Source organism: Mycobacterium sp. 94-17, from assembly GCF_035617725.1.
Lineage (GTDB): Bacteria > Actinomycetota > Actinomycetes > Mycobacteriales > Mycobacteriaceae > Mycobacterium.
In genome coordinates this window covers 1-115,343 of the sequence record NZ_JAPIYN010000007.1, presented here as the reverse complement: position 1 = coordinate 115,343, position 115,343 = coordinate 1, and the positions used below count along the sequence as shown (strand labels likewise).

Here is a 115,343-nt window from a genome sequence, read left to right as displayed (position 1 = left end):
CGGCAAGGCATCTTGAGGACGTTAACCCTGGCTGGATTGTGCTTTTTCGGCGCTGCGAGGGTGCTTGGCCTGCCACCTCACCCAAGTCAATCCGGCTGTGGTGGATAGTAATGCGACGGCCCGTGCGCCGATTTCAGCATCGCCATGCCGCGAAGCGATGCTGACCAGACAAACTCCGAATGTCACCACCCCGATCGCGACGAGAAGCACCCTTAGAGCATTGAGTTTTCCTCTGCTGTCAGGTGCTGTGGCGCCCGCGTCGTCAGTAGCGAGCAATGATCAGAACCTGTGGATGACCCTCGGTGAGGGGGCGTGAAAGTGGGCGCACCTTCCCGGGGATGATCTGAATATCCGAAGGTCCGATCATGAGCCGGCGTTGGCGCGCTGGTTTGGGAAGGTACGCCCGTGCTCACGGTAGTTCACGATGCCACCGAGGCTAACGAAAGCGGCGGCGGTGCTGGCCGGTCGCTGCTTGACGAGATCGTCCGCGACGGCGCCCAGCAGATGTTGGCCGCCGCGCTGCAAGCCGAAGTCGCCACCTACGTGGCCCAGTTGGCCGACCAGCTCGACGAGGACGGCCGCCGGCTGGTGGTGCGCAACGGCTACCACCAGCCCCGCGAGGTCCTGACCGCCGCCGGTGCGGTGGAGGTCACCGCGCCGCGGGTCAACGACCGTCGCGTGGACCCGGATACTGGTGTCCGGCAGCGGTTTCCCTCGGCGATCCTGCCGGCCTAGGCGCGCAAGTCTCCGCAGATGAGCGAGGTGTTGCCGCTGTTGTACCTCCATGGGTTGTCCAGCGGCGATTTCGGGCCGGCGCTGGAGCAGTTCCTGGGTTCCGGGGCAGGGTTGTCGGCTTCGACGATCACCCGGTTGACTGCGCAGTGGCAAGACGAGGCGGCGGCGTTCGGGCGCCGGGATCTGTCTGGCACCGACTACGTGTACCTGTGGGTCGACGGCATTCACCTCAAGGTTCGGCTGGAGCAGACCAAGCTGTGCCTGCTGGTGATGATCGGCGTGCGTGCCGATGGCCGCAAGGAGCTCTTCGCCTTGACTGACGGGTATCGGGAGTCAACCGAGTCGTGGGCCGATCTGCTGCGTGACTGCAAACGCCGCGGGATGGCTGCCCCGGTGCTGGCCGTGGGCGATGGCGCCCTGGGATTCTGGAAGGCGGTCCGGGAGGTGTTCCCGGCGACGCGTGAGCAACGCTGCTGGTTTCACAAGCAGGCCAATGTCCTTGGTGCGCTGCCGAAGTCGGCGCATCCGTCGGCGTTGGCGGCGATCAAGGACATCTACAACGCCGAGGATATCGATAAGGCCCAGGTCGCGGTCAAGGCGTTCGAGGTCGACTTCGGGGCCAAGTACCCTAAAGCGGTCGCCAAGATCGTCGATGACCTCGACACCCTGCTGGAGTTCTACAAGTACCCGGCCGAACACTGGATCCACCTGCGCACGACAAATCCGATCGAAAGCACCTTCGCCACCGTGCGACTTCGGACTAAGGTCACCAAAGGTCCGGGATCACGCGCGGCGGGAATTGCCATGGCCTACAAGCTGATCGACGCCGCACAGGACCGCTGGCGGGCCGTCAACGCCCCACACCTTGTGGCCCTGGTCCGCGCCGGCGCGGTCTTCCACAAAGGCAAGCTCCTCGAACGCCCCATCGACATCACACCTGCACTTCCTCCGGAATCCGAGAGCCCAGCTACGGGCACGGATGTTGCGTGATATTTCGGTGGGCGCTCAGGGTGTGGGCCAGCCGAGCGCATTGAACACGGCGACGGGGTTGAGATAATCACGCCAGTGCACGATTTTGCGGTCACGAAGGGTGATGACGGAGATGAACCGGTTGGCGTAGGGGCGGTTTCCGTCGACGGTGTGGCCCTCGGAGGCGTACTCAAGGATGGCGACGTTTCTAGCAGGGTCGTGGTAGACAGCCAGATCGAAGCAGCGCTCCAGTTGCATTGCGGCGCCGTAGGGACGGTAAAGCTCGGCGAGGGCGTGGCGGCCCGCGACGCGAGGCGGGTATCCGGGCACGGTGATCACGTACTCGGTCACCACATCCTCGGCCATCAAGTCGAAGAAATGCCCGGGATCGACTAGTCCCTGCAGGCCTTCCTCGATAATCCTGAAGAACGGGTCGAGGGCAGCGAAATCTTCCAGATTCGCGATCGGGCGCATAGTGAGTGCCTTTCTTGTTTTGGTTGTGGTGAGGCTATTTCCACGTATCCGCGGTGTGGGTGGCGAACTCCTCGAAGCTGATCGGGGCCCGTCCGGTGACAGCGCGGACATCCTCGTTGGGCCTTGACCCGTTGCCGCCCGCAACCGTGGAGGTCAGCAAACGCAGGATCACGGTGTAGTCGTGCGGCACACCGGCGGCGCTCATCGCCTCGATCCACGCATCCTGATCGATAGCGCAGTAGGTGATCGGGCGGCCGGTGGCCTCAGAGATGATCTCGGCGGCCTGCGTCACGTTCAGCGCCTCAGGTCCGGTCGGAGCGTACGCCGCCCCAGCGTGCGCCACGGGGTCGGCCAGCGTGGCCGCAGCCACGTTGGCGATGTCCTCGACGGCGACGTAGGCTTCGGCCCCATCGGCGTTGGGTACGACGATCGTATCGTCGACCGGTGCCAGGAAGCTCTCGCTGAAGTTCTGCATGAACCAGGCAGGCCGGATGAACGAATGGGTCAACGCCGACCGGTCCAGAAGGTCGAGTTCCACTGCACGCAGCCCGAGTTCGGCCGAGGCATGTTGCATACCGTAGGCGCTGAGGAAGGTGACATGCCCGACTCCGGCGCGCTCGGCCTGGTCGAGGAAATCTGAAACGATTCCCGCGAAGTCCATACGCATCACGGGCGGGATCAGGTAGACGGCCCTGGTGCCGGCGAGCGCGCGAGCATAGGTTGTGTGGTCATCCCAGTCGAACCGGACCTGGCTGCCGTGCCGCGACGCGGTTCGCACCGCCACCCCTTGGTCTGCCAGCCCCGTGGCCACCCGTGATCCGGTCTTGCCGGTAGCGCCGAGGACCAGCACCGGCTTCTCGATGTTGTTCATGAGCCAATCATCACGGCACTCGATGAGCGCTTCAATGATCTTGACGCTCATTGAGTTGTGCAGGACGCTCAAAAGGTGGATCTTCTTCAAGAGCATCTGGTGCGTGCCCGTGCCTCCGGTGGTGTCTTCGCGCGCTCCGCTGCGCGGCCCCCATGGGGACTGCGACTACCAGGTGCAATCCAATTGGCCGTCCACACGGTGGTTCAAGGCAACGCGTGGCTGTGGACCGACGACATTGGCAGCACGGTCGAACTACGTCCCGGCGATCTCGCGCTGGTGCGCGGCGGCCCGGATCACTACATCGCCCACCAGCCAGGGGCGCCGTGCGTCACACACGAAGAGTTCCAATCGCTGCCCGAAACCGACGAAACCGTCTCACCCGACAACGTCTCGGTGTTCTTGTGCGGCGCTTACCGGTTCGCCGGCGACATCGGGCAAGGATTAGTCGACGCGCTTCCGCCGGTACTCTGGCTGCCCTCGGTCATCGACGATCCGATCCACGCCGTCGTCTCGTTGCTGTCACGAGAGATGATGCACCAGCAGCCCGGACGGCAGACGATCCTCGACAGGCTGCTCGACGTGCTCATCGTGTTCGGCCTTCGCTCCGGACTCGGACGCAGCCCCAGTCCACCGGCATGGTTCCGCGCGGCAGCGGATCCCCGCCTGGCGCCCGCCTTGCAGGCTATCCACGGCGAACCCGAAAAACCCTGGACTGTAGACGAACTCGCCAGAACCTCACACATGTCCCGAGCCAACTTCGCCCGCGCATTCCAGCAGAAACTCGGACAGACGCCCATGCGCTACCTCACCGACTGGCGCATGACCCTGGCCCGCGATCTGCTGCTCACCTCCGACAACACGCCCGAACAAATCGCCGACCATATCGGCTACCGCTCGGTCTACGCATTCACCACCGCATTCCATCGCCACCACGGCCAACCACCCCGACGCTGGCAACTCACCGCAACCAGCCAGCACTGACCCGTTCCGAAAGCCGATCGCGACCCCCATCAAGAGGGCCCACACCAACATCAATCCACAACTATTGACAATTGCTCGTCAGTAGCCTTGTCCCGATATAGCGGCGGGTAATACGCTCCGTCGTCTGCGTTGGCGTGAAAGTCCCCACGAAGGGAGGTTGACGATGCCTGATGAGCTCAGCGGACCGGCCAGACTGTTCGATGCGTTGACCACCAAGGGCACCGCCTTCACCCAAGCCGAGCGCCGGCGGCTGGGTCTCTTGGGTCTGCTGCCCACGACAGTAAAGACGCTGGAGCAGCAAGCCGCGCACTGCTGGCATGAATTCTGTACTCGGCGCGACGATCTCGACAAACACATCTATCTACGGGCATTGCAGGACCGCAACGAAACCTTGTTCTATCGGGTACTGCACGACCACATCCCCGAGGCACTGCCCATCGTCTACACACCCACCGTGGGGGAGGCCTGCCAGCGTTTCAGCGAGATCTACCGGCGTCCACGTGGTTTGTTCGTCTGTTACGCCGAGCGCGACTGTCTGGACGAGGTGCTCGACAACCGACCGCAGCGCGAGGTCGATGTGATCGTGGTGACCGACGGGCAGCGCATTCTCGGCCTGGGCGATCAGGGCATCGGCGGCATGGGAATTCCGATCGGAAAGCTGTCGCTCTACACCCTCATCGGGGGCATCGACCCCGCGCGCACCCTTGCGATCGTGCTTGACGTGGGTACCGACAACATCGAACTCCTCGACGATCCCCAATACCTGGGCTGGCGGCACCGGCGTGTCGACGACGACGAGTACTACGCATTCATCGACAAGTTCGTCGCCGCTGTTCGCAAGCAACTGCCCAATGTGCTGCTGCAGTGGGAGGACTTCGCCACGGCGCATGCCCTGCCGATCCTGGCCCGCTACCGAGACAAGCTGCTCACCTTCAACGACGACATCCAGGGGACCGCCGCCGTCACCCTCGGAGCGCTACATGGCGCCGCCAAAGTCGCCGGTCGCCCGCTGTCGCAGCAACAGGTCGTCATGCTTGGCGCGGGCTCGGCCGGTATCGGAGTGCTCGACATGATCCGGCGGCAAATGGTGTCGGAGGGGCTGTCCGAACAGGCTGCCTCGCAGCGCATCTGGGTCGTCGACGTGGTGGGCCTACTCACCGACGACCGCGCCGACCTGTCGGCTGCGCAGCGCGAATTCGCCCAGCCGGCCGGCCGCGTCAGCCGATGGGGTCTGACGGGCCCCGCCCAGCTCTCCGACGTGGTTCACCACGTCGACGCGGGCGTGCTGCTCGGTCTGTCGACCGCGGCGGGCGCCTTTACCGAGAGCATCGTGCGCGAACTCGCCGGCAAGGCCGAGCGGCCGATCATCTTCCCGCTTTCCAACCCGACGAGCCGCGCCGAGGCGCACCCGGCGGAATTGGATCGGTGGACCGACGGGCGCGCCTTGATCGCCACCGGCTCACCGTTCGCGCCGCTACGCAGAAACGGAGTGGAACGCGCTGTAGCCCAATGCAATAACGTCTACATCTTTCCCGCGATGGGGCTCGCCGTGACCGCGGCCCGGGCGACCCGAGTCACCGACGAGATGATGCGGGCCGCCGCGGAAACGTTGGGCGAGGCGTCGCCTGCGCTTGCCGGCCCGGACCGGCCGCTGCTGCCCGCGTGGTCGGACGTGCCCGACGTCGCCGTCCGCATCGCGCACGCGGTGGCCGTGCAGGCCGTCGCCGACGGCGTCGCCCCGGCGCGTAGCGACGCCGAACTCCGCGAACGCATCGCTCAGGTGCGTTGGCTACCCCAATATCCCGCCTCGGCGGGTGCGTGACGGCGCTTTCCCGCGACCGCATCGGGTGGATTGACTTCATACATACAGTGTGTATGTTAATACATACAGTATGTATCTGAAAGGTGAACTCATGAGCGCCACGCTGGACGCCCTCGCGGAGGAACGCAGAATCGTGTTGGACCTTTGCTCGCAGATGCCGGATTGGGTGTGGGCGGAGGACAGTGGTTGCCCGGGCTGGTCGGTGCAGGACCTCGTGTCGCACATGGCGTGCAGCTTCTGGCTGGCTGTCGATCCGTCGACGCTGCCCAGCCCGGGGGAGAAGCTCGCCGAACGCGCCGCGGACCTCTACGTCGACTCGCGACGCTCGATGAGTCCCGAAGAGGTTGTGGCGGACTATGAATCGGTCAGCGCGCGAGGCATGGAGGTGCTCGCCGCGATTGAGGGTCAGGACGTCGACATACCCATCGGCGACGTCGGTACCTACCCCGCCTCGGTGGTGCCGACGACCTTCGTGTTCGAGGCCGTCGTGCACACCCGGTATGACCTGTTCGCCCCGGCAGGCCCGTTAGAGAACGAACCGCCGCCCGTCGACGAGCTGAGCCTTGCCCCCACACTGGATTGGATCGAGGCGGCCCTGCCACAGCAGAATATGCTCCCGCTCAACGACTTACCCGCGGGCGTGGAGATCTGCCTGGACGGCCTGTGCGCCAGGACCCTGCGGCTCGGAGGCCATTCCGAAGGCCATTCCGACGTCGCGGCCCGCGTCACATCCGATTCCCAGGCGTTCGTGCGGTGGATCACGCAGCGCGGTACGTGGGACGCCCTGGGCGCGGCCGCCGAGGGTGACCCGTCGTCGTTGGACGTCGTTCGCCGGCTCAGGGTCTTTTGAACCGCGGCGGAATCCCGAACCTTCATACGGTATGTATGTATGAATGCACTCAGGTGTGAAAGGTGAGGGGCGATGGCGAAGGATGGCCGCCGCACGCAGGCCGAACGTGCGGCCGAGACGCGCGATGCATTAATCGCCGCAGCCCGGCCGCTGTTTGCGTCCGTGGGATTCGCCGACGCGTCGCTGGAAACGATCGTCCGCGACGCGGGGGTAACCCGCGGAGCCCTGTACCACCATTTCGCCGACAAGACCGAGTTGTTCGCGGCGGTGTTCGAGCGGGTGGAAGGCGAGATGGCCGCCCGCATGGGCGAGGCCGTGGCGGCCGCGGGCCACACCGATCCGGTCGAGATCATGCGGCTGTGCGCGGGCCTTTGGCTGGATGCCTGCGCCGAACCCGAGATCCAGCGCATCGTCTTACTCGAGGCGCTGGCGGTGCTGGGATGGGAACGCTGGAGCGACATCGGACACCGCTACAACATCGGATTCGTGACCGGATTGCTCACCGGCGCCATCGAGTCCGGCGGCATTCCCGGTCAGCCCGTCGAGGCGACCGCCCTTTCGATCATGGGAGCGCTGCGCGAGGCGACGCTCTTCATCGCCCGCGCCGACGATCATCGGCGGGCCCGCGCCGAAGCCGGTGCGGTGATGGACAGGCTGCTCGATTCACTGCGTTTTCAGCGTCCCGGACCCGACGTGGTATCTTCGCCGTCGTGAATATCGGCGTGCGCGCGTATTGGCGCTTTATCGTGGCTCCGGGCGGAGCCGGCGATGTGGCGTCTGGTTGACGCAACCGCACGACTGATACCCGGAGCCCGGCAGTGACCACAAGGTCGCTGCTTTTCGTTTTTCAGGGCATCGGAACCAGCGGGCGTGCCCTGGGAGCCGGCAGAGAAAGGCACACACCCTCCATGTCCATCATCAATTGCGAGACGGCGACCATCGATACGTCCGATCACCGAATCGTGTCGTTCCGCGAACTCTCGGCGCCCGCGCTGATCCGCACCGAGCTGCCGTTGACGGTTCGGCGTGCCCAGGCCGTCCAGCGCGATCGCGACGAGATCTCGGCGATCTTGTCCGGAGCTGACGACCGCCTGCTGCTGGTGGTCGGCCCCTGCTCGGTGCACGATCCCGTCGCCGCACTCGACTACGCCCGCCGGCTCGCGCCGGTCGCCGCCGAGTACGCGGACCGGCTGAAGATCGTCATGCGGGTCTACTTCGAAAAGCCGCGCACCACCGTCGGCTGGAAGGGACTCATCAACGACCCCAACATGGATGGCAGCTTCGACGTCGAACGCGGCATCCGCATCGCGCGCGGGTTGTTGCTTGACGTCATCGACGTAGGCCTGCCGGTGGGTTGCGAATTCTTGGAGCCCACCAGTCCGCAATACATCGCCGACGCCGTCGCCTGGGGCGCGATCGGCGCGCGTACCACCGAGTCGCAGGTGCACCGCCAGTTGGCATCCGGGCTGTCGATGCCGGTCGGATTCAAAAACGGCACCGACGGCAACGTCCAGGTTGCCATCGACGGTGTCAAAGCCGCCGCGGCGCCGCACCATTTCTTCGGCACCGACAACGTCGGTCGTGCGGCCGTCGTCGAGACCATGGGCAATGCCGACTGTCACGTGATCCTTCGAGGCGGCACCTCTGGGCCCAATTACGACACCGCCTCGGTGGCCAAAGCGCTCGAAAAGCTAGGCAAAGCAGGGCTTTCCGAGCGGGTGATGATCGACTGCTCCCACGCCAACTCCGCCAAGGACCATGTGCGGCAGGCCGAGGTCACCGCCGAGCTGACCGCGCGCATCGCGGCCGGCGAGCGCGGCATCGCCGGCCTGATGCTGGAGAGCTTCCTGGTGGCCGGCGCCCAATCGCTGGGCGGCGAGTTGACCTATGGCCAATCCGTGACCGATCAGTGCATGGACTTCTCGACGACGGCGGGCTTGGTCGCCGAACTCTACGCCGCGGTGCGCTGATCCCGCGTCGTGACCGGACGGTCAGGGGGAGCGCGCAGCCCTAATCTCGCGCGGGTGCCTGCTGCGCCGAAATCTGGCTCGCGATGGCTTTTTTGTCGATCTTGCCGATCGGCGTGGTCGGCAGGGAGGCCATCGCGACGAGGACGTCGGGGCGGGCGTGCGCGGCCACGCCCCGCTCGTTTAGATAGCCGTTCAATTCCGCGAGCGACAGCTGCGGGCCGTTGAAAACCACAGCCGCACAGATCTTCTCGCCCAGGTAGGGATCGGGCAGTGCGACCGCGGCGGCCGAGTAGATCGACGGATTGGTGTGCATCTGCTCCTCGAGGTCGGCCGCGGAAATCGTCTCTCCGCCACGGCAAATCACGTCTTTGATCCTGCCGGTCACCACCAGATAGCCGTCGTCGCGCAGCAGCACCATGTCACCGCTGCGGAAGAACCCGTCGGGGTCGAAGCAGCGTTCGTTATCGCGCTCGGCGCGGAAGTAGCCGTTGAACGTGTATGGCCCCCGGACCAGCAACTCGCCTTCGGCGCCCGGGGCCACCGGCTCGCCCGCCGCATCGACCACGCGCAGTTCATCGGCGGGACACAACGGCCGCCCCTGGGTGTGTTCGATGAGTTCCGCGGTATCGTCGGGCCGGGTGTAGTTCAGCAGCCCCTCGGCCATCCCGAACACCTGTTGCAGGCCCGGGGTCAGGGCGCTGCGCACCGAGCGGGCATCTTCGGGTTCCAACTTGGCGCCACCAACCTGCAAGAGCCGCAACGTTTTCGGTGTCACCGGTTCCCAGTCGCAGGCTTGCGCCCACAGCTTGGCCAATGCGGGCACCAGCGCGGTGACCGTGACGCGGTGGCGTGCGATGGCGGCAAACGCCGCTTCGGGGCTGGGGTCGGTGCCGAAAACGGTGGCGGCGCCGACGGTCATCGCGCCGAGGAGCCCCGGACACGCGAGCGGGAAATTGTGGCCGGCCGGCAGTACCGCCAGATAGACGTCGTCCGCGGTGAGCCCGCAGAGCCCGGCGCTGGCGCGCGCGTTGAACACATAGTCGTCGTGGGTGCGGGGGATCAGCTTGGGTGTGCCGGTGGTGCCGCCGGAAACCAATAGCAGCGCAGGCGATCCCGGGTCGGGCGGCGGCGGTGGTGAGGCGGCGGGCGCCTGATCGCGTAGCTGCGTCCATGACGTGAAGGGTCCCGGGTCGCCGTCGACGATCACGTGTCGCAGCGCGGCGTGCCGCTCGACCAACCCCTGCGCCATCGTCCGGTAGTCGAATCCGGCCCTGGTGTCGGTGATCAACAGCCCGGTCGCCCCGCTGACAGCGGCGAAATGCCCCAGTTCGGCGGCCCGGTGGCCGGGCAGGCACATCACCGGGATCGCCCCCGCCCGCAGCAGCCCGAACAGCGCGATCGCGAACTCGCAGCCGTTCGGCAATTGCAGCAGTACGCGGTCGCCGGGAGCGATACCCGCGCCCTGCAGTCCCCTGGCCGCGCGGTCGGCCAGGCCGTCGAGGTCCGCATACGCGATGCCGCTGTCGCCCGTGGCGTCCACCACGGCCGGCCGGTCGGGCCAGTGCCGGGCCGCGTCGGTCAGGATGGTGTCCAGCGGCCGTCCCGCCCAGTAGCCGGCCGCCCGATAGGCGGCGGCCCGGTCAGCGGGGAAGGGCACGAATCCGTCGCGGGCTCCGGCCGGCTGGGGTGTGTTCGCCAATCACGACTCCTTGGGCGGTGGCTTCGAACGGGGCTAGTGGCGGGGATGCCGGGAGTAAGGATAGGGTAACCAAAAAATTAGGGCAGCCTTTGCTAATGCAGGGAGGGATCAGTGGTGCACGCCTCGGCACGCTCGGAGGACATCCGGGCAGAGGTGGCAGAACTGCTCGGCGTGGGCGTCGATGCAGTTCAGCCGGGTAGCAACCTGATCGCCCAGGGCCTGGACTCCATCCGGATCATGACCCTGGCCGGCCGCTGGCGCCGCCAGGGGATCGACATCGACTTCGCGACCCTGACCGAAACCCCGACGATCGAAGCCTGGGCCGGTCTGGTCTCCGCCACCGGGCCGGGCACCCACCGGCAGGCCCCGCCCGCCGAGGCGCCCGACCCGGCCGTGGCAGCGGAGCCGTTCCCGCTGGCCCCGATGCAGCACGCGATGTGGGTCGGTCGCCAAGACAACCAGCAACTGGGCGGGGTCGCCGGGCACCTCTACGTGGAGTTCGACGGCGGCCCGCTCGATTCGGACCGCCTGCGCGCGGCGGCCAACGCGCTGGCGCGTCGCCATCCGATGCTGCGGGTGCAATTCCTGCCCGATGGCACCCAGCGCATCCCTCCGGCCGACGAGAGCGGCGACTTCCCGGTCGTCGTCGAGGACCTGCGCTCACTGAGCACCGGTGAGGCCGAGCGGCGCCTCGCCGCGATCCGCGACACCAAGTCACACCAGCAGCTGGACGGCGCGGTGTTCGAACTGGCGGTGACGCTGCTGCCCGGCGAGCGGTCGCGGCTGCACGTCGACCTGGACATGCAGGCCGCCGACGCGATGAGCTATCGCACCCTGATGAGCGATCTGGCCGCCGTCTACAGCGGCCGCGACCTTCCCGAGCTGAGCTACACCTACCGGCAGTACCGCCACGCCATCGAGGCCGCCGACGCGCAGCCGCAGCCGGCCCGCGAGGCCGACCGGGCGTGGTGGGCGCAGCGCCTGCCGGACCTGCCGGACCCGCCCGCACTGCCGTCGATCGGCGGCCGCGGCTCGAACCAGAGCACCCGGCGCTGGCACTGGCTGGACCCGCACACCCGCGACGCGATGTTTTCCCGCGCCCAAGCGCGCGGCATCACCCCGGCGATGGCGCTGGCCGCGGGATTCGCCAACACCCTGGCCCGCTGGTCGACCACCTCGCGCTTTCTGCTGAACGTACCGCTATTCGGCCGCCAGCCTCTGCACCCGGACGTCGATGGGCTGGTCGGCGACTTCACCTCCTCGTTGCTGCTCGACATCGACCTCGCCGGCGCACGCACCGCGACGACGCGCGCGCAGGTGGTGCAGGACGCGATGCGCACGGCGGCGGCCCACTCCGCCTATCCCGGGTTGTCGGTGCTGCGCGACCTCAGCCGTCATCGCGGCACCCAGGTGCTCGCGCCCGTGGTTTTCACCAGCGCGCTGGGCCTCGGCGAACTGTTCAACCGTGAGGTGACAGGCCAATTCGGCACGCCGGGCTGGATCATCTCCCAGGGCCCGCAGGTGTCGCTCGACGCGCAGGTCACCGAGTTCGACGGCGGGGTGCTGGTGAATTGGGATGTGCGCGAAGCCATGTTCCCGCCGGGCGTCGCCGACGCCATGTTCGCCTACCACATCGACGAGCTGCTCCGGCTGGCCTCCACCGACGACGCGTGGGACGCGCCGGGCCCCTCGGCGCTGCCCGACGCGCAGCGCGCGGTACGCGCGGCGGCGAACGCCCGCACCGCCGAACCCAGCGGAGAAGCGTTGCACGACGGGTTCTTTCGGCAGGCCGAGCGGCAGCCCGACGCGCCGGCGGTGCTGGCCGGCACCGGTGACCTCAGCTACGCGCAACTGCGCGACCAGGCGCGGGCGGTGGCCGCCGCGTTGCGCTCCGCCGGTGTTGCCGCCGGTGACACCGTCGCGGTGATGGGCCCGAAAACCGCCGAGCAGATTCCGGCGGTGCTGGGCATCCTGTCCCTCGGCGCCGCGTACCTGCCGATCGGCGTCGACCAGCCGCGAGACCGCGGCGAGCGCATGCTGGAAACCGGCGGGGTGACCCTGGCCCTGGTGTGCGGCGGCCGGCGGCTGTCCCTGCCGGTGCCCGAACTGGTGCTCGGCGAGGTGCTTCGCGAAACTCCCGTCGACGCTGAGATCGACCTGCCGGCAATCGATCCCGCCGAGCTTGCCTACGTGTTGTTCACCTCGGGATCCACCGGCGAACCCAAGGGCGTCGAGGTCACCCACGACGCGGCGATGAACACGGTGGAATTCATCGGCCGCCATTTCGAGATCGGCGGGCGCGATAGATGCCTGGCGCTGTCGACCCTGGAAGGCGACATCTCGGTGATGGACCTGTTCGTCACCTTGCGTACCGGCGGGGCGATCGTGGTGGTCGACGAGGAGCAGCGGCGCGATCCCGACGCGTGGGCCCGGCTCATCGACACCCACCGAGTCACGGTGCTGCACTTCATGCCCGGCTGGCTGGAGATGCTGATCGAGGTCGGCCGGGGGCGGCTGTCCTCGGTGCGGGTGGTCCCCACCGGAGGCGACTGGGTGCGACCGGCTGTCGTACGCCGGCTGCGGGCCGAGGCGCCCAACCTTCGTTTCGCCGGCCTCGGCGGTGCAACCGAAACCCCGGTGCACAACACCGTTTTCGAGGTGACCGAGCCGATACCGGAAGACTGGACGGCCCTGCCCTTCGGCGTCCCGCTGCCCAACAACGCCTGCCGCGTCGTCGACGACACCGGCGCCGACTGCCCCGACTGGGTCCCCGGAGAACTCTGGGTGTCCGGCCGCGGCATCGCGCGCGGCTACCGCGGGCGTCCCGACCTCACCGCGGAACGCTTCGTCGAGCACGACGGCCGAATCTGGTACCGCACCGGCGATTTGGTCCGCTACCGGCCGGACGGCACCATCGAGTTCGGCGGCCGCGCCGACCACCGCGTGAAGATCAGCGGGTACCGCGTCGAGCTGGGCGAGGTCGAGACCGCTTTGCGGCGCGTGCCCGGGGTGCGCACGGCGGTGGCCGCCCTGATCGCCGTGTCCGGGGAGTCCGACGTGCTCGCCGCGCAGGTGTGCACCGACGACACCTCCGTGACCGCCGAGCGGATCCGGCAGCATCTCGGGACTCTGGTCCCCGCACACATGGTCCCTCGCCACATCGTGATGGTCGGACGGATCGGTTTCACCGACGCCGGAAAGCTGGACCGCCGCGCCGTCGTGTGCGAACTGGAAATCGTTGTCTCCCAAACGCAGCGGCCCGGACAACGGTCACCGTCGACACCCTTGGAATCGGCACTGGCGACGATCGTCGGTGACCTGCTCGGCCGGGACAACGTCGGAGTCGACGACGACTTCTTCGCGCTCGGCGGCGATTCGGTGCTCGCCACGCAGGCGGTGGCGAGGATCCGGGCGTGGCTGGACGCACCCGACATCATGGTCGCCGACATCTTCGCCAACCGGACTGTGGCGGCGCTGGCCGCGGTGCTGCGTGACGGCGAGGAGGGCCCCGGCCGGCTCGACCAGGTCGCCGAGCTGTACCTGGAAGTGGTCGGCATGGACGCCGAATCGGTTCTGGCGGCCGCTCGACAAACCGCGAAGTCATAGATAGCACAATGGCATTGAATGATCTGATCACCGTGTCCGCCACGTTCCCCTCCTGGATCAAGCTGATCCCGGGACGCCGCCACCGACCACCCGCAGGTGCCACCGTGCTATTCCCGCACGCCGGCGCGGCCGCGGCGAGTTACCGGGTGCTGGCGGCGGCGCTGGCCGCCGGCGATGACACCTACATCGTGCAGTACCCGCAGCGGGCCGACCGACTCAGCGAGCCCGGCCACCACAGCGTGCACGACCTGGCCGCCAGCCTGTTCGCGGCCGCTCCATGGGGCGACGTCGCGCCGCTGACGTTGTTCGGGCACAGCATGGGTGCGGTGGTCGCCTTCGAGTTCGCCCGCGTGGCCGAGACGCATGGGGCCGCCGTGCATAAACTCTGGGTCTCGGCCGGGCCGCCGCCCTGCGTCGTCGCCGGTATGCCCGAACTGCCGACCAGCGACGACGAATTACTGGCCGATATCGCCGATCTGGGTGGTACCGACCCCGAACTGCTTGCCGACGAGGAGTTCTTCGAACTGTTGACCACCGCGGTGCGCGCCGACTACCAGGCCTTCAACGGCTACGACCCCAGCCCCGACGTCCGCATCGGCGCCGACATCCACGTGCTGGGTGGCCATGACGACCACCGCGTCGCCACCGGCGTGCTGCGGCAGTGGGAAAGGCACACCTCCGGGGCCTTCGCGCTCTCGCTGTATGACGGCGGGCACTTTTACTTCTATGACCATGTCGACGCGATCGCCGCGCAGGTGAACGCCGGGTGATGCCGATGTCTGACAGTGGTTTTAGCGCGCGCCCGGACGCCGGCGGCGCCGATCCCGTGGTGATCGTGGGAATGGGTGTGGAAGCACCCGGCGGCATCGAAACCGCCGAGGCGTACTGGGATCTGTTGGCACACGGCCGCGAGGCGTTGGGCCCGTTCCCCACCGACCGCGGGTGGGCGGTGCGTGAACTGCTGGCCAACTCTCGCCGCAGCGGCTTCAAAGAGATTCATGACCGCGGCGGCTTCCTCACCGGCGCAACCACATTCGATCCGGAGTTCTTCGGAATCTCACCCCGCGAGGCCGTCGTGATGGATCCGCAGCAGCGGGTGGCGCTTCGGGTGGCCTGGCGTGCGTGCGAAAACAGCGGCATCAATCCCGACGACCTGGCCGGGCACGAAGTGGGCTGCTTCGTCGGCGCCTCGGCCACCGGCTACGGGCCGGAGATGGCCAAGTTCTCCGAACACAGCGGTCACCTGTTGGCCGGCACCGCGCTCAGCGTGATCTCAGGCCGCATCGCCTACACGCTGGGATTGGCCGGGCCGGCACTCACGCTGGATTCCTCGTGCGCGTCGGCGCTGGTGGCCTTCCATGTCGCGGTGCGCTCCCTGCAGAACGACGACTGCGACCTGGCCATCGCGGGTGGGGTCAACGTGCTGGGCTCGCCGGGCTTCTTCGTCGAGTTCTCCAAACAGCATGCGCTCTCCGACGATGGGTATTGCCGGCCCTACAGCGCGCAGGCGAGCGGCACCGTGTGGGCCGAGGGCGCGGCGATGTTTGTGCTGCAACGTAAGTCGGCCGCGTTGCGCGCCGGCCGGCACATCCTCGCCGAGGTGCTGTCTACCGCCATGAATCAGGACGGGCGCAGCGCCGGCCTGAGCGCGCCCAGCGGTGACGCCCAGGTGCGGCTGTTCCAGCGCGCGATCAGCCAGGCCGCGATCAAACCCGCCGAGGTGGGGATGATCGAGGGACACGGTACCGGCACCCGACTTGGCGATCGAACCGAGTTGCGCTCGCTGGCGCAGACTTACGGCGACACCGAACCGGGCGCAGGGGCCTGGCTGGGCTCGGTGAAGTCCAACCTGGGGCACTCGCTGGCCGCGGCCGGCGCGCTGGGGCTGGCGAAGGTGCTGGTATCCGCCGAGCACGGCGCCGTGCCACCGACCCTGCATGCCGGCGAAGCGAGCCCCGAAATCGAATGGGAGAAACAAGGTTTACGGTTGGCGCAGACCCTGACACCGTGGGCCGCCGTTGACGGACAACGTATCGCGGCGGTATCGGCGTTCGGGATCGCGGGCACCAACGCGCATCTGATCGTCTCCCTGCCCGAGGACGCATGATGCTCACCCATCGACTACCGGACGGGCGCATCCCGGTGGTGCTCAGCGCCCACGACCCGGAGCTGGTCCGCCGGGAAGCATCGGCGGTCGCGGACTACCTGGGTCGCGTCGGGAACTCGGCGGACCTGACCGCCGCGGTCGCGTCCACCCTGCTGCACCTGCGCAAGGTGCGACGTCACCGTGCGGTGGTGCGGGCGGCGGACAGTACCGAGCTGCTCGCGGGACTGGCCGCGATCGCGGGCGGCGAGGACCACGAACTGGTGTCGCACTCCGCGCGGACGACGCCGCCGCGCCTCGCGTTCGTGTTCCCCGGCCAGGGCAATCAGTGGCAGGCGATGGGGGCCGACGCCTACCGGCGGCTACCCGCCTACCGCGAGGCCGCCGACCGGTGCGCGCATGCGTTCACAACGGCCGAATTCCCCTCTCCGCTGCCGTATCTGGTGAGCGACGACGCACGCGACTGGTCGCGCCCGGAAATCCAGGGCGCGCAGTTCACCCACGCGGTGAGTCTGGCCGAAGCGTGGCGGTCCTGCGGGGTGCTGCCCGACGTCACCATCGGTCACAGCCTCGGCGAGTTGGCGGCGGCCTATGTGGCGGAAACGATTTCGCTGCCCGACGCGGTCAAGCTGGTGATCGCGCGCGCCACAGTCATCGACCGGCTGACCGGAAGCTACGCCATGGCGGTGCTCGGCACCGGCCTGGACACCGCGGAGTCGCTGCTGACCGAGGCGCCGGGCTGGCTGGAAGTCTCGGCGGTCAACGGGCCGTCGTCGACGGTGGTCGCCGGCGACCACCCGGCGGTGACCGCCGTGGTGCGGCTCGCCCAGCAGCGCGGCATCTTCGGCCAGCAACTGTCCGTCGACTATCCGGGCCACACCAGTGCGCTGCGGCCGCTGCGGGAGCGGCTGGCCGAACTGACTCCTCGCTCGATGTTCCGGGACGGCCCGGTGCGGTTCATCGGCTCCACGCTGGGCGCCGAGCCGGGTGCCACCACCGACTTCTCCGAGTACTGGTATGAAAACCTCTGCGGCACAGTCCGATTCGATCGCGCCGTGCAGTCCGCCCGGGCGTGCGGGGCCGACGCGTTCGTAGAGCTCTCGGCGCACCCGTCGTTGCTGTACCCGCTCGGCGACGTCGTCGAGGACGACTCGACCGTCATCGTGGGCTCGGGGCATCGCGACCGAACCATCACCGAATCGCTCTCGGCCGGCCTCGCCGCCGTCGCGATCGCCGACCCCGGCTGCAGGTGGACCGACGCGGTCCCGCGGGCCGACCGGCCCGCGCTGCGGGGCTTCCCGAACGCCCCGATGCGGGCGGTGTACCTGTGGGCGGCGCCGGAACGGTTGACCGAGGTGGCGCCGGAGCCGGCACTCACCGTGGGCGTCGAGGGCTGGCGGCCGACGACGGCACCGCTCACCCAGAATTCGGCCGCCACCGACATCGGCTTCGCCGGGACGGGCCCGCTGACCCGACGGCTCGCCGAAGCCGTTGCGGCACACGGCAGCTGCCGGGAGGTGCCGTCGCATGACGCGGAAGTCGTCGTGGTGGCCGCGGCCGAGCTCGACCAACTCGACGCCACCGCCGCGATCGAGGAGATCGCCGCCCGGTCCGACGCCGGCCTACCCGATTACCCCGCGCTGATCGGCCCCCGGTGCCGCGCCGTCTGGCTGCTCACCGCGGGCGCCGAACAGATCACGGACGATGACGCCAACGTCTCGCCGGCGCAGGCGGCGCTGGCGGGCATGCATCGCAGCGTCGGCTTCGAATTCCCCGACCAGGCATTCGGGCATCTCGACCTCGAGCACCGCGATGTCGATCCCGCCACGGCACGCGCCGCCGTCGAGGTGCTGCTCGGTGAGGCGGCCGAAATCGCCTTGCGGGGCCCCGAAACGCCCCGCCGCCTCGTCCGGACGTTCCGTACGTCGTGCGAATCGGCGCCGCGCCTCGATGCCGCCGCGCTGGACGACGTGGTGATCACCGGCGGCAGCGGAGCCATCGGGCTGCAGTACGCGCGGTATTGCCTGAAACGCGGCGCCAGAACCGTCACCCTGTTGAGCCGCAACGGCGTTGATCCGGCCGTACTCAGTGAGCTCGCCGACGGATATGACGCCGAAGTCCGCGCCCCACGCTGCGATATCACCGATCACGACGCGGTGGCGGCGGTCGCCGCGAACTCTGCGGGGCCGGGTGCGTCGTTGCTGATCCACGCCGCGGGCATCGCGCGGGCCCTCTCGCGGTCGGATCTCACCGGCGCGGACGTGGCGGCGGTCTGCGCGGCGAAGGTGCGTGGATTGGCGGTGCTGGCCGACATGTGGCCGCTGCGGCCGGACTGCCGGATCCTGGCCTGCTCCTCGGTATTCGGGGTGTGGGGCGGCTACATGCACGCGGCGTACGCGGCGTCCAACCGGATGCTCGACGTGCTGGCCGCGCAGTTGCGCGCCACGGGCCGCGACTGCACGGCGATCCGGTGGGGCCTGTGGCAGGGCGCCGGGGTGGTGGGGGGCGACGAGATCACGCGCACCGAGCGCTCCGGTCTGGTGGCGATGGAGCCGGAGCGGGCGATCGAGGCCAGCCTGCGCCGCCAGGACGGCGACCCGCTGATTTTCGACGCGGACTTCGATCGGCTCCGGGTGTTCTTCGAAAGTCAGTCCATGCCAATGCCGTTCACCACGGCACGCGCCGCCGAGGACGAGGACCGCGAAGGCCCGGTCGAGCGGCCCCTCGCCGAGATAGTGCGGGCCGAACTCGCCGCGACGTTGCACGTGGGTGATTCGCTGTCGATCGATTTGGGCGCGTCGCTGATCGATCTGGGTGTGGACTCGCTACTCGCGCTCGACCTGCGCAAGCGGCTGCGCCGCACTGTCGGCAATTCGGTTCCGGTGTCGCGCATGCTCGGCGGCATCACCGTGACCGAACTGATCGACACGTTGCGTGCCGACTCTGCCGGCGGGCCCGCGGCGCCATTGGGGCGCGCCGCCGCCACCAGCGGTGCGCACCACCCAACGCTCGCGATGCTAGAAAGGTTGGACTCCTAGCGTGACAGACCCCACCGGCGTCAGCACCCATCTCGACGACGAGCGGCTGGAATTACTGCGCCGCAAGCTCGCCGAACGTGGCCTGTCCAGGGCGACGTCCGCGGCGCCCGCGGCGCCCGACAACCGGCCACGCATGTCGGTCGGGCAACACCGGATGTGGTTCGTGCAGTCCGTCGATCCCGACGGCGCGCTGCTCAACATCTGCGTCTCCTACCGCCTGTCCGGGCCGGTCGACACCGCCCGGTTGCACCGCGCGGTTGACGCCGTCGCCGCGCGGCACCCGGTGCTGCACACGACGTACGCCACCGATAGTGAGGGCAACCCGCACCCGGTGCTCAGCGACGACCTGCGTCCCGAATGGAACGAGCACGACCTGGCCGGGCTGACCGATCAGGCGCGCCGGCTGAGGCTGGATGTGTTGGCGCAGCGCGACTTTCGCCGGCCCTTCGACCTGAGCAAGGACTCACCGCTGCGGGTCACGGTGGCGCGCCTGGCCGGCGACGAACTGATGCTGCTGATCACCGCGCATCACATCGCCTGGGACGACGGCTCGTGGGCGCCGTTCTTCGCCGACCTGACCCGCGCATACACCGACCCGCAGGCCTTCGCGGATGGCCAAGTGCTGAGCGATCTTTCGGCGGAATCGACCGCCATTCCCCCGGCGGACCTGGACTATTGGCGGCCGCGGATGGCCGGCCTGCCGGAGCCCCTCGAGCTGCCCGGGGCCAACGGTTCGGTGGTGCCCACGACCTGGCGTGCGCAGCGCGCGTTCGCTCAGCTGTCGGCGGACACCGTCGACCGGGCGGCCGCGCTGGCCCGCGAGACGGGCGCGACGCCCTACATGGTGCTGATGGCCGCGTTCGCCGCGCTCGTGCACCGCTACACGCAGTCGACCGACTTCCTGGTCGCCGCCCCGGTGCTCAACCGCGGCGTGGGCGCTGAGGATGTCATCGGGTATTACGGCAACACCGTGGTGATCCGGTTGCGTCCGCAGCCGCACCAGACGTTCCGCGAGTTGCTGGCCCATACCCGCGATGACGCGGTGGGCGCCTTCGCGCATTCGCGCGCCGACCTGGATTGGCTGGTGCGCGAGTCGAATCCCGATCGCCGGCATGGCGCCGACCGGATGACCCGGGTGAGCTTCGGACAACGCGAGCCCGACGGCCCCGGCTTCTGCCCGCCCGGCGTGCGCTGCGAACGCGGCGAATTGCGGGGCCACTTCAACCAATTGCCGCTGAGCCTGATGGTCGAGCTGAACCGGGCCCCCGACGGCTCCGCCGGTGCCACGGTGGAGGCCGAATACCTGGTGGAGGTGATGGATCAGCAGCTGGTCGAGCAGATGCTGCGCCACTACGCGGCCCTGCTGGACAGCCTGCTCGTCGAGCCCGACGCGCGACTGTCGACATGCGCGTTGATGAGCGCCGAGGACGCCGAGTGGCTGCGCGCGGTGTCGACCGGTGAGCAATTCGTCACCCCGGCCGGCACGCTGCCCGAGCTGGTCGGCCGCAGGGCGAGGCTGACGCCCGACGCCGTCGCGGTCGTGTACGAGGGTCGTGCGTATGCGTACCGGGAAATCGACGAGGAGTCGAATCGGTTGGCGCACTGGCTCGTCGAGCAGGGGATCGGCACCGAGGATCGCGTCGCGGTGCTGCTGGACAAGTCCCCCGAATTGGTCATCACGGCGCTCGGGGTGCTCAAAGCGGGCGGCGTCTACCTGCCGGTCGATCCCACCTACCCGCAGGACCGGCTCACCTTCATCCTCGAGGACGCCGACGCCAAACTGGTGCTGCGCGAACCGGTTACCGACGCGGCGCGCTACCCCGCCACCGCGCCAGAACTGATCCGCCCGCTGAGCCCGCAGAACACCGCCTACCTGATCTACACCTCGGGTTCCACCGGGCTACCCAAGGGTGTCCCGGTGCCGCACGCACCCATCGCCGAGTACTTCGTCTGGTTCGGCGACGAATACCGGGTCGACGACACCGATCGTCTGCTGCAGGTCGCCTCGCCCAGCTTCGACGTGTCGATGGGCGAGATCTTCGGCACGCTGATCATGGGCGCCCGCTTGGTGATTCCGCGTCCCGACGGGCTGCGCGACATCGGCTACCTGACGGCTCTGCTCGCCCGCGAGGGCATCACGTCGATGCACTTTGTGCCGTCGCTGTTGGGGCTGTTCCTCTCGCTGCCCGGCGTCGGACAGTGGCGGACGCTGCGACGGGTGCCCATCGGCGGGGAGCCGCTCCCCGGCGAGATCGCCGACAAGTTCCACGCCACATTCGACGCGTCCCTGCACAACTTCTATGGGCCGACCGAGACGGTGGTGAACTGCACGAGCTACCCGGTGGAGGGCGCGCAGGGCACCAGGGTGGTGCCGATCGGCAAGCCCAAGATCAACACGCAGGTGTACCTGCTCGACAATGCGCTGCAACCGGTTCCGGTCGGTGTGATCGGTGAAATCTATATCGCCGGAACGCATGTCGCGCATGGATATCACCGCAGGCCGCAGTTGACGGCCGAGCGATTCGTCGCCGACCCGTTCACCCCCGGCGGGCGGATGTACCGCTCCGGTGACCTCGCCCGCCGCAATGCCGACGGCGACATCGAATTCGTCGGCCGGGCCGACGAGCAGGTGAAGATCCGCGGTTTCCGGATCGAGTTGGGTGAGGTCGCGGCCGCGATCTCAGTTGACCCAAGCGTCGGGCAGGCGGTCGTGCTGGCCATGGACCTGCCCCAGTTGGGCAAGAGCCTGGTGGGCTACGTGACGCCGGCCCAGGGCGCGGGCACGGAAACGGTTGACGTCGAGCGCATTCGGGCCCGGGTGGCCGCCGCGCTGCCGGACTATATGACCCCGGCCGCCTATGTGGTGCTCGACGAGATCCCGATCACCGCGCACCAGAAGATCGACCGAGACGCGCTGCCGCAACCACAGATCGCGGCGGCCACCGCGTACCGTGACCCCACGACCCCCACCGAACAGCGCATCGCGCAACTGTTTTCGGGGCTGCTCGGCCACGAACGGGTGGGCGTCGACGATTCGTTCTTCGACTTGGGCGGCCACTCACTGGTCGCGACCAAACTGGTCAGCGCGATCCGCGCGGAATGCGGCGTGGAGATCGGCATCCGCGACGTGTTCGAACTCGCGACGGTCGGGGCGCTGGCCGAGCGCATCGACCAGTTGGCTTCGGGTGAACTGACACAGTCGCGGCCCAGGCTGATCGCCACCGCGCACGACGAGCCCATGCCGCTCTCGGCCTCGCAGCTGCGCAGCTGGTTCGCCTACCGGGTGGACGGGCCCAGCCGGGTCAACAACATCCCGTTCGCGGCGAAACTGACCGGGCCGTGGGACATCGACGCGCTGATCGCCGCCGTCGGCGACGTGGTCGCCCGGCAGGAAATTTTGCGCACCAGCTACGTCGAGCTGGACGGCGTTCCGTATCAGGTCGTCGGCCCGGCCGACGCCCAGGTTCCGGTGCGTCGCGAGGAGGGACCCGACGACGCCTGGCTGCGCCGGCAGCTCGACGTCGAGCGGTGTCACTGCTTCGAGCTGGACGCCGAACTGCCCCTCCGGGTCGCGGTGCTGCGCACGCGGAACACCGACGAGCACGTGCTGTCGCTGGTCGTGCATCACATCGCCTCAGACCACTGGTCGGCGGGTGTGCTGTTCTCCGACGTGATGACCGCCTACCGGGCCCGCCGCGGCGGGGAGGCGCCGTCCTGGGCCCCGCTTCGCGTGCAGTATGCGGACTACGCGGCCTGGCAGCGCGCCTTCCTGGGCGACGCCGGCGGCCAGGAATCCGCGGTGGCCGCCGACCAGCGGGAGTACTGGACCCGGCGGTTGGCCGGGTTGCCGGAGGACACTGGGCTGCGCCCGGACTTCCCGCGCCAGCCGGTGCCCAGCGGGGAAGGGGAGTCCGTCGAGTTCCACATCGGCTCGGCCACCCGCGCCAGGCTCGGCGAGTTGTGTCGCGAGCTGGGCATCACCGAATTCATGCTGCTGCAAACGGTGGTCGCCGTCGTCTTACACAAAGCCGGTGGCGGAAGCGACATTCCGCTGGGCACCCCGGTCGCCGGCCGCACCGAAGCCGAGTTGGACCAGCTGATCGGGTTTTTCGTCAACATCCTGGTGCTGCGCAACGACCTGGATGGCAACCCGACGCTGCGGGAACTGCTCAAGCGGGCCAGGGAGACCGCGCTGTCCGCCTACGCCCACCAGGACCTGCCGTTCGACCGCGTGGTCGACAGCGTCAGCCCGGTGCGCTCGCTGTCCCGCAACCCGCTGTTCCAGGTCGTGGTGCACGTCCGGGATCACCTCTCCGCCACGCGGGTCATCGAGACCGCCCCCACGGGCAACGGCGGGCAGGACACCGTCTGCACCTCGCTGGACCCCGTCTTCGACATGGCGCACGCCGATCTGAGCGTCAACTTCTTCGGCACCGACGGCTCCGGCGACATCGGCTACCACTGCAACGTCATCTACCGCACCGAGCTCTACGCGCGGGCCACCATCGAGCGGTTGGCGCAGTGGCTCGCCCGGGCGCTCACCGCGTTTGCTGACGACCTCGATCAGACTTTGCGAGAGGTCCAGCTCATCGACGCCGCCGAGCAGCGCCGCGTGCTGGCGGACTGGAGCCGCGGTGCGCGGCCGCCCCAGGACCGGCCGCGGACCATCCCGGAATTGCTGGAGCCCAGCCGGACCTGGGACACGGGTCGCGTCGCGGTGCGATGTGGCGAGCACAGCATCGATTACCCTGCGCTGCACAGGTATTCGGATAACCTGGCCGCGCTGCTGGTCGAGAAGGGCGTGGGCCCCGGGACGCTGGTCGGGCTGTCGACCCGACGCAGCATCGAGCTGGTTTTGGCGCTGGTGGCCATCATGAAGGCCGGCGCCGGCTACTTCCCGATCGATCCCGGTTATCCACAGGCGCGCAAGCAGTTCATGCTCGACGACGTGCGGCCGCCGGTCGTGGTGGCGACGGTCGACGCGGTGCACACCATGCCGGCGGTGCCCGGGACCGAGCTGATCTCCCTGGACGACCCCCAGGTTCGGGCCCTGGTGGAGCGCGACGACATCGATCCGCGGGAGACGGATTTGCGGCTGCCGAATCCCGATGACCCGATGTACCTGGTGTTCACGTCCGGTTCCACCGGCAAGCCGAAAGGCGCGGTGGGGACGCATCGTTCGATGGCCGCCCGCCTCGACTGGCAGCTGCGGCACTACCCGCCGCGCACCGATGACGTTCGGCTGGCGCAGGCCTCGATCACCTTCCTCGAGGGCGGCATGGAGATGTTGGCCGGCCTGGCGGCCGGCGCGACCATGATCCTGGCCGACGACGACGAGCAACGCGACCCCGAGGCGTTGGGGGAGCTGATGAATCGGCATTCGGTGGCGCAGGTCACCGCCGTGCCCAGCCTGGTCTCGGCGCTGGTGGACAGCCGGCCCGACGCCGTGCGGTCGCTGTCCCGGCTGGTGTGCGGTGGCGAACCGGTGAGCGCGGCGCTGCTGCAGCGTCTGGTGTCGGTGTGTGCCGACGAAAACGGCGCCGGCACCGAGCTGCTGAACAACATCGGTTCCACCGAGACCTCCGGCGCGGTGTCCCGCGGGCGGTTGGGCCTGCCGAATCCGCTTGTCGGAAGGCCGGTCCCGGGCGCGGCGGCCTACCTGCTCGACGACGGGTTGCGTCCCGTGCCGGCCGGTGTGGTCGGCGAGCTGTACTACGCCGGCGACCAGCTGGCCCGGGGGTACTGGAAACGCCCGGCCCTGACCGCGACGCGGTTCGTCGCGAATCTTTATGGCGCCGAGCCGGGTTCGCGCTTGTATCGCAGCGGTGACCTGGCCCGGTGGACCGAGGACGGTCAACTGGAGTTCGTGGGGCGTTCCGATCATCAGGTGCAGGTGCGCGGCTTCCGCGTCGAGTTGGCCGAAGTCGAGGCCGCCCTGGCGGCCGCCGGCGGCGTCGCCGCCGCCGCCGCGCGGACGTGGGAGGTGCACGGCGGCACGTCGCTGGCCGGATATGTGGTGCCGCAACGGCAGATCAGCGACGACGCCGAGAAGGCCACGTTCGCGGGGGAGGTGCGTGCCGCGATCGTCGCGACCCTGCCGGCCTACATGCTGCCGTCGTCGCTGACCGTGCTCGACGTCCTGCCGAAAACCGAGTCGGGCAAGCTGAACCGGCCCGGGCTGCCGCGGCCGGAGGTCAGCACCGGCGCCCGGACGGAACCGGCGCGCACGGACACCGAACGCGCGCTGGCCAAGGTGTTCGCCGAATTGCTGTCGACCCCCGAAATCGGGCGCCTCGACGACTTCTTCGCCCTCGGCGGCGACAGCATCCTGTCCGTGCAACTCGCCTCTCGGGCGCGCGCGGCCGGCCTGGCCGTGAGCCCGCGGATGATCTTCGAGAACCCGACGGTCCACCAGTTGGCCGCCGCGCTGGATGCCGTGGCCGACGGGGACGGCGCCGGGCAGGGTGACCAGGCCGGCGATACCCGCTTCGAGCCGATGAGCACCTCCGGACTCTCGCCGTCGGATCTGGCCGCCGTGACTCAACTCTTCTCGTCGTCTCGCGAAGGCACGACATGACGGCCGCCAAAACCGCTGTCGCGCCTGATATCGACGACGTCATGGCGCTGAGCCCACTGCAGGAGGGCTTGTATTCGCTGACCACGCTCGCCGAGTTCGCCGACGGCGAAGCGGCCGACGACCCGTACGTCATCGGCATGGCGGCAGACATCGCCGGCGAGCTCGATGTCGACCTGCTACGTCGGTGCGCGGAGCAGATGCTGGTGCGCCACCCGAACCTGCGGGCCAGCTTTTTCAGCCGGGGCATCCCGCGGCCGGTGCAGATCGTGCCGTCCCACGTCGAGTTGCCCTGGCGCCGGGTCGCCGCCACGCGCGGGGACGTGGCGGCGCTGGAGACCGCCGAACGCCGACGACCGTTCGACCTGGAACGCGGGCCGGCCATCCGCTTCCTGCTGATCGAATTACCCTGCGCGCAATGGCGTTTGGTGCTCACCGCACACCACATCGTGATCGATGGATGGTCGCTGCCGGTGTTCGTCAACGAGATGATGATCCTTTATCAGGCCGGCGGGGATCTGGCGGCGCTGCCGGTTGCGCCGCGGCCGTACCGCGATTACATCGGCTGGCTGGCGAGCCGCGACCCGGAAGCCGGCCACCGGGTCTGGCGCGAACACCTGGCGGGCATGGCGGGCCCCACCCTGTTGGCCGCGTCGCCGGGCTCGATCGAGGCGACCGAGGGCCGGCGGCCGGCGCTGCCGCGAACCACCGAACTGCGGCTGCCCTCCGGCGCCACCGCGCGGCTGGTCGACGACAGCCGGTCCCGCGGCGTCACCGTCAACACCGTGCTGCAAATGGCGTGGGCGCTGGTGCTCTCGCGGCTGACCGACTCGCACGACGTGGTGTTCGGGGTCACGGTGTCCGGCCGGCCACCCGAACTCACCGGCGTCGAGACCATGGTCGGCCTGTTCGTCAACACCGTGCCGCTGCGCGTGCGGCTCGACCCGGGCGCGACGGCCGGCGAGCAATGTCGCGCCGTGCAGCGCAACGCCGCGCTGCTGCGTGAGCACAGCTATCTCGGGCACGCCCAGCTGCGAGCCCTCGGCGGGGTCGGGGAAATGTTCGACACCCTGCTGGTCTACGAGAACTTCCCGACCGACGGGATGGCCGCGGGCGGCGAATTGACCGCCGGCGGTGTGACATTCCGCCCGTCCGCCCTGCAGACCCTGTCGCACTTCCCCGTCGCCGTCGCCGCCCACATGCAGGGCGACGAGCTGGTGGTGCTGATCGAGGCGATCGACGGAGCGCTGGGCGCCGTTCCCGCGGTCACAGTCGGCCAGCGGATACTCGCCACCGCCGAGAGGCTGCTGCGGGGCTGGGAGGGTCCGCTGCGCGCCATCAGTGTCCTGCTGGGCGACGAGGCGGACCCTCTGACCGGCGACGGAACACCAACTCCGCTGTCGCCGTTGAGCATTCACGCCCGGTTCGCCGATGTGGTGGCCCGCGCGCCGGACGACCCGGCAATCGGGGGAGCGGGCGGTACGCTGACCTATCGCGAGCTGGATCTGCAGTCCACCCGCCTGGCGGCGCGACTCGCCGGACGGGGGGTCAAGCCCGAAACACCGGTGGGCATCCGGCTTGGCCGGGGCCCGCAGTACGTCATCGCGATCCTCGCCGTGCTCAAAGCCGGCGGGATGTGCGTGCCGATGGTGCCCGGGATGCCCCCCGAACGGGTGGACTCGATCCTGCGCCAGTCGGGCGCGCTGGTCGTGTTGGACGAGGAGCTGACCGGGGACCTGTTGGGCGCCACCGAACCGCATGACGACCACTTCACCCCCGTGGACGTCTCACCCGACCAGGCCGCCTACGTCGTGTTCACCTCGGGAACGACGGGAGAACCCAAGGGCGTCGTTGGAACTCACGGCGCGGTGGGCGCGTATGCCGACGATCATCTGGACCGCGTGCTGCGGCCCGCGGCGGACAGGCTGGGCCGGCCGCTGCGCATCGCCCACGCGTGGTCGTTAGCGTTCGACGCCGCTTGGCAACCGCTGGTCGGCTTGCTCGACGGACACGGCGTGCATGTCGTCGACGAGCAGACCCAGACCGATGCCGAGGCGCTCGTCGCGCTGATCGCCGCGCACGGCATCGACATGATCGACACCACCCCGTCGATGTTTGCCCAGCTGCAGGCCGTCGGTTTGCTCAGCGAGACGCCGCTGAGTGTGCTCGCGCTGGGGGGCGAGGCGGTCGGCAGTGTGGCCTGGGCCCAGATCCGCGACGCGTGCGGCGCCGCGTCGATGACGGCGTACAACTGCTACGGGCCCACCGAGACCACGGTCGAGGCGGTGGTCGCCGCCATCGCCGGGCACGACGAGCCGGCCATCGGGCTCCCGACACGGCACACCCGCGGCTACGTGCTGGATTCCGCGCTGCGTCCGATGCCGTGCGGGGCGACGGGCGAACTGTATCTGGGCGGCGCTCAGCTCGCCCGTGGCTACCTGGGCCGCGGCCCGGAGACCGCGTCGCGCTTTGTCGCCGATCCGTTTGCGGGAGCCGAACGGATGTATCGCACCGGCGACCTGGTGCGCCGATTGCCCAGCGGCTCAATGCAATACGTGGGGCGCGCCGACGCCCAGGTGAAGATCCGCGGCCACCGCGTGGAACCCGGCGAAATCGCCGCCGCCCTCGAATCGCACCCCGGCGTGCGGCACGCCGGGGTGCTGGTCGCGCAGCGCCGCGGCGTGGCACGGCTCACCGCGTACGTGGCCACCGATTCGGCCGCCGACCGGCCCACGACGCCCGAACTGCGCAGCATGCTGAGCGCCCGGTTGCCGCGCTACATGGTTCCGCAGCGCATCGTCGTGGTCGACGAGATCCCGTTGACCGCCAACGGAAAGCTGGACGAAACCGCGTTGGCCGATCTCGACCCCGCCGAGTCCGAGGCCGGGGCGGCGACGCCCGAGACCGCGACGGAATCTGCGCTGGCCGAACTGCTCGCGGAGCTGCTCGGGCAGCCGCGCGTCGACGTCACCGCCGACTTCGTGCAGCTGGGCATGGACAGCATCGTCGCGCTGTCAGTGGTCCAATCGGCCCGCACACGCGGAATTCCGTTGCGCGCCAGGATCATTCTCGAGTGCGGCAACGTTCGTGAACTGGCCGAGGCGATCGACTGCGAAACCGCGGCCGCCACCCGGCAGGAAGACACGGGCACCGGGCCGATGCCGCTACTGCCCAACGGCCGGTGGCTCTACGAATTCGGCGACCCGCGCAGGCTCGCCCAGACCGAAGCCATCCGACTGCCCGAGACGCTGCGCCGCGAGCAGCTGGATGAGGCCTTGGCCGGCATCATCGCGGGCCACGAGGTGCTGCGTACCCGGGTGGACCGGGCCGCCATGACCCTGGTGCCGGTGCCTGCCCCCGGCGTCGCCGACGTCGTCGAAGAGGTTGAGGTCGTTGGCGATCTGAGCGCGGTGGTACCCGCCCATGTCGCCCGGGCCGTCGACCGCCTGGACCCCGAACGCGGAACGCTGCTGTCCGCGGTCTGGTTGCGGCCCCCGGCGGGGGAGAGCGTTCTGCTGCTCGCCGCGCACGTCGTCGCGCTGGACCCGGCGTCGTGGCGCGTCGTGCTCGGCGAACTGGCCGCCGCTCTGGCGGCCCTTGCCACCGGCCACGCACCGGCGCCCATTCGCGAACACACCAGCTATCGCCGCTGGGCGGACGCGCTCACGGCGCGGGCGCATCGGCTGGACACGGCGCAGTTCTGGGCGGCCCAACTCGAAGGTGACGACCCTGACCTCGGCGCCCGGCGGCTCGATCCGGTCCGCGACCGGGCCCGCGATCTGATCGTGCGTAACGCCGTCACCGATGCCGATGTCACCCGCCGGCTGCTGGAGTCGGGCCTGCCGCTGCCCACGCTGCTTATCGCCGCCACCGCCGCGGCGGTGACGCGCTGGCGCGAGCTGCGCGGTCAGCCCGCCGCGCCCCCGCTGCTCGCGCTCGAAACGCACGGGCGCGCAGACGGTTTGGTCGACCAGTCGGGTGCACGGACGATCGACACCGGCGACACGGTCGGGTTGCTCAGCTCCATCTACCCCGTACGGCTGGACTCGGCCGATCCGCACCGCGTGGGGGAGAAGCTGGCGGCCATCCCCGGCGATGGACTCGACTTCGGGCTGCTGCGTTACCTGCGGGACGACACCGCTCAGCGGCTCGCCGGCTTCGCGCCGCCGCAGCTGCTGCTGAACTATCTCGGCGCCGCGCACGCCGGCGGGGGCACGGGGTTGCGGCTCGAGCGCGAGTTACTCGCCGGGGTGTCGCCGGTGCCGGAGCCGGATCTGGCGGTGCGCCACGAGCTCACCATCGCGGCGATGGTGCTGGTCTACGACGGGGAGCGGGTGCTGGCCGCGCAGTGGCGCGCCCTGCCAGACATCCTCGATCGCACCGATATTGCTGCACTACAAGAACTTTGGATTGATTCGCTGCGGGAGGTCGTGAAATGAGCACACTTGCGATCGTGGGTGCCGGCGCCAAGGCGGTGGCCGTGGCGGCCAAGGCGTTCGCGCTGCGACAGATGAGCGTCGAGGTGCCCGACGTCGTCGCCGTGGAGCGGATCGGCGTCGCGGCGAACTGGCAGGCAAGCGGCGGCTGGACCGATGGTGCGCACCGGCTGGGCACCAGCCCGGAAAAAGACGTCGGGTTTCCCTACCGCTCTGCGCTGGTGCCGCGCCGCAACGCGGAACTCGACGAGCGGATGACCCGCTATAGCTGGCAGTCATATCTGATCGCCACGGCGTCGTTCGCCGAGTGGATCGATCGCGGCAGGCCGGCCCCCACGCATCGCCGGTGGAGTCAGTACCTGGGCTGGGTCGCCGACCACGTGGGCATGAACGTGGTGCACGGTGACGTTGAGCGATTGGCGATCAGCGGGGACCGTTGGGCGCTGCACACGCACGAGACCACCGTGCACGCCGACGCATTGATGATCACCGGTCCCGGCCAGGCCGAAAGGTCCTTGCTGCCCGGCAACCCGCGGATGCTCTCGATTGCCCAGTTCTGGGACCGCGCCGCCAATCACGACCGAATCAAGGCGGAGCGGGTCGCGGTGGTCGGGGGTGGCGAGACGGCCGCGGCGATGCTCTACGAGCTGTTCCGGCACCGCGTTTCGAGCATCACCGTGATTTCTCCGCAGGCCACGCTGTTCACCCGCGGCGAGGGGTTCTTCGAGAACTCGCTGTTCTCCGATCCCACCAACTGGCCGGCGCTCACCCTTGCCGAACGTCGCGATGCGTTGGCGCGCACCGACCGTGGGGTGTTCTCGTCCAACGTGCAGGAAGCGCTGCTGGCCGACGATCGGATCCATCACCTGCGTGGCCGCGTCGCCCACGCGGTGGGCAAGGAGGGGCAGATCCGGTTGACGCTGTCCACCAACCGCGGCAGCGAGAACCTCGAGACGGTACACGGGTTCGATCTGGTGATCGACGGTTCGGGCGCCGACTCGCTGTGGTTCGCATCGCTATTCAGCCAGGACGCGCTCGATCTGCTCGAGCTCGGTTTGGGCGGGCCCCTGACCTCAGAGCGGCTGCAGGAGGGGATCGGCTATGACCTATCCGTCACGGATGTGACGCCGAAGTTGTTCCTGCCGAACTTGTCCGGACTCACCCAGGGGCCCGGTTTTCCCAACCTGAGCTGCCTTGGGCTGCTGTCCGACCGGGTGTTGGGGGCCACCGTCAGCCCGTCCAAATATTCGGTGAGCAGCAGACGCGATGAGCGCCAACCCCTTTGACGACGGCGTGGGGTGTGCAGCGACGAAATGTGTTCTGCCGCGTGCCGTCGGCGCCCGACATTCGGCACGTTTTCCCACGACGCGACCGTAGCGTCGTCGTACCGTGACCGACCCGAGACACAAATTCCGGAGTCGCGGTGCACACTTACACCATCTTCATCAACTGGAGACGTGCGAACGCGTGCGGCCATCCGCCACGGTCCATGTCCATCGAAGGGGGACCTGTGAAAACAGCGAAATCCATTGCCACGGGCGTGGCGGCCTTGACCGCCATCGGCGGCGCCGCCGCAGGTGTGGCTTCCATCGCGGCACCGATCGGCCTCGGTCAGGTGCAACTGGCCGCGGTCGGTGCGCCACTGCCGCAGGACCCGCCGCCGCCTCCTCCGCCCCCGCCGCCGGGAGCGCCGGGGCAATTGCCGACGGCGGAGCAGTTGGCCACCCTCTGCACCCAAGTAACCGACCCCGGCGTCAACTACAGGGACAAGGCCAACCTGATTGAAAACGGCGTCAGTCAAAACGAGGGCATGGTGGCCGACCACGACCTGCGGAAGGCCTACCGGAACGGGAACTTCCCCGAGCAGTTCAACGTGACGAACATCGCGCCCGCGGGCCCGAACTTGGCCCAGGCCGACGTGGGCATCACGGGGCCGAAGTTCGCCGGGCCGGTCAACAAGCACCTGGTGTTCGTCAACCAGGGCGGAAACTGGGTCCTGCAACACGACGCGGCGCTCGCCCTGGTGCAGGCGTCGACGGCGATGAACTGACAACCGACTGACCGGTGATTCGGCGGCAACGCCGACGTCGCACGCGAAACCCCATGCGCCAACGCAAGGCGGCGTATGGGGTTTCGCGTTTGATTCCCCCGTTCTGGCACAGCCGGCGCACAGTGCGCTCAGGGTTTCCCCACATCCGGTCGCCGTAACGTAACGCTGCCGGGACACGAAATACCCGACGCCAAGGGCACGCTGGCACCGCCGAGGACGCGTCGAGGTCCGTGCCCACCGAAGGGGGAACCATGAAAACCGTCAAGACGATTGCCACCGCGGTGGCAGCGCTGGGCATCGTCGGGGGCGCCGCCGCCGGGGTGGCCTCGGTGGCGACGCCGAGTGCGCCGGCCACCGCGGTGCGGCTGGCCACGGCCGGTGCGCCGCTTCCGCAGGATCAGCCGCCGGCGGCGCCGGTCGCGGGCGCCAACGTGCCCACGTCGGACCAGCTGACCGGCGTGCTCACCAGCCTTGCCGACCCCAGCGTCTCCTTCGCCGGCAAGAGCAACCTGGTGCAGGGTGGCATCAGCGGGCTCGAAGCGCACGTCGCCGACAAGAAGCTGCAGAAGGCGGCCAAGAACGGCGACCTGCCGCTGTCGTTCGACGTCACGAACATTCAGCCCGCCGCGCCAGGTTCGGCGACCGCCGACGTTGCGGTGTCCGGCCCCAGGCTGACGTCGCCGGTGACGCAGAACGTCACGTTCGTCAACCAGGGCGGCTGGGTGCTGTCGCGGGCGTCGGCGATGCAGTTGCTGCAGGCCGCCGGTCAGTGATCGCCGCGCACCGCGCGAAGGTCTAGGGTTGCGATGCGCGCCGGATCCGCGAGCACGTCGATCGCGCGGATCCGGCCGTCGCGCACCACGAAACCCATGACGGATGCCGCGCGGCCGGCGACGAAAATCACCGCGCCGGCCGCGCCGTTCACGGTCGCGGCACGCACCTCGCGTTCCGGCCCGGCGTAGCCGCGGGCCAGCTCGGCCACCGAGGCCGCGCCCCGGGCGCGGAAGACGGCCGCGTCGGCGCCGAAGTCGCCGCGCAGCACCACGTCGGGATGGAGCACCGACACCAGCCGGTCGAAGTCGCCGCCGCGGACCGCCGCGAAGAAGGCGTCGACCACCTCCCGTTGCGCGGCCACGGTGCCGTCGGGAGCCGGATCGGCCCGCTCGAGCCGTCGCCGGGCCCGGCTGGCGAGTTTGCGGGCCGACTCCGGCGTCCGGTCCACGACGGCCGCGATCTGATCGAACGGCACGGCAAAGACGTCGTGCAGCACGAACGCCAGCCGCTCGTCCGGCGACAGCGAGTCGAGCACCACGAACAGCGCCAGGCCCACCGCGTCGGCCAGCATCGCGCGGTGTTCGGGGTCGAACTCCCCGTCCGCCTCCACGATCGGATCCGGCAGGTGCGCGGCAGGCTCGGCGCCGCCGCGAAACCGGCGGTCGCGCAACATGTTCAGGCAGATGCGGGCCACCACGGTGGTCAGCCAGGCGTCCAGATTCGCTATGGCGTCCCCGGCGTCCGGTCCCGCGCTGCGGCTCAGCCGCAGCCACGCCTCCTGCACCGCATCCTGAGCGTCGTCGATCGAGCCCAGCATGCGGTAAGCGATGGCGCCCAGCCGGGGGCGGGCCGCCTCGAAGCGCGCCGCCAGCGATGCGTCCGCCGTCACGGGCGATCGGTCTCGGGAACGGCGCACACCCGGTCGCCCGAAAACCCCGCGGCCCCAATACCGAGCGCGATGTTGAAACGCGCACGCAGGTTGCCCAGGGTGATCACATGGGTCAGGGCGACCAGTTGGGCGGCATCGAAGTGCGCGCGCAGGCCCTCGAACAGTTCGTCGGTCACCTCAACCGGGGTGCGGCTGAGCGCGGTGGCGTACCGCAGGATCAACTTGTCGGTGTCGGAAAAGCACGGCGCGTCCTCGAAATCGGCCAGGGCCAGCAACTCTTCGTCGGTGATGCCCCAGCGGCGGGCGATCTGCGAGCCGAGGTCTATGCAGTATGTGCAGCGCACCGTCGTCGCCGACTTCAGGTCGGCCAGCGCCCGCCGGCGGGGACTCAAGACGTCCAGCTTCGACTCGGCCTGCTCCAACTTGCCGTAGGCGCTGAGCAGTCGCGGGATGTGCGCATACATCCGCAGCGGTTCAAGCATCCGCGCGGTTTCCAGCCCGGTCATGTGCGCGAGCTTGCGCCTGGTGAAAAAGAAGGCGATCTTGGCGCCGAGGCCTGCGTCGCGGTCGGAAACTCCTTGAAGCCGTGGCATGGCGATCCTCCTGGCAAGTTGTGGTGCTGACCAACGCCCCTACTACGTCGACACGCGGCGAGGCCAGAACGTGACACTTACCCGGGCGGGCCCGGCGCCATATCCATGTCGTACACCCGCGCGTGCAGCACGGTGCGGTTCCGCAGCGCGGCGCGCACCGCGCGATGCAGGCCGTCCTCGAGGTAGGTGATGCCCTTCCACTTCACCGCGTGCGGGAAAAGATCACCGTAGAAGGTGGAGTCCTCGGAGAGCAGGCGGTCGAGTGCGAGCACCGTTGTGGTGGTGACCAATTCGTCGAGCCGGATCTGCTGCGGCGGTATCTGCGACCAATCCTTATAGGACAGATTGTGCTCGGGATACGGCTTGCCGTCGCGCACGCCCTTGAAGATCATCGGCCGACCCTTTCCGACTCATTGCCGTCGCCCAACCGGGTCATTCTCAGAAAGGCTAACGGGTATCGCACAGCGGGCCTTCGCGTAGTGGGCCCTTTCGGGACCGCCGCTGATCACGGTCGGCGCTGCGCGAGCCCGTAAAATGAATCCGGTCAACGCGGTATCGAGGGAGGTGGCGGCAGGTGGGAAGTGCCGATGACCGTCGGTTCGAGGTGCTGCGTGCCATCGTCGCCGACTTCGTCGCGACCAAAGAGCCGATCGGATCCAAGGCGTTGGTGGACCGTCACAACCTCGGCGTCTCGTCGGCCACGATCCGCAACGACATGGCGGTACTGGAGGCCGAGGGTTACATCACCCAGCCGCACACCAGTTCCGGACGCGTGCCCACCGAGAAGGGCTATCGCGAATTCGTCGACCGGCTCGACGACGTCAAGCCGCTCTCCTCGGCCGAACGGCGCGCGATTCAAACCTTCCTCGAGTCCGGGGTCGATCTCGACGACGTGCTGCGCCGGGCGGTCCGGCTGCTGTCGCAGCTGACCCGGCAGGTCGCCGTGGTGCAGTACCCCACCCTGTCGTCGTCCACCGTGCGGCACCTCGAAGTGATCGCCCTGACCCCGGCACGGCTGCTGATGGTCGTGATCACGGATTCCGGCCGTGTCGACCAGCGGGTGGTCGAGCTCGGTGACGTCATCGACGACCACCGGCTCTCTCAGCTGCGGGATGTGCTCGGCCAGGCGCTGGTGGGCAAGAAGCTCTCGGCCGCCTCGGTCGCGGTGGCCGACCTCGCCGCGCAGTTGAGCAGCCCGGACGGCCTGGGTGACGCCGTCGGCCGGTCGGCGACGGTGTTGCTGGAGTCGCTTGTCGAACACACCGAAGAGCGGTTGCTGCTGGGCGGTACCGCCAACCTGACACGTAACGCGGCTGATTTCGGTAACTCGTTGCGCTCGATCCTGGAGGCGCTGGAAGAGCAGGTGGTGGTGCTGCGGTTGCTGGCTGCCCAGCAGGAAGCCGGTAAGGTGACGGTGCGCATCGGCCACGAGACGGCCGCCGAGCAGATACTGGGCACCTCCGTGGTGACCACCGCCTACGGCACCTCTGACACCGTTTACGGGGGAATGGGGGTGTTGGGGCCCACCCGGATGGACTATCCGGGAACTATCGCCAGCGTTGCTGCGGTTGCCCTTTATATCGGCGACGTCCTGGGTGCTCGATGAACGCGCACCCGCACGGTGGGTAGGCGCGGGAAAGACCAGGTATAGGAGAGTCAAGGGTGGCACGCGATTACTACGGGCTGCTCGGCGTGAGCAGAAACGCCAGCGATTCGGAGATCAAGCGCGCGTACCGCAAGTTGGCACGCGAACTGCATCCCGACGTCAATCCCGACGAGGCCGCGCAGGCCAGGTTCAAGGAGATCAGCGCCGCCTACGAGGTGCTCAGCGATCCGGAGAAGCGCCGGATCGTCGACCTGGGCGGGGATCCGCTGGAGAACGCGGCCGCGGGCGGCGGCGGATTCGGCGGATTCGGTGGCCTCGGCGACGTCTTCGAGGCGTTCTTCGGTGGCGGGTTCAGTGGCGGCGCGACGTCGCGCGGCCCCATCGGGCGGGTGCGGCCGGGCTCGGACTCGCTGCTGCGGATGAGGCTCGACCTCGAAGAGTGCGCCACCGGCGTGACGAAACAGGTCACCGTCGACACGGCGGTGCTCTGTGACCGATGCCAGGGCAAGGGCACCAACGGCGATTCGGCGCCGGTGCCCTGCGACACCTGCGGTGGTCGCGGTGAGGTCCAGACGGTGCAGCGCTCGCTGCTGGGCCAGGTGATGACGTCGCGGCCGTGTCCGACGTGCCGTGGCGTCGGTGTCGTCATCCCCGATCCCTGCCACCAGTGCATGGGCGACGGACGGGTGCGGGCCCGTCGCGAGATCAGCGTCAAGATCCCCGCCGGCGTCGGCGAGGGCATGCGCGTGCGGCTCGCCGCGCAGGGCGAGGTCGGCCCGGGGGGCGGCCCGGCCGGTGACTTGTATGTCGAGGTGCATGAACAGGCCCACGACGTCTTCGTCCGTGAAGGCGACGACCTGCACTGCACGATTTCGGTGCCGATGGTCGACGCGGCGCTGGGCGCCACCGTCACCGTCGACGCCATCCTGGACGGGGTCAGCGAGATCACCATCCCGCCCGGCACCCAGCCGGCATCGGTGATCACGCTGCGTGGCCACGGCATGCCGCACCTGCGGTCCGGCACCCGGGGCGATCTGCATGTCCATGTCGAGGTGGTGGTGCCCACCCGGCTGGACCACCGCGACACCGAGTTGCTGCGCGACTTCAAGGCCCACCGCAACCGTGACGTGCCCGAAGTCCGTTCCACCCACGCCGGCGGAGGCCTGTTCAGCCGGCTGCGCGAGACCTTCACCGGGCGCTAGCCGGTAGCCCGCGAAGCCGCGCACATGGTCGCGACCCTGTTCTACCTCGACGATCTGCCCGAGCCCGGCTCGCTCGCCGTGCTGGGCGGTGACGAGGGTTTTCACGCCGCCACGGTGCGGCGAATCCGTCCCGGCGAGCGACTGGTGCTCGGCGATGGGGCCGGAGCCCTGGCCCACTGCGAGGTGGAGCAGGCCGGGCGCGACGGCCTGCGCGCCCGGGTGCTCGAGCGCTGGAGCGTGGCGCCCGGCTCACCGCCGGTGACGGTCGTGCAGGCGCTGCCGAAGTCGGAGCGTTCCGAGCTCGCCGTCGAGCTGGCCACCGAAGCCGGCGCCGACGCGTTCGTGGCGTGGCAGGCCGCGCGCTGCGTGGCCCACTGGCCGGGCAACCGCGCCGACAAGGGGTTGCGCCGTTGGCGTGCCGCCGCGCGGTCGGCGGCCCGGCAATCCCGTCGGGCGCACATCCCGACGGTCGACGGCGTGCTGTCCACCGCCGAACTGGCGCGTCGGATTCGCGACGAGGTGGCCGCCGGTGCGACGGCCCTGGCGCTGCATGAGTCGGCAACCGATGGACTGGCGGATATCCAACTGGCACAAGCAAACTCGGTGTTGCTGGTGGTCGGTCCGGAGGGCGGGATCGCGGATGACGAGATGGCGGCGTTGGCCGACGCGGGCGCGGCGGCGGTGCGGCTCGGTCCCCAGGTGCTGCGGACGTCGACGGCAGCGGCGGTGGCCCTGGGCGCCCTCGGTGTGCTGACCCCGCGCTGGGACCGGCGCGCCGACGTCTCGGCAAACGACCTCACGCTGCAGGTTCGCGACACCGGCCCGTCGTCGAGTACGTTGCACAACGCTGAACAACCCAGGCCCTCGGCGTAGACTGAGACGGCCCAGCAACCCACCGACGAACCGAGAAGGCAGGCATCGAGAGCCACGTGACGCCCCGCGAGACCAGCGCTGCTGACGCAGCCGGAGCCGTCCCCGCCTCTGCTCAGGTTCGCAGCAGCATCGACGTTCCGCCCGATGTCGTGATGGGCTTGTTGGGCTCGGCGGACCAGAACCTGCGGGCCCTCGAGCGCAGTCTGAACGCCGATTTGCACGTGCGTGGCAACGCGGTCACCGTCGCGGGTGAGCCCGCCGACGTCGCGCTCGCCGAGCGGGCGATCTCCGAGCTGGTCGCCATCGTTGCCGGCGGCCAGCCGTTGACCCCGGAAGTGGTGCGGCACAGCGTCGCCATGCTGGCCGGCACCGACAACGAGTCACCGGCCGAAGTGCTGACGCTGGACATCTTGTCGCGGCGCGGCAAGACGATCCGGCCCAAGACGCTCAACCAGAAGCGCTACGTCGACGCCATCGACGCCAACACCATCGTCTTCGGTGTGGGTCCGGCCGGCACCGGCAAGACGTATCTGGCAATGGCCAAGGCGGTCAACGCCCTGCAGACCAAACAGGTCAGCCGCATCATCCTGACCCGCCCGGCCGTGGAAGCCGGTGAGCGCCTTGGCTTTTTGCCCGGCACGCTCAGCGAGAAGATCGACCCGTATCTGCGGCCGTTGTATGACGCGCTCTACGACATGATGGATCCCGAGCTGATCCCCAAGCTGATGACCGCCGGGGTCATCGAGGTGGCGCCGCTGGCATACATGCGGGGAAGAACCCTCAACTCCGCGTTCATCGTTCTCGACGAGGCGCAGAACACCACCGCCGAGCAGATGAAGATGTTCCTCACCCGGCTCGGCTTCGGATCGAAAATCGTTGTCACCGGCGACATCACGCAGGTCGACCTGCCGGGCGGCGCCAGGTCCGGCCTGCGTTCGGCCATGGAGATCCTGGACAGCGTGGACGACATCCACGTCGCGGAGCTGACCAGTGTGGACGTGGTGCGCCACCGCCTGGTCTCGGAGATCGTCGACGCCTATGCGAAGTTTGACGAGCCCGGTCTGACGGTGAACCGGGCGGCGCGGCGGGCGGCGGGCTCGCGCGGTCGTCGATGATGGTGCGGTGAGCGGACGCTATGAGCATTGAGGTATCCAACGAGTCGGGCGTCGACGTCTCCGAAACCGAACTGATCAGCGTCGCGCGCTTTGTCATCGCCAAGATGGACGTCAACCCGGCCGCCGAGCTGTCGATGGTGCTGCTGGATACCGCCGCGATGGCCGACCTGCACATGCGCTGGATGGACCTGCCCGGCCCGACCGACGTGATGAGCTTTCCGATGGACGAGCTGGAGCCGGGCGGGCGCCCGGACGCGCCCGATCCGGGCCCTTCGATGCTGGGCGACATCGTGCTGTGCCCGGAATTCGCGGCCGGCCAGGCCACCGCGGCGGGCCACAGTCTCGGCCACGAGCTGGCGCTGCTGACCATTCACGGCGTGCTGCACCTGATCGGCTACGACCACGGCGAGCCGGAGGAGGAGAGGGAGATGTTCGCCCTGCAGGACCGGCTTCTCGAGGAGTGGGTCGCCGAACAGGTCGAGGCCTACCATCAGGACCGTCAGCTCGAGCGCGACCGCCGATTGCTGGACAAGTCAAGGTATTTCGACAATTGAGGTCACTCAAGATTCTGGCGGCAGCCGCCATCGCGTTCGCACCGCTGCCGGTGTTGGTCAGCACCGGCAACGAGGCGCAGGCCGCCCCGTGTTCGGGCGCGGGATCGAGTCCCGCCGCCTGCGAGCACTGCATGTTCTACGTGAACGCCTATCACACCGCGAACGTGTGCAATGAGGACACCCGCGGGGTCCAGGGACCCCCGAGCAACGCGCCCAGACCGATCCCGCAAATTCCCGTTCCGGTGTATGAGCCGCCCCCGATCCCGTCGCCGGTGCAAGGCCCGCTGATCCTCCCGCCGCCCAACTCGGGTCAGAACGCCGTGCCGGTGGAGATCGGTCCCCCCGGGCCCGATATGCCGCGAAACGCCCCACTGGTGGCGCCGCCGCGCGGGCTGGAAGCGCCGGCCGTGGCGATCGCGGCGGCCAAGGCCGCGCCGTTGACGCGCGTCGACCCCGCCAACCCGCCCAAGCCGCCCACCCAGGTCGACTTCGACCAGCAGGTGCAAAACGTCGTGAGTTCCCACCGGGACAACGTCGACATCCTCAAGGTCGACGACCAGAAGTTCGTACGGCCGCGCCACTGGGACTACATCGACTACGACGACGCCTATCGGCGCCCGACCATCTACAACCCGCTCAACCAGCCGGTCACGTTCCGCTACTTCTACAACGGCGCCTACCAGCAGGCCCACCTGGCACGCGGGGCCCGGATGGTGCTCGACGCCGCCACCGTGGGCGTCGTCCCGTTCACCGCGGTCAGCGACAGCTATGTCGCGGCCGGCAGCTTCTACGGCGGGGGTTCGGTACCGCCGAACGACCACAACGGCGCCCCGCCACCGGACTACAAGCCGCCGGCACCCCCGAAGCTCTACGACCACGTCATTGTGTCCGTCCCCGCCAAGACGGAGACCGTCGAAGTGGGCCACGTGGCGGTGGTGGGTCACGACTCCGGCCAGCCCGCGGGCAGCCAGGACACCTTCCTGCTCGACGACTCCACCCTGGCCTGGGGGCTGATCGACAACTCCACCAGCGCGCCCGCCCAGATCAGGGTGATCAAGACCCAGCCGACACCGGGCGTCGGGCCGACCGACGACGGCAGCTTCCTGGTGCTGCTGGCCGTCCACCACCAGGAGCCCGGCCAACCCCACCAATCCGGATGGACACTGCCGCTGCGCTTCGGCGGGTTCGCGGTGGTGGTGGGCCTGATCGCCTGGCTGCTCAACCGCCGCAACCGCAACGAGGAGCAGGACGCTGAGGCTGACGCTGACGCCTAGTGCCAAGGCTTGGCAGGTCGAGAATTGACCGGCTGGTCTGAGCTGCTCGGTGCAGTCGCGCTGATCGCGCTGGGCGGATTGTTCGCGGCGATCGATGCGGCCATCAGCACGGTGTCGCTGGCCCGGGTTCAGGAGTTGGTGCGCGACGAGCGGCCCGGCGCGGTGGCATTGTCCAAGGTGATGTCGGAGCGGCCGCGCTACATCAACCTGGTGGTGCTGCTGCGGATCGCCTGCGAGACCACGGCGACCGTGCTGCTGGTGGTGTTCCTCTACGACAACTTCGGGCTGCGGTGGGGATTGTTCGGCGCCGCGACCATCATGGTGGTGACCAGCTTCGTCGTCATGGGGGTGGGGCCGCGCACGCTCGGCCGCCAGAACGCCTACTCCATTGCGTTGACGACAGTGCTTCCGCTGCAAGCGATCTCGTGGCTGTTGATGCCGATCAGCCGATTGCTGGTGGTGCTGGGTAATGCGGTGACTCCCGGCCGCGGCCTGCGCAACGGGCCGTTCGCCTCCGAGATCGAGTTGCGCGAAGTCGTCGATCTGGCCCAGCAGCGCGGTGTGGTGGCCGCCGAGGAACGCCGGATGATCCAGTCGGTCTTCGAACTCGGTGACACCCCCGCCCGCGAGGTGATGGTCCCGCGGACCGAGATGATCTGGATCGAAAGCGACAAGTTCGCCAGCCAGGCCATCAACCTGGCGGTGCGCAGCGGGCACTCCCGCATCCCGGTGATCGGCGAGAACGTCGACGACATCGTCGGCGTGGTGTATTTGAAAGACCTTGTCCAGCAGACGGTTTTGTCCGGCGACGGTGGCCGGACCCCTCCGGTGTCGAAGGTGATGCGCCCGGCGGTCTTCGTGCCGGACTCCAAGCCGTTGGACTCGCTGCTGCGGGAAATGCAGCGCGACCGCAACCACATGGCCCTTCTCGTCGACGAGTACGGCGCGATCGCCGGCCTGGTCACCATCGAGGACGTGCTGGAAGAGATCGTCGGCGAGATCGCCGACGAGTACGACCAGGCGGAGACGGCGCCGGTCGAAGACCTGGGCGACAAGCACTTCCGGGTGTCCGCCCGGCTGCCGATCGAAGACCTGGGCGAGCTGTACGGCGTGGAATTCGACGACGATCTCGACATCGACACGGTGGGCGGGCTGCTCGCCCTGGAATTGGGCCGGGTTCCGCTGCCGGGCGCCGAGGTGGTCTCGCACGGCCTGCGGCTGCAGGCCGAGGGCGGCACCGATCACCGGGGCCGGGTACGCATCAACACCGTCCTGCTCAGCCCGGTCGAATCCCGCGATCCATCCGAGGGCGAGGAACCCGTGTCTCATGACTGAATTCCGTTCCGGCTTCGTGTGTCTGGTCGGTCGTCCCAACACCGGGAAATCGACGCTGACCAACGCACTCGTCGGGAGCAAGGTGGCGATCACCTCGATGCGACCACAGACCACCCGGCACACCATCCGCGGCATCGTGCACCGAGCGGACTTTCAGATGATCCTGGTCGACACGCCGGGCCTGCACCGGCCGCGCACCCTGCTGGGCAAGCGCCTGAACGACTTGGTGCGCGATACCTATTCCGAGGTCGACGTGATCGGGCTGTGCATCCCGGCCGACGAAGCGATCGGTCCGGGCGACCGCTGGATCGTCGAACAGATCCGTTCGACCGCGCCGAAGACGACCCTGGTCGCGATCGTCACCAAGATCGACAAGACGCCGAAAGATCGGGTGGCCGCGCAGTTGGTGGCGGTCAGCGAGTTGGTCGGCGACTCGGCCGAGATCGTGCCGGTGTCGGCGCTGACCGGGGCGCAGGTCGACATCTTGATCGACGTGCTGGCCGCCGCGCTGCCGCCCGGGCCGGCGTACTACCCGGACGGGGAGCTGACCGACGAACCCGAAGAGGTTCTGATGGCCGAGCTCATCCGGGAGGCCGCCCTCGAGGGCGTTCGTGACGAGTTGCCGCATTCGTTGGCGGTGGTCATCGACGAAGTGAACCCGCGCCAGGATCGCGACGACCTGATCGACGTGCACGCGCTGCTTTACGTCGAGCGCGACAGCCAGAAGGGGATCGTCATCGGCAAGGGCGGCGCCCGGCTGCGGGAGGTGGGTACCGCCGCACGCGCCCAGATCGAAAAGTTGTTGGGCACCAAGGTTTATCTCGACCTGCGCGTCAAGGTCGCCAAGAATTGGCAGAGCGATCCCAAACAGCTTGGCCGGCTTGGCTTTTAGCGGTTGCTTGCGCGCGTCCGCTGTGGCCGACCGGGGCCCGCTGCGGCTAACCGGCGCGCGCCCGCCGCGGCCGACCAATAGGCAAGTTTCATGCGTGCTAGCGCCGGTAGTAGCGCACTTGGAAAGGACCATATGCCAGGCAGAGGCTACGCATGTGGCCCATGTGATTATTGATGCGCAGAGTCGCCCCGGCCGGCCAGCACCCGGATGGTCTGCAACGACGGATCCGCCGCGTCGGGAAGATTCATGCCGGCGTTGACGCCCGAGCAAAGATAGTCCAGCACAGCATCATTGAGGCGCTCCCCGGGGACGACGGCCGGAATGCCCGGAGGATAGGGCGTGATCTGTTCGGCCGCGATCCGGCCACTGGCACGCCGGGCAGGCACCGCCTCGACTTGCCCGAAGAACGCGTCGCGCGGCAACTCGACGGTGTCCAGTTGCAGGTCCGCAGGCGAGGGCAGCACGATACGCGGCGGCGGCTCGAACCTGTCGGCCGCGGTTCGCCATGCCCGCAGGGCATCGGTGAGACGTGCCACGGTTTCCTTATCGTCGGCGAAGGACAAGGTGGCCAGAATCCGGCGGTGATCGCTCATGCCGGTGTCAATGTGCGCGTGCGCGCGCAGCCAGTCGGCGGCCTGGTAACCCGATGTGCCGGTGCCCGATACGTCGATCAGCACCTGCATCCGGTCCAGGTCGTGGGAGGCCTGCACGCCCAGCAGTTCGTCGTCGAGCACCTCCACGTCGGGGATGAGTTCGATCTCGGCACGGACCTGCCGCGCCAAATCGAGTGCGGAACCCAGCATTTCGTGACCACGCTGCACCATTTGCCTGCGCCATCCGTCCATGGCCGCATACACCAAGACGTTGGGGCTGGTGGTCATCAGCAGGTCGGCGCAGCCGGACAGGCGGTCCCGATCGATCAGGTCGCCTTGCACGTGGAACACCGACCCCTGCTCGAAACCCGCGCCCATCTTGTGCACGCTGACCACGCAGACGTCGGCGCCCGCGTCCATTGCCCAGGTGGGCAGATCCTCATGGAACGGCAGGTGCGCCCCCCAGGCCTCGTCGATGATCAACGGCTTGCCGCGCGCATGGCACACCTCGGCGATGCCGGCGATGTCGGCGCAGGTGCCATACGGGCTGGGGCTCACGATCAGGGCTCCCGCCGCGTCGGTGTGCTTCGCCCACGCCTCTTCGACCTGCTGCGGGGAGGGCGGATGGGAGAAGTGATGCTCGGCGTCCCAGCGAGGCGTGATCCACCGCGGCTGCACACCGGAGAAGATCAAACCCGCGACGATCGATTTGTGGCTGTCCCGGCCCACCAGCAGGCTGCCGTCGCCGCCGGCGACGGCCATCATCGCCGCCTTCACCGATAGCGAACTGCCGCACGTCGAGAACCACGCGATGTCGGCACCTACGGCATCGGCCATGAGGTCCTCTGACCGTTTCAGATATTTGTTGCTGGTTCTACGGTCATCCAGGCCGCCGCTGGCCAGTACGTCATCCAGAAACGGTTCGTGGCCCAGCACGCCCAGGACCCGCTCATCGGCGCCGCGACCCTGCCGGTGGCCCGGCGGCGTGAATCCGTAGCGGTTCTGCTTGTGGTAGTCGGCCAGCGCGTCGAGCAAAGGAGCGGCCGATTGGTCCATGACGCGTGGGTACCCGCTTGTCAGGGGCTGATTCGCGGCGAAGAGGCGCGATATGCGCGCCGAGACGTCACCCGTTGGTCCCGGAGGCGTCGGTGGTCTGGTCCCACCACGCCAAGGGTTGTTTGCTCGCCCATCCGCAGACGGCTTCCAGCTCAGCGGCCAGCGAAACGAGCATGCCCTCGCTGTTCTCCGGACCCATGAGCTGCACACCGATCGGCAAGCCGTCGGAGGTGAAGCCGGCCGGCACGTTGATCGACGGCCAGCCCAGGACGTTCCACGGGAAGGTCAACGGGCACGCGGCGATCATGGCGCGGTCGGTACCGAAGCTCCCGAGCCGGTCGAAGGCGCGCGCCAGTGGCGGCGGCTGGGCGGTGGTCGGCGCCAGCACGACGTCGACGATGTCGAAGATCGAGCCCACGCGGCGTTGGTCCGCCTCTTCGTGGCGCCGGGCGGCACGCAAAATCGCTTGCCCCAGCACGGCGCCCACCCGCAGGTTGGACAGGGTCCGGGGGTCCAGCGCCACGCCGTCGCCCAGCCGCTCCTCCCACTCACGCAGGCCCGAGGTGGACCGGGCGAGGAAGTCCCAGGACAGCCGGATGCCGTAGTCCGGGTTGCCGCGCACCACGGTGTGGCCGAGCAGTTCGAGTTGCTTGCCGACGGCGCGCGTTGCGGCCAGGATCTCCGGGTGCAGCTTCGGCCGGAAACCGGTGAACGGGAAGCGGGTGGACAAAGCGATGTTCAGCGGGCCGGGCGCCTTGCCCACGTAGTCCGACGCGGTGACCGCGGGAGGCCGGTGCCGGTCGCCCTCGACGTTGCCGGCTGCGGCGTCGAGCACCAACGCCGCGTCGGCCACGGTGCGGGCCAGCACGCCGTTGACCGTGATGCCGTTGAACGCCTCCGGCAGCGGCCAGGTCGAGATGCGTCCACGCTGCGGCTTGATGCCCACCAGGTGCGTCCACGCCGCCGGGATGCGGATGCTGCCCGCGCCGTCGGAGCCGATAGCTGCGCTGACCAGGCCGGCCGCCACCGCCGCGGCGCTGCCGCCCGACGAACCGCCAGGGGTGTGCCTGCGCGACCAGGGGTTGCGGGTATGCCCGAAACCCGGCCCGCTGGTGAACGGCCATTGGCCGAGCTCGCAGCTGTTCGTCTTGCCGACGATCACCGCGCCCGCCGCCTTGAGGCGGCGCACCACCTCGGCGTCGTGCGTCGCGGGTGCGACCGACCCGTCGGTCCCGAAGGCGGTGGGCACCCCGGCGACGTCGACGTCGTCCTTCACGGCAATCGGGATGCCCAGCAGAGGGGCGGTGTCGCCGGCCGCGCGCCGCCGGTCGGCCTCCGCCGCGTCGGCCAGCGCCGATTCGGTGAGCACCACCCGGAAGGCGTTGAGCGTGGGCTGGCTGGCGTGGATGGCGTGCAGGGATCGACCCACCAATGTGGTGGACGTCACGGACCGGCTGGCCAGCTGATACAGCAGGTCAGTGAGTGTGGGCAGCAGCCGGTTACCGGATCCGGAAAGGGACCCTGGACCCGATGCAGAAGCGCCGATCACGGGGTACGAGACTAACGGCGCGGATACCCGGAATGTCGCGGCGGGGTGCAAAACTATTGTGATGCGGCTATACCGAGACCGAGCTGTTGTGTTGCGCCAGCACAAGCTCGGCGAAGCCGACCGGATCGTCACCCTGCTGACTCGGGATCACGGGCTGGTCCGCGCGGTGGCCAAGGGCGTGCGCCGGACCCGCAGCAAATTCGGTGCGCGGCTGGAGCCGTTCGCGTACATCGACGCCCAGCTGCACCCCGGCCGCAACCTCGACATCGTCACCCAGGTCGTCGCCATCGACGCGTTCGCCACCGACATCGTCAACGACTACGGCCGGTACACCTGTGGCTGCGCCATGCTGGAAACCGCCGAACGCCTCGCCGGCGAGGAGCGGGCGCCCGCCCCGGCCCTGCACAGGCTCACGGTGAGCGCGTTGCGGGCGGTGGCCGACGGTCGCCGGTCCCGCGACCTGCTGCTGGACGCCTACCTGCTGCGCGCGATGGGCATCGCCGGATGGGCGCCGGCGATCGGCGAGTGCGCCCGTTGCGCCACGCCCGGTCCGCATCGGGCGTTCCACGTCGGAGCCGGCGGCAGCGTCTGTCCCCACTGCCGCCCGGCCGGTTCGACGACGCCGCCGCCGGGGGTGCTGGATCTGATGGCCGCGCTGCACGACGGCGATTGGGACTTCGCCGAAAAGACGCCGCAATCACACCGCAACCACGTCAGCGGCCTGGTGGCCGCGCACCTGCAATGGCATCTGGAGCGGCAGCTCAAGACGTTGCCGCTGGTGGAACGGACATATCACGTCGACCGCACCATCGCCGAACGGCGCGCAGCGCTGATCGGGCAGGATATGCACTGTGGCTAAGCTCTGGACCGGCGGGCCCGGTCGACAGGCCGAACGCGCCACGGCCTCAACCGAATTCCCGCAGCTGCCCCCCGCGCCCGACGACTATCCGGTGTTCCCCGACACGTCGGCCTGGCCGGTCGCCTTTCCGGAGCTGCCGCCGTCCGCCGACGGCGGCCCGTGCCGGCCGCCGCAGCACACCTCCAAGGCCGCCCCGCCCAGGATCGAGGCCGACCGGCTGCCCAATCATGTGGCCATCGTGATGGACGGCAACGGACGATGGGCCACCCAGCGGGGGCTGACCCGCACCGACGGCCACAAGGCGGGCGAGGCTGTGGTCATCGACATCGTTTGCGGTGCAATTGAACTCGGTATCAAATGGCTCAGCCTGTATGCCTTCTCCACGGAGAACTGGAAGCGTTCTCCCGAGGAGGTCCGTTTCCTGATGGGGTTCAACCGCGACGTGGTGCGCATGCGCCGGGTAAACCTGAAGGCGATCGGGGTCAAGATCCGCTGGGTGGGTTCGCGGCCCCGGTTGTGGCGCAGCGTGATCAAGGAACTGGCGATCGCCGAGGACATGACCAAAGACAATGACGTCATCACCGTGAACTACTGCGTCAACTATGGCGGCCGTGCCGAAATAGCCCAGGCCACAAAGGAAATCGCGCGCCTGGCGGCCGCAGGCCGGCTGGACCCGGAGCGCATCACCGAGTCCACAGTGTCGCATCATCTGCAGCGGCCCGACATCCCCGACGTGGACTTGTTCCTGCGCACCTCGGGGGAGCACCGGTCCAGCAATTTCATGTTGTGGCAGGCGGCGTACGCCGAATACGTCTTTCAGGACAAGCTGTGGCCCGACTACGACCGTCGCGATTTATGGGCGGCGTGTGAGGAATACGCCTCCCGCAACCGCAGATTCGGGAGCGCATAGTGCCGTCGCTGCAGGATCGGCTGGCGTCGATACTCGGCGACGTCCTCGCGCTCGACAAGGAGGCCGACGGCGCGGTCACGGTGCGTCACGACGGCACCATCGCCTCGTTGCGGGTGGTGAACATCGCCGAGGGCCTCGATTTGGTGTCGCTCACGCAGGTCTTGGCGTGGGACCTGCCGTTGACCAAGAAGGTCGCCGAGCAGGTCGTCAAGCAGGCCCGCGACAACAACTTCGGCAGCGTGAGCCTGATCGAGAAGATCAACGACAAAGCCGTGCAACGCAATTCGGGCAGGGGTGCGTCGAAGACCGCCGACGTGATGCTGCGCTACAACTTTCCCGGCGGCGGCCTGACCGACGACGCGTTGCGCACGCTGATCCTGCTGGTGCTGGATACCGGTGCCGGGATACGCCGGACGCTGACGGCGTAACCCGCTATCGGCCTTTACAGTCCGAACAAGTGCCGAAGATTTCGATGGTGTGGCTGACGTCGGAGAAACCGTGCTTGGCGGCCACCTGGGTCGCCCACTCCTCGACCTCGTGATCGCCCACCTCGATGGTGGCGCCGCAGCTGCGGCAGACCAGGTGGTGGTGATGGTGCTCGGAACACCTCCGGTAGACCGACTCGCCCGTGTCGGTGCGCAGCGTGTCGATCATCCCCGCCGCGGCCATCGACTGCAGCGTGCGGTAGACGGTCGTCAGGCCGATGTTCTCGCCGCGGCGGCGCAGCTCGTCGTGCAGCTCCTGGGCCGACCGGAACTCATCGAGCGTCTCCAGCAACGTGGAGATCGCCGCACGCTGCCGGGTGGAGCGCACGCTGGTTCCTGTCATTGCCTCGGCTCCTCACTGGCGTGCGCGACGGCGTCCACCACGATGTGCGCGAGGTGATGATCGGCGAGCCGGTAGAGCACTTCGCGGCCGGATCGCTCCCCGGTGACCACCCCGGCCGCTTTGAGAATCTTCAGATGCTGGCTGACCAGTGGCTGGGGCACGCCGAGCGCATCCACCAGCTCGTGCACGCAGTGCTGGGACTCGCGCAGCTGCAGCACGATGGCGATGCGCACGGGCGCGGCCAGCGCGCGCAACAGTTCGCCGGCGGCATCGAGGATGTCCCGCGGCGGCGGGACGGGGTAGGTGGCTCCCGAGTGCCCGCCCGTGCCGTGGGTGTCGTGGTCGTGGGCCACCACGGCGGGGTCCGGTTCGCCGTCGTCGGCGGCCGGCATCGAGGCAGAGGCTGACGGGGACGTCATCATGGGAGCGGCATCACCTCGGGGAGTACCAGGTTGAGCGGAAACCATCCGCAACTGAATATCGTTATCGGCTGCCGTCCACTGTCACATGCGTGATGACGCATGTCAAAGGCGTCGGTGTCGATCGCTACCATGACTGATGCTCTGCGCACCGCGGTTGACCGCCGCGGGTGCCCGCCGAACCCGGAAAGGGAGTGCACCACCCCGTGGCGTCCGTCATCGACACCGTAGTGAACCTGGCCAAACGGCGCGGCTTCGTCTTTCCCTCGGGGGAGATCTACGGCGGCACCCGATCGGCGTGGGATTACGGCCCGCTGGGAGTGGAGTTCAAGGAAAACATCAAGCGGCAGTGGTGGCGCTCGGTGGTCAGCGGTCGCGACGACGTCGTGGGCCTGGACTCGTCGATCATCCTGCCGCGGCAGGTGTGGGTCGCCTCCGGCCACGTCGAGGTCTTCCACGACCCGCTGGTGGAGTCGTTGATCACCCACAAGCGCTATCGCGCCGACCATCTCATCGAGGCCTACGAAGCCAAACACGGCCACCCACCACCCAATGGCCTGGCCGACATCCGCGACCCGGAGACCGGCGAGCCGGGCCAGTGGACCGAGCCGCGCGAGTTCAACATGATGCTCAAGACCTACCTGGGTCCGATCGAGACCGAGGAGGGCCTGCACTATCTGCGCCCCGAGACCGCCCAGGGCATCTTCGTCAACTTTGCCAACGTGGTGACGACCGCCCGCAAAAAGCCGCCATTCGGTATCGGCCAGATCGGCAAGAGTTTCCGCAACGAGATCACGCCGGGCAATTTCATTTTCCGGACCCGCGAGTTCGAACAAATGGAAATGGAGTTCTTCGTCGAACCGTCGACGGCGAAAAAATGGCATCAGTATTGGATCGACACCCGCCTGCAGTGGTATGTCGACCTGGGTATCGACTCCGAGAACCTGCGGTTGTTCGAGCATCCGGCCGACAAGCTGTCGCACTACTCCGACCGCACCGTCGATATCGAGTACAAATTCGGTTTCGCCGGTAACCCGTGGGGCGAGTTGGAAGGTGTCGCCAACCGTACCGATTTCGACTTGTCCACGCACGCAAAGCATTCCGGCGTCGACCTGTCGTTCTACGACCAGGCCGCCGACACCCGGTACACGCCGTATGTCATCGAACCGGCCGCCGGCCTGACGCGGTCGTTCATGGCGTTTTTGATCGACGCCTACACCGAGGACGAAGCCCCGAACGCCAAAGGCAAGATGGAAAGACGCACGGTGTTGCGCCTGGACCCGCGCCTGTCTCCGGTCAAGTGCGCGGTGCTGCCGTTGTCCCGCCACGCCGACCTGAGCCCGAAGGCGCGGGACCTGGCCGCCGAATTGCGCAAATTCTGGAATATCGATTTCGACGACGCCGGTGCCATTGGGCGGCGTTATCGGCGCCAGGACGAAGTCGGCACACCGTTTTGTGTGACGGTGGATTTCGATTCGCTCGAGGACAACGCCGTGACGGTGCGCCGGCGCGACGACATGTCCCAGGAGCGGGTCGCGATGGATGCCGTCTCGGAGTATCTGGCGGTGCGCCTCAAGGGTTGTTGATCGTCCGCGCGCGGCCCGTCCCCTGACAGGGCCGATGCGCCGTCGCCGCCGCCGGATTCCGCCGAAACGGGGTTTGCTAAAACTGGGCCTTTCGGGGGAGGGTGCCTTAAGATCCCACTGGGGCACGACAAGTTCGCTAAAGGCCGCGCGAAACGGTGTGGCCGTTCGGGTCAGGAGCCGTTGGTTCGGCCGGTTGAGGTTGCATTTGATTCCCGCGTTTGTGTTCTTCCCTCCCGAGATCAACTCGGCCCTGATATCCGGCGGGCCGGGGCCCGGACCGCTGTTCGCGGCCGCCTCGGCGTGGGATGGCCTGGCGGTTGAGCTGTCGTCCTCGGCGTCGTCGTTTCACACGGTGGTCTCGGATCTGGCCGGTGGCCCCTGGATGGGGCCGGCGTCGACGTCGATGACCGTGGCCGCGGTGCCCTACGTGGAATGGCTGACCGTCGCCGCGGCGCAGGCGGAGGTGGCCGGTCTGCAGGCCCGCATGGCGGCGCTGGCCTACGAAGGCGCCTTGGTGGCGACGGTGCCGCTGCCGGAGGTGCTGGCGAATCGGGCGCGGTTGCTGGTCTTGATCGCGACGAATTTTCTGGGTGTGAACACCGCGGCGATCGCACAGACCGAGCTCGAGTACGTCGAGATGTGGGCGCGCGATGTGGCCGCGATGTTGGGCTATCACGCCGGGGCCCAATCGATGGCGCAGGCATTGCCGCAATTCAGTGTGCCGCCCGCGGCCCTGGGGGATAGCGCGTCGTCGGCGAGTGCTGCGGACGTGGCCGGATCGGCGACCGCACCCAGCGCCGGCGTTGCGTCGGGATTCTTCCAAAGTGTGTCCACGCTGGCGACAGCGTTCGCCTCCCAGCTGCAGTCGGTGTCGTCGGCGCTTTCGCCGGCGGGTTCGTCGGTGACGTCGTTGTTGTCGTCGGCGCCGGTGGCCACCGCCTCGTCGGTGGCGCAGGCCGGAAGCTATCCGGCCACCGCATTGATGACGCCCATGGCGACGCTGGCCCAGAGCGCGGGCCCGGCAGCGCCCGCGTCGGCGCCGTCACTGGCACCGGCGTTGGCCGGTGCGACCGGCGCGCCAATGGCTGCGCCACACAGCGCGGGCGGCACGCTGTCAGACCTGCAGCCGTTGGCCGGTGGGGGGTTGGGCGCCTTGGGCGTTGCCACAGCGGGCCTGGGCAGCGCGCGGTTCGTCGGGGCGATGTCGGTGCCCGCCGCGTGGCAGGGGGCGGTGCCCGGCTACCTCTCCGCTCCGGCGCTGGCGGGCGTGGGCTCTACGGCGCCGGCCGTGGCGGCCGCCGCCTCGACGGGTAGTGGCGTGCCGATGGCGGCGATGCCGGTGGACGAGAAGAACCCCAAGGGCGAAGACCGGGCGACGAAGGCGCAGGTGGTGAGGTCTCGTCCCAAGGTGGTTCCGCGCAACCGGCGGGGATAGCGCACGGCGCTACCGGTACAGACGTGCACATTGTGCAAATGCGCCGGAATCCAAAACTTGTGCTTGGTGGAAAGTGTTGTCGCGCGATGCGGAATTCATGCTAATGCATCTTGTAAAAATCAGTCAGCGTCTGCCCGCTCACCTCGCGATGCAGGGCGCACAAGGACACCCGCAATTCCCGTAGGTTTTACGTAAATATCGTTCGGATTGTCTTACGATCTGAGTCATTGACTGTGAATAATTCGCCACAGCGCCCGCATGCTCTGACGGCTGTGGAAGGGGGCACCGGTGCTTTTGCCTTTGGGTCCGCCGCTGCCGGCTGACACGGTGTCGGCGGTTCGCGGCGACTCCGGCGTACTCGGTGGCCTGTCGGTTCCACTCAGGTGGGGCGTGGTCGTGCCGCCCGACGACTACGACCATTGGGCGCCGAAGCCGGACGTCAGCGGCGAAGCTCCCGAGGCGGGCTCCGGCCCGACGCCGGCCGGAGACGGCGAGCGGAGCGGGCCGACCGGCAACACCGCGCCACGGGCCCCGGGCGTCATACCGCATTCCCCCGCAGCCGGTTGAGACCGGAGAAGAATCCCGTCGCGCCGTCGTCGCGTCAGGCGCTGCTCAGAATCGGCCGCCGCCACCCATGAAACCGCCGCCGGACGAACCGGCGCTGCCGCCGAACGAGGTTGGGCTCCAGCCGCCGAATCCACCGCCCATGCCCGAACCGAGGACGTTGCCGATGATGATCCCGCCGAGCATCGCACCCATGTCACTGTCGCCGCGCCCGCGGTAGGTCCGCTGCGCCAGTTGCACGTCATCGTTGGCCAGGGACTGCGCCGTGGCCGCCAGCGTGGACGCCGCGTTGGCGTGGGCGATCGCCTCGGTCGGCAGCGTCGCGCGCTTGTCCTGCGCGGCCTGCAGGTGCCGTCTGGCTTCGGCCAGCCGGGTGCGCGCCTCGGGGCCGACGCTGCCCCGGCGCGTGTCGATGTAGTCCGACACCGCACGCACCCGCGACTGCGCGGTGAACACCGCCTGCTCCAATGAGCGGTTCAGCTGTTCGGCGGCGGCCTGTTCCTGTTCCAGCGTGGCCAATAGCCCGTTGAGCCGGGCGTCGGCCTTGGTCAGCTTTCCGAACTCGCCCAGCGGGTCGTCGGAGGCACCGGCCCGTGCGCTGTCGACGGCGCTGATGGCCGCGTCGCGCACCGCCCCCAGATCGGCGGTGTGCGCGCTTTTGACTTTCGGTGCCTTCTGCAGCAGTTCGTCTGCGCGCGCGATGTCGTTCTGGATGTCGGACATCGCCGACGGCAGCTGGTCGATGGCGTGCCGAATGTCCCCGGCCGCGTTGTCCACCGCGTCGAGCAACGCGCGCGCCTGGCCCAGCGCGGACTCGGCGGTCCGCACGGCGTCCACGAGACGGGACTGCTGCCCGCTGACGGGGCGGGCGGCGAGGTCGCGGGCGCTGCCGATGTTGCGGTCGGCGAACGCGAGCCGCTCCTTGGCCGTCGTGACATTGCCCGACACCGACGTCAGGGCGGCAGCGCTGAAGTCCTGGTGCAGTTCGGCAAGTCGCTGTTCGGCAGGCTCGATGCGGGCGGTGAGCTCCACGTACTGCTGGGTCAGCGAGTCCAGGCGGGTGGGGGCGTTGAGCACCAGATCGCGCAACTGCTCGAATGCCTGCTTCTGTGACTCCAATTCGCGGTCGGCGTCCGCGGCCGAGACGATCACCCGGGTGAGCAGCTCGCGGCGCTGCGCGGGCGTCTCGGGTATCGCGTCGTCGAGTTGTTGCCGGATCGTGAATGCCTGGGACAGTGTCGCTTTGGCGTTGGCGACGGCCTGGATGAAGGGCTGGGTGCGGTCTTCGCCGAATTCGGCGATCGCGAGGTCCAGTTCGTTGGCGCTGGTGCGTATCGCGTTGTCGACGTCCACCACCAGTTCGCGGGACAGGTCGTCGAGCGTCTGGGGCGCCAACGCCGCCAGCGCGCCGGCGTCGGTGGGGTCGACGCCGCGTGCGGCGGCCAGCGCCGCGGCGCGGCGGCGCCTGCGCCGATGACGCATGACCAGCAACAGGATCGCGAGTGCGGCGAGAATGCCCGCCAGCACGGCCAACAGTGCCACCCGGCCCGACGAGCCCGGTGAGGTGTCCAGGCCGTTGGCCGCAGCCACCGCGGCTCCGGTCCAATCGCCGTTGTGCAGTGCGGGCTCGATCTTGTTGCGCCGCAACGTGTCGACCTGACTTGCGTTGACGCCCCTGATCGTGGACGGCACCAGGAAGGCGTACTCGCGGCTCGCCGTGCCGACGGCCAGCAGCGCGTCGTAGGCGCCCAGGTTGCTGGCGCTCAGGGTACTTTGCGCCCATCCGGTCGCGGTCTGCCCGGAGAAGTCGTCGACGTAGACCACCCACAGCCGGACATGGCGGTCGCTGTACAGCTTGTTGATTGCGGAGTCGACCGCGGCGCGCCCGGAACCCGAGAGCGCTCCCGCGTCGTCGGTGATGTAGTCGGCCAAACGCAACGGTGGTTGCGCGCCGGCCCGCGGCGCCAGCAGCAACCCACTGCCCAGGCCGACCGTGAGGATCGTCGCGATGACGGAGATCAGGCGGGCGGTGCGCATATGGTCAATGTAACCTCGCCGCGGCACATGTCAGTAGGCCTGAGTCGAGCCGAACTTCGGCGGGCGTTCCCTGGCAGACTGTGCGTCGGTGACCAGCAATCAGCGCGACCCATACGACGACTTCGACCGTGAGCGACGGGTGGCCGAAGCGCCGAAGACTGCGGGTTTGCCGGGTAGCGGGGGTCAGCACCGCAGCGACTTCGCCCGCGATCGCGCGCGGGTTCTGCACAGCGCCGCGCTGCGCCGGCTGGCCGACAAGACCCAGGTGGTCGGGCCACGCGAAGGTGACACGCCGCGGACCCGGCTGACGCACTCGCTCGAGGTCGCCCAGATCGGGCGGGGGATGGCGATCGGGTTGGGCTGCGATCTCGACCTGGTCGAGCTGGCGGGGCTGGCCCACGACATCGGGCACCCGCCCTACGGCCACAACGGCGAACACGCGCTCGATGAGGTGGCGAAGGAGTACGGCGGCTTCGAGGGCAATGCCCAGAACTTTCGAATCCTCACCAGCCTCGAGCCCAAAGTCCTTGACGCACAAGGAAATAGCGCGGGTCTGAACCTGACCCGCGCATCGCTGGACGCGGTCACCAAGTATCCGTGGCCGCGCGGCGAAGGGCTGAGAAAGTTCGGGTTTTACGACGAAGACCGCGAGCCGGCGGCCTGGGTTCGGGCGGGTGCACCCGAGGGCCGGATGTGCCTGGAAGCCCAAGTCATGGACTGGGCCGACGATGTGGCGTATTCGGTGCACGACGTCGAGGACGGTGTGGTGTCCCAGCGCATCGACCTGCGGGTGCTCGCCGACGATGACGAGGCCGCCGCGCTGGCCAAGCTGGGCGAGACCGAGTTTTCCCGGGTGCGCGCCGACGACTTCATGGCCGCCGCGCGACGGCTGTGCGCGCTGCCGGTGGTCGCCGCCGTCGGCAAGTACGACGCCACGCTCGCGGCCTCGGTGGCGCTGAAGCGGCTGACCAGTGAGTTGGTCGGCAGGTTCGCCTCGGCCGCCATCGCCACCACGCTCGCGGCGGCCGGTCCCGGACCGCTGGTGCGCCACCGGGCCGATCTGGCGGTTCCCGACCTGGTGCGTGCCGAGGTCGCCCTGCTGAAAATCCTGGCGCTGCAATTCATCATGTCCGATCCGCGGCATCAGGAAACCCAGGCCGGACAGCGGGAACGCATCCACCGGGTGGCGCACTGGCTGTACGCCGGGGCGCCCCGAACGCTCGATCCGGTCTTCGCCGCGGCCTTCAACGCCGCGGCAGACGACGGGAGGCGGTGGCGGGTCATCGTCGATCAGATCGCGTCGTACACCGAGGGCCGGCTCGAACGGGTCGACCTCCGCTCGGCCGGGCCGTAGCCGCCGACGGTCGGCAAGTCGTCCGGTCCGGGAATCGGCGGGGCCGCCGCGGGCTAGGCTCCCGATCATGAAAAAATTCAGCGGCTCGCCGTTTGTGGCCTCCTTGTTGATGGGACTTCCTGTCGTCGCCATGACCGCCTGCAGTTCGCCGCAGCATGCGAGCACCCAGCCGGGCACCACCCCTCCGGTGAAGAGTGCCGCCCCGTCGTCGTCCGGTGAGACGACGGCCCCGGCGCCCGCCGCCGGCGCGCTCACCGCGGAACTGAAGACGCCCGACGGTCGCTCGGCGGCCACCGCGACGTTCGACTTCACCGGCGGCTATGTGACCGTCACCGTGAAGACGGCCGCCCCGGGCATCGTGGCGCCCGGCATCCACGGCCTGCACGTGCACGAGATCGGCAAGTGCGAGCCGAACTCGGTGGCGCCCACCGGCGGTGCGCCCGGCAACTTCTTGTCCGCCGGCGGTCACTACCAGGCCCCGGGCCACACCGGCAAGCCGGAAAGCGGCGACCTGACGTCGCTCGAGGTCCGCCAGGACGGGTCGGCCTACCTGGTCACCACCACCGATTCGTTCACCCGGGACGACCTGCTGGCGGGCAACAAGACAGCGCTGATGCTGCACGGCGCCCAGGACACGCCGAACGCGATGGATCGGATCGCCTGCGGTGTCATCGGTACCGGCTAGCTCCGGCCGTCGCGCCTTAGACTGAGCCGATGTCAAGCCCGGCAGGTTCACGCGCGGAGGGCGATGGCCGTGCCCGGGGTCGCGGCCGGATTCCCGACCGCGACATCGCGGCCATTCGCGAACGGGTGCGCATCGACGAAGTCATCGGCGATTACGTCCAATTGCGCCGTGCGGGCGCGGATTCGCTCAAGGGCCTGTGTCCGTTTCACGACGAGAAGTCGCCGTCGTTTCACGTCCGCCCCAACCACGGTCACTTTCACTGCTTCGGCTGCGGTGAGGGTGGCGACGTGTACGCGTTCATCCAGAAGATCGAACACGTCAGCTTCGTCGAGGCCGTCGAACTGCTGGCCGACCGGATCGGCCACACCATCACCTACTCCGGGTCGGCCACCAGCGTGCAGCGCGACCGCGGTAGTCGCAGCCGGCTCGTCGCGGCCAACGCGGCCGCGGCGGAGTTCTATGCGGCGGCGCTGGAATCCGCCGAGGCGGCGCCGGCCCGCCAGTACCTGTCCGAGCGGAACTTCGACGCCGAGGCGGCCCGGCGCTTCGGTTGCGGCTTCGCGCCGTCGGGCTGGGATTCGTTGACGAAACACTTGGTGCGCAAGGGTTTTGAGTTCAAAGAACTGGAAGCGGCCGGCCTGTCCAGGCAGGGGCGGCGCGGTCCGATGGACCGCTTCCACCGCCGCCTGCTGTGGCCCATCCGGAGCTCGGCCGGCGAGGTGATCGGTTTCGGCGCCCGGCGGCTGTTCGACGACGACCCGATGGAAGCCAAGTACATCAATACGCCCGAGACGCTGCTGTACAAGAAGTCGAACGTGATGTTCGGCATCGACTTGGCCAAACGCGACATCGCCAAGGGACACCAGGCGGTCGTCGTCGAGGGCTACACCGACGTGATGGCGATGCATCTGAGCGGGGTCACCACCGCGGTCGCCTCGTGCGGCACCGCTTTCGGCGACGAGCATCTGTCGATGCTGCGCCGACTGATGATGGACGACAGTTTCTTTCGCGGCGAACTGATCTATGTTTTCGACGGCGACGCGGCCGGGCGGGCCGCGGCGCTCAAGGCATTCGGCGGCGAGCAGAACCTGGCGGGGCAGTCCTTTGTGGCCGTCGCGCCCGACGGCATGGATCCCTGCGATCTGCGACTGAAATCCGGCGACGGCGCGCTGCGCGATCTGGTGGCACGGCGAACGCCGTTGTTCGAGTTCGCTATACGCTCGGCGCTCGCCGAGATGGATCTGGACAGCGCCGAGGGGCGCGTCGCCGCGCTGCGCCGCTGCGTGCCGATGGTCAGCCAGATCAAGGACCCCACGCTGCGCGACGAGTATGCCCGTCAGCTCGCCGGGTGGGTCGGCTGGGATGACGTCGCGCAGGTCATCGGCCGGGTGCGCGGCCAGGCCAAGAAGCCCAACGCCGCGGTCAGCGCTTCCGGCAACCCGCGGGGGGAGCGGCAGGCGTCGGCCGAGGCCGTCGCCCGTCCGGACCCACGCGACCCCACCTTGTGGCCACAACGGGAGGCGCTCAAGGCGGCCCTGCAGTACCCGGCGTTCGCGGGCCCGGTGTTCGACACGCTGACCGTCGAAAGCTTCACCCATCCCGGCTACGCGGCCGTCCGGGCGGCCATCGAGACCGCCGGCGGGACGTCGAGCGGGGTCACCGGGGCGCAGTGGATCGAGGCGGTGCGCGACCGAGCCTCCTCGCCCCTGACCGCCGGCCTGGCCAGCGAGCTGGGTGTGGAGTCCATCCAGGTCGACGAGGAGAAACTGCCGCGCTACATCGGCGGTGTGCTGGCCCGGCTGCAAGAGGTATGGATGGGGCGGCAGATCGCGGAGGTGAAGTCGAAGCTGCAACGCATGTCACCGATCGACCAGGGCGACGAGTATCACGCCCTCTTCGGCGACCTGGTGGCGATGGAGTCCTACCGGCGCAGCCTGCTCGAGCAGGCTAGCGGCGGCGAGTAGACCGCGCGAGCGCGTCGTCCGCCGAACCCTCGGCGTCGCGTTCCATGACGGCCGTCTGGTCGTCGATCTCCGCCAGCGTGACGAAACCGGCGTCGGGTGAGATCCGATTGGCGACCTTACGGCGTCCACCCTCGATCATCGACTTGGCCACCGGACTGCCAGTCAGCGCGCGATACGTGCCGACGAGCTGCTCGTAGCGGCGACGCCCGGCCTTCGAGCCCAGCACGTAACCCAGTCCAAGCACCACGACATACCGGATCAAAACGTTCCTCCCGACTATCGATGGCTCCATCCTGCCTCACCGGGCGGGGGTGCGTGCGGCGGGAGCGGCGGTGGTCCGCGCCAGTTGGGTGCGGTCGTGCCAGTACGCTAGAGTCGTCCCGCGAATCGGGTTAGTCCCCTGTAGCTCAATTGGCAGAGCATTCGGCTGTTAACCGAAGGGTTGGTGGTTCGAGTCCACCCGGGGGAGCAGCGGTGCGCTCACTCCCGTGCGGCGCGGTTGGCGTTGATCTCCTCGTGGTGCGCCATGGCCCACTGCGCCAGCGAGATCACCAGCGGCAGCAACGTCCGTCCCAGCTTGGTCAATTCGTATTCGACCCGCGGTGGCACCTCGGCGTAGGCCGTGCGGTGCACCAGGCCGTCCTCGACCAGGCGCTTCAGCGTCAGGGTGAGCATCCGCTGCGAGATGCCTTCCACCGCCGCCACCAGACTGCCGAACCGCATCGGCCCGTCGCGCAGGGTGCCGATCACCAGCAGGCTCCATTTATCGCCGATGCGGTCGAGGACCTCGCGCACCGCACCGCCCTCGGGTATCCGCGGCACCTTGCGTGTGATCTCCGTCATATCAACGCCTCTTTGCTGGATGCATACATCGATGTGCCTTTTGTCGCCGCCCCAGCGCTGACGCACGATGTGGCTACGCACAAATAGTAACGATTGGGGATTGCCGTGAACATCGCACTCTGGGCCGGGCAGGGCCTGCTGGCCTTCGTCTATCTCGCCGCGGGCGGGCTCAAGGTCGTTCGGCCGCGCGAACGGCTCGTGGCATCGGGCCGGCTCGACTGGATGAAGGACCACTCGGATGCGGAGGTCAAGGCCGTCGGCGCCGTGGAGATCCTCGGCGCGCTCGGCGTGATCCTGCCGCAGGCAACCGGCATCGCCCGCGTCCTGACCCCGATCGCCGCGGTCGGCCTGGTCATCGTGCAGATGGGCGCGCTGCGTGTGCATCTGACCCGCAACGAGCGACAACCGTTGCCGGTCAACGTGATTCTGCTGCTGCTGGCGGCCTTCGTCGCGCTCGGTCGATTCGTGCGCTGAGCCCTCTCGACCAGGGTCATCCGCCGATCGCGACACCCGGCGGACTGCCCGCCCAACCCGGCGCCGGTAACAGGCCCAGATGCTCACGGAGCGTCGTGCCGCGGTATTCGGTGCGGAAGCTGCCGCGCTCCTGCAGCAGGGGCACTACCTTGTCGACGAATTCGTCGAGCCCATGCGGCGTCAGGTGCGGCACCAGGATGAAACCGTCGGAGGCATCCGACTGCACGTAGCGATCGATCTCCTCGGCCACCTGCCCCGGGGTCCCGACGAACTGCTGGCGGCTGGTCACCTCGATGATCAGCTCGCGGATCGACAGGTTTTCGGCCGCGGCCCGGGCCCGCCAGGTTGCGGCGACGGTCTTGGGGTCGCCGTGCCGCACCCGTCCCCGGGTGATGCTCGGGTTCTCGACGGGCTCGACGTCGGGCAGGGGCCCGTCGGGGTCGTAGGCGGAAAGGTCGGTGCCCCACACCTGTTCGAGGAACGCGATCGCGGTCGGGCCGCTGACCTGCTGCTCGCGGATGCGGCGGGCGTTGTCCTGGGCCTCGGCGGGAGTGTCACCGAGTGCGAACGTCGCGCCGGGCAGCACCTTGAGCTGATTCGGATCCCGCCCGTAGGCCGCGGCGCGGCCCTTCACGTCGGCGTAGTAGCGCCGGCCCGCCTCGAGCGAGCCGTGCAGCGTGAACAGCGCATCGGCGTGCTTGGCGCCGAAGTCGCGTCCGTCGTCGGAGTCACCGGCCTGCAGCAGCACCGGGTGGCCCTGCGGCCCGGCGGGCAGCGAGGCCACGCCGCGGACGTCGAAGTGCGGGCCGTCGTGTTCGACGTGGGCGATGCGGGCCGGATCGACGTAGACCCCGGCGTCGACGTCGGCGACGACGGCCCCCGGCGCCCAGCTGTCCCAGAATCGCCGCGCGACGGTGATGAATTCCTCGGCCCTGCGGTAGCGGTCGGCGTGGGCGAGGAATCCGCCGCGGCGAAAGTTCGCCCCGGTGAACGCGTCGGAGGAGGTGACCATGTTCCAGGCCGAACGGCCGTCGGACAGGTGGTCCAGCGAGGCGAATTGCCTTGCCACCTCGTAGGGTTCGTTGAACGTGGTGTTGATGGTGCCGGCGAGGCCGAGGCGGTCGGTGACCGCGGCGAGCGCGGCCAGCACCGTGAAGGTGTCGGGCCTGCCGACGACGTCGAGGTCGTGAATCTTGCCGCGATGCTCACGCAGCCGCAGGCCTTCGGCCAGGAAGAAGAAGTCGAACAATCCCCGTTCGGCCGACTTGGCAAGGTGCACAAACGATTCGAATGCGATCTGGCTGCCCGCGCCCGGATCCGACCACACCGTGGTGTTGTTCACGCCGGGGAAGTGCGCCCCCAGATGGATCTGCTTTCGGAATGCTTGTCGAGCGTTCATCCGGTCAATCCCCATCGCTTGGCGATCAGTTCGTGCGAGCGCAGCCGGTCGGCCTGCCGATGCGTCACCGAGGTGATCACCAGCTCGTCCGCGTCGGTGACCCGGCGCAGCAGTTCGAGCCGGTCGGCGACCTCGTCGGGGTTGCCGACGAATTGTGTTGCGGTGCGGTCGGCCACTAGCGCCTGCTGTTCCTCGGTCAGGGGCGGGCAGAGGTCGGGATCCGGGTAGGGGATGGCGCCGTGGCCGCTGCGGATGGAATGCACCCAGCGACCGTAACCGGAGGCGAGGTGGCGTGCGGTCGCGCTGTCTTCGGCGACCACAACGTCGGCCGACACCACCACATACGGCTCGGACAGCCGCTCCGACGGGCGAAATGCATTGCGGTATGCGGTGATCGCGTCGATCGCGGTGCCGGGGGTGATGTGGTAGCTCGCGACGAACGGGAGCCCGCGCGCGCCGGCGACCTCGGCGCTTTGGCCCTTGGTGCTGCCGAAGATCCACGGCGTCAACTGGGTGTGCTCGCCCGGAACGGCGTGCAGTCGGTGGCCGTCGACGGTGTAGGTGCCGTCCAGCAACGCTTCGATGTCGGCCAGCTGTTCGGCGAAGTCCGCGGGCTGCGCGCACGGTGGGGCGAGCACCGACGCCTGGGCCCGGAACCGGTCGCTTGCCATCAGCGGCGTCTGGTCGAAGGGCGTGGGGATGACGACGCCGGCCACCTCCCGCCACGGTGCCGGCGCGCGGTGGGACGGCTGCGGAGGCGACGCGGCGGCCTCGTGGCGCCGCTGCCCGGATCGGCCCAGCCCCATGTCGATGCGGCCGGGATAGAGCGCGTCGAGAATGCCGAAATTTTCCACCACGGCGATCGGCGTCGTGTGGCCGACCTGCACCGCGGCCGACCCGACGTGGATTCGCGTTGTGGCCGCCGCAATTTGGCCAATCAGCGTCACCGGTGACGAGCTGGCCACCGCGACGAAGTGGTGCTCGGCGAGCCAGTACCGCCGGTAGCCCCAGCGTTCCGCGTGCCGGGCCAGGTCGATGGTGTTGCGCAGCGCCGTCGCGGCGTCGCTGCCGGCGCTGATGGGGGCGAGGTCGAGGATCGACAGGGGAGTGACGGTCATGACGGCACCGTCGCGTAGCGGTTCCGCGCGGCTGCCAGGCCCAGGCGTTCGCGCAGCGTTTCGCCGTCGCGGTAGCCGGCGCGGAATCGGCCGGCGCGCTGCAGTCGCGGCACCAGGTCGTCGACGATGGCGGGCAGGTCGATGGCGTTGACCGCGGGCCGCAGCCGCACCCCGTCGACCCCGGCATCCTGCCAAGCCAATAGGAGCTCCACCAGATCGCTTGAGCGGCCGACGAATACGTGCGCATCGGAGGACAAGTCGGCCGGGGGCGCCAACGGGTCCTCGGCCAGCGACACCACCAGGTCCGCGTAGACCGAGATCTGGCGGCCCGCGGCGCGGCGCGCCCGGCCGACCTGAGCCAGGATCGCACGCAGCGATCCCTCGTCGTGCGGGGTGACGAAGGCCAGGTCGGCGCTGGCGGCGGCGAATTCGACGACCGCCGGGGTGTGTGCCAGCGCCGCCACCACCGGCTGGCCCTGCGGCGGTCGCGGGGTGATCGAGGGCCCCTTGACGGAGAAGAACTTTCCGGCGAAGTCGATGTAATGCAGCTTGTCGCGGTCGATGTAGCGGCCGGTCGCGACATCGCGGATGACGGCGGTGTCCTCCCAGCTGTCCCAGAGGCGGCGCACCACCTCGACGGCGTCGGCCGCTTCGTCGAACAGTTCCACACCGGCGGGGGCCGACCGCCGGCCGAACAGCGCTGCTTCGTGTGCCGTCGGGCTCACTCGTACCTGCCAGCCCGCCCGGCCGTGCGAGATATAGTCAAGCGTCGCAATTGCTTTCGACACGTGGAACGGCTCGGTGTGCGTGACCGTGGCAACGGGGATCAGGCCGATGTGCCGGGTGACCGGCGCGATGCGGGCGGCCACCAGGGTGGCATCGGCGCGTCCCGCCAGGCGCTGCGGCGATATCGCAGCCCGGCGCCCGGGCTGCGCGGCCAGGCTGTCGTCGATCGTCAGAAAATCCAGTAGCCCACGCTCGGCGGTGGCCGCGAGCGCGGCCCAATACCGACCGCTGAGCTGGCCGCCGCCGGTCGCATTGTGCGCGACCGCGTACCGCCACGCCTGGGGGTGCCACCCGTAGCCATCCAGGCCCACCGCCAGATGCAGTTCGGTCATGGGCTGCCCCCGGGGGTGTCGCCGTCGCGCGTGGAGGTCATAACCCACTGTGCAACGCTGCGCGCGACAATGCATTCCGTAGTTGGGTTAAGTTCAGTGTGAGTAATACTTCGTCAAGCTCACGCCCGCGGCAGGCGGCGATCAGGGGTTTGGTGCAGCGTGGCGAATTCCGGCGATCGACGCGTGTTCAGCTGCGCTCCACGGTCTTTCGCCCGGTGCGCTCAGATCGAGAAATCCTCACCGTGCCAGACGCCGGCTTCGGGCGGCCTGATGACGTGATTGGTCTGGGCGCCGTCCGCCTGGGCCTCGAGTCTGGTTACCCGGGTCAGCAGCGACTGCAGGCTGACGCCGACGAGGTCGGGCATCATCGAGTCGTCGGGGCTGCCGGGACGGCTGCGGCTGATGACCTGTCCGGGCACTCCGATGACCACCGAGCTCGACGGAACCTCTTTGACCACAACGGCGTTGGCGCCGATGCGGCTGTCGTCACCGATTTTGATCGCGCCCAGGATCTTCGCTCCGGCGCCGATGGTCACCCGATCACCGATGGTCGGATGGCGTTTCCCGGTGTCCCTGCCGCTGCCCCCGAGGGTGACGCCGTGGTAGAGGGTCACGTCCTCGCCGACCTCCGCGGTCTCCCCGATCACCACACCGGTGGCGTGGTCGATGAACAGGCCGGGACCCAGGGCGGCACCGGGGTGGATCTCGACGCCGGTCAGGATCCGGGTGATCTCGGCGGTGATCCGCGCGGCCAGCTTGGCGCCGCGCCGCCACAGCCAGTGGTTGATGCGGTGGCCCCAGATGGCGTGCACGCCCGGGTAGGCGAAGATCACCTGCAACGTGCTCGGAGCGGCCGGATCGCGCTCCCGGGCCGCCCGTATGTCACGACGTATGGCTTCGAGCATGGGTTAATCTGCCAGGTCGGCGAACAACGGCGTGCTGAGGTAGCGCTCGCCGAAGTCGGGCAGCACCACGACGACGAGCTTTCCGGCGTTCTCGGGACGGTGGGCCACCTGCAGGGCCGCGACCACCGCCGCGCCCGAGGAGATGCCGACCAGCAGTCCCTCTTCCGCGGCCAGTCGCCGGGCCAGGGTCATGGACTCCTCGTTGCCGACGGTGATCACCTCGTCGACCAGATCCGTCGCGAGCACGGGCGGGACGAACCCGGCGCCGAGGCCCTGGATGGGGTGCGGCCCTTTCTGGCCGCCGGACAGCACCGGCGACGCCGCCGGCTCCACGGCGATGAATTGCGCTGAGGGCTTGCGCTCCTTGATCACCTGTGCCACCCCGGTGATGGTGCCGCCGGTGCCCACGCCGGAGACGAAGATGTCGACTTTGCCGTCGGTGTCGCGCCACACTTCCTCCGCGGTGGTGGCGCGGTGGATCGCGGGGTTGGCCTTGTTCTCGAATTGCTGTGGCACGAAATACCGTTGGTCGCTCTTCGCCAACTCCTCGGCCTTGGCGATGGCGCCCGGCATGCCCTCGGAACCCGGGGTCAAGATGATCTCGGCACCCAAGGCGCGCAACAACATTCGTCGCTCGACGCTCATCGTCTCCGGCATGGTCAGCACGCAGTGGTAGCCGCGGGCGGCGGCCACCAGCGCCAGGGCGATGCCGGTGTTGCCGCTCGTCGGTTCGAGAATGATCGTGTCCGGTTTGATCAGGCCCGCTTGCTCAGCCGCGTCGATCATCGCGACCCCGATGCGGTCCTTGACACTGTTGCCCGGGTTGAAGAATTCCAGCTTGGCGACGACGTCGGCGACCGCACCTTCGGTGACCCGGTTCAGCCGGACCAGCGGGGTGTTACCGATCAATTGGGTGACGTTCTCCGCGATGCTCATCTACCTATTGTCTCCGACGACGTAGGACCAGGCCTCGGCCTGCCAGCTGATATCGAACTCTATGTTCATCTCGGTGGGGATGGCTAGCGCTACCGGGGTGAAGCGTTGCGACGCTTCATCGAGCGCCACTCCGGTGAGTACCCGTCCATGCGGATCGCCAACGGTTTGCGCGGTAAGCGTTATTCCCGACATGCCGGGCGCCCGGCGTACGTAGAAGTCCGTTCCGGGTGCCAGCACGCCGCCGACGGCGAAGCCGTCCGCGTCCACCAGCCGGTGACCGTCGCGGGCGCTGAGCAGCAGCGGGATTCGTACCTGAAACGGTCCTACGATCCCCGAATCCGCGGTGGCGTGGTGATCGACCAGCAGGGCTTCCTCCGTGTGGTGTGCGGCGTTTCGCGCGTGTGCGAGCAGGTAGTTGTACAGATGCACGACCTTGTCGGAGTTGCGGTAGTGGCGCGTCCCGGTGAGCCGGAAGCTGACATGCTCGATGCTGAGCGTGCCCGCCTCGGAATGCGCGACCAACCGGTAGTACCGGTACCCGCGCCCACCGCGGCCGTGGCTCGCCGACGACAGTGTGCTGCCTTCGCCCAACGTGCGTCGATGGCGGCCCTGCCCCGGGCCCACGTCGATACGTGATCCCGAAATATCTTGCCAGTCAACGCGATTGGCTGATTTCTGCAGCCGAACCGTGGTGTCCGAGGATGCGGCGATCCAGAACGAGTAGCCGCCGAGCTGCGGTGCGCCGTCGAACTCGAACGTGAGGACGTCTCCGCCGGTGCGGTCGACCGCGACGGGCACGTTGAGCGGCCGCGTGTCCAGGGCCAGGCCATTGGTGAGAAACCAGATCGCGGCCTGCGTCGCCGCGATCGCCTCGTGCTCGTTGATGTTGGCCGCGCCCAGCGGAAAACCGGCCCCGCGCACGTGCCGGCTCAGTTCGGTGGTGGTACGCATCGGAAACGAGTGCCGCAGGATCCAGTCGACCTCGGCTTCGTGGCCAGACGCGCGCAGATGCGGCAGGGCGGACCAGGTGTCGACGCGGTAGCGCGACGGGTGCTGCGGCGCGATGCCGGCGAAATCCAGCGAGTAGGCGTGCACGTTCGGGTTGAGCCTGATCAGGTCGGTGCGCGCCCAACTCTCGTCGGTGAACACGACCCGGTCGACGGTGTGGGAATAGGTGCCGCCCCGGTATCGAGTCATGCGGTGCAGCGCGGTGGTGGGCCGGACCACGGAACGCCGGCGGGTCGCTACCGGGGCCAGGGCACGGTTGGGCTCGGACAACATGGTCATGCGTCGTTGATCTTCCTGAAGGGCTTGCCATGGGCCCGCGTCTGCACACCACCGGGCGATGACCCGGCTGTACCGCCCGAAAAATGGGCTGCGCGGGGATTTCTACAGCGTCAGAAGGCTCGCGGAAATCAACAACAGCAACAACAGCAACAACAGCAACAACAGTCCACGGCGACGCAGCGCGACGGGACAAAGCACAGCTGTGCGGGGTGTTGCATGTCCCTCACTATAGGGCATCAGCCCGTGTCGACTCGTTTCGCTCATCGCGGCCCTAAACCTTCTCGGCAGGGCATAACGTTGCCTAGGCTCGGCGCGCGGATCAGCGTCTGGTGGGGGACGATGGATCCGCCCGAACCGGCCGCACAATTCGACCAAGTACGAAAGGGCCACGATGACGTCCGCTCAAAACGAGTCTCAGACACTTGGCGATCTCGCTGCCAGGCAACTTGCCAACGCGACCAAGACAGTCCCCCAGCTCTCGACGATCACGCCGCGCTGGCTGCTGCACCTGCTCGGCTGGGTCCCGGTGGAGGCCGGGATCTACCGGGTGAACCGGGTGGTCAACCCCGAACAGGTCGCCGTGACGGCGCAAGAGGGCGCCGCCCTTGACACCCCGCTCTCGGAGACCTTCGTCGACTACGAGACCAGCCCGCGCGAGTACACGCTGCGTAACATCTCCACGCTGCTCGATATCAGCACCCGGGTTTCGGATCTCTACTCCAGCCCGCATGACCAGGTCACCCAGCAGCTACGGCTGACCATTGAGACGATCAAAGAGCGCCAGGAATTCGAACTGATCAACAGCCCGGAATATGGGCTGCTGTCGCAGGTGACCCCGGAGCAGACGATTCAGACACTCGGTGGTGCGCCGACACCGGACGACCTGGACGCGCTCATCACGCGGGTGTGGAAGACGCCGAGCTTTTTCCTGACCCACCCGCAAGGCATCGCCGCATTCGGCCGCGAGGCCACCTACCGAGGCGTGCCGCCGGTGGTGGTGAGCCTGTTCGGGGCGCAGTTCATCACCTGGCGTGGCATCCCGCTAATCCCGTCGGACAAGGTGCCGGTCGAGGACGGCAAGACCAAGTTCATCCTGGTGCGCACCGGTGAGGAGCGCCAGGGCGTGGTCGGCCTCTTCCAGCCGGGCCTGGTAGGGGAGCAGGCGCCGGGCCTGTCGGTGCGGTTCACCGGCATCAACCAGCAGGCGATCGCGCGCTACCTGGTGACGCTGTACACGTCCTTGGCTGTCCTCACCGACGACGCGCTCGCCGTGCTCGAAGACGTCGCTGTGGACCAGTTCCATGAGTACAAGTGAGTACCGAGCGGTAGACGCCGAAAGCGACCTGCCCCTGGGCGCGGCGGAACTCGCGGCGCTGGCCAGCCAGCTGTACGCGGCGAGCATCCGGCCGGGTCCGGACAGCCCGCCGCAGTCGGCGCCGGTCGCCCCGCGCGGCAGTGCGCCGGACGCGACGGCGGCCACCTCGGCCGGGCAGACCGCGGCGGGCAGCACCGATCTGTATTCGGCGCCGCTTCCGCTCATTGGTGTCAAGGACATCTACGTCCCCGCTCCGACGTCTCCCGAGCCCGAACCGCCACCGCAGGCGGTACCGGTTGCCCCGCGCGGCAACCTGCCGGATACGACGGCAGCGCCGTCGGGTGCGCAGGCGGTCGGTAGCATCGCCGACCCGTACCTGCCGCCCGGCATCGGCGATCTGACCGCGTTCGAGGTCCCTACTACCGGCATCGTTCCGACGGTGCCCGGTGTGCTGGCCGGAGCACCGCCGAGCGCACCGGTCGCACCACGGGGTTCGGCGCCGTATTCGGGGATCGGTTGGCATCCCGATGCACCGTCGGTTGGTGACCTGGGCTGGTCCGGTGCGGTTCCCGCCGCGCCGGAAGCGCTCGACGCGCCGTCCGATAGCGAGTACACCTATCACTTCCTCACCGCGGCCGGCCCGGTGCCTCGACTGCCGGACGAGCACGAGATTTTCGATGTCAACGCTATCCGGGCCGACTTTCCGATCCTCAAGGAGACGGTCAACGGCAAACCGCTGATCTGGTTCGACAACGCGGCGACCACTCAGAAGCCACAGGTTGTGATCGACCGGCTGGTGCGGTTCTACACCCACGAGAACTCCAACATCCACCGCGCCGCGCACGAATTGGCGGCCCGGGCGACGGATGCCTACGAGGAGGCACGGGACACAGTAGCCGATTTCATCGGCGCGCCATCGCCGGAGAACATCGTGTTCGTGCGCGGCACTACCGAAGCGATCAACCTGGTGGCTCATGCCTGGGGCGGCAAGCATCTGCAGCCCGGTGACGAGATCGTCATCACGCACCTCGAGCACCACGCCAATATCGTTCCCTGGCAACTGATCTCGCAGAAAACGGGTGCGATTCTCAAGGTCGCCCCGATCGACGATGCGGGCAACCTCCTGCTCGGCGAGTTCGAGCAACTGCTGGGGCCGAGAACGAAGCTGGTCTCGGCCAGCCAGGTGTCCAACGCATTGGGCACGGTGGTGCCGGTGGACAAGATTGTCGAGCTGGGCCACCGCTACGGCGCCAAGGTGCTGATTGACGGTGCCCAGTCGATTCAGCACATTCCTCTCGACGTCGCCGAACTCGGTGCCGACTTCTTCGTGTTCTCCGGACACAAGATCTACGGTCCCACAGGGATCGGTGCGCTCTACGGCACTGAGGAAGCGCTGACCGAGACGCCGCCGTGGCAGGGTGGCGGCCACATGATCGCCGACGTCACGATCGAACGCTCGCTGTATCAGGGGCCGCCGACCAAGTTCGAGGCCGGCACCGGGAACATCGCCGACGCCGTCGGGCTCACCGAGGCGCTGCGGTATGTGCAGCGGCTGGGTGTAGAGCGCGTCGCCGCCTACGAGCATGCGCTGCTGGAGTATGCGACGCCGCGCCTTGCCGATATCCCCGGAGTTCGCCTGGTGGGTACCGCGGAAGAGAAGGCCAGCGTGCTGTCGTTCGTGCTCGAGGGACATGAGCCGCTTGAAGTCGGCAAGGCACTCAACGCGGAAGGCATCGCGGTTCGGGCCGGTCACCACTGCGCGCAACCTGCCCTACGGCGTCTCGGACTGGAGGCTACGGTTCGTCCCTCATTCGCGTTCTACAACACGTTCGAGGAGATCGACGTCTTCCTGCGGGCGGTGCGCCGGATCGCCGAGGGCGGCGCCAACGTCGGCTGAATGGTCGCTCGACGAGTGTGGCCCGGTTCTAGCGCCCGGGCCACACTCGTGTTTCTAAGTTCCTGTACCCCAACCGAATACGCGTGACGTCAGCAGCACGATGCCCAGGGAGACCGTCGCGACGACGGTGAGCCCGATGACCGCGACCACCAGCGGACGCCACCCGGTGCGCGCGATCTGACGGATATCGGTGTTGAGCCCCACACCGGCGAAGGTCAGCAGGAACGCCCATTTCGAGACGTTGGCGAGGTTGGCGGTTTGGCCCTTGGTCAGCCAGCCCGCGGTGGCGATCGCCGAGACCACCAGGAAGCCGAGGACGAATTTCGGGAACTTGCTCCAGATGAACGCGGCCTTGGCCCCGGCGCCCCGCGCGATCTCGTCGGCCTGCCCCCGACCCGCCCAGAACAGCGCGAAGCCCAGCACGACGAACCCGATCAGCGCGTTGCGGGTCGACTTCACCAGCACCGCGATCTTGCCGGCATGGTCGGAGTACAGGTATCCGGTGGCGGTGGTTTCGGCGGTGTTGTCCACGGAAAGCCCTGCCCACAAACCGAATTCGTGATCACTGAGGCCGATCGCATGCCCCAGCGGCGGCAACACGAACAGGGACACCGCGCCCAGCGCCAGGATCGCCGCGATCGCGTAGCTGACATCGGAATTACGGGCCCGGATCGCGCCCTTGGCCGCCACGATGGCGGACACCCCGCAGATGGACGTGCCGATCGCCAGCAGCGAGCCGAGCTTGCCCGATAACCCGAAGACGCGGGCCACCACGATGATGATCGTTCCGGCAATGGCCATGTCCACCAGGATCTACACCAGGCTGATCCCGCCGAGCTTGGCGATGTCGCCCAGCACGAATCGCGAACCGAGCGCCACGATGCCGACCTTGAGCCAGAATTCGTAGGTCAGCACGCCGGGCCGAAAGATCGGGTGCAGGCCGACGGTGTTGGTGATGAGCAACCCGATCACGATGGCCCACAACACGTATTCGATGTCGGGCACGGTCCAGTGCTGGTGCTTGGCCAGTGCGTTCCACCAGATCTGGGCGTACTTGCCCAAGACCCCGACGCCGATCAGCAGCAGGATGCCCGGCACATAGTCGAGCGGACGGGTGCTGGAGAAGGTGGATTCGGCCGAGGTTTCGTCAGGCTGGGCCTGGACTGTGCTCACGCCGATCACCAGGGGATCTTCGGGAGCACGTTGGCCACGGCCAACGCGACGAGCACGCCCGCCACCGCGGTCGCCCACCAGTCCACCGACACCGAACCGAGCCGGGCCGCCCACTCCGCCCCCTGCGAAGCGTCGGGATCCTCCCCGTCAATTGGCACGCCTTCACCCACGATGACCGCTCCTCAAGCGCTGATGGCGGCGTCTGTGCGCCGCACCCGTTGACTCCGAATGGTGGCGTCCGTGCGCTCCGCAGCCAAGTGATTGGCTCGGGCTGAATCTAGCTCTGCCGGTCGATCAGGTTGGTAGACCGTGCTTTTCGGCGTCGACGCGGTAGCGGTCCACCCACTCATCGGAGCGCTGGTCGGCCTGGCGCTCCAGCACCGGCTCGGGCGCCAGCTGCGGGTCCAGGCCCAGTGCCTCGAGGATGGATCCGACCACCTGAGTCAGGTTGCGCCACAACACCGGATACGAAATGTCCATGGGCTCGATGCCTTCTTCGGCGAACCAGTTTCGCCAGCCCTCTTCCTGCGCGCGCAGCATGCTCACCACGTGGGCGATCGCTCCGGCGTGATAGGTGGCGCGCGCGTCCCGAACCGGGTCGGGCCTGCCTCGCCACACCCGCGTCTGCACCGCCCGCCAAAACGACACCGCCTGCGAAATCACGTCGGGCCGGTAGACGTGAATCAGCAGCGGCCGCTCGCCGACCACATCGGTGATCGCGGCCAGGAGGCTGTCGCCACTGCGATCCGGCAGGTTCTTGGCACGGTCCAGCAGCAGCGGCGTCTGGTTCCACATCAGCTTGCCGCCCCACACGCCGTTCGGGGTCCGTCCGACGGTACGGATGTAGGCCCGCCAGATCTCGGGCGGCGCCAGGTCCGGCGTCCCGACGTCCAGCGGATCGAGCAGGCTGAGAATCGACTCGTCCTCGACGCCGGCGAACCACTCCCGCGGCTGGGGAGACTGGCTGGTGGACGGAAGGTATTGGAAGAACTCCTGCGGTTCGCCGGCCACGCCGGTGGCGCGCAACGACTCGACCAGCAGCGTGCTGCCGCTGCGCTGCGACGCCAACACGAGATATGACGACGGGGTACCTGTCACCGGCAGAGTCTATCCACATTGCCGAGGTCTTATCCGGGCAGCGCGATTGTGGTCAGGCTGAAGGAAACCCTTGCGGCGAAGCAAAGTTGCCCGGACCGTGGCGTTCGGCGACGACAGCCGAACGGGACGGTGGCCGTGGGTGCTCATCTGGTTTCGGTGCGGGCGGACAGCCGCGCAAGCGGCGAAATCCGTGCTGCATGGGGAAGCGCTGCGTCACATATCGTTTTGCGTGGGTACCCCGCCTCACCCGGGGGTCTGCCGCGCCGCCTGCGTGCCCCACCGGTCGGGCGTCGGTCCGTCTCTGGCGCCCGCCGCTGTACGACTGCCGCGCCAGGCCGGTACCAACACTTTTGCAGGCCAACGGCCTGCCGATCTCCTCGATAGGGCTATCGGCTCAGGCGTAGCGGGCCCTACCCACATTTTTTCTTGTTGATTGCAAACCTAACGCCGGGCATCGTCTTGCCCGTAGGTTCCCTGCATCTAGTGCGCTCAAGCAGACAGGTGCGCAAAAGCTGTGCTGCTTGCCCTAGGGCCAGCGATTGTGAACGCGTAGATGTTGTTACGAACATGGGGGTCGGGTTTGAGTCAGGGACCGCCATCGGGATGGGCAAACAGCGTAAGGGCGGCGACCCTCGCGAGGCCCATGAACGCGCTGGGCCAATTCTTTTTGCTCAGCGCCGAGGCGTTGGTGGCAGCGGTGCGCGGACCCTGGGCCTGGCGTGAAGTTCTCGAGCAGATTTGGTTCGTCGCCCGAGTTTCTATTTTTCCGACCATCATGTTGTCGATCCCGTACACGGTGCTCATCGTGTTCGTGCTCAATATCTTGCTTGTGGAGATCGGTGCGGGTGATCTCTCGGGCGCCGGTGCGGGCCTGGCCTCGGTAACCCAGGTCGGGCCGGTCGTCACTGCGATGGTCGTCTCGGGCGCCGGGTCGACCGCCATGTGCGCAGACCTGGGCGCACGGACCATCCGCGAGGAAATCGACGCGATGAAGGTGATCGGCGTGAATCCGGTTCAGGCGCTGGTGGTCCCGCGCATCATCGCCGCCACTTTCGTCGCGGTTCTGCTGTACTCCGTGGTCGCGGTGACCGGGTTGGTCGGCAGCTACATCTTTGTCGTCTACGTTCAGCACGTCACGCCCGGCGCCTTTGTTGCTGGGATGACACTGGTCACCGGGTTGCCGCAGGTGGTGATCTCGCTGATCAAGGCAACCCTGTTCGGATTGTCCGCGGGCCTGATCGCCTGCTACAAGGGCTTGTCGGTGGGCGGTGGCCCGACCGGCGTCGGTAACGCGGTTAACGAGACCGTGGTCTTCTCGTTCATGGCCTTGTTCTTCATCAACATTCTCACCACCGCGCTCGGTGTGAAGGTGACGGCCAAATGACCGATGCCGCGCGCGAGCCGTCCTGGTTCGTCACCCTCGGTCCCCGGCTCACGGATTCCACTCGCAAGCTGGGTGAGCAGACCGCCTTCTACGGGCAGTCCTTAGCAGCCATCGTTGATGCGGTACGGCGTTACCCGGGAGAACTGCTGCGCCTGATAGCCGAGATGGGCATGGGCACTGGCGCTTTGGCCGTCATCGGCGGCACGGTGGGCATCATCGGCTTCTTGACTTTGACCACCGGTGCCTTGGTCGCGGTGCAGGGCTACGACACGCTGTCCAACGTCGGCGTCGAGGCACTCACCGGCTTTCTGTCGGCGTTCTTGAACGTCCGGATGATCGCGCCCTGCACGGCCGGCTTGGCGCTGGCGGCCACGATCGGTGCGGGTGCGACGGCGCAACTGGGTGCGATGCGCATCAATGAGGAGATCGACGCGTTGGAGGTCATGGGGATCCGCGCGGTCACCTACCTGGCGTCGACCCGGATCATTGCCGGCATCCTGGTCGTCATCCCGCTCTATGCCGTCGCAGTCCTGGCGTCGTTCATCGCGGCGAAAATGCTCACGATCTATGTCTACGGCCAGTCACGAGGCGTCTACGAGCACTACTTCTCCACGTTCCTGCATCCCAACGATTTGTTGTGGTCGTTTTTGTCAGCGCTGACCATGGCAGCGGGCGTGATGGTCGTGCATACCTACTACGGTTTCACCGCGACGGGTGGTCCAGCCGGCGTGGGCGAGGCGGTCGGGCGCTCGGTACGGTCATCGATGATCGTCACGGCATTTGTGTGCCTGATGATTTCGCTGTCCGTCTACGGCCAATCCGGCAACTTCAACCTGTCGGGATAACCATATGAGTAATCACCGGGACGGCGGGCCATCGCAGCGAAACCGAGCCCGCCATAGCAAGATCGATCCAATCTGGTGGGCGCCAACGCTGTTCATCCTGGTTGGCGGCCTGATCGCGATGACGGCGGGGGCGTTTTCCGGCGAATTCCAGACCTTCGTTCCGCTCACACTGGTGTCGGACCGGGCAGGCCTGGTGATGGAAGATGGGGCCAAGGTCAAACTGCGCGGCGTCCAGGTCGGCCAGGTCGCGTTGATCGGCACCGATGTGAAGACCGCTCGGCTGCAACTGAAGATACAACCGGACGCCTTCAAGTATCTGCCGAGCAACCTCGAAGCCGAGATCAAGTCGACCACCGCATTCGGATCCAAATATGTCGATCTGATCGTTCCCGACCATGCCAGCACCACATCCCTGAAGCCCGGCGCGACACTGCATTCCCGCAACGTCACCGTGGAGGTCAACACGGTTTTCCAGAATCTGCAGTCGGTAGTCCAGGCACTAGACCCGGCAAAGCTGAACGCCATCTTGTCGGCATTTGCGCAATCGGTGCGTGGTAAGGGCGATCGGATCGGGCAAGCAATCACCGATGCCAATAACGTGCTTCTTACCGTCAATCCTCGGATGGATACGATCGATAAAGACTGGCGGCTGTTCGGCAAGACCACCGCCATCTATTCGGATGCGGCACAGAACATTCTGTCGATCCTGGATTCGGCGACGACGACCAGCGCGACCATCACGGACGACCAGCGTTCGCTGGACTCGCTCTTGCTGTCGGCGATCGGCTTCAGCCAGACCGGCATCAACGTGATCGGCCGCAACGAATCGAATATCGTGCGGTCCATGAACCTGCTCGACCCGACCATGGCGCTGTTACAGAAGTACTCACCGACCTACACGTGCCTTTTCCAGGGTGCCCAGTGGTATGTTGACCACGGTGGCCGAGATGCCTTGGGCGGCAACGGATATTCGGTAATCCTGGACGCTGCGCTGCTTTTCGGTGACGACCCTTACCGGTTCCCGAAACACCTGCCCAAGGTCAACGCCACCGGCGGCCCTGGCGGCAGACCGAGCTGCGGTTCGCTGCCCGATCCCAGTGCGAACTTCCCAGTGCGTGCGCTGGTGACCGATACCGGATGGGGGGCGGCCCCCAACGAGATCCGCACCAATGTGGCCGCGGGTAATCCGTGGTGGGCCAACTGGTTCCCGACCACCAAGAACCCTCCGGAAGCGCCACGCTACTTCTGGCGTGGGGGGCAGCCGCCGCCATGAGAAAGAAGCTATCCAGCATCATCTTGCGGGTCGCGATCTTCACCGCGGTCTGCCTGCTGTTCACCTTTGCGCTCGTCGCAGTCTTCGGGCAGTTGCGCTTCGAGGACCGCACCGGCTATCGCGCGATCTTCACCAACATCTCTGGTTTGAAGTCCGGCAACTTCGTGCGCATCGCCGGGGTGGAAGTCGGCAAGGTCGGCGACCTGAGCCTGCACCATGACGGCACGGTCACCGTCGGATTCGAAGTGGACAAGGGCGTGCGCCTCAGTGAGGGCACCAGGGCGGTCGTGCGCTACGAAAACTTGATCGGTGACCGCTATCTCGCGCTCGAAGAGGGTCCCGGGACGCCGCGGCGGTTGCCCCAGGGCGCGACCATTCCGCTGGCACGTACGTCGCCCGCACTCGACCTCGACGCACTGATCGGGGGCTTTCGCCCCTTGTTCCGCGCATTGGATCCCGATCAGGTCAACGCCCTGTCCGGTCAACTGTTGCGGATATTCCAGGGGCAGGGCGGGACGCTTTCGTCGGTGTTGTCGCAAACCTCGATACTGACCTCGACCTTGGCCGGGCGCAGCGAGCTGATCGGCCAACTGATCACCAACCTGAACACCGTGCTGCACACCTTCGCCACACGCGACCGTGAGTTCTCCGAAGCTGTGGACAAGTTGGCCCAGTTGGTGGACGGGCTGGCGCAGCGCAGGAACGACATCTCCACCGGCCTCGCCTACATCAATGCGGCCGCCGGCTCGATCACCGACCTGCTCGCCCAGTCCCGCCAGCCGATCAAAGATGTTGTGCACGAGACGGATCGCGTGTCCGGGCAAGTGCTCTCCGACAGAGAATACGTCGACAAACTTCTCACCGACCTCCCGGACATCTATCAGGTGCTCGCTCGGCAGGGCCTCAACGGCGATTACTTCGGCTTCTATTTCTGCGAGGTATTGCTCAAGCTGAACGGTAAAGGGGGCAACCCGATCTTCGTCAAACTGTTGGGCCAGCCCAGTGGGCGGTGCACACCGAAATGAGGTTGAAACTACCCAAGGTCAAATCGGCCGACCGGCGAAGCCCGTTCATGTTGGGCGTGATGGGAACCGTCATCCTGGCCTGCGTGACCGTCGTCGCCTTTCAGTACAACAAACTGCCGTTCATCAAGAACACCGACGACTACGCGGCCTACTTCGCCGAGGCCGGCGGCATCAAACCGGGTAATACCGTCCGGGTTTCGGGCATGGGCGTGGGGCGGGTCTCCGACCTTCGCCTGGAGGGAACCAAGGTTCGCGTGGGCTTCACCGTGCGCAAGGGCGTCGAGCTGGGCGACCGCACGGAGGCGGCGATCAAGACCGAGACGATTCTGGGCGCCAAGATGCTCGAGCTGACTCCGCGCGGCAACGGGCAACTTTCGGGCACCATTCCACTGGAACGCACCACCTCGCCCTATGAGCTGCCCGACGCTCTGGGTGATTTGACGACCACCATCAGCGGCCTGGATACCGCCCAATTGTCGACGGCTCTCACGACATTGGCGAACACCCTCAAAGCGACACCTACCGATGTGAGGCCCGCGCTGGAGGGGGTCGCACGGTTCTCCGACACCCTGAACGGTCGTGACGCGCAGTTACGCAACCTGCTGGGCAATGCCAACAAGGTGTCGACGGTGCTGGGTAAGCGCAGCCAGCAGATCGCCGGACTGGTGGCGAACTCCAATGCACTGCTGGCCGCGCTGCTCGATGAGCGGGATTCGCTGGATGCGCTGATGAACAACCTGACCGCGGTGTCGCATCAGATCTCCGGTCTGGTCAACGACAACAGGACCCAGCTCAAGCCCGCCCTCGACAAGCTCAACGGGGTGCTGGAGATTCTGGACAACCGCAAGGAAGACATTCAGAAAACCCTGCCCAAGTTCAAGCGGTACGCGATGTCCTTCGGCGAATGCCTGGGCTCTGGGCCATTTTTCAAGGCCTACGTCGCCAACCTGGTTCCCGGTCAAATCGGTGGCCCGGTGCTCGACGCCGACATGTATGACCGGTTCTTGGACCCCAACCAGAAGCTGCCGTCCGAGGCAGTGGACCCGCCCACCGGCACCCCGCCCGTGCCGCCGGAGAACGCGCCGGTGCCGTTGTGGTCTCAGCCGCCGTCGCCGCCACCGTCGACGCCACCCATTCGGACCATCCCTCCGCCCTCGCCGCACGATTTCGATTCGCCATGAAAGTGAGTCGAGGCACCCTGCGCAAAGCGACCGCCGCCAGCCTGATCCTGACACTGGCCGTGGCGTCGTTCCTGGTCGGCAACAAACTGTGGAAGGACGTCGAAAAGAACACCTACTCGGCGTATTTCACCGAGGCCAATGGCCTGTTCGTCGGTGACGAGATCCGGATCCTCGGCGTCGCCGTCGGCGTTGTCGACAAGATCGAGCCCCAGCCCGCCAGCTCAAAGGTGACTTTCTCGGTCGACAAGCAGTATTCGATCCCGGCCGACGCCCGTGCCGCGATCCTGTCGCCGTCGTTGGTGACCTCGCGGGCAATCCAACTCGTTCCGGCGTATTCGGGCGGCCCCAAGTTGAGCGCGGGCGCGTCGATTCCACTGAGCCGCACCGCGGTTCCGGTCGAATGGGACGACTTCCGTAAGCAGCTGGAGAAGCTGACCGATGCTCTGCAGCCGACCAGCCCCGGCGGCGTCAACTCCGTCGGCGAGTTCATCGACTCGGCGGCGGACAATGTGCGCGGCCAGGGAGACACCGCCCACGACACCGTGATCAAGCTTTCCGAAGCGATTTCAGCGCTCGGCGATCACGCCGACGACATCTTCAGCACGGTGCGTAATCTGCAGCTGCTGGTGTCCGCGCTGTATTCCAGCAGCGATCTGCTGGCGTCGTTCAACCGGAATCTGGCCGGCGTGACGACGCTGCTGTCGAACACTCCCAACGAAGTCGGCAATGCGCTGAAGTCCCTGGATGGGGCTCTCACGGATGTGCGTGATTTCCTCGCCGAGAACCGCGAGGCCGCGGGTGTCACGTTCGACCGATTGGGTTCCATCACGACGGCGCTCAACGACAGCCGCGGTGATATCAAGCAGATCCTGCACATCGCCCCTACGGTGTTCCAGAACTTTCTGAACATCTACCAGCCGGCGCAGAGCGCGATGACGGGCATCCTGGCACTGAACAACTTCGCCGACATTCCGCAGTTCATCTGCAGCTCGATCGAGGCGGCGTCGCGGGCGCGCCTGGCCCGGGTGTCGAAGCTGTGCTTGCAGTACCTCAACCCGATCATCAAAAGCCGTATCTACAACTACATTCCGGCGGGAATCAACCCGTTTGTCGGGACGCAGGCGAGGCCCAGCGAGATCACCTATAGCGAAGACTGGTTGCGGCCGGGGTACACGCCGCCACCGCCGCCAGAAGCGCCTCCGCCGCCGGACGGTCTCCCGCCGACGCCTGCCGAGCCGCCAGCGCCTGCGGTGCAGCCGGCGCCTGCCGACCAGCCGCAACCCGCCGAGGCGCCGCCTGCGCCGACCGCGACGACCAACTCGATTCAGGTGCTGCAGGATCTGATGCTTCCGACAGGACCGTCATGAGACGCGCGGTGGCGGCAATTCTCGGATTGGTGTGCATCGCTACCGTTTCGGCGTGTGACTGGCGCGGCCTGAATTCGTTCCGCCTGCCCGGCACCGCGGGTGGCGGGCCGGGTTCCTACACGATTCAGGCGCAGATGCCCGATGTCGTCACCATCCAGGAGAACACGAGAGTTCGGGTTGACGACGTCAACGTCGGCAACGTCACCAAGATCGAACTGCAAGATTGGCATGCGCTCGTCACCATGCGAATCGACGGCGATGTCCACCTGCCCGCCAATTCGACCGCCAAGCTCGGGCAAACGAGCCTGCTCGGTTCGATGCACATCGAACTTGCGCCACCCAAAGATGAGCCGCCGGTCGGCCGACTCAAAGCGGGCTCGGTCATCCCGTTGTCGCGCGCGAGCCTGTATCCCACCACCGAGCAGACCCTGGCCTCGGTGTCGATCTTGCTCAACGGCGGGGGAATCGGTCAGCTGCAGGAGATCACCCAGGCGGTCGCCAAAGCATTCGCCGGCCGAGAGAACGACATGCGCAGCCTGCTGACCCAGATCGACGAGTTCATCGCCCGCACCAACGATCAGACCGACGACATCATCGCCGCCGCTGAAAATCTCAACGCCCTGGCGGGCCAGGTCGCCGCCGGCGATACGGTCGTCGACAAAGCGCTGACGTCGGTGCCCAAAGCCCTGGACGTCTTGGCCAAAGAGCGCACCAAGATCGCCGACACGATCGATCAGGTCGGCAAATTCAGCGCGATCGCCGCCGACACGATCCACCAGAGTAGGGAATCTCTGGTGAACAACCTGCGCAACATCGCACCGGTGCTGCGCTCGCTCGCCGACGCCGGGCCCTCGCTCACTAAGGGTCTGGACGGACTGGCGACCTACCCGTGGCCGGCATCCACCGTGCGGAATTGGTTCCGCGGTGATTACGCCAACCTCACCCTGATCGTGGATCTGACGTTGAGCCGCATCGACCAGGGACTGTTCACCGGCTCGCGATGGGAAGGTAACCTCACCCAACTCGAACTGCAGTGGGGCCGCACCATCGGGATGCAGCCGAGCCCGGTCACCGGGGGAAACCCGCTGACCTATCCGTACCATTTCGGGGGATACTGAATGCTTCGGTTGAATCGCCGGACGTGGATCCAGCTGTCGATCCTGACTCTGGTGACCGTTGTTGCCTGTGGCGCAATGGCGTTCAACTTCATGAAGCTGCCCGCCACGCTGTTCGGGGTCGGGGAGTACAGAATCACGGTCGATCTGCCGCAATCGGGCGGGCTCTACCAGACCTCTGTCGTCACCTACCGCGGTACCGACGTGGGCCAGGTCAAGTCGGTCGGCGTCACCGCCACCGGCGTGCGCGCAGTGCTCGCCATGAGATCCGGAGTCAAGGTGCCGTCCGACGTGCAGGCGTCGGTGCACAGCCGATCGGCGATCGGCGAGCAGTACATCGAACTGACCCCGCTGCCCGGCAACGACGGCAAACCTTCCCGGATGCTGCGCGATGGCGACGTCATCACCGCGGGCCATGTCGATGTGCCCGTCGACATCGGGCACCTGCTCGACATGACAAACCGTGCACTGCAAGCGATTCCACGTGACAACTTGCGCACGGTGATCGACGAGACCAATCGGGCGGTCGGCGGCCTCGGACCGGAGCTGTCCCGTATCGTCGACGGGTCGACCGCGCTGGCCATCGCGGGCGGCAAGACCATCGACCCGCTGGCCACCCTCATCGATCAGTCGCCGCCGGTACTCAACTCACAGGTGCAGACATCGAGTGCGATCGCTACGTGGGCCGGCCGCACCGCGGCCATCATGGCGCAGTTCAAGGCGGAGGATGCCGCAGTGCGAGATCTGTTGACGCAGGGCACTTCCGGCATCGAGGAAGGCCGCGCGATACTGGACCGGGTGGCGCCGGCGTTGCCGGTGCTGTTCGCCAATCTGGTAAGCCTCGGTGACATCGCCGTGGTCTACCGCCACGACATCGAACAACTCCTGGTGCTGCTCCCGCAGGGCATCGCGGCCATGGCGGCCATCATCGTGCCGAGTTCGAATACGAAGCAGGAGTACCGGGGCGCCCAGTTGGACTTCAACCTCAACCTCAACCTGCCGCCGCCGTGCACTACCGGCTACCTGCCGCCGCAGCAGCGCCGCTCACCGGCCAGCGTTGATGCGCCGGATCGGCCGGCTGCGGACCTGTTCTGCCGGGTGCCGCAAGACTCGGAGTTCAATGTCCGTGGCGTGCGCAATATCCCGTGTGAGAGCAAGCCGTGGAAGCGGGCGCCCACCGTCGAACTGTGCGAAAGCGATGAGGAGTACGTGCCGCTCAACGACGGTTACAACTGGAAAGGCGACCCGAACGCCACCTACTCGGGTCAGGGCGTGCCGCTCTACCCGCCGGGGCAGGATCCGCGATTGCCACCGCCGCGCGGCACCGCTCCGGCGCCGGTCGCGCCACCCCCGCCGCCCGCGGTCGCGACCTACGACCCGGCCACCGGCGACTACACCGGGCCCGACGGCCGCCGCTATACCCAATCGGACCTCGCCCACCCGCGTGCCAAGAACTGGCAACAACTACTTGTCCCGCAACCCTGAGAGTCTGAAGGAGCACAATGGCGGACGAACCTGATACCCCGACGACGGAGGAAAGCGTCGACCAGTCAACGGAACTCGACGGGGCCGAGGACGTCGACGCGGCCGCGCCGGAACCGGCCGGGGCCGAGGAGGACCAGGCCGAGGACGGCGATGGTGGTGTGAGTCCATCCACCGGCCGACTCGCGCGGTGGCGCCGGATTGCCCAACGGCGGCGGCTCTCGCGGACCGCATCGGCCTTGGTGGCCGGCGGCCTCATCGTGGCCACTTTGGCTGGATTGACGGGTTGGCTCGGATACCGCGCCTACCAAAAGCACGACGGCCAGGCCCGGCAGAACTTGTACGTTGCGACGGCCCGTCAGAGCGCGGTGAACCTCACCACGATCGACTACACCCGGGTCGACGCCGACGTACAACGGATCCTGGATTTGGCCACCGGCGCATTCCGGGACGACTTCGAGCAGCGCTCCAAGCCGTTCATGGAGGTTGTCAAGGCGGCGCAGTCGAAATCGGAAGGGACGGTCACCGATGCCGGACTGGAATCTCAGCGCGGTGACTCCGCGCAGGTCTTGGTGGCGGTGGCGGTGAAATCGCGCACCGCCGCAGGCGAAGAGGCGCCGCGCGAATGGCGCATGCGGATCGAGGTCCGCTCGGTCGGCGACGACGCCAAGGTCTCCAACGTGGTGTTCGTGCCATGACGACATTGAAGGAGGACGGGAAAGTCGACACCACCGACGAGGAACGGGACTCGCCGGAATCGCAGCCCACCGAATCGTCCGCCGACGTACGCCCGGCGGCGAAGCGGGCACGGCGCCCCATCGTGTGGTCACGGTTGTTGGCCTACGGGATATTGCCGGCGTTCGCATTGGCGTTGGCGCTCGGCGCGGGTTACCTGAAGTGGTCGGCGGGGGCAGCCGACAGCCTCGCGCTGGCCCGAGCAGAATCGGTGCAGGCCGCGCGCGAAGACGCGGTCGCCTTATTGACGTATCACGCCGACACGGTGGACAAGGACCTCGCCGCGGCCCGTGAACGGCTGACTGGTGAGTTCAAGGATGCCTACGCCGAGCTGACACGCCAGGTCGTCGTGCCCGGTGCCAAAGAGAAGCACATCTCGTCGGTGGCCAAAGCCAATGCGGCAGGCTCTGTTTCGGCGACCGCGAGCCATGCCGTGGCCCTGGTATATCTCGACCAGACGGTGACCATCGGCGGAGGCGCCCCCACGGACACCCAACCCGTCGTTCGGGTGACCCTGGACAAGGTCAATGGCCGGTGGCTGGTGTCGCGCTTCGACCCCGTGTAATCCGAGGAACCGCCATGGAAGTATCGGTCCGCCGTTGCGCTCGCGTGCTGCCGGCCGGCGTTGTGTTGTTCGGCACAGCCGTTTTGGCGGCTCCCGTCGCGCAGGCCGACAACAAGCGGCTCAACAGCGCGGTCGTCTCCGCCGTCTATACCCTGCAGCACCAGGCGGGCTGCACTAACGACGTCATCAGAAACAACGCGCTCACGCTGGCCGCCGAGTGGCATGCCGAGGACATGATCAACAACCGAAACATCAACGACGACACAGGCTCCGACGGTTCATCACCGCAAGACCGCGCCAACGCCGCCGGCTTTCGCGGCAGGGCCGCCGAGACGGTGGCCATCAACCCGGCCATCGCCATCAGCAGCCTGGAACTGGTCAACCAGTGGTACTACAACCCGGACGACATGGCGATCATCCGCGATTGCGCCAACACCACCATCGGCGTGTGGTCGGACAACAGCATCGACCGCACCGTGGTGGTGGCGGTGTACGGGCAGCCGGACCCGCCCAAACGCTAGACGATTCGACCCGGCCGGCTTAGGAGGAACGTTCGAATGATCTTCACACAGCACTATTTGCAGTGCCTGTCGCAAGCCTCCTACTTGATAGGGGACAAAACCACGGGTCGTGCGGTTGTCGTCGATCCGCGGCGCGATGTGGGTATCTATCTCGAGGAAGCAGAGGAAAACGGCCTCCGCATCGAACGGGTCATTGAGACACATATCCACGCCGACTTCCTCAGTGGTCACCTGGAATTAGCGGAGGCTACCGGGGCGGTGATCTCGTACGGCGAACAGGCCGGCGTTGAATTCGCGATCGAGCCGCTGCGCGATGGACAGCGACTATCGCTGGGCGAGGTGACCTTCGAGATACTGTCCACGCCTGGCCACACACCGGAATCGATATGCATTGTGGTCTACGAGCATCCCGGGGACGGGGTGCCCTACGGCGTGCTCACCGGTGACACGCTCTTCGTCGGAGACGTTGGGCGGCCTGATCTTTGCTCATCCTCGGGTATCAGCGCGAAAGAACTTGCGGCGCAACTGTACGAATCGCTGCACGACAAACTCTTGACGTTGCCTGACGCGACGCGAGTCTTTCCGGCGCACGGCGCCGGATCATCGTGCGGCAAAAACCTGTCAAGCGATACCAGCTCGACTATCGGCGAGCAAAGGAAAAACAACTACGCGTTGACGAAGTCGGATGTGCACTCCTTCATTGCTGCGGTTACCGAGGGCCAGTCGGTGCAGCCTCCCTACTTCAAGTTCGACTCCAAACGCAATGCTGAGGCGCACCCACTGCTCGACGAGGAGGCCCCGCCCCTGCTGGGCGTCGACGCGGTGCTGCAGCGCGCCGAAGACGGTGCCGTTCTGCTGGACACCCGCGACCCGGGCGATCACGCCGCGGGCCATCTGCGCGGAGCGGTCAACATCAGTCTGCACGGACGGTTCGCCGAGTGGGCCGGCAATGTGTTGTCACCGGAGCGCGACATCGTGCTGGTCGGCGACCCGGCGCATGCGCGTGAATCCAAGATCCGGCTCGCTCGCGTCGGATTCGATCGAGTCATCGGCCAGCTGCGCGACCTCGCAGAGGTCGTCACCCGTCGACAAGATCTTGTCGAGTCTGCTTCTCGGCTGAGTGTCCACCAACTGGCCGGCTTGCGCGATATCGAGCACCGATTGCAGGTTGTGGACGTGCGGGGACCGGGAGAAGTCGAGGAGGGCATCATCCCCGGCGCCAGGCTGATCCCCTTGCCGACCCTGACCGCGTCACTGTCTGAAATCGACCAGACCGCTCCCGTCGCCCTCTACTGCGCCAGCGGTGTCCGCTCCATGGTCGCCGCCAGTGTGCTGCGGGCATCGGGTTTCCATGACGTGTCGGACGTCCTCGGGGGATACGGGGCCTGGAAGGACGCCGAGATGCCAGTGGCCGGCGACGACGAGGTCGACAGCATCGCGGATACGGGGTAGACCGTCGTTGCCGCGGTGCTGCTAGCTCGCTCTTTCCCGAAAGACCGCCTCTTTGAGGTCAGACAGGATCGCCTCGGCGTCCGACCTCGCACCCCGGTTGTAGGGCAACTTCGACAGTGCCGTCGCCATCGGGCAGGTGTCGGAGATGGCGGCGTAGCTGAGCCCGGCGCCGATTCCGGCGGCCAGCCATTTCAGTCGCGGCACGGCGACGCTGCCCACCACTGCGGAGAGCACCACCGACCCCGCGAACAAGCGGACCTGACGCTCGAGGTCCCATCGCTGGGCGCCGCGATCGACCGAGAAGCCTTGCCCCTCCCAGTCAAGGATTCCCTTCTCCAACACGCGACCGCCGGTCAAACCCGCATTGCGCAAAAGCTTTTGGGCTTTGATGGAGCGTTGTCCCGAACGGCATACCAGGACGGCGTCCGGATCACCCCCTAAAAGCTGGGCAATCTCACGGGAGTGTTCATCCAGAACGTCAAGAGGCACATTGTGGGACCCGGATATGTGTGACGTTTCGAACTCCGCCGGTGTTCGTACGTCGATGATACGCAGAGCGGTAACAGATTCGAGCTGCTTGTACAGCTCGGCCGACGTGATGGCGTCGGCGGCCGGTGCACTCATGGTTTCCTCCCGTTGTGGACGCCTCTCTAGTCACTACCCTCCACCGTGGTGCTGACATGCCTTTTCAATCACCGTGAACCTGAGTGATGTTTAGTTTCACGGCGTTGTCGTAGTCGTCGTCGATCAGCACGACGCGGCGCCGGAGTCGGTCGAGCAAAGCCGCGGCGATCGACGCCCGGTATCCGCTGGCGCAGTGGATCCATAGCTCACCGTCCTCGGAGAGTTCGCCGAGGCGTTTCGGTAGCTCGTGCAGCGCGATGTTGACCGCATCGCGCACGTGGCCGCTGTCGAATTCGCGTGACTGACGAACGTCGACGACGGTGACCGTGCCGGCACCGAGCGCATCGGCGAGGTCCTCGAAGGACGCGACCCGGTAACTGCTGAGCGTGGCCCCGTCGGCCAGCGCACGTATATCGTCGGTGGCGCTGCCGGTGAGGCGATCGATGCCGATGCGGGCGAGTTCACGCTGAGCGTCGGCGACCTGCTGGGTGTCCTCACCGATCAATGTCAGGGGTGCGCCCCAGCTGTACAGCCACCCGAGGTAGTTCACGAAGGACCCCGACAGCTCGAATCCATAGGTGCCGTGCAGGTGCCCGGCTGCGAACGCCGTTCGGTTCCGAAGGTCGACCACCCACTCGCCGGCGTCGATCCGGTGGCGAAGCTCCTGCGCGTCTACCGGTTTGGGCGGGCTCAGGTCCGCGGCTTCGGGGCCGGCCCTGTTGATGACGCCCATGTGTGCGTAGTAGGCGGGAAACGCGGCGAGTCCGGCCAGAAGCTCGTCGACGTATTCCTGTTCGTCCTGCGTCAGCGCCGGGTTGCTGCGACGTTGTTCGCCGATGGTGGAGGCGTCACCGTCGGGCGGCGTGGCCGAACAGAAACTGCCGAATCCGTGGGTGGGATAGATCGCGGTCTCCGAAGGCAGCTCATCGGCGAGGCGCCGGACCGAATGATATTGCAGGCGAGTCAATTCCTCGGTGTGGTCGTCACCGACCAGGTCCGTTCTGCCAGTGCTGCCGAACAGCAGCGACCCGCCGGTGAAGACGCCGACGGTGTCCCCGGAATCCTCGTGCAGCACATAGCTGACGTGATGGTGGGTGTGTCCGGGTGTGAGCAATACTTCCAGATGGATTCCGCCGGTGTCGATTCGGCCGCCATCCTCAGCCGCGTGGTGATCAAAGTCGACGTCTTCCCCTGCGGGAACGATGTATTGGGCGCCGGTCGCTTTGGCCAGTGCCAGCCCGCCGGTGACGTAATCGCTGTGGATGTGGGTTTCGAGCACGTGGGTGATGCGCAGGTCTTCTGTCAGCTCAAGCACCCGATCGATGTCTCGTTGCGGATCGACGACGACGGCGACCTCACCGTCGCTGATGAGATAGCTGCGGTCGCCCAAACCCGAAGTTTCGATGATCGTGACGTTCACCACGGTTTTCAAACCTTTTGATCGGCCCGCGTCAGCGGGGCGGCGGCTCGCGTTGTTCTTCGGCTCATGGCAATCGACATGTTTTCTGATACCCGGAACGGGGATTGCTGCCACCCACCGAGCAGGTGACAACCGCGGCGGGAATACACGTCAAGCACCGCTCGGCGCGTCAGCGGGCGGGTCTGCGCAGCTTGGCGCCCGCAAGCGTTTGCGGGTGACGGAGGTCAACGATTTTCAACCTCGGTGATTTTTGCGTCGGCCCGCGCCGCGCGGCAAAGTCGTGAATTGATTCGAGGCAGCGCGCTACCCGTTGGTGAGCAATTCGGCCGTCTCGCAGACGCACACGTGGGCGCCGTGTCGCCAGGGGCCGAACTGGGTACCGCGCCTACGCAGCAGATGCTGCCAGTAGACCTTGTCGCGTTGAGCTTGCGAGAACGCGAAGTCCAGGTTGACGGGCAACCCGGCCCAGTCGACCTGGTCGTTCACCGCTTCGTCGCCGTTCCGCAGCCGACATTGCAGCGGGCAGCCGTTCTTGAAGACCCGATCGGGTCCATCACACTCCCGAGCCACGATGACGTCACTCCTTCAGGTGCGCGACCTAGTGAGTGCATCGTGCGACGGCCACGTTTCGGCCGCGGGTGTGCGATGTTTCCGCTGTGTTACGGCTTCGGCGCCGGATCGGCGCTAGTAGACGTCGCGGTGGTAGCGCTTGTCGGCGCTCAAGGATTGGACGTACTCCTTCGCCGCCTCCGGGCCGAGCTTGCCGAATTCGGCGGCGATCTCGCACAGCGCCTGGTCGACGTCCTTGGCCATCGGGTCGGCGGTGCCGCAGACGTACAGCTGGGCGCCGCCCTGCAGCCAGCCCCACAGCTGCGCGCCACGTTTGCGCATCAGGTGCTGCACGTAGACCTTCTGCTGCTGGTCGCGGGAGAACGCCAGGTCCAGTTCGGTGAGAAACCCGTCGTCGCGCATCTGCTCGAGTTCGTCGCGGTAGTAGAAGTCGGTGGCGGCGTGCTGTTCACCGAAGAACAGCCAGTTGGGTCCGGTGTGGCCGAGCGCGCGTCGCTCTTGCAGAAAACCGCGGAAGGGGGCGATACCGGTCCCGGGGCCGATCATGATCATCGGCGTGTCCGAGTCGCTCGGAGGCCGGAAACTACTCGACTGCTGCAGATAGACGGCGACTGGATCGCCGGGGGAGCGGTCGGCCAGGTAGGTCGAACACACCCCGCGGCGCGGCACGCCCTGGAAGTTGAAGCGCACGGGGGAGACCGTCAGGTGGACTTCCCCCGGGCACGCCTTGGGGCTCGACGAGATCGAGTACAGCCGCGGCTGTAGGCGTTTGAGGACCCGCAGCCACTCGTGGGCCGAGGCGGCGACCGGCAGCTTGGACAGCAGGTCGATGGACTGGCGGCCCCACGTCCAATCCGCCAGTGCGCGTTTGTTTTCCGGCTTGAGCAGCCCCGCGAGGGTGGCGTCACCGGTGCGCTCCTGCACGAACCGCACCAGGTCCCGGCTGATGTGGGCGATCTCGATGCGCTCGGTGAGCGCGGAGCGCAGCGACATCAGACCGTGCTCGCCGACCTCGACCGGGGTCTGCCCGTCCAGTCCGGTGACCGAAAGCCAGTCATCGACCAACGCGTCGCTGTTGCGCGGCCACACGCCGAGCGCGTCCCCGGCCTGGTAGGCCACGTATTCTTCCGGCATGTCGAACACCAAGTGCCGCACGTCTTTTGCCGACGCCGGCCGGCTCAGCACGGTGTTGCGGACCATGTCGGTGATCAGTGGGTGCTTTTTGCTGTAGGCCGGCGCGTTCGGATCAGGCGGCACCGCGACCGCGGAAGCGCGAGCCGGTGCCGTCGTGGCCCGGTCTGCGCCGACGGGCGCGGGAGTGCGAGCGAGGGTGGCGATGACGTCGCCCACCCACCTCGCGGCGGCGTCGTCGTAGTCGGGTTCGCAGTCCACCCGCTCGGCGATGCGGGTCGCCCCCAGTTCGGCGAGGCGCGCGTCCAGTTTGCGGCCGTGACCGCAGAAATCGTCGTAGCTGGAGTCGCCCAGAGCCAGCACGGCATAGCGGGTCCCGGTCAGTCGTGGCGCACCCTCGGACGTCAGCGCCCGCCAGAAGCCGGCGCCGTTGTCGGGCGCTTCGCCGTCACCGGTGGTGCTGGTGACGAACAACACTTCCCGCGCCGACGGCAATTCGGCCTGCGGGAACTCGTCCATGCCGTGCACCGTGACGGGAAGTTGGGCCGCGCCCAATCGCGCGGCGATCTCGGTGGCGAGCTCTTCTGCATTCCCGGTCTGTGATGCCCACAGCACGGCGATCGGAGCGCGCTCGGCCGCGGGCTCGGCATCGGCGGGTGGCTGCGGGGCGGATTGCGACACGCCTGGCAGCGCCGTCGGCGAAGGACCGTCGACGCGCGAGAACAGCCCCGCCAGCAGGCCGTCCACCCACAGCCGGGCGCCGGAATCGAACGGCGCGCTCACCGGCAGGGTGGGCACCCCGCCGGACCGGCGGCCCGCGTCGGAGCGCAGTCCGGACAACATGCCGGACAGGTACGAGCGGTGTAGCTCGTTGAACTCCGGCTTGGGTTGTGTTGTCACGCCCAGCAATTCGCCGAGTGCGTCGACTCGTGACACGCTGATTTCTGGTACCTCCGTGGGCGCCGGTTCTGGTGTGTCGGTGAGGGCGGGCGCCTCGGCTCCCGAATCGGGTTGCGAGACGGTGACCTTCGTCAGGGTGACGGCGCACGCCTTGAATTCCGGTTGGCTGGAGATCGGATCGACGGCATCGTTGGTGACGGCGTTGATCGACAGGTATTCGCCGAAGGCGTCATTCCAGTGGAACGGCGCGAAGCAGTTCCCGGGCCGCACCCGGTCACTGATGACGGCGGGCAGCACGGCACGGCCTCGGCGGGAAGCGATTTCGATCTGATCATCGTCGGCGACGTGCAGGCGGGCGGCGTCGCCGGGGTGGATCTCGACGAATGGGCCGGGATTGAGCTTGTTGAGTGTGGCGACCTTGCCGGTCTTGGTCATGGTGTGCCATTGGTGTGGCAACCGGCCGGTGTTGAGCACGAACGGGTAGTCGTCGTCGGGCATTTCCTCGGGCGACAGGTGCGGGCGGGCGAAGAACACCGCGCGGCCCGTCGCCGTGGGGAAGGCCAACCGCGGCACGCTGCCGTCCTCGCGGACCAATTGCGCCTGGCTGACACCGTCGTTGAGGTAGCGGATGGGGTTACGGTCGCCCCCGGCCTCCGTGGGGCAGGGCCATTGCAGGGGGCCCCGACGCAACCGCTGATAGCTGACCCCACGCAGGTCATAACCGGTCTTCGGGTTCCAGAACCGCTTGATTTCCTCGAAGACCTCTTCGGCGCAGCTGTAGCTGAACGCCTCGGAAAAGCCCATCTCGCAGGCGATCCGGGCGATGATCTGCCAGTCGGGCAGCGCCTGGCCAGGCGCCTCGACCGCGGGCCGGAACAACGTCATGTTGCGCTCGGAATTGACCATGACCCCTTCGGACTCCGTCCACAGGGTCGCGGGCAGCAACGCGTCGGCATATTCGTTGGTCTCGGTCTCGAGGAAGGCGTCCTGGGCCATCACCCATTCGGCGCGCTCCAATCCGGCCAGCACCGTCTTCCGATTAGCAACCGAGGCAACGGGATTGGTGCAGACTATCCAGCACGCCTTGATCTGGCCGCCGGCCATCCGGGAGAACATGTCGATGGTGCCACCACCGACGTCGGTGCGCAGCGTCCCGTGGGGGATGCCCCACAGGTTTTCGACGAACTCGCGGTCATCGTCGGATGCCACGGACCGCTGACCCGGCAATCCCGGTCCCATGTAACCCATCTCGCGACCACCCATCGCATTGGGTTGCCCGGTGAGCGAGAACGGGCCGCTGCCCGGCTTGCAGATGGTGCCGGTGGCCAGGTGCAGGTTGCAGATGGCGTTGGTGTTCCAGGTGCCGTGGGTGCTCTGATTGAGGCCCATCGTCCAGCAGCTCATGAAATTCTTTGCCGCGCCGATTATTTGGGCCGCCGCGCGGAGGTCCGCTACCGCGATACCGGTCACCGCGCTGACCATGTCGGGGGTGTACTGCTCCAGAAACCCGGGCATCACCTCCCACCCCTCGGTGAACTCGGCGATGAAATCGGGTGCGGTGTGGCCGTTCTCGACGATCAGGTGCAGCAACCCGTTGAGCAGCGCCAGATCCGATCCCGGCGCGATCTGCAGGAACAGATCGGCCTTGTCGGCGGTCGCGGTGCGGCGCGGGTCGACGACGATCAGCTTTGCGCCGGCCTTGACCCGGTCCATCATCCGCAGGAACAGGATGGGGTGACAGTCGGCCATGTTGGCGCCGATGACGAAGAAGACGTCGGCATGGTCGAAGTCCTGGTACGACCCCGGCGGTCCGTCCGCGCCCAGGGAGAGCTTGTAACCGGAACCCGCGCTGGCCATGCACAGTCGCGAGTTCGACTCGATCTGGTTGGTGCCGATGAAGCCCTTGGTCAGCTTGTTCGCCAGGTACTGCGCCTCGATGGACAGCTGGCCGGACACATACATCGCGAAAGCATCCGCACCATGCTCATCGATGATTGCGCGTAACCGCTTCCCGCACTGCGCGATCGCCCGGTCCATCTCGATGGACTCGAGTGGTTCGCCGCGCTCGGCCCGCGCGTGCGCCGAAACCATCCGCCCCGGCGCGGCGAGCATGTCGGCGGTGGTGGCGCCCTTGGTGCACAGTCGGCCAAAATTGGCCGGATGTTCCTTGTTGCCAACCGACTTGGCGACGTGATCGCGCCCCGTCTCGGGATCCGTTGCGACCTGCAGCACCATGCCGCAACCGACGCCGCAATACGCGCACAGGGTGTTCACGGCGTTCTCAGGCGCCATCGAAGCCTTGGCCGCCTCCCTGGCCACGCTCACGTCCCTCCGTCGAGTGCCGCACGGGTTAGCTCCGCGCCGGGTGAGTTCATTGTGGGGCAGGCATGTTTCGGCATCGCTGCCCGAAATTTCCCGCGGTTTACCACTTCCTCTCAACGGCCGATACGCCGGTGTGAAATCGCCGGGTGAATTCATGCCTTGAGATGGCGTTACCGCAGGTCACCGTTGACCATCCGCCCGACTCGAGGCTACGCAATGGGCCGCTGGAAACGCCGCCGCGAACGGGGTTTTTGACCAAACCGGTGGGACATTCACAGTCTTCGCTAAGCTCACCGCGTGAGTCGGCTGATTGTGATCTTGCTGGTTTTGCTGGCCGCCGCCTGCGGCGGTAAGCCGAGCTCACCGCCGCAGGCCCGGCCGGACACCTGCAAGGATTCCGACGGGCCCGCGGCCGCCACCGTGAGCCGGGCCATCGCCGCCGTCCCCGTCGCCGTGCCCGGAACCAACTGGGTCGAGATGGGCCGGGGGCACACCCGAAACTGCCGGTTGTACTGGGTGCAGATCATCCCGACGATCGCTGACGAGGCCACCCCGCAACAACTGCTCTTCTTCGATCACAACACGCCGCTCGGTAGCCCCACCGCGAACCCGAAGCCGTATATAACCGTGCTACCGCCCTCGGATGACACCGTCACCGTGCAATACCAGTGGCAGAAGGGAAAGGATCAGCTGTGCTGTCCCAGCGGAATCGGAACGGTGAAGTTCCGGATCGGCGCCGATGGCAGGCTGCAACCATTGAGCAAGATTCCGAATCAATAGCATTTCACGCAAATCATCACCAATGACGTTGTGTGACAAGTCCTACGCCACCACCGGCACCGAGACGCCGGCGTTTTGGGCGATCACGATCTCCTGCGTCGCCGCGACGTTCCTGACCTGGGCGAGGTATGTGCGGCCGCGGCACTGCGCCCGGCCACCGGCGCGGGAGGCCCACGAGGCGACCGTGGGGCAGTGCGTCAGCTCGTGAGGGCTTCGGCGGCCCCGGAGGAGGTGTCCGACAAGTTCTCCGGGTGCAGCATCTCGGCGTACCGTAGCCGCTCCGGCACCCCGAAACCGTCGACCAGTGTCTCGGCGTGCGGACGCAACGCGCGGCACCGGTCGTTGATGCCGCGGGTGACCGCCTTGGCGCGCTCGGTGGACAGGGAACGGTGCTCGATGTACCAGGCCTTGTCGTCTTCGATCACCGACAGCGCGTACAGGTCGCACAGGATGCCGAGCAGTTCGCGGGCCTTCTCGTCGGGGCACGCGTCGATTCCGGCCACGAACGCCTCCAGCACCACGCGGTCGATGTGGGCGCCGGCCGCGTGCAGCACGTGGTCCTGCACCGAGTTGAAGGCGTCGAATTCGGACATCTCTTTGGATTTCGCCTGCAGGCGGCGCGCCACCGACGCCAGCAGATATTCCTCGCGGTCCTCGAACATCTTGATCTGGGTGCCGCGGTTGAACAGGCTGCCCTCTTCCTCGCTGTCCTGGCGGGCATCCACGATGGTTTGGATAATCGCTTCGGCCGCAGTGCGTTTCACGACGCGCTCGCCAACGGTGTTGGCGGCGAAGCGCACCCATTCGACCGGGCTCATGCTGCGGATGTCATCGGCGTAGGCCGTCAGCAGCTCCTTGGCCACCAGCTGCGTCAGCACATGGTTGTCACCCTCGAACGTGGTGAACACGTCGGTATCGCCGCGCAGCCCGATCAGCCGGTTCTCGGCCATGTAGCCCGCGCCCCCGCACGCCTCACGGGACTCCTGGATCGCGCGGGTGGCGTGCCACGTGTTGGCCGCCTTGAGCCCGGCGGCCCGCGCTTCGAGTTCACGCTGCTCGTCGGCGTCGGGCGCGTCCGCGCTCTGCACGTCGTGACACTTGCCCACCAGCTCGTTCTGCGCGAACTGCAGCGCGTAGGACTTCGCGATCAACGGGAACAGGCGCCGCTGGTGCACCAGGTAATCCATGATCAGCACCTCCGAACCGTCATCGGGTGCGCTGAACTGCCTGCGCTGCAACGCATATCGCGTGGCGATATCCAGCGCCACGCGGCCTGCGGCACCGGCGCTGCCGCCCACGGTGATCCGGCCGCGGACCAGGGTGCCCAGCATGGTGAAAAACCGGCGGTTCGGGTTGTCGATCGGCGAGCTGTAGGTGCCGTCGGCTGCCACGTCGCCGTACTTGTTCAGCAGGTTGACCCGCGGGACGCGGACGTGGTCGAACACGATGCGGCCGTTGTCGACGCCGGGCAGCCCGCCCTTGTACTCGCAGTCCGAGGTGGTGACCCCGGGCAGGTCGTTGCCGTCCTCGTCCCGGATCGGCACCAGCACGCAGTGCACGCCGTGGTTGACCGGCTTGCCGTCCTCGCTGGTGATCAGTTGCGCGAAAACCGCTGCCATGCTTGCGGTTTCGGCGGCGCCACCGATGTAATCCTTGCGGGCCGACGGGGTGGGGGAGTCGATGACGAACTCTTCGGTGTCAGGGTCGTAGGTCGCGGTGGTCTCCAGCGACTGCACATCGCTGCCGTGTCCCGTCTCGGTCATCGCGAAACAGCCGCGCAACTCCAGGCTGATGATCTCGGGCACGTAGGTCTCGTGGTGGCGCTCCGTGCCCAGGTTCTCCACGGCGCCGCCGAACAACCCCCACTGCACGCCGGCCTTCACCATCAGCGACAGGTCCGACATGGCCAGCATCTCGATCATCGTGATCGCCGCGCCGACGTCGCCGGTGCCGCCGTGGTCCTTCTTGAAGCTGTCGGCAGCCGCACCGAACGCCGCCATGATTCTCAGCTGCTCCGCCACCTTGGTGCGGGCGATCACGGTGTTGGGTGTGTAGTGCGGGCGGAACAGATCCTCGGTGAGTGTGTCGCGCATCCGGTTTCTGACATCGCGCCAACGTCCGTCCAAGGCGTTGCGCAGGTGCTCGGCAGTGCTAATCGTTTCAGGCGCCATAAGCCCGACAGTAGTGGGCGGTTCGCGTCGCGGGAACAACGACGACGCGGCGCCGGAAGTCAGCTCTCCGGGTGAGTGGCTCGCGGCCGGCGATCGGGGGACGTGCCGCGGTCCCCGTCGAGGGGCGATCGCAGCCGATACAGCGTGAACCCGGCCGCCAGCACACCGAAGAGCACGAGCATTCCCATGTCGAACACCCACCAGCCGCTGTAGTGCGTCCAGGTCAGCACGTCGGCGGCCAGCGAGTCGACTTTGTGCAGGTTCACCGTCGACGCCGTGGCCGCGAAACCCCACTGGGCCGGGACGAACCAGCTGATCTGCTGCAGGCCCCACCGGCTCACCAGCTGCACGAGGCTCCCGTTGAACAGCGCGGACGCCAGGATCACCGGGACCACCAACGGCAGGACCTCCCGCAGTGACGTCCCCAGCGACGACAGCGCGAGGCCGATGACCGCGGACACGACCGCGGTGGCGGCCACGCTCGCGTACAGCTCGACCGAGGCGTCGTGCAGCGCGACGGCGCCGGACCCGGGCGCGCCCTTGACCGCGATGACGATCGCGACCACGAACCCGGCCCAGACGGCCGCGGCCAGGCCGTACACGATGACCTTGGCGGTCAGGTAGGCCGGGGCCGACAGGCCGACTTGCTGCTCGCGCCGGAAGACCCGGTGCTCGCACACCAGCGCGCGGACGGTCAGGGCCGTGCCGAGGAGTACCGCGGCGACGTTGAGGGCGGCCAGGATCTCGATGGCTTCGTGGGCGTTGGTGCTGCCCGGGTCTGGTCTCTTCAGTCCGGATTCACCCGGGATCAGCAGCGCCAGGCCCGCCAGCGCGAACGGCAGGACCGCCAGGAACGCGAACGAGACGCGCCGGCCGAGCAGCAGGTGAGCCTCGCGCCGGGCCACCAGCCGGATCTGCCGGCCGCCGGGAAGCCGGGGTGGCGGCGGGCCGGGGGCCGCGACCTCTGCGGGGGTGGCCGGTGCCGCCTGCGGCCGCGCGCGGAAGGCGCGGTGGGCTGCCGCCGGATCGGCGCCGACGCGCGCGAGCACCGCCGACCAGTCGGCGGTGCCCATCGCGGACTCGATCTGCAGCGGTGTACCGAGATACGCCATCTCGCCGGCACCGGTGAGCACCAACACCTGGTCGCACGCGTTGACGTCGGCGAGCGACGTGCGCGCCGAGATCGCCACCACCACGACACAGCCGAGATCGGCCTGGTGCCGCAAGACCGCCATGACCCGGCGTTGTTGGGCCGCGTCCAGCCCGGCGGTGGGTTCGTCGACCACGAGCAGGCCCGGCCGGGTGACGAGCTCGACCGCCAGGGCGGCGCACCGGCGCACCTCCGGCGCGAGTTTGCGGATTCTGGTGTCGCGGTGTGGCGTCAGCCCGAGCTCGTCGAGAACCTGGCTGACCACGCGGTCGCGCTCCCCGGGCAAGGTGTCCGGCGGCAGCCGCAGTTCGGCGGCATACCGCACCACGCGCGCGACCGTGAGCTGCGGGTGCAGACGGTCGTCACGCGGGACCACCCCGATGCGGGTCCGCATGGACTCGGGCTCCGCGTGCACGTCGTGCCCGTCCACGGTGACGCGCCCCGAGCTGGGTGCCCCGGCGCCGGCCAGCAACGCGAGCAGCGCGGCATTGCGGGCGGCCGACGGCCCGACGACCGCGGTCATGGCCCCCGGCTGCGCGGTGAACGAGATGTCCGACAGCGTGTCGTGTCCGTCGACGGTCAGCCCCAGCCGGTAAGCCGTCACGCCGGTGGTCCGGGACGCGGTCCGCAGCGGCAGGCGAAAGGTGGAGCCGGCTTCCTGCGTGCGGAACGAGGGGCGCTGCGCGCGCAGCCTGCTGGTCACCATGCGCTCGATCAGACCGGGGCCCTTGGGCGGGCCGTGTTGCGCGGCCGGCGGAATCGGAGGCGCGACCGGAGGCGGCGGGCCGGGCTGGACTGGCCGCGGGGCGACGGGCGGTGGGGGCGCGACGACGGGCATGCGCCGGGTGGCGCTGCGGGTGGGAGGAACCGGCGGGGGATGTCCGGGTGGTGGCGCGGGTGCGGACCCGATTTGAAAGAACAGGCGCGGACCGTGCCGGTCATCGCCGAGGGCGATCCCCAGGCCGTCGTGGATCTCGAGGGTCGGGATCCGGGAGCGGCCGGCGAAGATGCCGCGGCGGCTCAGATCGATAGCCACCCATTGGGTTCCGGTGAACCGCAGGATCACATCGATTCGGGGGGCCGGCGCCGGCTGAGTGGGATCGGCGAGGCGCTCCAGCGGAATGTCGGCTCCCGGGCCGTAACCCACCAGCACGTCGCGGCCCGGCGCGAAGACATATTTCGTCGGTCCGGCCCAGACGGTCAACGAGGCCGGAAGGGCCGAAGCCTCGGTCGGCATGGCCGCCACCTTTCGTCACCGGTCCGTTCGTTGCTGTCACCCTCGGGGCCGGCGCGCCCCCGGTCGCCGCGCTCGTCTATGTGTCTACCCTTGCCCGAGCCCCGATGACCAGGGTCGGGCGGTTCACAACGCGGCGCGGCGCCCGGCCAGTGAAGTGGTGCGCGTGGCGTTGTCGAGCAGCCCGCGCAACACCTCGACTGCTTGCATCAGCACCTGACGGTCCGCGGGGGCCAGCAGCGCCAACTGCGGTTCGATCGCGGCGGCGCGGTCGGCCCGCACCGCGTTGAGCGTGCGCCTGCCTTCGGCCGTGATGCGGATCCGGACCGCGCGCGCGTCGCCGGGGTCGGGCGTCCGTGTGACCAGGCCCGCCTCTTCGAGGCGGCGTACCTGCGTCGTCATCGTGGGCTGGGAACAGTGGTCGACGGCGGCCAGGTCGCCGATCCGGGCTTCGCCGTGAGCTTCGATGGTGGCCAGCAGCCTCGCCTGTGCGGCGGGTAAGGGCATCTGGATGCGTTGGGTGGCCATGCGGTTGAGCCGGGCGACCACGGCGAGCAGGTCGGCTCCCAGTCCCTGCGCTCCCTCGAGCTTTGCGGCATCGACGACGTTGTCCATGCATCCATGGTTGCATAGCTTTGCTAAGCGAGGCTGAAGCGGCGACGCGTTTCTGCCATCCGCAGCGCAGCCGGTGCAATGACGGGACCTGGCGCCGGGGCCTGGCACAATCGTTGAAGTGAGAACCCCGCCCCCGGTCCGTTTGCGCGATCGGGGTGGACCCTTGCGACCGCCCGAGTTGGCGCAGGCGTCGGTCATGGGGGCGCTCTGCGCGGTGATCGCCATCATCGCCACCGTCATCCCGTTCGCGCAGGGGTTGGCGCTGCTGGGCACGGTGCCCATGGCGCTGTTGGCCTACCGTTACCGGCTTCGGGTGCTCGTCGCCGCAACGGTGGCCGCCGGGATGATCACCTTCCTCATTTCCGGACTGGGCAGCCTGGCCGCCGTCCTCAACTGCGTGTACATCGGTGGGTTGACCGGACTGGTGAAACGCAGGGGCCGGGGCGCACCGACGGTGGTCGTCGCGTCGTTTCTCGCCGGAGCCGCCATCGCCGGTGTGACCGTCGGGATGTTGGCAGTGCTGATTCGGTTGCGGCACTTGATTTTTCAGGTCATGACCGCGAACGTGGACGGCATTGCCGCATTCCTGGTGCGGGTACACCTGCGCGGGGTCGCCGCCGACGTCCAGCGCAGTTTCGCCTATGCGCTGCACTACTGGCCCTGGTTGATGCTCTTCTATCTCATCTACGGGGTGATGATCTCGTCGGTGATCGGCTGGTGGGTGCTGTCGCGGCTGTTGGAGCGGATGCACAACATTCCCGACGTACACAAGCTGGACACCGCCGAGGGTGCTGACGATGCGGATGCCGCTATCGGTCCCGTGCCGGTGCGGTTGGTCGACGTCCGGTTTCGCTATCCGGGCGCCACCCAGGACGCGTTGCGTGAGATCAGCCTGGACCTCGAGGTCGGCGAACATGTCGCGGTGGTCGGCGCGAACGGTTCCGGCAAGACGACCCTGACGCTGATCCTGGCCGGCCGGGAACCGACGTCGGGTGCCGTATATCGTCCCGGCGCAGTGGGTTTGGGCATGGTCGGCGGCACGTCGCTGGTGCTTCAGCACCCCCAAACCCAGGTCCTGGGCTCCCGGGTCGCCGACGACGTGGTCTGGGGGCTGCCGCCGGGCGCCGAAGTCGACGTGAATCGGTTACTGGCCGAGGTCGGCCTAGAGGGCCTCGCCGAGCGCGACACCGGGAGTCTGTCCGGCGGGGAACTGCAGCGGCTGGCGCTGGCCGCGGCACTGGCCCGGGAGCCGGCGCTGCTGATCGCCGACGAGTTCACCAGCATGGTCGACCAGCGGGGCCGCGAACTCCTGCTCGACGCCCTGTCCGGTCTCCCCGAGCGGCACCGGACAGCCCTGGTGCACATCACGCACTTCGACAACGAGGCCGCCTCGGCGGACCGCACGATCAACCTCAGCGATTCGTCCGACAACAGCGGCATGGTCGAGATCGCGCCGGCGCCGGCGCCAACCGTCGTCGCCGGCCCCGGCTCCGGCACACCGATCCTCGAGGTGGTGGGGGTCGGGCACGAATATCACAGCGGCACGCCGTGGGCGAAGACGGCCCTGCGCGACATCAGCTTCCGGGTGGAGCAAGGTGACGGGCTGTTGATCCACGGCGGCAACGGTTCTGGCAAGTCGACCCTGGCGTGGATCATGGCCGGATTGACCGTGCCCACCGAGGGCGTCTGCCTGATCGACGGCGAACCCACGCACCGGCACGTCGGCGCGGTGGCCCTGTCCTTCCAGACCGCCCGGCTGCAGCTGATGCGCAGCCACGTCAACCTGGAAGTGGCCTCGGTCGCCGGTTTTTCGCATCGGGATGACGACCGCGTGGCCTCGGCGCTGACCGCGGTCGGGCTGGACCCCGCACTCGCCGAGCGTCGCATCGATCAGCTCAGCGGTGGGCAGATGCGCCGCGTGGTGCTTGCCGGACTGTTGGCGTGTTCGCCCCGGGTCCTGATTCTCGACGAACCTTTGGCGGGGCTGGACGCCGACAGCCAGCGCGGTTTGCTGCGTGTGCTCGCGAATCTGCGTCGCACGCGCGGCCTGACGCTGGTGGTCATCTCGCACGACTTCGTCGGTCTCGATGAGGTTTGTCCGCGGACCATCCGGCTGAGCAACGGGGAACTGGAAGCGGTGTCCACCACCGCCGCGGCGGGGGGCCTGGCGTGACGGCGGCACCCATTTCGGCATCCACCTCGGCGCCCGAGGCGAACCGAAGGCGATCCAAGTCGGTTGTCCTGCTGGTCCCGGTGCCCGGCGACTCGGCCATCCACGACCTGTGGGCCGGCACCAAACTGCTTGTCGTCTTCGGTGTTTCGGTGCTGCTCACCTTCTACCCGGGCTGGACGACGATCGCGTTGGTGGCGGCGCTGGTGGCGGCCGCGGTGCGGATCGCACGCATCCCGCGTGGCGCGCTGCCGCCGATTCCGCGGTGGCTGTGGGCCCTGCTCGCGTTGGGCTTTGTGACGGCGTCCTTTGCCGGCGGCAGTCCGAACATACCGGTGGGCGGTCTGGTCATCGGGCTCGGTGGGGCCCTGCAATTCCTCAGGATCACCGCATTGTCGGTGGTGCTGCTGGGGCTCGGAGCGATGGTGTCGTGGACCACAAATGTCGCCGAAATCGCCCCTGCTGTAGCGACATTGGGTCGTCCGCTGAAACTGCTGCGTATTCCGGTCGACGAATGGGCGGTGGCCCTGGCCCTCGCGCTGCGCGCCTTCCCGATGCTGATCGACGAATTTCAGGTGCTCTACGCCGCCCGCCTGTTGCGGCCCAACCGGACGCCCTCGGGCCGTCGGGCGCGGTTGCGGCAGCAGAGCCGGGGGGCGATCGATCTGATGGCCGCGGCGATCGTGGTGACTCTGCGCCGGGCCGACGAGATGGGTGACGCGATTACCGCCCGCGGGGGCATCGGTCAGCTATCGGCCAGCCCGGCGCGGCCGAAACGGGCTGACTGGTTGACGCTTGCCATCGCCGTGTGCGTCGGCGTCGCCGCGATAGTGATCGAGATCGTGCTGCCGCAAGTGGGCTGACGCCGTCCTCCCGGGCGCGTTGCCTGCCGGGCGTCACGGCCGCATCCGGTCGATGAGGTTGGACAACACGACGATGCTCTCGCTGCGCTCGATATCGGCGCTGGACCGGATCCGTTCCAGCGCGGTCTCCAGATGCCGCATGTCGCGGGCGAGCACATGCAGCAGCGCATCCGGGGTGCCGGTGACCGTCGCGGCGCTGAACACCTCGGGGATGTCCACCCAGGCCGCCCGCAGCTCGTCGGGCGCGATCCGGCCGTGGCAGAACACCTGGACATAGGCCTCGGTGTGCCAGCCCAGCGCGTTGCGGTCGATGACCGTGGTGAAGCTCTTGATGACGCCGCTGTCCAGCATCCGGTCGACGCGGCGTTTCACCGCCGGCGCAGACAGATTCACCTTCTCGCCGATCTCGGCGAAGGTGGCCCGCGCATGCTCGGTCAGCTCGGCGAGGATGCGCTCGTCGGTCTCGTCCAAGCGGTCCATCCGGCCCCTCCCTGTTCGTCGAACAACAAATCGCCGATTACGTGACAATAACGCAATGGATCGACACCAGACACGCAATATGCGCGCTTTGATTAAATGCGGCCGCCTAAATATCGTTGATTCATGACGGAACAACACCTCGCTACGCCCCCGACCGCGAGGCGGTCGACCGGGACCGTCACGCTCGGCCGCACCCCGAGCGTCCGCCGGTACGCGATGACGCCGCCGGCCTATTTCGCCGTCGAATACGCGATCAACCCCTGGATGGATGTCACCGCGCCCGTGGATGCCGGCCTCGCGCAGGCGCAGTGGGAGAACCTGTACGACACCTACCTCCGGTTGGGGCATCACGTCGATGTGGTCGAGCCCGTGGCCGGGTTGCCGGACATGGTCTATGCCGCCAACGGCGGGTTCGTCGCGCACGATGTCGCGATCGTCGCCAGGTTCCGCTTCGCCGAGCGCGCCGGCGAAGCGCGGGCGTACGCCCGGTGGATGGCGTCGCTCGGCCACCGGCCCGTCTACACCCGGCACGTCAACGAAGGGCAGGGCGACCTGCTGAAGGTCGGCGATATCGTGTTGGCCGGCTGGGGATTTCGCACCGACCGGCGTGCGCATCCGGAAATCTCCGCGGCGCTGCGCGCGCCGGTGATCTCACTGGAACTGGTGGACCCCCGCTTCTACCACCTCGACACGGCCCTGGCCGTTCTCGACGACCACACCATCGCGTTCTACCCGCCGGCCTTCAGCGCCGCCGCCCAGGAGCAACTGGGCGCGCTGTTCCCCGACGCCCTCATCGCCGACACCGCCGACGCCTACGTGCTGGGCCTCAACGTCGTCTCCGACGGCCTGCACGTGGTGCTGCCCAGCGCGGCAACGGGTTTCGCGGCACAACTGCGCCGGGCGGGCTTCGAGCCGATCGGCGTCGATTTGTCCGAGCTGCTCAAGGGCGGCGGTTCCGTCAAGTGCTGCACATTGGAGGTATTCCCATGACGATTCTCGATGCGCAGACATCGCAGAAGGTCACGGCAAGCCGAATCGAGACCGCGATCAGATTGGTGGAAAGACGTGCGGCGCACAACTATTCGCCGCTTCCTCTGGTAGCCGCGAGCGCCGAGGGCGCATGGATCACCGACATCGACGGCCGGCGCTTCCTGGACTGCCTGTCCGCCTATTCCGCGGTGAACTTCGGTCACCGCAACCCGGAGATCACCGCCACCGCGCACGCGCAACTCGACACCGCGACGGTGGTCAGCCGCGCGGTGCATTCCGACCGGCTCGGGCCCTTCTGCGCCGCGCTGGCCTACCTGTGCGACAAGGACATGGTGCTGCCGATGAACTCGGGTGCCGAGGCCGTCGAAAGCGGGCTCAAGGTCGCCCGCAAGTGGGGCGCCGAGGTCAAGGGCGTGCCCGCGGACCAGGCCAACATCATCGTGGCCGACAACAACTTCCACGGCCGCACGATCAGCATCGTCAGCTTCTCCTCGGATCCCGCGGCCCGCAATGGATTCGGCCCCTACACACCGGGATTCCGTTCGGTGCCGTTCGGTGATACCGCGGCACTGGCCCAGGCGATCGACGACAACACCGTCGCGGTGCTGCTCGAGCCGATTCAGGGGGAAGCCGGCATCATCGTCCCGCCCGACGACTACCTGCCCGCGGTCCGCGCGCTGTGCAGCGAGCACAACGTGTTGATGATCGCCGATGAGATCCAGTCAGGCCTGGCGCGCACCGGCTACACGTTCGCCTGCGACCGGTGGCGGGTGGTCCCCGACGTCTATCTGCTGGGCAAGGCGCTGGGCGGCGGGGTGGTGCCGCTGTCCGCGGTGGTGGCCGATCACGACGTCCTGGGCGTGTTGCACCCCGGCGAACACGGTTCCACCTTCGGCGGCAATCCGCTGGCCGCCGCGATCGGCACCACGGTGGTGTCCATGCTGGCGCGCGGTGAATTCCAGGCCCGGGCGACCGCGCTGGGCGCGCATCTGCACCGGCGGCTGCGGCGGCTGATCGGGCACGGCGTGCAGGAGGTACGGGGTCTGGGTCTGTGGGCAGGCGTCGATGTCGACCCCGCGCTGGGAACCGGCAAGGAGATCAGCCTGCGGCTGGCCGATCGCGGCGTACTGGTGAAAGACACCCACGGCTCGACGCTGCGTTTCGCTCCGCCTCTGGTGGTCACCGCCCAGGAGATCGAGTGGGCGGTCGGCCAGCTTGCCGCGGTATTGCGGGAGGCTGCCTCATAATCAGCTGATCCGGCCACAGGAGGGTGCTTGCCAGCAACGTCGATCAGCCTGAGAGAGCAGATGCTGCGGCGGCGCCCGGTGGAGGGTGCGCATGCCGCGCAGGGGGCCGCGGATCACCTCAAGCGCGGCATCGGGGCGTTTCAGTTGACGATGTTCGGAGTCGGCTCGACGGTGGGCACCGGCATCTTCTTCGTCATGTCGCAGGCGGTCCCCGAAGCCGGGCCGGGAGTGGTCGTCTCCTTCCTCATTGCCGGCATCGCCGCCGGGCTCGCGGCGGTCTGTTACGCCGAGTTAGCCTCGGCGGTACCGGTTTCGGGGTCGTCGTATTCGTATGCGTACACCACGCTGGGTGAGGTGGTGGCCGTCGGCGTGGCGGCCTGCCTGCTACTGGAATACGGGGTGGCGACTGCCGCGGTCGCGGTCAACTGGAGCGGCTATCTTAACAAGCTGCTGGGCAATGTCCTGGGATTCCAGCTGCCGCAAGCCGTGTCGGCCGCACCGTGGGACGCCCAGCCCGGCTACCTGAATGTGCCCGCGATCCTGCTGATCGCGATGTGCGCGTTGTTGCTCATTCGCGGCGCCAGCGAATCGGCCAAAGTCAACGCGGTCATGGTGCTGATCAAACTCGGGGTCTTGGTGGTCTTCGCCGTCGTCGCCTTCACCGCGTTCGACGCGAACCACTTTCGCGACTTCGCGCCCTTCGGTGTTTCCGGCATCGGTTCGGCCGCCGGCACCATCTTCTTCTCCTACATCGGGCTCGATGCGGTGTCGACCGCGGGTGACGAAGTGAAGGACCCGCAGAAAACCATGCCGCGCGCACTGATCGGCGCGCTACTGACCGTCACCGGCGTGTACGTGCTCGTCGCGGTGGCCGCGCTGGGCACCCAGCCGTGGCAAAACTTCGCCGGGCAGCAGGAAGCCGGGCTGGCCACGATTCTCGACAATGTCACCCACGGCGGCTGGGCCGGAACGATTCTGGCCGCCGGAGCGGTCATTTCGATCTTCAGCGTCACGCTGGTCACCATGTACGGCCTGACTCGCATCCTGTTCGCCATGGGCCGCGACGGGCTGCTGCCCGCGAGATTCGCGACGGTGAACGCCCGCACCGTGACCCCGGTGCACAACACGGTGATCGTCGCCGTCGCGGCCTCGGCCCTGGCCGCCTTCATCCCGCTGCAGAAGCTTGCCGACATGGTGTCGATCGGCACGCTCACCGCGTTCCTCGTCGTGTCCGTGGGCGTCATCGTCTTGCGGGTGCGCGAGCCGGACCTGCCGCGGGGATTCAAGGTCCCGGGATATCCCGTCACGCCGATCCTTTCGGTGGCGGCCTGCGGCTACATCCTCGCGAGCCTGCACTGGTACACCTGGATCGCGTTCAGCGGCTGGGTGTTGCTGGCGCTGATTTTCTATGTCATCTGGGGCCGCCACCACAGCGCGCTCAACGACGAGACGGTCGAGCGATCGTCCGGCGACGCCCAGTGATTTCACTGGCGCGCGGCGGCGGCGTTGGCCGCCGCCTGGGCCCGCTGCAGCGTCGCCGCGACATCGCCACGGCCCAGGAACATTTCGTCGAAGTATGACCGCAGCGCGTCGTTGCCCGCGGCGAAGCCGGCCCCGCCGGGGGCCGGGATGCGCGGGCCGTCCAGCACGGTGAAGAAGGGGGTGACGTCGACGCCCCTGCCGGCCCAGTACCGGAAGTAGACCGGTTGCGCCGAGGACACCGCGGGGATGGCCGCGCCGTAACGCCCCAGGTATTCGTTGCCCTGCTTGCTGCCCATCCAGGCCAGCACCTGACGCACGGCGTCCGGGTGCTTCGTCGCCGCATTGCCCGCTGCGGCAATGCCATTGGTGACGCTGACCCGTCCCGCCGGGCCGGCGGGCATCATCGCCACACCCCAAGGGAAGCGGGCGTCGCGCGCCACCGGCGCCAGGTTGTAGGTGCCGGACTGAAAGAGCGCGATTCTGCCGGCCAGGAACTGGTTGCGGCAGAAGTCGCCGTTGTCGTTGGTGTCGGCGGCGGGCGGCGCGACGTGGTCGCGGTTGATCAGGTCGACGAGATACCGGAAGGCCGTCACGGCGCCGGGGTTGTCGAAGGCGAAGGCGTCGCCTCGCTGGAACACCCCACCCGCCGAGCCGATGTAGTTCAGGTAGATGCCCTGGGGGTCGTTGGACGCGTTGTACGCCCACTGCCGCACCCGCCCGGCATCGAAATATGGTGTGTCGCCCCGGTTTCCGCTGGCATCGACGGTGAGGCGGCGTAGCTGGGCGCGCAAGGTGTCGTCGCCGTCCGGGCTCCACCGCAGGGCGTTCAGCCCGGCGGGATCGACGCCGGCCGCGGCGAGCAGATCGGCGTTGTAGTACAGCGCGATTCCGGCGTCGGTCAGCTGCGGCACGCCCCACAGCCTGCCGTGACGGGTGAACTGCTCGACGACCGGGCGCTCCCACTCCGAGGCGGCCCGGGGCCCGAGCGCTTTGCCGATGTCCAGCAGCCTGCCGCTGTCGGCGTAGGCCGCGAGGTAGGCGTTGGACAGCCAGAAGATGTCGTCGGCGCTGCCCCCGGCCACGTCGGTGCGCAGGGTGTTGAAGTACGTCGAGTACGACACCAGGTTCAGGTGCACCTCGATGCCGGGATGGGCACGGCCGAAGGCCGCGAAGGATTCCCGATAGGCCGCCCCGATCTGGTCGCCCCAGATGCGGACCGTGACGATGGTCTTGCCGCCATGGGGCTGGGCCGAGTAATCCAGCAGCACCGCCGCCGCGGCCAACAGCACAGCCACCAGCGCAACCGATCCCGCGACCAAGGTGGAGAAGCGGGGCCGGCTCACTTGAGCCCCGACACCACGATCGAGGCGACGATGTGGCGCTGGAACCCCACGAACAGCGCGATCAGCGGCACGATCGCGACCGTGGTCGCCGCCATCACCAACGTCCATTGCGAATTGAACCGCGACTGCAGGTCGGCGGTGGCGACGGTGAGCACCCGCCACTTGTGCCCGCTGGTGATCACCAGCGGCCACATGAAGTTGTTCCACTGCGAGACCACGGTGATCAACGCCAGCGCGGCCAAAACCGGTCGACTGGACGGGATCACCACGTGCACGATCACGTCCAGGGTCTTCCCCCCGTCCAGGCGGGCGGCGTTGATCAGGTCGTTCGGGATCATCCGAAAGTGCTCACGCATCAGGAAGATCGCGTACGGCGAGCCGAACATGAACGGCAACACCAGCGCCCAGAATGTGTTACGCAGGCCGAGCTGCGCCATCATCAGATACAGCGGAACCACGGTGACCGTGCCCGGCACCATCAGCGTCGCGATGTACACCCAGAACAGCGCGTCCCGCCCGGGAAACCGCAAGCGGGCGAAGGCGTACGCGGCCAGCACCGAAAAGGTCAACTGGCCCACCAGGATCACCGCCGTCATCAAGGCGGTCACCGCCGCCGCGCGGCCGAACCCGGCCCCGCCCAGGTTGGCGAAATTCGACAGCGTCGGCGGCCGGGGCAGTTGCAACGGGGTACCCGTGACGAATTGGTGTGCCGAGGTGAACGCGGTCATCAATCCAAGTGCGAACGGCGCCAACGTGATCAACGCGCCCAGCGACAGCCCGGCGTAAATCAGCACATTCGCGGTGATTGATGGTCCGACGCCTCCTCGGGCCGCGCCGGCCCGCATCGTTGTCGAACGACGGCTAGGTGAGGTCATAGCTGATCCGTCGCCGGAAATACACGTGCTGAACCAGGGTGACCCCGATCAGGATCACGAACAGCACCACCGCCATCACCGATGCCCGGCCGATGGCCGCCGAACCGAAAGCCTCGGCGTAGATGCGATGGGCCACCAGGTCGGTGCTGCCGGCCGGTCCGCCGTCGGTGAGCGCGTACACCATGTCGAAAACCTGTGCCGTGCTGACGATCCCGGTCACCAGCACGAAGAAGGTCGTCGGGCGCAGCATGGGAATGGTGATCCGGCGGAAGCGCTGCCATGCGGTGGCGCCGTCGGTGCGTGCGGCGGCATGGATGTCCTCGGGGATCGCGAGCAGGCCCGCCAGAAACGACAACGAGACATAGCCCACGTTGGTCCACACCACGACGGCCGACACGAGGGGCAGCGCGAAACTGGGATCGGACAGCCATCCGATGCTGTGTCCCAATACCGTGCTCACGGCGCCGTCGGTGGGGGCCAGGATCCAGCGCCACAGCACCGCGATGGCCAGCGGCGCGCAGATCCACGGCAGCACGAACAGGGTGCGAAACAGGTTGGTGCCGCGAAGCCCGCGGGCCAGCATGATCGCGGCCAGCAGTCCCAGGGCGGTCTGCGCCGGCACCACGATCGCCACGAAGATGACCGTGACGAGCAGCGAGTTGCCGAATCCGGCGTCGGTCAGCACCGAGCGCCAATTGGACAGGCCGACAAAGTGCAGCGGGCCGAGCAGGTCCCATCGGCACAGGCTCAGCCAGAGCACCACCAGGATGGGCAGCAACAGAAAGGCGAGCACCCCGAACAGGCTCGGCGCCAGCAGCGCGTAGCCCAACGCCGTGGATCGAGGTTCAATCCCGCGTACCGCGCCGGCCATGGAGTAATTAAAGCGGGCGCCGCCGGGGTTTGGGGTGACCGGCCATTACGGTGGGAGCGTGACACCGAACCGGGGGATCGATGCTGACTTCCTCGACCTGCCGCGCCACGAGCTGGCCGACGCCGCGCTCTCGGCGGCCAAGGCCGCCGGGGCGACGCACGCCGACCTGCGCGTTCATCGCATCATCACCGAGATCGTCCAGCTGCGCGACGGTGAGCTGGAGACCGCGGTGATCAATCGTGAGATCGGTCTGGCGGTGCGGGTGATCGTCGACGGCACCTGGGGATTCGCCTCCCACGCGGAGCTCGCGCCGTCGGTGGCCGCCGAGACGGCACGGCGCGCGGTGCACGTCGCCACCACGCTGGCGGCGTTGAGCAGCGAGCGCGTCGAACTGGCGCCCGAACCGGTCTACAAGGACGCGACCTGGGTGTCGGACTACCGCATCGACCCGTTCGACATCTCGACCGCCGAAAAGATCGCCGTGCTGGAGGGCTACTCCGGGCGGCTGCTGAGCGCCGACGGCATCAACCACGTGTCGGCGATGCTGACCGCCGTCAAGGAGCAGACGTTCTACGCCGACACCTTCGGATCCTCGGTCACCCAGCAGCGGGTGCGGGTACTGCCGTCGCTGGACGCGGTGACCGTCGATCCCTCCGCAGGCAGCTTCGATTCGATGCGCACGCTGGCGCCCCCGATGGGGCGGGGCTGGGAGGTGCTGGCCGGTGACGAGGTGTGGAACTGGACCGACGAACTGGCGCAGCTGCCGTCATTGCTGGCCGAGAAGATCAAGGCGCCCACCGTTGTTCCGGGCCCTAAGGACCTGGTGATCGATCCGACCAACCTGTGGCTGACCATTCATGAATCAATCGGGCACGCAACCGAATACGACCGTGCGATCGGCTACGAGGCCGCCTACGCGGGCACGTCGTTCGCCACGCCGGACAAGCTGGGCACCATGCGGTACGGGTCGCCGGTGATGAACGTGACCGCCGACCGCACCGTCGAGTTCGGTTTGGCCACCATCGGCTACGACGACGAAGGGGTGGCCGCGCAAAGCTGGGATCTGGTGCGCGACGGCATCTTTACCGGCTACCAGCTCGATCGGGTGTTCGCGCAACGGTTGGGGCGGCCGCGCTCCAACGGATGCTCGTATGCCGACTCACCGCATCATGTGCCGATCCAGCGTATGGCCAATGTGTCGCTGCAGCCGGCGCCGGATGACGTGGGCACCGACGACCTGATCGGCCGGGTCGAGGACGGCATCTACATCGTCGGCGACAAGTCATGGTCAATCGACATGCAGCGCTACAACTTCCAGTTCACCGGCCAGAGGTTCTTCCGGATCCGCGAGGGCCGGCTCGACGGCCAGTTGCGTGACGTCGCGTACCAGGCCACTACCACCGAGTTCTGGAATTCGATGGAAGCCGTCGGGGGCCCGTCGACCTGGCGGCTGGGCGGGGCGTTCAACTGCGGCAAGGCGCAGCCCGGGCAGATCGCGGCGGTCAGCCACGGCTGCCCGTCGGCGTTGTTCCGCGGTGTCAACGTGCTCAACACGCGCACCGAGGGTGGCCGATGATCAGCCCGCAGCATGTCGTCAACATCGTGCTCGATGAGGCGGCCAAGCTCGGCGGCGCCGAAGAGACCATGGTGCTGGTCACCGACAGGGTCGAGGCCACGTTGCGGTGGGCAGGCAATTCGATGACCACGAACGGGGTTTCGGTGAACCGCAGCGTCACGGTGATCTCGGTGGTGCGCCGCGGGTTGGGCGCGCGCATCGGCACCGTGGTGTCCGCCGAGGCCGACCCTCGGGTGCTGCCCGGGCTGGTGGCCGCGTCGCAGGAGGCGGCCACCGCGGCGCCGGAGGCGGGCGATGCCGCGCCGCTGCTCGGCGACACCGGGGTGCCGGTCGACTGGGACGCGCCGGTGCCCGGCACCGGGCCCCTGATCTTCTCGGACGTCGCCGACTCGCTGAGCCGTGGTTTCCGTGGCGAGGATCGGCTGTACGGCTTTGCCCACCATAGTGTTTCGACGACGTTCCTGGCGTCGTCGACCGGACTGCGCCGACGCTTCACCCAGCCCAACGGCGCGGTCGAGATTAACGCCAAACGCGGCGACGCCAGTGCCTGGGCGGGTGTCGGAACCTCCGACTTCGTCTCTGTGCCAACCGATCTGATGCTTGAGCAACTATCGACGCGGCTGGGCTGGGCAGGGCGCAGCGTCGAACTGCCGGCAGGCCGCTACGAGACGATCATGCCGCCCTCGACGGTGGCCGACATGATGATCTACATGGCGTGGTCGATGGCCGGCCGCGGCGCGCAGGAGGGCAGGACCGCGTTCTCGGCGCCCGGCGGCGGAACGCGGGTGGGGGAGCGGCTCACCGACCTGCCGCTGACGCTCTTCTCCGATCCGATGGCGCCCGGCCTCGCCTGCACGCCGTTCGTCGCGGTCAGCAGTTCCTCGGAGACGACGTCGGTGTTCGACAACGGAGCGGACATCACTCACGTGGACTGGATCCGCGAGGGGGTGATCAACACGCTGGCCTATCCGCGGGCCACTGCGGCCAGGTACGGTGTCGACGTCGCGGTCGCGGCCGACAACCTGGTGATGACCGGGGGGACGGCCGGTCAGGACGACATGATCGCGGCTACCGAGCGCGGCCTGCTGCTGACCACCCTGTGGTACATCCGCGTCGTCGACCCCACCACCCTGTTGTTCACCGGGCTCACCCGCGACGGCGTCTACCTCATCGAGGACGGCCGGGTGACCGCGGCGGTCAACAACTTCCGGTTCAACGAGAGTCCGTTGGACCTGCTGCGGCGGGCCACCGAAGCCGGCGTCAGCGAAAAGACCCTGCCGCGCGAATGGGGTGATTGGGCCACCCGTGCCGCCATGCCGTCGCTGCGGATACCCGACTTTCACATGTCGTCGGTGAGCCAGGCTCAATAACTCATTGCCCGCCCGGCAACGTCCGATCTAGCGTGTGATGCATGGCGGCTCCGGCTTCTGCTCGACAAGACCAGCTCGCGCGGTTGGTGGCGGTGGTTCCCGAGGCCGCCGCGGCCGCGCGCATCGTGGCGCTGGCTCGCCGGGTGTGCGCGGAGACGACGTCGCTGCCGCCGCTGCCCGCGAGTGTCGAGGTGGGCGAGCCGGAATCGGAAGCCGAGGCCGCCGTCGCGGAGTTCGCCGAACAGTTCAGTGCCGACGTCTCCTCGGTCACCGCCGCGCAGCGCTCGCGATTGTGGAAACAGCTCGGGGACCGCACCTTTGGCGTCGTCGTGCACATCTATATCGCCGACTTCGTCCCCCGGGTGCGGGCCGGGCTGGAAGCGCTCGGGGTCGGCACGCAGTATCTGCGCTGGGTCGATGAACCGATCATCTGGGATCACACCACCGATCCGTCGGATTTGGTGTTCAACGACTTTTTAATCGCGGTGGCGCGAATGCGTGCGCTCGACCCCGTCGCCTCCGAACTGGTTCGGCTGCGCGGGGCGGCGCAGCACCATTGCCGGTTGTGCAATTCGCTTCGCGAGGGCGGCGCGCTTGATGCCGGTGGCTCGGAGACGTTGTACCAAGAGATCGGGCGCTTCGAATCGTCGAGTTTGCTCGACGCCCGCGCCAAAGCAGCGCTTCGCTATGCGGATGCGCTAATTTGGACGCCCGCGCACCTCGTCGCCGACGACGCCGCCGAGGTGCGCTCCCGGTTCTCCGAGGCCGAGGCCGTCGAGCTCACCTTCGACGTCATGCGAAATGCCAGCAATAAGATCGCCGTTTCGTTGCGCGCCGACGCGCCGCGCGTCGAGAACGGCACTGAGCGGTACCTGCTCGACGCCGACGGCCAGACGGTATTCAGCTGAATTGCCGGCGGCTGCGCGCCGCGTGGCCCGGGCCTTAGCTGGCAGCGCGGTGGCATGCGAGCCGCGGTCGCCCGGAACGGTTGTGGCGCGGCGTTGTGCGGGGGTCAGCCGCCTACCGCCCCGAGGGTGGGGCCGCGAAATGTTAACCATTCGTACACGCACGCGCAAGCATGCGTTTCCGCTGTGTGTGAGGGTCATTCGCTACTTTTAGCCCGTTCGCCGACACTGAAATGACACTGAGAAGTGACGGTAACGAGATGGCAATGTGGCCCGACCAGGCTGACCACGGATCGTGCGCCATTGGGCGGCGGTCCGAATGGCCTGGCATTTCACTTGTTTGCAGGATTTCCAGCTTGGGTTGGGTCGAACACGACGACGTTCCGCAGAGGGAGGTTCGGAAATGACGACAACCGGTACAGGCTCGCGCGTCCGCGTGCCATTGGTCTGGGCTGCCGGCGTGGCAGTGGGCGCATCGATGCTCGGCACCGCCGTGCTGTCGGCGCCGCACGCGTCGGCCACCTGCAATTTGAGTCAGGCCGACGATCAGTACATCAACCTGCTGGCGCAGAACAAGATGGTGCACAACGCTGATTTCAGTGACTGCCATGAGGCCGCCGAGGGGCGTTGGTTCGCCGACCAGGTCCGGACCCATCCCAACCCGTTCGGAGAGGCTCAAGAGCTGATCAACATGATCACCAGCACCACGCCGATGTCTCAAGCCCAGGCGGAGTGGGAGGTTGAGTCGGCGATTTATGTATACGCGCCAGAGATTATACCCAAGATCAAGGACCAAGCCACAAAAGCAAACTGGCCTAGCGAATAGCGAGAGCCATTGCCGCGCAATTTCTTTGACGCGCTCAGAACGAAAACGGCCAGGAGGGCTTTGCCCCTGGCCGTTTTCGCTGCCCATGTCAGCTAACTCGGTACAGCCGTAGCGGCACCGTCGACCAACGGCGTTGCCAGGAGCGTTTCGGACTGCCCGTTTTGCGCTGCCTCCAGTTGCCGCATTAGATCCGAATAGTTTCTGGCACAGCAATTTTAGCTAATTGCTGTTCATGCGCTGTTTGTCGGAATGCTCGTTTGCCGTGCTCATCGCCGGTGGTACCCGATCTTTGTCACGAAGGAAGGTAGCAAATTCCACTAAGGAGGTCCGGAGAAGTGACAACGACACGGTCGCGCCTGCAGCTACTGACGACGGGGGTCGCCGGCCTTGCGCTGGGGGCCGCGGCGTGCGGCGTTGGTGTGCTATCCGCGCCGCCGGCATCGGCGGCCTGCCGGTTGAGTCCGGCCGATGACCAGTACATCAATCTGCTGGCGCAGAACAAGATGGTGCACAACGCGGATTTCACCGATTGTCACGAGGCGGCTGAGGGGCGCTGGTTCGCCGATCAGGTTCGGTCCAACCCCAATCCGTTCGGCGAGGGCCAGGAGCTGGTCAACATGATCACCAGCACCAGGCCCATGAGTCAGGCCCAGGCCGAATGGGAGGTCGAGTCGGCGATCTACGTCTACGCGCCCGAGCTGATTCCCAAGATCAAGGCTCAAGCCCGCCAGCCGGCGCCCGCCTGACCGCGAAGTTGCCGGTGGGCGCTCCGACCCGGGGCGCCCACCGAGCAAGTCGGCTCGTGTAGTGGTGACGGTGCCGCCAGACGGACAATGAGTCCGCTCTTCCGCTACGGTTTCCTACGGAACAACCCCGTCGGGGCGGTAGCTCAGTTGGTTAGAGCCGCGGACTCATAATCCGTTGGTCGCGGGTTCGAGCCCCGCCCGCCCCACCGTATAGGGCCTGGTCAGGCGGATAGCAGGACGACCAAGGCGGTCTACTAGGACGTTATGTACGCGGCGCGTACGCGACGGACGGTTGCCGGCACGGCTAGCTAACAGGCGAAACGCCGCGCTGACGCCGCGACAGCAGTCGAGAGCCGATCCGCTGGGCGCGAAGGAACGGCACGCTCGTACAAAATTTTCACGAATTCCATGCGGGCTGCGCTCTCAGCCCGTTACGCTCCCGTCCGGGGTGGGCGCCCGTTAATTCTCAAAATCAACGTTGTGGGTGGGACATGCGCGTTCAACTTTTCATTGCTGCTGCGGCTATTGCGGGAGGGGCGTTAGCCATAGCGCCAGCGATCGTCGCAAGCGGGCCGACGACCATTCTGGCCGGTTGCGGCCACGGCTACTACCAGAACTCGGACGGACAGTGCATTCCCCACCCGACCGCTGGTGGAGGTTCAGGTGTTACTGCCGGTACCCCACCGGGTGCCGCTGGTGGTACTGGTAGCGATCCGATTCTCGTCGGCGGCACTGAAGGAAACTCCCCAGGAGTTGCCGGCAGTCCTGGCGGTGGCGGGGGTCCTGGAGCCAATCCCCCAGGAGCGACCGCCATATGCGGCGATGGCGATTACTCGTTTAGCACGCACCGCACCGGAACATGCTCGCGCCACGGCGGCGTCAAGCAGTGGCTTGGCAGTTAAGGGGTGCTAAGCCAACCCTTTTGCCCTGGCGGAAAGCTAGGTGCGAAATGGGCCGAGAACGTTTGCGGGAGGTTGCGTCCACCAAGGTGGTGTACGAGCCGGGCCGTGAAGTGAGAACCGGCGTGTCGTAGCCGGACGAATGAGGGT

General features: G+C 67.7%; 92 protein-coding genes, 2 tRNA genes and 2 pseudogenes (1 of these 96 running past the window's edge). 63 read left to right on the top strand and 33 right to left on the bottom strand.

Features of this window, described 5'->3' with window-relative positions:
* Both OQ789_RS10720 and OQ789_RS10715 read left to right on the top strand, forming a co-directional pair.
* A protein-coding gene (locus OQ789_RS10720) for a metal-dependent hydrolase (RefSeq protein WP_420716088.1) crosses the window boundary here: on the top strand, positions 1 to 16 show its end. It extends 572 nt beyond the left edge of the window; only the last 16 of its 588 coding nucleotides appear in the window; its start codon lies beyond the left edge, outside the window; it ends in the stop codon at positions 14 to 16.
* Between the two features lie 389 nt (positions 17 to 405).
* Positions 406 to 1,725, top strand: a pseudogene (locus OQ789_RS10715) (IS256 family transposase).
* Between the two features lie 15 nt (positions 1,726 to 1,740).
* Here OQ789_RS10715 and OQ789_RS10710 read toward each other — a convergent pair.
* The gene (locus OQ789_RS10710) at positions 1,741 to 2,178 is read right to left on the bottom strand and encodes a nuclear transport factor 2 family protein (protein ID WP_324685582.1); all 438 of its coding nucleotides are present in this window, start codon (positions 2,176 to 2,178) and stop codon (positions 1,741 to 1,743) included.
* Positions 2,179 to 2,212: 34 nt separating this feature from the next.
* A complete protein-coding gene (locus tag OQ789_RS10705; protein WP_324685580.1) occupies positions 2,213 to 3,139 on the bottom strand; it encodes an NmrA family NAD(P)-binding protein in 927 nt (308 codons plus the stop codon).
* Between OQ789_RS10705 and OQ789_RS10700 the strand changes: the two genes are divergently transcribed.
* The 5 genes from OQ789_RS10700 to OQ789_RS10680 all read left to right on the top strand — a co-directional run bounded on the left by OQ789_RS10700 (position 3,125) and on the right by OQ789_RS10680 (position 8,672).
* On the top strand, positions 3,125 to 4,030 hold the full coding sequence (locus OQ789_RS10700; RefSeq protein WP_324685578.1) for an AraC family transcriptional regulator: 906 nt from the start codon (positions 3,125 to 3,127) through the stop codon (positions 4,028 to 4,030). The genes OQ789_RS10705 and OQ789_RS10700 overlap by 15 nt on opposite strands.
* Positions 4,031 to 4,193: 163 nt before the next feature.
* Positions 4,194 to 5,852 (top strand): NAD-dependent malic enzyme, encoded by a 1,659-nt coding sequence (locus OQ789_RS10695; RefSeq protein WP_324685577.1) that lies wholly within the window; start codon positions 4,194 to 4,196, stop codon positions 5,850 to 5,852.
* Between the two features lie 91 nt (positions 5,853 to 5,943).
* Positions 5,944 to 6,702 carry a maleylpyruvate isomerase family mycothiol-dependent enzyme gene (locus tag OQ789_RS10690; RefSeq protein ID WP_324685576.1) on the top strand — a complete coding sequence of 253 codons (759 nt, stop codon included), beginning with the start codon at positions 5,944 to 5,946 and terminating at the stop codon, positions 6,700 to 6,702.
* A gap of 72 nt (positions 6,703 to 6,774) precedes the next feature.
* A complete protein-coding gene (locus OQ789_RS10685) occupies positions 6,775 to 7,416 on the top strand; it encodes a TetR/AcrR family transcriptional regulator (RefSeq protein ID WP_324685574.1) in 642 nt (213 codons plus the stop codon).
* 194 nt (positions 7,417 to 7,610) lie between these two features.
* Complete coding sequence (locus tag OQ789_RS10680; RefSeq protein WP_324685573.1) at positions 7,611 to 8,672, top strand: 3-deoxy-7-phosphoheptulonate synthase; 1,062 nt, start codon at positions 7,611 to 7,613, stop codon at positions 8,670 to 8,672.
* Between the two features lie 40 nt (positions 8,673 to 8,712).
* Here OQ789_RS10680 and OQ789_RS10675 read toward each other — a convergent pair whose 3' ends face one another.
* Positions 8,713 to 10,371 (bottom strand): (2,3-dihydroxybenzoyl)adenylate synthase, encoded by a 1,659-nt coding sequence (locus OQ789_RS10675; protein WP_324685571.1) that lies wholly within the window; start codon positions 10,369 to 10,371, stop codon positions 8,713 to 8,715.
* A gap of 111 nt (positions 10,372 to 10,482) precedes the next feature.
* Between OQ789_RS10675 and OQ789_RS10670 the strand changes: the two genes are divergently transcribed.
* From OQ789_RS10670 to OQ789_RS10630, 9 genes are all read left to right on the top strand, one after another.
* Positions 10,483 to 13,977, top strand: a complete 3,495-nt coding sequence (locus OQ789_RS10670; RefSeq protein WP_324685570.1) for an amino acid adenylation domain-containing protein — start codon at positions 10,483 to 10,485, stop codon at positions 13,975 to 13,977.
* Between the two features lie 8 nt (positions 13,978 to 13,985).
* Positions 13,986 to 14,747 carry a thioesterase II family protein gene (locus tag OQ789_RS10665; RefSeq protein ID WP_324685569.1) on the top strand — a complete coding sequence of 254 codons (762 nt, stop codon included), beginning with the start codon at positions 13,986 to 13,988 and terminating at the stop codon, positions 14,745 to 14,747.
* Positions 14,744 to 16,084 (top strand): polyketide synthase, encoded by a 1,341-nt coding sequence (locus OQ789_RS10660; RefSeq protein WP_324685567.1) that lies wholly within the window; start codon positions 14,744 to 14,746, stop codon positions 16,082 to 16,084. Before OQ789_RS10665 ends, OQ789_RS10660 begins: the two co-directional genes overlap by 4 nt.
* Positions 16,084 to 19,119, top strand: coding sequence for a mycobactin polyketide synthase MbtD (gene mbtD, locus OQ789_RS10655; RefSeq protein WP_324685782.1), 3,036 nt, complete (start codon positions 16,084 to 16,086; stop codon positions 19,117 to 19,119). The genes OQ789_RS10660 and mbtD overlap by 1 nt, the downstream gene beginning before the upstream one ends.
* Position 19,120: 1 nt before the next feature.
* Positions 19,121 to 25,696, top strand: coding sequence for a non-ribosomal peptide synthetase (locus tag OQ789_RS10650; protein WP_324685565.1), 6,576 nt, complete (start codon positions 19,121 to 19,123; stop codon positions 25,694 to 25,696).
* Complete coding sequence (locus OQ789_RS10645; RefSeq protein ID WP_324685564.1) at positions 25,693 to 30,132, top strand: amino acid adenylation domain-containing protein; 4,440 nt, start codon at positions 25,693 to 25,695, stop codon at positions 30,130 to 30,132. The genes OQ789_RS10650 and OQ789_RS10645 overlap by 4 nt, the downstream gene beginning before the upstream one ends.
* On the top strand, positions 30,129 to 31,415 hold the full coding sequence (mbtG, locus tag OQ789_RS10640) for an NADPH-dependent L-lysine N(6)-monooxygenase MbtG (protein WP_324685563.1): 1,287 nt from the start codon (positions 30,129 to 30,131) through the stop codon (positions 31,413 to 31,415). The genes OQ789_RS10645 and mbtG overlap by 4 nt, the downstream gene beginning before the upstream one ends.
* Positions 31,416 to 31,639: 224 nt before the next feature.
* On the top strand, positions 31,640 to 32,179 hold the full coding sequence (locus OQ789_RS10635; RefSeq protein WP_324685562.1) for a hypothetical protein: 540 nt from the start codon (positions 31,640 to 31,642) through the stop codon (positions 32,177 to 32,179).
* A gap of 251 nt (positions 32,180 to 32,430) precedes the next feature.
* A complete protein-coding gene (locus tag OQ789_RS10630; protein WP_324685561.1) occupies positions 32,431 to 32,952 on the top strand; it encodes a hypothetical protein in 522 nt (173 codons plus the stop codon).
* On the opposite strand, the gene OQ789_RS10625 is transcribed toward OQ789_RS10630, so the two are convergent.
* From OQ789_RS10625 to OQ789_RS10615, 3 genes are all read right to left on the bottom strand, one after another.
* A complete protein-coding gene (locus OQ789_RS10625) occupies positions 32,946 to 33,842 on the bottom strand; it encodes a sigma-70 family RNA polymerase sigma factor (RefSeq protein ID WP_324685560.1) in 897 nt (298 codons plus the stop codon). The two genes, OQ789_RS10630 and OQ789_RS10625, sit on opposite strands and share 7 nt — an antisense overlap.
* Entirely contained in the window at positions 33,839 to 34,435 is a 597-nt protein-coding gene (locus OQ789_RS10620) for a carboxymuconolactone decarboxylase family protein (protein WP_324685558.1), read from the bottom strand. The genes OQ789_RS10625 and OQ789_RS10620 overlap by 4 nt, the downstream gene beginning before the upstream one ends.
* Positions 34,436 to 34,512: 77 nt before the next feature.
* Positions 34,513 to 34,827 carry a type II toxin-antitoxin system VapB family antitoxin gene (locus tag OQ789_RS10615; protein WP_324685557.1) on the bottom strand — a complete coding sequence of 105 codons (315 nt, stop codon included), beginning with the start codon at positions 34,825 to 34,827 and terminating at the stop codon, positions 34,513 to 34,515.
* Positions 34,828 to 35,009: 182 nt separating this feature from the next.
* On the opposite strand from OQ789_RS10615, the gene hrcA reads away from it, so the two are divergent.
* Genes hrcA through era form a run of 8 tightly spaced genes read left to right on the top strand, consistent with a single transcriptional unit; the run spans position 35,010 to position 43,286 of the window.
* Positions 35,010 to 36,041 carry a heat-inducible transcriptional repressor HrcA gene (hrcA, locus tag OQ789_RS10610; protein ID WP_324685555.1) on the top strand — a complete coding sequence of 344 codons (1,032 nt, stop codon included), beginning with the start codon at positions 35,010 to 35,012 and terminating at the stop codon, positions 36,039 to 36,041.
* Between the two features lie 56 nt (positions 36,042 to 36,097).
* Positions 36,098 to 37,243, top strand: coding sequence for a molecular chaperone DnaJ (dnaJ, locus tag OQ789_RS10605; protein WP_324685553.1), 1,146 nt, complete (start codon positions 36,098 to 36,100; stop codon positions 37,241 to 37,243).
* A 24-nt stretch (positions 37,244 to 37,267) separates the two neighbouring features.
* Positions 37,268 to 38,116 (top strand): 16S rRNA (uracil(1498)-N(3))-methyltransferase, encoded by an 849-nt coding sequence (locus tag OQ789_RS10600; RefSeq protein ID WP_324685551.1) that lies wholly within the window; start codon positions 37,268 to 37,270, stop codon positions 38,114 to 38,116.
* A gap of 56 nt (positions 38,117 to 38,172) precedes the next feature.
* Positions 38,173 to 39,231, top strand: coding sequence for a PhoH family protein (locus OQ789_RS10595; RefSeq protein ID WP_324685549.1), 1,059 nt, complete (start codon positions 38,173 to 38,175; stop codon positions 39,229 to 39,231).
* Between the two features lie 20 nt (positions 39,232 to 39,251).
* A complete protein-coding gene (gene ybeY, locus OQ789_RS10590) occupies positions 39,252 to 39,785 on the top strand; it encodes an rRNA maturation RNase YbeY (protein ID WP_324685547.1) in 534 nt (177 codons plus the stop codon).
* On the top strand, positions 39,782 to 41,059 hold the full coding sequence (locus OQ789_RS10585; RefSeq protein WP_324685545.1) for a hypothetical protein: 1,278 nt from the start codon (positions 39,782 to 39,784) through the stop codon (positions 41,057 to 41,059). The genes ybeY and OQ789_RS10585 overlap by 4 nt, the downstream gene beginning before the upstream one ends.
* Before the next feature lie 24 nt (positions 41,060 to 41,083).
* Positions 41,084 to 42,394, top strand: a complete 1,311-nt coding sequence (locus OQ789_RS10580; protein ID WP_324685780.1) for a hemolysin family protein — start codon at positions 41,084 to 41,086, stop codon at positions 42,392 to 42,394.
* The gene (gene era / locus OQ789_RS10575; protein ID WP_324685544.1) at positions 42,387 to 43,286 is read left to right on the top strand and encodes a GTPase Era; all 900 of its coding nucleotides are present in this window, start codon (positions 42,387 to 42,389) and stop codon (positions 43,284 to 43,286) included. The genes OQ789_RS10580 and era overlap by 8 nt, the downstream gene beginning before the upstream one ends.
* 167 nt (positions 43,287 to 43,453) lie before the next feature.
* Here the strand turns inward: era and OQ789_RS10570 are convergent, their stop codons facing one another.
* Together OQ789_RS10570 and OQ789_RS10565 are read right to left on the bottom strand one after the other, a co-directional pair.
* A complete protein-coding gene (locus OQ789_RS10570) occupies positions 43,454 to 44,935 on the bottom strand; it encodes an ornithine decarboxylase (RefSeq protein ID WP_324685543.1) in 1,482 nt (493 codons plus the stop codon).
* A gap of 67 nt (positions 44,936 to 45,002) precedes the next feature.
* Positions 45,003 to 46,484, bottom strand: coding sequence for an amidase (locus OQ789_RS10565; protein WP_324685541.1), 1,482 nt, complete (start codon positions 46,482 to 46,484; stop codon positions 45,003 to 45,005).
* Between the two features lie 61 nt (positions 46,485 to 46,545).
* Between OQ789_RS10565 and recO the strand changes: the two genes are divergently transcribed.
* The 3 genes from recO to OQ789_RS10550 are packed head-to-tail and all read left to right on the top strand — an operon-like array spanning position 46,546 to position 48,681.
* Positions 46,546 to 47,343 carry a DNA repair protein RecO gene (recO, locus tag OQ789_RS10560; protein WP_324685539.1) on the top strand — a complete coding sequence of 266 codons (798 nt, stop codon included), beginning with the start codon at positions 46,546 to 46,548 and terminating at the stop codon, positions 47,341 to 47,343.
* On the top strand, positions 47,336 to 48,253 hold the full coding sequence (locus OQ789_RS10555; RefSeq protein ID WP_324685537.1) for a decaprenyl diphosphate synthase: 918 nt from the start codon (positions 47,336 to 47,338) through the stop codon (positions 48,251 to 48,253). Before recO ends, OQ789_RS10555 begins: the two co-directional genes overlap by 8 nt.
* Positions 48,253 to 48,681 (top strand): hypothetical protein, encoded by a 429-nt coding sequence (locus tag OQ789_RS10550; RefSeq protein WP_324685535.1) that lies wholly within the window; start codon positions 48,253 to 48,255, stop codon positions 48,679 to 48,681. Before OQ789_RS10555 ends, OQ789_RS10550 begins: the two co-directional genes overlap by 1 nt.
* Positions 48,682 to 48,685: 4 nt before the next feature.
* On the opposite strand, the gene OQ789_RS10545 is transcribed toward OQ789_RS10550, so the two are convergent.
* Together OQ789_RS10545 and OQ789_RS10540 are read right to left on the bottom strand one after the other, a co-directional pair.
* Positions 48,686 to 49,081 (bottom strand): Fur family transcriptional regulator, encoded by a 396-nt coding sequence (locus tag OQ789_RS10545; RefSeq protein ID WP_324685533.1) that lies wholly within the window; start codon positions 49,079 to 49,081, stop codon positions 48,686 to 48,688.
* Positions 49,078 to 49,473: an ArsR/SmtB family transcription factor gene (locus OQ789_RS10540; protein WP_420716087.1), complete on the bottom strand. Its 396-nt coding sequence runs from the start codon at positions 49,471 to 49,473 to the stop codon at positions 49,078 to 49,080. Before OQ789_RS10540 ends, OQ789_RS10545 begins: the two co-directional genes overlap by 4 nt.
* Positions 49,474 to 49,694: 221 nt before the next feature.
* Here OQ789_RS10540 and OQ789_RS10535 point away from each other — a divergent pair, with 221 nt between their 5' ends.
* The 3 genes from OQ789_RS10535 to OQ789_RS25970 all read left to right on the top strand — a co-directional run bounded on the left by OQ789_RS10535 (position 49,695) and on the right by OQ789_RS25970 (position 53,088).
* Positions 49,695 to 51,086, top strand: coding sequence for a glycine--tRNA ligase (locus OQ789_RS10535; RefSeq protein ID WP_324685778.1), 1,392 nt, complete (start codon positions 49,695 to 49,697; stop codon positions 51,084 to 51,086).
* A 205-nt stretch (positions 51,087 to 51,291) separates the two neighbouring features.
* Positions 51,292 to 52,521, top strand: coding sequence for a PPE family protein (locus OQ789_RS10530; RefSeq protein ID WP_324685776.1), 1,230 nt, complete (start codon positions 51,292 to 51,294; stop codon positions 52,519 to 52,521).
* Between the two features lie 288 nt (positions 52,522 to 52,809).
* A complete protein-coding gene (locus OQ789_RS25970) occupies positions 52,810 to 53,088 on the top strand; it encodes a hypothetical protein (protein ID WP_420716086.1) in 279 nt (92 codons plus the stop codon).
* Positions 53,089 to 53,133: 45 nt separating this feature from the next.
* Here the strand turns inward: OQ789_RS25970 and OQ789_RS10520 are convergent, their stop codons facing one another.
* Entirely contained in the window at positions 53,134 to 55,122 is a 1,989-nt protein-coding gene (locus OQ789_RS10520) for a TPM domain-containing protein (RefSeq protein ID WP_324685531.1), read from the bottom strand.
* An 88-nt stretch (positions 55,123 to 55,210) separates the two neighbouring features.
* Between OQ789_RS10520 and OQ789_RS10515 the strand changes: the two genes are divergently transcribed.
* From OQ789_RS10515 to dnaG, 3 genes are all read left to right on the top strand, one after another.
* On the top strand, positions 55,211 to 56,476 hold the full coding sequence (locus tag OQ789_RS10515; protein WP_324685529.1) for a deoxyguanosinetriphosphate triphosphohydrolase: 1,266 nt from the start codon (positions 55,211 to 55,213) through the stop codon (positions 56,474 to 56,476).
* 67 nt (positions 56,477 to 56,543) lie between these two features.
* Entirely contained in the window at positions 56,544 to 57,161 is a 618-nt protein-coding gene (gene sodC, locus OQ789_RS10510) for a superoxide dismutase[Cu-Zn] (RefSeq protein WP_324685527.1), read from the top strand.
* A gap of 29 nt (positions 57,162 to 57,190) precedes the next feature.
* The gene (gene dnaG, locus OQ789_RS10505; RefSeq protein ID WP_324685526.1) at positions 57,191 to 59,125 is read left to right on the top strand and encodes a DNA primase; all 1,935 of its coding nucleotides are present in this window, start codon (positions 57,191 to 57,193) and stop codon (positions 59,123 to 59,125) included.
* On the opposite strand, the gene OQ789_RS10500 is transcribed toward dnaG, so the two are convergent.
* Positions 59,109 to 59,387 carry a hypothetical protein gene (locus tag OQ789_RS10500; protein WP_324685774.1) on the bottom strand — a complete coding sequence of 93 codons (279 nt, stop codon included), beginning with the start codon at positions 59,385 to 59,387 and terminating at the stop codon, positions 59,109 to 59,111. The two genes, dnaG and OQ789_RS10500, sit on opposite strands and share 17 nt — an antisense overlap.
* Positions 59,388 to 59,521: 134 nt before the next feature.
* On the opposite strand from OQ789_RS10500, the gene OQ789_RS10495 reads away from it, so the two are divergent.
* A tRNA-Asn gene (locus OQ789_RS10495) sits at positions 59,522 to 59,594 on the top strand.
* Between the two features lie 11 nt (positions 59,595 to 59,605).
* Here the strand turns inward: OQ789_RS10495 and OQ789_RS10490 are convergent.
* Complete coding sequence (locus OQ789_RS10490; RefSeq protein ID WP_324685525.1) at positions 59,606 to 59,968, bottom strand: helix-turn-helix domain-containing protein; 363 nt, start codon at positions 59,966 to 59,968, stop codon at positions 59,606 to 59,608.
* A 105-nt stretch (positions 59,969 to 60,073) separates the two neighbouring features.
* On the opposite strand from OQ789_RS10490, the gene OQ789_RS10485 reads away from it, so the two are divergent.
* Positions 60,074 to 60,442: a DoxX family protein gene (locus tag OQ789_RS10485; RefSeq protein ID WP_420716085.1), complete on the top strand. Its 369-nt coding sequence runs from the start codon at positions 60,074 to 60,076 to the stop codon at positions 60,440 to 60,442.
* A 16-nt stretch (positions 60,443 to 60,458) separates the two neighbouring features.
* Here the strand turns inward: OQ789_RS10485 and OQ789_RS10480 are convergent, their stop codons facing one another.
* The 6 genes from OQ789_RS10480 to OQ789_RS10455 all read right to left on the bottom strand — a co-directional run bounded on the left by OQ789_RS10480 (position 60,459) and on the right by OQ789_RS10455 (position 67,205).
* Positions 60,459 to 61,841 carry an NtaA/DmoA family FMN-dependent monooxygenase gene (locus OQ789_RS10480; RefSeq protein WP_324685521.1) on the bottom strand — a complete coding sequence of 461 codons (1,383 nt, stop codon included), beginning with the start codon at positions 61,839 to 61,841 and terminating at the stop codon, positions 60,459 to 60,461.
* Positions 61,838 to 62,959: an LLM class flavin-dependent oxidoreductase gene (locus tag OQ789_RS10475; RefSeq protein ID WP_324685520.1), complete on the bottom strand. Its 1,122-nt coding sequence runs from the start codon at positions 62,957 to 62,959 to the stop codon at positions 61,838 to 61,840. The genes OQ789_RS10480 and OQ789_RS10475 overlap by 4 nt, the downstream gene beginning before the upstream one ends.
* Positions 62,956 to 64,077 (bottom strand): LLM class flavin-dependent oxidoreductase, encoded by a 1,122-nt coding sequence (locus tag OQ789_RS10470; protein ID WP_324685519.1) that lies wholly within the window; start codon positions 64,075 to 64,077, stop codon positions 62,956 to 62,958. Before OQ789_RS10470 ends, OQ789_RS10475 begins: the two co-directional genes overlap by 4 nt.
* Positions 64,078 to 64,298: 221 nt before the next feature.
* The gene (gene cysE, locus OQ789_RS10465) at positions 64,299 to 64,982 is read right to left on the bottom strand and encodes a serine O-acetyltransferase (RefSeq protein ID WP_324685518.1); all 684 of its coding nucleotides are present in this window, start codon (positions 64,980 to 64,982) and stop codon (positions 64,299 to 64,301) included.
* Between the two features lie 3 nt (positions 64,983 to 64,985).
* The gene (cysK, locus tag OQ789_RS10460; protein ID WP_324685516.1) at positions 64,986 to 65,918 is read right to left on the bottom strand and encodes a cysteine synthase A; all 933 of its coding nucleotides are present in this window, start codon (positions 65,916 to 65,918) and stop codon (positions 64,986 to 64,988) included.
* Positions 65,919 to 67,205, bottom strand: coding sequence for a TQXA domain-containing protein (locus OQ789_RS10455; RefSeq protein ID WP_324685514.1), 1,287 nt, complete (start codon positions 67,203 to 67,205; stop codon positions 65,919 to 65,921).
* 391 nt (positions 67,206 to 67,596) lie between these two features.
* On the opposite strand from OQ789_RS10455, the gene OQ789_RS10450 reads away from it, so the two are divergent.
* Complete coding sequence (locus tag OQ789_RS10450; protein WP_324685513.1) at positions 67,597 to 68,520, top strand: family 2A encapsulin nanocompartment shell protein; 924 nt, start codon at positions 67,597 to 67,599, stop codon at positions 68,518 to 68,520.
* Positions 68,507 to 70,417, top strand: coding sequence for a family 2A encapsulin nanocompartment cargo protein cysteine desulfurase (locus OQ789_RS10445; RefSeq protein ID WP_324685512.1), 1,911 nt, complete (start codon positions 68,507 to 68,509; stop codon positions 70,415 to 70,417). Before OQ789_RS10450 ends, OQ789_RS10445 begins: the two co-directional genes overlap by 14 nt.
* Positions 70,418 to 70,471: 54 nt before the next feature.
* Here the strand turns inward: OQ789_RS10445 and OQ789_RS10440 are convergent.
* From OQ789_RS10440 to stf0, 3 genes and pseudogenes are all read right to left on the bottom strand, one after another.
* A pseudogene (locus OQ789_RS10440) lies at positions 70,472 to 71,602 on the bottom strand (YeiH family protein).
* Positions 71,596 to 71,760 carry a hypothetical protein gene (locus OQ789_RS10435; protein WP_324685510.1) on the bottom strand — a complete coding sequence of 55 codons (165 nt, stop codon included), beginning with the start codon at positions 71,758 to 71,760 and terminating at the stop codon, positions 71,596 to 71,598. Before OQ789_RS10435 ends, OQ789_RS10440 begins: the two are co-directional and overlap by 7 nt.
* Before the next feature lie 124 nt (positions 71,761 to 71,884).
* Positions 71,885 to 72,688, bottom strand: a complete 804-nt coding sequence (gene stf0, locus OQ789_RS10430; RefSeq protein WP_324685508.1) for a trehalose 2-sulfotransferase — start codon at positions 72,686 to 72,688, stop codon at positions 71,885 to 71,887.
* A 643-nt stretch (positions 72,689 to 73,331) separates the two neighbouring features.
* On the opposite strand from stf0, the gene OQ789_RS10425 reads away from it, so the two are divergent.
* From OQ789_RS10425 to OQ789_RS10370, 12 genes are read left to right on the top strand one after another with little or no spacing between them, the layout of a single operon-like run.
* Positions 73,332 to 74,072 (top strand): ABC transporter permease, encoded by a 741-nt coding sequence (locus OQ789_RS10425; protein ID WP_324685506.1) that lies wholly within the window; start codon positions 73,332 to 73,334, stop codon positions 74,070 to 74,072.
* Positions 74,069 to 74,917, top strand: a complete 849-nt coding sequence (locus OQ789_RS10420; protein WP_324685504.1) for an ABC transporter permease — start codon at positions 74,069 to 74,071, stop codon at positions 74,915 to 74,917. The genes OQ789_RS10425 and OQ789_RS10420 overlap by 4 nt, the downstream gene beginning before the upstream one ends.
* Positions 74,918 to 74,921: 4 nt before the next feature.
* Positions 74,922 to 76,190: an MCE family protein gene (locus OQ789_RS10415; protein WP_324685502.1), complete on the top strand. Its 1,269-nt coding sequence runs from the start codon at positions 74,922 to 74,924 to the stop codon at positions 76,188 to 76,190.
* Positions 76,187 to 77,215 (top strand): MCE family protein, encoded by a 1,029-nt coding sequence (locus tag OQ789_RS10410; protein WP_324685500.1) that lies wholly within the window; start codon positions 76,187 to 76,189, stop codon positions 77,213 to 77,215. Before OQ789_RS10415 ends, OQ789_RS10410 begins: the two co-directional genes overlap by 4 nt.
* A complete protein-coding gene (locus OQ789_RS10405; RefSeq protein WP_324685498.1) occupies positions 77,212 to 78,396 on the top strand; it encodes an MCE family protein in 1,185 nt (394 codons plus the stop codon). The genes OQ789_RS10410 and OQ789_RS10405 overlap by 4 nt, the downstream gene beginning before the upstream one ends.
* Positions 78,393 to 79,763, top strand: a complete 1,371-nt coding sequence (locus tag OQ789_RS10400; RefSeq protein ID WP_324685497.1) for an MCE family protein — start codon at positions 78,393 to 78,395, stop codon at positions 79,761 to 79,763. Before OQ789_RS10405 ends, OQ789_RS10400 begins: the two co-directional genes overlap by 4 nt.
* Positions 79,760 to 80,881: an MCE family protein gene (locus tag OQ789_RS10395; protein ID WP_324685495.1), complete on the top strand. Its 1,122-nt coding sequence runs from the start codon at positions 79,760 to 79,762 to the stop codon at positions 80,879 to 80,881. Before OQ789_RS10400 ends, OQ789_RS10395 begins: the two co-directional genes overlap by 4 nt.
* Positions 80,882 to 82,363, top strand: a complete 1,482-nt coding sequence (locus tag OQ789_RS10390; protein WP_324685493.1) for an MlaD family protein — start codon at positions 80,882 to 80,884, stop codon at positions 82,361 to 82,363.
* 17 nt (positions 82,364 to 82,380) lie between these two features.
* Entirely contained in the window at positions 82,381 to 83,058 is a 678-nt protein-coding gene (locus tag OQ789_RS10385; RefSeq protein WP_324685491.1) for an Mce protein, read from the top strand.
* Entirely contained in the window at positions 83,055 to 83,660 is a 606-nt protein-coding gene (locus OQ789_RS10380; RefSeq protein WP_324685489.1) for a hypothetical protein, read from the top strand. The genes OQ789_RS10385 and OQ789_RS10380 overlap by 4 nt, the downstream gene beginning before the upstream one ends.
* Positions 83,661 to 83,674: 14 nt before the next feature.
* Positions 83,675 to 84,181 carry a CAP domain-containing protein gene (locus OQ789_RS10375; RefSeq protein ID WP_324685488.1) on the top strand — a complete coding sequence of 169 codons (507 nt, stop codon included), beginning with the start codon at positions 83,675 to 83,677 and terminating at the stop codon, positions 84,179 to 84,181.
* Between the two features lie 36 nt (positions 84,182 to 84,217).
* Complete coding sequence (locus OQ789_RS10370) at positions 84,218 to 85,633, top strand: MBL fold metallo-hydrolase (RefSeq protein ID WP_324685487.1); 1,416 nt, start codon at positions 84,218 to 84,220, stop codon at positions 85,631 to 85,633.
* Between the two features lie 21 nt (positions 85,634 to 85,654).
* On the opposite strand, the gene OQ789_RS10365 is transcribed toward OQ789_RS10370, so the two are convergent.
* From OQ789_RS10365 to OQ789_RS10350, 4 genes are all read right to left on the bottom strand, one after another.
* Positions 85,655 to 86,257, bottom strand: a complete 603-nt coding sequence (locus tag OQ789_RS10365; protein WP_324685486.1) for a rhodanese-like domain-containing protein — start codon at positions 86,255 to 86,257, stop codon at positions 85,655 to 85,657.
* A 64-nt stretch (positions 86,258 to 86,321) separates the two neighbouring features.
* A complete protein-coding gene (locus OQ789_RS10360; RefSeq protein ID WP_324685773.1) occupies positions 86,322 to 87,677 on the bottom strand; it encodes an MBL fold metallo-hydrolase in 1,356 nt (451 codons plus the stop codon).
* Between the two features lie 303 nt (positions 87,678 to 87,980).
* The gene (locus tag OQ789_RS10355; RefSeq protein ID WP_324685485.1) at positions 87,981 to 88,247 is read right to left on the bottom strand and encodes a hypothetical protein; all 267 of its coding nucleotides are present in this window, start codon (positions 88,245 to 88,247) and stop codon (positions 87,981 to 87,983) included.
* 114 nt (positions 88,248 to 88,361) lie between these two features.
* Complete coding sequence (locus OQ789_RS10350) at positions 88,362 to 92,570, bottom strand: bifunctional nitrate reductase/sulfite reductase flavoprotein subunit alpha (RefSeq protein WP_324685772.1); 4,209 nt, start codon at positions 92,568 to 92,570, stop codon at positions 88,362 to 88,364.
* A 348-nt stretch (positions 92,571 to 92,918) separates the two neighbouring features.
* Between OQ789_RS10350 and OQ789_RS10345 the strand changes: the two genes are divergently transcribed.
* Both OQ789_RS10345 and OQ789_RS10340 read left to right on the top strand, forming a co-directional pair.
* Positions 92,919 to 93,380, top strand: coding sequence for an LppP/LprE family lipoprotein (locus tag OQ789_RS10345; RefSeq protein WP_420716096.1), 462 nt, complete (start codon positions 92,919 to 92,921; stop codon positions 93,378 to 93,380).
* A gap of 22 nt (positions 93,381 to 93,402) precedes the next feature.
* A complete protein-coding gene (locus OQ789_RS10340; protein WP_420716084.1) occupies positions 93,403 to 93,588 on the top strand; it encodes a hypothetical protein in 186 nt (61 codons plus the stop codon).
* On the opposite strand, the gene OQ789_RS10335 is transcribed toward OQ789_RS10340, so the two are convergent.
* The 3 genes from OQ789_RS10335 to OQ789_RS10325 all read right to left on the bottom strand — a co-directional run bounded on the left by OQ789_RS10335 (position 93,578) and on the right by OQ789_RS10325 (position 98,550).
* Positions 93,578 to 95,551 (bottom strand): acyl-CoA dehydrogenase, encoded by a 1,974-nt coding sequence (locus OQ789_RS10335; RefSeq protein ID WP_324685483.1) that lies wholly within the window; start codon positions 95,549 to 95,551, stop codon positions 93,578 to 93,580. The genes OQ789_RS10340 and OQ789_RS10335 overlap by 11 nt on opposite strands.
* Positions 95,552 to 95,610: 59 nt before the next feature.
* A complete protein-coding gene (locus OQ789_RS10330; protein WP_324685482.1) occupies positions 95,611 to 97,938 on the bottom strand; it encodes an ATP-binding cassette domain-containing protein in 2,328 nt (775 codons plus the stop codon).
* A 123-nt stretch (positions 97,939 to 98,061) separates the two neighbouring features.
* Positions 98,062 to 98,550 carry a MarR family winged helix-turn-helix transcriptional regulator gene (locus OQ789_RS10325; protein ID WP_324685480.1) on the bottom strand — a complete coding sequence of 163 codons (489 nt, stop codon included), beginning with the start codon at positions 98,548 to 98,550 and terminating at the stop codon, positions 98,062 to 98,064.
* Positions 98,551 to 98,668: 118 nt separating this feature from the next.
* Between OQ789_RS10325 and OQ789_RS10320 the strand changes: the two genes are divergently transcribed.
* Positions 98,669 to 100,723, top strand: coding sequence for an ATP-binding cassette domain-containing protein (locus tag OQ789_RS10320; protein WP_324685478.1), 2,055 nt, complete (start codon positions 98,669 to 98,671; stop codon positions 100,721 to 100,723).
* Positions 100,720 to 101,583 carry a CbiQ family ECF transporter T component gene (locus tag OQ789_RS10315; protein WP_420716083.1) on the top strand — a complete coding sequence of 288 codons (864 nt, stop codon included), beginning with the start codon at positions 100,720 to 100,722 and terminating at the stop codon, positions 101,581 to 101,583. The genes OQ789_RS10320 and OQ789_RS10315 overlap by 4 nt, the downstream gene beginning before the upstream one ends.
* Positions 101,584 to 101,616: 33 nt before the next feature.
* On the opposite strand, the gene OQ789_RS10310 is transcribed toward OQ789_RS10315, so the two are convergent.
* Positions 101,617 to 102,063, bottom strand: coding sequence for an Lrp/AsnC family transcriptional regulator (locus OQ789_RS10310; protein WP_324685477.1), 447 nt, complete (start codon positions 102,061 to 102,063; stop codon positions 101,617 to 101,619).
* 123 nt (positions 102,064 to 102,186) lie between these two features.
* Here OQ789_RS10310 and ddaH point away from each other — a divergent pair, with 123 nt between their 5' ends.
* Genes ddaH through OQ789_RS10295 form a run of 3 tightly spaced genes read left to right on the top strand, consistent with a single transcriptional unit; the run spans position 102,187 to position 105,782 of the window.
* On the top strand, positions 102,187 to 103,053 hold the full coding sequence (ddaH, locus tag OQ789_RS10305) for a dimethylargininase (RefSeq protein WP_324685476.1): 867 nt from the start codon (positions 102,187 to 102,189) through the stop codon (positions 103,051 to 103,053).
* On the top strand, positions 103,050 to 104,300 hold the full coding sequence (gene rocD, locus OQ789_RS10300) for an ornithine--oxo-acid transaminase (RefSeq protein ID WP_324685475.1): 1,251 nt from the start codon (positions 103,050 to 103,052) through the stop codon (positions 104,298 to 104,300). The genes ddaH and rocD overlap by 4 nt, the downstream gene beginning before the upstream one ends.
* 27 nt (positions 104,301 to 104,327) lie before the next feature.
* Positions 104,328 to 105,782, top strand: a complete 1,455-nt coding sequence (locus OQ789_RS10295; RefSeq protein WP_324685474.1) for an amino acid permease — start codon at positions 104,328 to 104,330, stop codon at positions 105,780 to 105,782.
* 2 nt (positions 105,783 to 105,784) lie between these two features.
* On the opposite strand, the gene OQ789_RS10290 is transcribed toward OQ789_RS10295, so the two are convergent.
* From OQ789_RS10290 to OQ789_RS10280, 3 genes are read right to left on the bottom strand one after another with little or no spacing between them, the layout of a single operon-like run.
* Entirely contained in the window at positions 105,785 to 107,125 is a 1,341-nt protein-coding gene (locus OQ789_RS10290) for an extracellular solute-binding protein (RefSeq protein WP_324685473.1), read from the bottom strand.
* On the bottom strand, positions 107,122 to 107,970 hold the full coding sequence (locus OQ789_RS10285) for a carbohydrate ABC transporter permease (RefSeq protein ID WP_324685768.1): 849 nt from the start codon (positions 107,968 to 107,970) through the stop codon (positions 107,122 to 107,124). The genes OQ789_RS10290 and OQ789_RS10285 overlap by 4 nt, the downstream gene beginning before the upstream one ends.
* A 16-nt stretch (positions 107,971 to 107,986) precedes the next feature.
* Entirely contained in the window at positions 107,987 to 108,871 is an 885-nt protein-coding gene (locus OQ789_RS10280; RefSeq protein ID WP_324685472.1) for a sugar ABC transporter permease, read from the bottom strand.
* 58 nt (positions 108,872 to 108,929) lie between these two features.
* On the opposite strand from OQ789_RS10280, the gene OQ789_RS10275 reads away from it, so the two are divergent.
* The 7 genes from OQ789_RS10275 to OQ789_RS10245 all read left to right on the top strand — a co-directional run bounded on the left by OQ789_RS10275 (position 108,930) and on the right by OQ789_RS10245 (position 115,196).
* A complete protein-coding gene (locus OQ789_RS10275) occupies positions 108,930 to 110,447 on the top strand; it encodes a TldD/PmbA family protein (protein ID WP_324685471.1) in 1,518 nt (505 codons plus the stop codon).
* Positions 110,444 to 111,817: a TldD/PmbA family protein gene (locus OQ789_RS10270; RefSeq protein ID WP_324685470.1), complete on the top strand. Its 1,374-nt coding sequence runs from the start codon at positions 110,444 to 110,446 to the stop codon at positions 111,815 to 111,817. Before OQ789_RS10275 ends, OQ789_RS10270 begins: the two co-directional genes overlap by 4 nt.
* 41 nt (positions 111,818 to 111,858) lie before the next feature.
* Positions 111,859 to 112,725, top strand: a complete 867-nt coding sequence (locus OQ789_RS10265; RefSeq protein ID WP_324685469.1) for a carboxymuconolactone decarboxylase family protein — start codon at positions 111,859 to 111,861, stop codon at positions 112,723 to 112,725.
* A gap of 400 nt (positions 112,726 to 113,125) precedes the next feature.
* Positions 113,126 to 113,548, top strand: a complete 423-nt coding sequence (locus tag OQ789_RS10260) for a hypothetical protein (protein WP_324685468.1) — start codon at positions 113,126 to 113,128, stop codon at positions 113,546 to 113,548.
* Positions 113,549 to 113,883: 335 nt separating this feature from the next.
* The gene (locus tag OQ789_RS10255; protein WP_324685466.1) at positions 113,884 to 114,294 is read left to right on the top strand and encodes a hypothetical protein; all 411 of its coding nucleotides are present in this window, start codon (positions 113,884 to 113,886) and stop codon (positions 114,292 to 114,294) included.
* Between the two features lie 132 nt (positions 114,295 to 114,426).
* A tRNA-Ile gene (locus OQ789_RS10250) sits at positions 114,427 to 114,500 on the top strand.
* Positions 114,501 to 114,785: 285 nt separating this feature from the next.
* Positions 114,786 to 115,196 carry a DUF3761 domain-containing protein gene (locus OQ789_RS10245; RefSeq protein WP_324685465.1) on the top strand — a complete coding sequence of 137 codons (411 nt, stop codon included), beginning with the start codon at positions 114,786 to 114,788 and terminating at the stop codon, positions 115,194 to 115,196.
* Positions 115,197 to 115,343 lie beyond the last annotated feature (147 nt).

Coding starts and splice junctions, on each gene's coding strand:
- OQ789_RS10645 (WP_324685564.1), top strand. CDS start 25,693: ATGACGGCCGCCAAAACCGCTGTCGCGCCTGATATCGACGACGTCATG.
- OQ789_RS10615 (WP_324685557.1), bottom strand. CDS start 34,827: ATGATCTTCAAGGGCGTGCGCGACGGCAAGCCGTATCCCGAGCACAAT.
- OQ789_RS10340 (WP_420716084.1), top strand. CDS start 93,403: ATGACGTTGTGTGACAAGTCCTACGCCACCACCGGCACCGAGACGCCG.
- OQ789_RS10540 (WP_420716087.1), bottom strand. CDS start 49,473: ATGCCGGCCGCCGACGACGGCGAACCGGACCCCGCCGTGGTGGCCCAC.
- OQ789_RS10390 (WP_324685493.1), top strand. CDS start 80,882: ATGCTTCGGTTGAATCGCCGGACGTGGATCCAGCTGTCGATCCTGACT.
- ddaH (WP_324685476.1), top strand. CDS start 102,187: ATGACGGAACAACACCTCGCTACGCCCCCGACCGCGAGGCGGTCGACC.
- OQ789_RS10330 (WP_324685482.1), bottom strand. CDS start 97,938: ATGCCGACCGAGGCTTCGGCCCTTCCGGCCTCGTTGACCGTCTGGGCC.
- OQ789_RS10600 (WP_324685551.1), top strand. CDS start 37,268: ATGGTCGCGACCCTGTTCTACCTCGACGATCTGCCCGAGCCCGGCTCG.
- OQ789_RS10405 (WP_324685498.1), top strand. CDS start 77,212: ATGAGGTTGAAACTACCCAAGGTCAAATCGGCCGACCGGCGAAGCCCG.
- OQ789_RS10445 (WP_324685512.1), top strand. CDS start 68,507: ATGAGTACAAGTGAGTACCGAGCGGTAGACGCCGAAAGCGACCTGCCC.
- OQ789_RS10420 (WP_324685504.1), top strand. CDS start 74,069: ATGACCGATGCCGCGCGCGAGCCGTCCTGGTTCGTCACCCTCGGTCCC.
- OQ789_RS10470 (WP_324685519.1), bottom strand. CDS start 64,077: ATGACCGAACTGCATCTGGCGGTGGGCCTGGATGGCTACGGGTGGCAC.
- OQ789_RS10375 (WP_324685488.1), top strand. CDS start 83,675: ATGGAAGTATCGGTCCGCCGTTGCGCTCGCGTGCTGCCGGCCGGCGTT.
- rocD (WP_324685475.1), top strand. CDS start 103,050: ATGACGATTCTCGATGCGCAGACATCGCAGAAGGTCACGGCAAGCCGA.
- mbtG (WP_324685563.1), top strand. CDS start 30,129: ATGAGCACACTTGCGATCGTGGGTGCCGGCGCCAAGGCGGTGGCCGTG.
- OQ789_RS10265 (WP_324685469.1), top strand. CDS start 111,859: ATGGCGGCTCCGGCTTCTGCTCGACAAGACCAGCTCGCGCGGTTGGTG.
- OQ789_RS10475 (WP_324685520.1), bottom strand. CDS start 62,959: ATGACCGTCACTCCCCTGTCGATCCTCGACCTCGCCCCCATCAGCGCC.
- OQ789_RS10710 (WP_324685582.1), bottom strand. CDS start 2,178: ATGCGCCCGATCGCGAATCTGGAAGATTTCGCTGCCCTCGACCCGTTC.
- mbtD (WP_324685782.1), top strand. CDS start 16,084: ATGCTCACCCATCGACTACCGGACGGGCGCATCCCGGTGGTGCTCAGC.
- OQ789_RS10395 (WP_324685495.1), top strand. CDS start 79,760: ATGAGACGCGCGGTGGCGGCAATTCTCGGATTGGTGTGCATCGCTACC.
- OQ789_RS10425 (WP_324685506.1), top strand. CDS start 73,332: ATGAACGCGCTGGGCCAATTCTTTTTGCTCAGCGCCGAGGCGTTGGTG.
- OQ789_RS10350 (WP_324685772.1), bottom strand. CDS start 92,570: ATGGCGCCTGAGAACGCCGTGAACACCCTGTGCGCGTATTGCGGCGTC.
- OQ789_RS10665 (WP_324685569.1), top strand. CDS start 13,986: ATGGCATTGAATGATCTGATCACCGTGTCCGCCACGTTCCCCTCCTGG.
- OQ789_RS10370 (WP_324685487.1), top strand. CDS start 84,218: ATGATCTTCACACAGCACTATTTGCAGTGCCTGTCGCAAGCCTCCTAC.
- OQ789_RS10380 (WP_324685489.1), top strand. CDS start 83,055: ATGACGACATTGAAGGAGGACGGGAAAGTCGACACCACCGACGAGGAA.
- OQ789_RS10285 (WP_324685768.1), bottom strand. CDS start 107,970: ATGCGGGCCGGCGCGGCCCGAGGAGGCGTCGGACCATCAATCACCGCG.
- OQ789_RS10690 (WP_324685576.1), top strand. CDS start 5,944: ATGAGCGCCACGCTGGACGCCCTCGCGGAGGAACGCAGAATCGTGTTG.
- OQ789_RS10455 (WP_324685514.1), bottom strand. CDS start 67,205: ATGACCATGTTGTCCGAGCCCAACCGTGCCCTGGCCCCGGTAGCGACC.
- OQ789_RS10270 (WP_324685470.1), top strand. CDS start 110,444: ATGATCAGCCCGCAGCATGTCGTCAACATCGTGCTCGATGAGGCGGCC.
- era (WP_324685544.1), top strand. CDS start 42,387: ATGACTGAATTCCGTTCCGGCTTCGTGTGTCTGGTCGGTCGTCCCAAC.
- OQ789_RS10520 (WP_324685531.1), bottom strand. CDS start 55,122: ATGCGCACCGCCCGCCTGATCTCCGTCATCGCGACGATCCTCACGGTC.
- sodC (WP_324685527.1), top strand. CDS start 56,544: ATGAAAAAATTCAGCGGCTCGCCGTTTGTGGCCTCCTTGTTGATGGGA.
- OQ789_RS10310 (WP_324685477.1), bottom strand. CDS start 102,063: ATGGACCGCTTGGACGAGACCGACGAGCGCATCCTCGCCGAGCTGACC.
- OQ789_RS10325 (WP_324685480.1), bottom strand. CDS start 98,550: ATGGACAACGTCGTCGATGCCGCAAAGCTCGAGGGAGCGCAGGGACTG.
- OQ789_RS10245 (WP_324685465.1), top strand. CDS start 114,786: ATGCGCGTTCAACTTTTCATTGCTGCTGCGGCTATTGCGGGAGGGGCG.
- dnaG (WP_324685526.1), top strand. CDS start 57,191: ATGTCAAGCCCGGCAGGTTCACGCGCGGAGGGCGATGGCCGTGCCCGG.
- OQ789_RS10450 (WP_324685513.1), top strand. CDS start 67,597: ATGACGTCCGCTCAAAACGAGTCTCAGACACTTGGCGATCTCGCTGCC.
- OQ789_RS10335 (WP_324685483.1), bottom strand. CDS start 95,551: ATGGCGCCTGAAACGATTAGCACTGCCGAGCACCTGCGCAACGCCTTG.
- OQ789_RS10570 (WP_324685543.1), bottom strand. CDS start 44,935: ATGGACCAATCGGCCGCTCCTTTGCTCGACGCGCTGGCCGACTACCAC.
- OQ789_RS10385 (WP_324685491.1), top strand. CDS start 82,381: ATGGCGGACGAACCTGATACCCCGACGACGGAGGAAAGCGTCGACCAG.
- OQ789_RS10415 (WP_324685502.1), top strand. CDS start 74,922: ATGAGTAATCACCGGGACGGCGGGCCATCGCAGCGAAACCGAGCCCGC.
- OQ789_RS10400 (WP_324685497.1), top strand. CDS start 78,393: ATGAAAGTGAGTCGAGGCACCCTGCGCAAAGCGACCGCCGCCAGCCTG.
- recO (WP_324685539.1), top strand. CDS start 46,546: ATGCGGCTATACCGAGACCGAGCTGTTGTGTTGCGCCAGCACAAGCTC.
- cysE (WP_324685518.1), bottom strand. CDS start 64,982: ATGCTCGAAGCCATACGTCGTGACATACGGGCGGCCCGGGAGCGCGAT.
- OQ789_RS10545 (WP_324685533.1), bottom strand. CDS start 49,081: ATGACAGGAACCAGCGTGCGCTCCACCCGGCAGCGTGCGGCGATCTCC.
- OQ789_RS10410 (WP_324685500.1), top strand. CDS start 76,187: ATGAGAAAGAAGCTATCCAGCATCATCTTGCGGGTCGCGATCTTCACC.
- OQ789_RS10620 (WP_324685558.1), bottom strand. CDS start 34,435: ATGCCACGGCTTCAAGGAGTTTCCGACCGCGACGCAGGCCTCGGCGCC.
- OQ789_RS10280 (WP_324685472.1), bottom strand. CDS start 108,871: ATGGCCGGCGCGGTACGCGGGATTGAACCTCGATCCACGGCGTTGGGC.
- OQ789_RS10685 (WP_324685574.1), top strand. CDS start 6,775: ATGGCGAAGGATGGCCGCCGCACGCAGGCCGAACGTGCGGCCGAGACG.
- OQ789_RS10630 (WP_324685561.1), top strand. CDS start 32,431: ATGAAAACCGTCAAGACGATTGCCACCGCGGTGGCAGCGCTGGGCATC.
- OQ789_RS10680 (WP_324685573.1), top strand. CDS start 7,611: ATGTCCATCATCAATTGCGAGACGGCGACCATCGATACGTCCGATCAC.
- OQ789_RS10365 (WP_324685486.1), bottom strand. CDS start 86,257: ATGAGTGCACCGGCCGCCGACGCCATCACGTCGGCCGAGCTGTACAAG.
- OQ789_RS10260 (WP_324685468.1), top strand. CDS start 113,126: ATGACGACAACCGGTACAGGCTCGCGCGTCCGCGTGCCATTGGTCTGG.
- OQ789_RS10480 (WP_324685521.1), bottom strand. CDS start 61,841: ATGAACGCTCGACAAGCATTCCGAAAGCAGATCCATCTGGGGGCGCAC.
- OQ789_RS10695 (WP_324685577.1), top strand. CDS start 4,194: ATGCCTGATGAGCTCAGCGGACCGGCCAGACTGTTCGATGCGTTGACC.
- ybeY (WP_324685547.1), top strand. CDS start 39,252: ATGAGCATTGAGGTATCCAACGAGTCGGGCGTCGACGTCTCCGAAACC.
- OQ789_RS10490 (WP_324685525.1), bottom strand. CDS start 59,968: ATGACGGAGATCACACGCAAGGTGCCGCGGATACCCGAGGGCGGTGCG.
- cysK (WP_324685516.1), bottom strand. CDS start 65,918: ATGAGCATCGCGGAGAACGTCACCCAATTGATCGGTAACACCCCGCTG.